Here is a 90,408-nt window from a genome sequence, read left to right as displayed (position 1 = left end):
GCCGCCGCCTGCGCTTCACCGCCCAGGTCGTGCCGCGCGCGCTGCTCGGCACTGAAGCGGCCGTTCACCGGGAAGGTGCGGGTGATGTCGCTGGCGTAGCCGCGGTACTCGGCACCGGCATCGATCAGCACCAGCTCGCCATCGCGCGACCGCGCGTTGTTGTCGCGGTAATGCAGGATGCAGCCGTTGCGGCCGGCACCGACGATGCTGCAATACGCAGGCACCGCATCGCTGGCGCGGAACACGCGTTCCAGCTCGGCCTGCAGTTCATACTCGTGGATGCCGGCCCTGGCGGCCTTCATCGCCGCCAGATGCGCACGCACGCTGATCTGTGCGGCGTGGTGCATCAGTGCCACTTCGGCGCCGGATTTGAACAGGCGCTGCTCGTGCAGCAGGTGGCCCAGCTCCAGGAACTCATGTGGCGGCTGCGCACCGTGGCGTACCTGCGAACGCACGCGGTTGACCCAGCCGGTCAGCTTCAGATCGAAGTCGGCGTCGCGGCCGAAGTGGTAGTAGACGCGCGAGCGCCCTTCCAACAGGCCCGGCAGGATGTCGTCCAGATCATCGATCGGGTAGGCATCGTCCATGCCGTACTGCGCTACCGCGCCTTCCTGGCCGGCGCGGCTGCCGTCCCATGCCTCGCGCTCGGCATCGCGCTCGCGGCAGAACAGGATGGCCTCGCCGTGACGGCGGCCGGGAATCAGCACCAGCACCGCCTCCGGTTCCGGGAAGCCGCTCAGGTACTGGAAATCCGAATCCTGGCGGAACGGATAATGGGTATCGAGGCTGCGCACCTTCTCGGCTGCGGCCGGCAGTACCAGGATCGCATCCTCGCCAGCCATGTCCATCAGCTGGCGGCGGCGACGCTTGTATTCGCCGGCCGCGATGCCGGTGCGCTGCTTGATATCCATCAGTTCAGGCGCTGCCGATGGCGCGCGGCCAGCACCACGTCGCCGTGCAGCAGCAGCACCGCCACGCGGATGAATTCCTCGATCTCCGACAGGGCTTCGTCGTCGTCATCGCCGCCGGCCTCGAAATCCTCACTGGACGCACGCGCCAGGCTGGCCATGTCGGTCAGCGCTTCTTCGCCCTCTTCGGACAGGGCCGGGCGGCGGCCGCCGCTGCCCAGGCCGAAGCCGCCCAGGAACGAGCGGGTCCAGCTGAACATGGCATCGGCCTGCGCGGACACGTCGTCGCTGTCGGCGAGGAGCAGTTCGAAGGCGAAGTCGCGGTCTTCCAGCTGCTTGATGGTGGCCTGCAGCAGCTGCCCCAGCACGCTGTCGGCGGCCACCGGTGGCAGGGTGTCGTCGGCCAGCACGCGCGCCGGCCAATCGTTGCCGGGGGCGCCGCCGGCGGCCAGCCAGCCGCACAGCGCTCCGTGCAGCTCGGCAGCGGTAGCGCCCAGGCCCAGCGCCTGGCTGGCGCGGGTAACGTCGTCGACGGAGGGAAGTTCGGTCATCGTGCGGCTCGTTCGGAATAAGGAAACCCGGGGTGCGCACGCGCGCGCCCGTGAGACCCCGTAGTGTAGCAACCCTGCGGCATCCTCTCGTGGCCGTCCGGCCTTGCTGCGACAGCGCTTGACCGCCCTCACCCGGCTTGCCTATCGTGCCCGCATGGAACCCGCCGATCCCCTTGCCCAGCTGCAGGACTTTGCCGCCCGCGTGGACGCGTTGCTTGAACGCAACCAGCGCCTGGCCGAGGAGAACCGCAGCCTGCGCCACCAGCAGGAACAGCTGGTGGCCGAGCGCTCGACGCTGCTGGCCAAGAACGAACAGGCGCGCTCGCGGGTGGAAGCGATGATCAGCCGGCTCAAATCCCTGGAGCAGCACACATGAGCGCCGAACCGGTCAGTGTCCGCATCCTCGATCGTGAATACACCGTGGGCGTCGGCGGCGACGAACGCGACAGCCTGATGGCTGCTGCGCGCCTGCTCGATGCGCGCATGCGCGAGATCCGCGGCAGCAACCGCATGGCCGCCGTCGACCGCGTCGCCGTGCTGGCCGCGCTGAACCTGGCCCACGAGCTGCAGCTGCTGCGCGACGAAAACGCCCGCCAGGCCGTGGCCCTGCAGCAGACGCTGGCCGACCTGAACCGGCGCCTGGACCGCGCCATCGACGGCGGCGCCTGAAGACCGTGCACAACGCGTCTTCTCATATCTGAATTGGCACGGACTGTTGCCGACGAACGGCCTATCCAGATCCTGCGTGCTGGCTATAATGACCACGCGTTCTCTGCGGTACTCGACGGCATGTGCAAACATTCGCCTTGTCCCTTAAGAACGACACCGGGAGCGCGACAGCGCCGGGAGTGCAGGTCCGCCTTGTAGCGGGAAGCCCGATGGTTCTCCAGCGTTCCCACTTGAGCCCCCGGGTTCAAGGTCGTTTCGCATGCATCGACATTGCGGAGAATGCAATATTCCAGCAAGGGCGGCGTCTTCGGGCGTCGCCCTTGTTCTTTCCGGCACAATGACGGCTGATCCTTGCCGCTCGCTGCCATGACCGACCCGCGCCAGGCCCTGCGCCACGACCTGCGGCAACGCCGCCGTGACCTTAACGCTGGTGAGCGCATCGCCGCCGCCGAATCGCTTGCCGATGCCCTGCTCGCCCTGCCGTTCGCCCCGCGCGAAGGCGCGGTGGCCGGCTACTGGGCGCTGGATGGCGAAATCGCCCTGCACCGCTGGCAGCTGCAACTGCCCGAAGGACTCACCTACTGCCTGCCGGTACTGGCCGGCGATGTGTTGCGCTTCGCACCATGGCGGCCCGGGCAGCCGCTGACCAGCAACCGCTATGGCATCCCCGAGCCGGACGTGGCCGTGGAAGACACCCTGGAACCGGAACGGATGGCGCTGGTCGTGACCCCATTGGTGGGGTTCGACGCACAGTGCCGCCGGCTGGGCATGGGGGGGGGCTGGTATGATCGCAGCTTCGCCTTCCGCCACGACCGGCCGGCGCCGCCCTGGCTGGTCGGTGCTGCGTTCGCGGTGCAGCAGGTCGAGTCCTTGCCGGTGGCGTCGTGGGACGTGCCGGTGGATGCGATCTGCACCGAAGACGGCACCCTGTTCCCCTCCGCTGCCCCCGTGAACGCATGACCGCCCGCAAGCGCTACTGGCTGATGAAGTCCGAACCGGACGCCTTCTCCATCGATGACCTGGCCAAGGTCAAGGTCGAACCCTGGAACGGGGTGCGCAACTACCAGGCGCGCAATTTCATGCGCGATGGCATGCAGGTGGGCGACGGCATCCTGTTCTACCACTCCAACACCAAGGTGCCCGGCATTGTCGGCCTGGCCACCGTCGCCAGCCCAGCCTACCCGGACGACACCCAGTTCGACCCGAAATCCGACTACCACGACCCCAAGAGCACGCGCGAAAACCCGCGCTGGATGCTGGTGGACGTGGCCTTCGACCGCAAGCTCAAGCAGGTGATCGCGCTGGACGAGATCAAGCTGCACGCTGACGAGCTGGGCGAGGGCTTCCCGCTGGTTGCCAAGGGCAATCGCCTGTCGGTGTTCCCGGTGACCGCCGCGCAGTGGAAGCTGCTGCTGTCGCTGGAAAAGAAATCCTGATTCCCTGCCTGAGAGTTCTTCCCATGTCCGAAGCCAAGCGCCTGGCCGCCGAGAAAGCCATCGAGTACGTCGAAGACGGCATGATCGTCGGTGTCGGCACCGGTTCCACCGTGGCCTATTTCATCGATGCCCTGGCCCGCATCCAGCACCGCATCAAGGGCGCCGTGTCCAGCTCCGAGCAGAGCACCGCACGCCTCAAGCAGCACGGCATCGAGGTGATCGAGCTGAACCACAGCGGCAACCTGTCGCTGTACGTCGATGGCGCCGACGAGTGCGACCCGAACAAGTGCCTGATCAAGGGCGGCGGCGCCGCACTGACCCGCGAGAAGATCATCGCCGAGGCCAGCGAGCGCTTCATCTGCATCGTCGACCCGAGCAAGCAGGTGCCGGTGCTGGGCAAGTTCCCGCTGCCGGTGGAAGTGATCCCGATGGCGCGCAGCCTGGTCGCCCGCCAGATCCGCGACATGACCGGCGGCCAGCCGACCTGGCGCGAGGGCGTGGTCACCGACAACGGCAACCAGATCCTGGACATCCACAACCTCCAGATCACCGATCCGGAAAAGCTGGAGCGCGAGCTCAACCAGCTGCCGGGCGTGGTCTGCGTCGGCCTGTTCGCCCGCCGTCGCGCCGATGTGGTGATCGTCGGCGGCGAGCCGCCGGTCGTGCTCTGACCCTTCCGAAGGAGCCTGACGATGTCGCTGTTGCGTTCGCTGCTGATGCTTCCGCTGCTGGCCCTGGCCGGCTGCGCCACCGACGCGGCCCGCCATTGGGTCGAGCTGGACGGCGCCCGCTACCAGGTCGAGCTGGCCACCAACGATGAAACCCGCGCGCGCGGGCTGATGTTCCGCGACCAGATGGCGGCCGACCACGGCATGCTGTTCATCCACGACCGCGAGGAAATGCAGGCGTACTGGATGAAGAACACCAGGATCGCGCTGGACATCCTGTACTTCGACAGCCAGCGCAGGCTGGTCAGCCAGCAGCGTGACGTACCGCCGTGCTCGGCCGGCGACATGTGCCCGCCCTATCCCAGCGGCGGCCCGGCCCGTTATGTACTGGAACTCAACGCCGGCCAGGCCGAGAAGCTGCAGCTCAAGGACGGCACGGAGCTGAAATTCGGTCCGGGCATCGAAAAATAACGGTAGTGCCGGCCGCTGGCCGGCAATCCAACCCGACCGGGGTCAGATCCCTTTCGCAAGCGAAAGGGATCTGACCCCTGAATTTTTCACGCGATACCGCTTGAAACCGCCTGCGAATGACGCCAGTCTGTGGCCATGCAGGACCGGATCACACTCCCCGACTGGGATGCCCTGGCCGACCTCGAAGACGAGGCGCTGCCACTGTTGCCGACCGCGCTGCTGATCGCGCGCGATGAATACCCCGATCTGCAGCCGTCCACCTACGACGCGCTGATCCAGAGCCATGTCGAGCACCTCCGCTCGGAAGTGGAGAGCATCGACAACAGCCCGCTGAAGATGGCGGCGATCAACCGCCACCTGTTCGACGAGCTGGGCTACAGCGGCGACCACGACGAGTACTACGACCCGCGCAACAGCTACCTCAACCAGGTATTCGAGCGCCGCCTGGGCAATCCGATCTCGCTGGCGCTGGTGCAGATGGAAGTCGCGCGCCGGCTGGGTATTCCGCTCGATGGCGTGTCCTTCCCCGGCCACTTCCTGGTGCGCCTGCCGGTGGACGACGGCGTGCTGGTGATGGACCCGTTCAACGGTGGCCGACCGCTGGACGTGGACGAACTGCGCGAGCGGGCCAAGTCACACCTGGGCGGGCAGATGCCCGACGACCAGGTGCTGGCGCAGATCCTCGACCCGGCGCCCGCGCGCGCGATCCTGATGCGCATGCTGCGCAACCTGCACGGCGTGTATGCCGAAGCCGGCGAGTGGGACCGCGCCGCGCGCAGTGCCGACCGCCTGCTGAAGCTGGCCCCGGAGCAGGACGATGCGCTGCGCGACCGCGGCCTGGCCTACCTGCAGCTGGAGTACCTGGCCGGTGCCCGGCACGATCTGGGCCAGTACCTGAAGCGCAACCCGGAAGCCAGCGATGCGCAGTGGCTGCGCGAGAAGCTGATCGACCTCGGCGGGCCGATGCCACGACTGCATTGAGGGAGTCGGTGTGTGGACCGGCAGTCCACACCTACCCTCATCAATCGACCTCGACCATCTCGAAATCAGCCTTGGTCACCCCGCAATCCGGGCAGGTCCAGGTCTCGGGAATGTCCTCCCAGCGCGTCCCTGGCGCGATGCCTTCCTCCGGCAAGCCTTCCGCTTCGCTGTACAGGAAGCCGCAGACCACGCACATCCAGGTGCGCAAGGTGGTGGGGGTGGCATCGCTCATCGGATAATCAGGACTGGATTCACGGGCCGCCATTGTCCCATCGCGGTCCACTCACCGGTAGCCATCGATGACTTCTGCTTCCCCGGCGCCCCGCGGCGTCTACCTGATCACCCCGGACGAGCCCGATACCGCACGCCTGCTGGCCCGCACCGCGCCGCTGCTGGCCACGGGCGCCACCTGGCTGCAGTACCGCAACAAGACCGCAAGCGACGCGCTGCGGCGGGAACAGGCCACCGCGCTGCAGGCACTGTGCGCGGACCACGGCGTGCCGCTGATCGTCAACGACGACCCGGCGCTGGCCAAGGCCGTGGGCGCGGCGGGCGTGCACCTGGGCGGCACCGACGGCGACATCCCCAGCGCGCGCGCCCTGCTCGGCCCCGAGGCCATCATCGGCGCCTCCTGCTATGACCAGCTGGCCAATGCCGAGAGGGCCGTGGCCGCCGGCGCCAGCTACGTGGCCTTCGGCGCGTTTTTCCCGACCACCACCAAGATCACCACTAGCCGCGCCCATACCGACCTGCTGCGGCAAAGCGCCGCACTGGGCGTGCCGCGGGTGGCGATCGGCGGGCTGACGCCGGACAATGTCGGTCCCATCATCGACGCCGGTGCCGATCTGGTCGCCGTGGTCAGCAGCGTGTTCGCCGCCGAAGACCCGGTCGCGACCCAGCGCGCCTTCCTCGCCCAGTTCGCGTAACGCCCAGGATATTCCCCCATGAACCACGACCAGTCCCACGCCCTGTTCTCCCGCGCCCAGCAGCTGTTGCCGGGCGGCGTCAATTCGCCGGTGCGCGCGTTCAAGTCGGTCGGCGGCGAACCGTTCTTCGTCGAGCGCGCCGACGGCGCCTACCTGTACGACGTCGACGGCAACCGCTACATCGACTACGTCGGCTCCTGGGGCCCGATGATCGTCGGCCACAACCACCCGGCGGTACGCCAGGCGGTGAAGAAGGCGATCGACAACGGCCTGTCATTCGGCGCGCCATGCGCGGCCGAGGTGACCATGGCCGAGACCATCACCCGCCTGGTGCCGTCGTGCGAGATGGTGCGCATGGTCAACTCCGGCACCGAGGCCACCCTGTCGGCGATCCGCCTGGCGCGTGGCGCCACCGGCCGCAACCGCATCGTCAAGTTCGAAGGCTGCTACCACGGCCACGGCGACTCGTTCCTGGTCAAGGCCGGCAGCGGCATGCTGACCCTGGGCGTGCCGACCTCGCCGGGCGTCCCGGCCGGGCTGAGCGAACTGACCCTGACCCTGCCCTACAACGACTTCGAAGCGGCCACTGCGCTGTTCGAGCAGCAGGGCGATGACATCGCCGGCCTGATCATCGAACCGGTGGTCGGCAACGCCAACTGCATCCCGCCGCGCGAGGGCTACCTGCAGCACCTGCGCGAACTGTGCACGAACCACGGCGCGCTGCTGATCTTCGACGAAGTGATGACCGGCTTCCGCGTTGCCCTCGGCGGTGCGCAGGCGCACTACGGCATCACCCCGGACCTGACCACCTTCGGCAAGATCATCGGCGGCGGCATGCCGGTGGGCGCCTACGGCGGGCGCCGCGAGCTGATGCAGCAGATCGCCCCGGCCGGCCCGATCTACCAGGCCGGCACGCTGAGCGGCAACCCGGTGGCGATGGCCGCTGGCCTGGCGATGCTGGAGCTGATCCAGCAGCCGGGCTTCCACGCCGACCTGGCCGAGCGCACCGCGCGCTTGTGTGCCGGCCTGGAAGCGGCCGCCGCCGAAGCCGGCGTGGCGGTGACCACCACCCGCGTGGGCGCGATGTTCGGGATGTTCTTCACCAGTGAGAAGGTGGAGACCTATGCGCAGGCCACCGCCTGTGACATCCCAGCTTTCAACCGCTTCTTCCACGCGATGTTGGAGCAGGGCGTGTACCTGGCGCCGTCGGCGTACGAGGCCGGTTTCCTGTCCAGCGCGCACGACGATGCCGTGATCGAGGCCACCCTCGCCGCTGCACGCGTGGCATTCAAGGCCGCCAAGGGCTGATCGCAAAAAAAGGGGACGGAGGGGATTAAGTCGTTTGTGCATAAACGACTTGATCCCCTCCGTCCCCTTTTTTCATCCACGCATGGCGTGGATCTACTGGTAGAGCCACGCCATGCGTGGCTGCTCAACCGAAGACGAACTTGCCCTTCATCATCGCGAAGTGGCCGGGGAACGAGCAGAAGAAGGTGTAGTCGCCGCCCTTCTGCAGGCCCTGGGTGGAAAAGCGCACGCGCGTGGTCTCGCCACCACCAATTACTTTGGTGTGCGCCAGCACGCGCTTGTCGGCCTTCGGCAGGTAGCTGTCGGCCAGGGTCATGCGCATGCCCGCCATCGCCACCGGCTGGTAATCGGCCGTGCGGGTCAGCACCCAGTTGTGGCCCATCGCGGTAGCGGCCAGCTTGCCGGTATGGCGCAGGGTCAGGTCCACGGCAGTGCAGTCGGCGGCAAGCTTGATCTCGCGAGTGCTGAAGCTCATCTGGTCGGTGCTGTCGATGCTCACCGCACACACCCGTGCCATCGCCGACGGCGCCAGCATCAGCGCGCCCAGTCCCACTGCCACCCACCAAGCCTTCATCGTTGCCTCTCCTGCGGATTCAAGCGCCATTCTAGGCAGGCCCCTGCGGCCGCGTCTGCGACCGTCTGTCGCATGCCTACTCCAGGGTTTCCCGCGCACTCACTGCAATGGCATGCTCGACCGATGCGGATCGACCTGTTGCTGCTGGATGTGGATGGCGTGCTGGTGCAGTACCAGCGCGCGCAGCGCGTGCTGCATCTGGCGCAGGCGCTGGATGTTACCCCCGCCGCCGTACAGGCCGCGCTGTATGACAGCGGACTGGAAGCGGCGCATGACAACGGCACGCTGGATGGCCCGGCCTATCTGGCGCAGCTGGGGGAGTGCCTGGGCAGGATCATCGATGTACCCAGCTGGATCGCCGCACGCCAGGCGGCCAGCCATCCGCAGCACGCGGTGCTGCAGCGGCTGCAGGTTCTGCAGCTGCCACTGGCGATACTGACCAACAACGGCGCGCTGATGGCACAGGCGCTGCCCACCCTGCTGCCGGAACTGTTCCCTGCGCTGCAGGGACGCGTGTTCTGCAGCGCAGATTTCAGCCTGCGCAAACCCGCACCGGAAGTCTTCCTGCGCACGCTTGAGGCCCTCGGCGTGGCGCCTTCGCGCACGCTGTTCGTCGATGACCTGTTCGCCAATGTGCGCGGTGCACGCGCCGCCGGCCTGCACGCGGAAACCGTGCGCGATGGCCGTGGATTGGGCAAGGTGTTGAAGCGCTATCGGATTGCGTGAACCACTGTAGAGCCGAGCCCATGCTCGGCTCTACAGATGCCTCTGCCGGCTTCAGCGCGCGGCGATGAACGCCGCAATCGCTGCGCGCAGGCGCTTGAGGCCTTCGGCCACTTCTTCGTCGGTGATGTTCAGCGACGGCACGAAGCGCAACACGTCCGGGCCGGCCTGCAGGGTCAGCAGGCCGTGCTCGGCGGCATGGTCGAGGATCGCCCCGGCCTGGCCGGCGAAGTCCTTGCCCAGCACCGCGCCCAGCATCAGGCCGCGGCCGCGCACGTCGCTGAACACACCGAACTCGTCGTTGATGCGGGCAAAGCAATCGCGCAGCGCCTTCGACTGGCGGCTGACATTGGCGGCGATCTCCGCCGAGGCCAGCTTGCGCAGTGCCACGCGGGCAACCGCAGCGGCCAGCGGGTTGCCGCCGAAGGTGGTGCCGTGCGCGCCGAACTGCATGGTCTCGGCCACCTTCGGGCCGGCCAGCATCGCGCCGATGGGGAAGCCGCCACCGAGTGCCTTGGCCAAGGTGACCATGTCCGGCACCACATCATCCTGCCAGTGCGCGAACAGCGTGCCGGTGCGGCCCATGCCGGCCTGGATCTCGTCCAGCACCAGCAGTGCGTTGTGCTGGTCGCACAGTTCACGCACGCGCTTGAGGAAACCGGACTTGGCCGGCATCACGCCGCCCTCGCCCTGGATCGGCTCCAGCATCACCGCCGCCACGTCGCCGGCGGCCATCGCGGTTTCCAGCTGCACCTCATCGTTGAAATCGATGTAGCGGAAGCCGCCAGGCAGCGGCTCGTAGCCTTCCTGGTACTTCGGCTGGGCGGTAGCGGTCACCGCGCCCATCGTGCGGCCGTGGAAGCTGCCACGGAAAGTGATGATCACCCGCTTGTCGGCGGGACGGCCCTGGCTGGAGGCCCACTTGCGGACCATCTTGATCGCCACTTCGTTGGCTTCGGCGCCGGAGTTGCACAGGAACACGCGCTCGGCAAAGCGGCTGGCCTTCACCAGTTCCTCGGCCAGGTGCAGCGGCGGCGCGCTGTAGAACACGTTGCTGGTGTGCCAGAGCTTGCCGGCCTGCTCGACCAGCGCGGCCACCAGGTCCGGATCGTTGTGGCCCAGGCCACACACCGCGATACCCGCAGCCAGGTCGATGAACTCACGCCCCTGGCTGTCCCACACGCGGGCGCCCTGGCCTCGCTCCAGTACCACCTGGCGGGGCTTGTAGACCGGCAGGTAATAGTGCGAAAGGGAGATCAGCGGATCGGTCGCGGCGGTCATGGCAGTCGGCAGGATTCAGGAATGCCCATTCTCGCGCCGGAACCCCTGCGGCACAATGCGCCCATGCGACCGTTTTCCGCCCCCCAGCTGAATCCCGCCACCGAGACCGGCTGGCGTCGTCGGTGGTTCGACATCATCTACCGCCATGACTCGCGGCCCTCGCGCAACTTCGACCTGATCCTGGTGGTGGCGATCGTCGCCAGCATCCTGGTGGTGATGATCGACAGCGTGCAGCACCTGCATGCCGAGTGGTCCACCGGCCTGTACATCCTGGAATGGGGCTTCACCATCATCTTCACCGCCGAGTACCTGCTGCGGCTGGCGGTGGTCAAGCGGCCGCTGCGCTACGCGGTGAGCATCTGGGGCATCATCGACCTGCTGTCGATCCTGCCCGCCTACCTGTCGATGTTCATCCCCGGCGCGCAGAGCCTGCTGGTGGTGCGTGCGCTGCGCATCCTGCGCGTGTTCCGCATCCTCAAGCTGACCCGCTACATCGAGGAAAGCGGCGTCCTGATGACGTCGCTGTGGCGCAGCCGGCGCAAGGTGCTGGTGTTCTTGTTCACGGTGATCACCATCACCATCATCGCCGGCGCGCTGATGTACGTGATCGAGGGCCCCGAACACGGCTTCACCAACATCCCGGCCAGCATGTACTGGGCGGTGGTGACCATGGCCACGGTCGGCTTCGGCGACATCGTGCCGCAGACCGTGCTTGGCCGCTTCGTCACCTCGGTGCTGATCCTGATCGGCTACAGCATCATCGCCGTGCCGACCGGCATCTACACCGCCGAACTGGCCAGCACCATGCGCGAAGCCGAACTGGCCGCGCGCCGTGATGCCCGCGGCTGCCCGCATTGCGGGCTCGAGGGGCATGAACCCGATGCGCGGCACTGCCGCAAGTGTGGTGGCCAGCTGCCGGATGCGTTCAGCCATTGAGGCACATGCCGGCCAACGGCCGGCACTACCGGACCAACAGGGTGCGCGCCGGGCATGGCCCGGCGCTACCGTGGGCAGATCCACGCCCCGCGTGGATCGCCCTCAGCGCATGCGGTTGCTGGTGGTCACCAGGTCGTTGTAGGCATCCAGAATCGTCGACTGTGCGCCTTCAGGGTCGGTGGTGAGCCAGCTGCCCGACGCCTTGCGCTCGGCGGCCAGCGCATCGGCGGTGATCGGCTTGCCCTGTTCCAGGCGCTCGACTCCGCGCCCGGCGGTACGCACCAGCTTGTCGGCCGAGCGCTGCACATGGCCCCACATCGGGTCGTCCTTGCCGACACCACCGTTCTGGATTTCCGTCACCAGCGCCTGAAAGTCGGCCAGCTGGCCGCGCAACACCGCAACGTCCGGTGCCTCGCCCTGGAACGCCATCGCCAGCTGCTTGCCATCGCCGACAAGGCGCAGATGGTAGTACGCCAGCGAGCGGCCTTCGCTTTCCTCGATCTGCTTCAACTGGGCGGCGCGGCGATCGTTCTCGTTCTTTTCCAGCGCCGCATCCATCGCCTCGCTGGCCTTGAAGAAATCAGCATAGGCCTGCATCAGCGGGGCATGCTGGCTGCGCATCCCTTCACCACCATCGCGACGATAGTCCTCGCGGGTGAAATAGCCATCGGCGCGCTCGATCAGGGTGTTCAGCGCAAGGAACGCCTGCTGGTACTGCCGCGCGGGCGCATCCAGCGACGTCGCCGGGGTCTTTGCCAGCGCCTCGCTCAACGGCTGGCCGCAGTACTCGACCCGGTGCGACAACACCTTGCCAGGTGAGCGCGGCTGCGCTTCCTTGCCGGTTGGACCGGCTTCGGGATCCTTCATCCAACCGGTGTAGGTCTGGAAACCCTCGTGGATGGGCTGTTCGACGCCGTTGTAGCACTCGATATAGGCGTTCACCTTTTCCAACCCGGGATCGGCGACAGCCAGCCCGGCCGGGTTGTTGCAGCCGGCCAGCGCGCCGAGCAGGAGAACAGGAATCAGGCGTGTGGATGCGTTCAAATCAGTTCCTTGCACAAGTGAAAACTGCAGGCATCGTCATGCATGGCGCGAGCGCGCGCTCCAGCACCTCGGCAAGGTGCTGGCATTCGGGGCTGCAGGGTGTGTCATGCCGCAATCAACCTGCTCAATCGCGACAAAAATGAAGCGTTGAGCTTCCCGCTTACTGGCGGTTGCTCTGGAAAACCAGCGAGTTGTATTCCTGCATCAGCTTGCTGGCCGAGCCGCGTGGCGCCATCGAGGGCGAATCCAGCATGCGCCGTTCGAAATCGCTGTAGGGCGTCTTGCTGCTGACCCGCTGCAGCCGCTCCTTGCCTTCCCGACGGAAGTTCTCGGCTTCGCGCTCAAAGCTGTTCCAGTCCAGCTTGCCCGGCTCCTGATCGGCCACCTTGGCATGCGCCTCGTCGGAAATACGGTTGAAGGCGTCGAGTCGTTCACGCGCTTGGGCCGGATCAAAGTCGTCCTCGCTCATCAGCTCCACGATCGCTTTGGCTTCCAGCATCATCGCCACACGGTAGTACTCGCGCGTTCGCCCCTCGGCCTGTTCAAGTACCTTGAGCTGCTCGCGCTGGGCAGCGTCATTCTGGCGCTCCAGCTCGGCGTTGAACGTTTCGCTGGCAGCCACGAAGTCCTTGAATGCGGCCATCAAGGGCGCGTGCAGTTGCTTGCCCTTGGCAAACTGGTCGTCTTCGTAGTCCTGGCGATCGTAGTAGTCGTGCGCCTCCTTGCTGATCGGCACCAGCGCCTTCAGCGCCTGCTGATAATGGCTGGCAGCAGCATCGAGTTCGGCCAGCGCCGGCTTGGCAGCCGTCGCCTCGATCACCGGGCCATCGCACTGCTTCATGTCGTAATCGCTGATCTCGAACGGACCGTACACCTGTGTCTCGCGCCCGGTCGGGCCGGCCTCGACATCCTTGATCCAGCGCGTATAGGACTGGAGGCTGTCGTGCGTCTTCGAATCAAGCGCGTTGAAGCAGCCGATGTAGGCGTTGAGCTTCGCCGTCAACTGCTGCTGTGCGTCGGACGGCACCGTGTTGGCCTCCGGCTTGCCCGAGGCGCCGGCGTCGCCAGCGGTTGCAGGGCCCTTGCCACCGCAGGCGGCCAGGACAAGCGACAGCGAAGCGGCCAGCGCCGCGACGGAAAGCGTACGTGACATGTGTTCACATCCCTGTTGAAAACGATTACAGCCCTGCATTCTAGCGCAGCAGGCCGAGGGCCGCAGCCCTCGGCCCTTGCGCAACGAAGCACTCAGTCCAGGAACAGATCCGGCAACAACGACCGCGACGGGTCCACGGCATAGCCGGACAGATCGCTGACGCCGGCCTGTGCCAGCACTTCATCGTCGATCAGGAACTGGCCGTGGAAGCCTGCCGCTTCACGCACCAGCACCGCATGCGCGGCGTCGGCCATGATCTGCGGCGTACGGCAGCCCGCTGCATCCACGCCCGGAATCATGTTGATTGCATCGGTGGCGATCACCGTGCGCGGCCATAGCGCGTTCACCGCCACCCCCTGCGGGCCGAATTCCGCGGCCAGGCCGAGCGTGACGAAGCTCATGCCCATCTTCGCCAGCGTGTAGCCGGTATGCGCGCCCCACCACTTTGGTTCCAGGCTCGGCGGCGGCGCCAGGGTCAGGATGTGCGGATTCGGCGCCTGCAGCAGGTACGGCAGGCAGGCCCGCGCGCACAGGAAACTGCCGCGCGAATTGACCTGCTGCATCAGGTCGAAGCGTTTCATCGGCGTATCCAGCGTGCCACGCAGCCAGATCGCGCTGGCGTTGTTGATCAGGATGTCGATGCCCCCAAAGGTGTCGACCGTGGCCGCAACCGCGGCCTGCACCTGCTCTTCCTCGCGGATATCGCACTTCAGCGCCAGCCCCTGGCCACCCGCGGCTGTTACCGCTTCGGCCGCGGTATGGATGGTGCCCGGCAGCTTCGGGTTCGGCACCGCCGACTTGGCCGCAATGGCCACGTTGGCCCCGTCACGCGCAGCGCGCAGTGCGATGGCCAGGCCGATGCCACGCGAGGCACCCGTGATGAAAAGCGTTTTGCCCTGCAGACTGCCCACGTTCCACACTCCAGCGTATGCAATGAGCCGCCAGTATGCCGCGCCGACGCGGAGTTCACCCGCCCTTGACGATACTCGGGCCTCCAGCCAACGCACGAGGTCCACGCCATGCGCCGTTCCCGCCTGTTGCTGCCTGCCCTGGGGCTTGCCCTGCTGACCGCCTGCCAAGGCCGTTCGCCGGAACCCGGCAAGGAACCGTCGGCCGGTGACACGCCCAGCGCAGAAAAAGCCGCCGCGGACGGCAAGCTGCGCTGGAGCGAGGCAGTGGTGTGGGATGGCGACCTCAACGCCTGCCGCCAGGGCGAGAATGCGGCCACGCGTGAGTGCCTGCGCGATGCGATGCGCGCTGGTGGCGCAAGCGCCGATGCCATTGCTGCCGCCGAACAGTTGTCCACCGGCGGCGAGCTGGCCTACGTGACGGCCTGGCATGAGAACGAAGGCCTGGGCATCGCCACGGTCGAGTATCCGTTCCGCGCCAACACCAACGAGGGCACCCGCCTGGTCGACGCCACCGGCAAGCGCATCGATGTGGATGCCGTGCAGCTGGACGACACCCTGCGTGCCGACCCCACCGTGCAGGCCCTGCTGAAGGACCACCCACAGGCCACGCCGTTCGCACCGGCGCAGTCGGCCGGAGCCACGCCGCTGGAGAACGGCGGCATCCGCCTGCTGTACCGCACGCCGCTGCGCGACTGCCACGCCTGCCCGGATGTGGGCCAGCTGCAGATCGCCTACGACTTCGACGCCAAGCGCAACTTCATCGGCCAGCAGGTAGTGCCGGCGACGCCGTAAGGTCACAAGCCTCTGTAGAGCCGAGCCATGCTCGGCTCATTGAATGCAGTCGAGCATGGCTCGGCTCTACAATACGGTTCTCCCCGGCGCATCCACGCATCGCGTGGATCTACCGATACGCCTGCGCCTGCTTCCTCAGCAGATGCGGCACGATCAGCTGATGCACGGGTGCAACCGGCAGCATGTACATGCGCCCGAACGCGTTGTGCGTATGCACCACGGTCGCCACTTCCAGCACGTCACCCTGCCATTGCAGGGCCAGCTGCACACGCAGGTGGCGGTCGTCGTCTTCCAGCACGATGGCATCGTCACTGAGCGACTGCAGGGTGAAGATGCCCAACCGCTGCCCGGGTTGAGGATCCGCAACATCCTGCACCGCGCGCAACGAGCCCAGGTGCTTCATGCCGAGCAGGCGCATGCCGCGATTGCGCAGCGCCATCAGCCCATCGAACCAGCCGGGAATGGTCGCGGCCATATCGCGATAGGCCTGCAAGGCCGAGCGCCCATCACGATGGGTTGTTGCCTGGCAGGCGTGCACGAAGTCGGCACCGGCCAGCTGTGGGCGCAGGACGCTGCCCGCACTCGGTGGGCCGGTCACTACCTGCAGTGGACTCACGGCTTGGGCCCCTGCCCCTCGTTGTCTTCCCAATGCAGGATGCGACGGGTAACGAAGCGGTAGACCGGCTTGCCCGTGGCGAACCACAGTTCGCGCACCCACGAGGTGCGCTTGAGCACGCGCTTTTCCACTGGGGTGAGCGACTCACGGCAGTACATGCGCTTGTGCTTGAGCAGGTGGCGCAGGTCCTCGCGGGCCAGCAGGCGCATCCAGCGCGAGCGCGGGTTGCCGATCACTGCCAGCTGGAAGTCGATCAATGCCGGGCGGCCGTCTTCGGTCACCAGCCAGTTGGCTTCCTTGGCCAGGTCGTTGTGGGCCACGCCACGCCGATGCAGCTGCTGCAGCAGCCGACGCGCGGCGCGGAACCAGGCCAGGTCGCCACGCGGTGGGCGCTGGTACATGGCGTCGCCGGCCATGAAACTGCGGTCGAGATGATGCCCATTCCACGCCAGCAGCTGCGGCACGTCGGCCATGCCATGGATATGGCGCAGCGCGCGCGCTTCGCGGCGGGCCAGCCACCAGGCCGGCAGGCGCAACCACAGCGGCGTGGCGCCCAGGTCACGGCGTACGAAGGGGCCGGCAGGCCCTTCCACACGGAGGATGCGACCGAAGCTATCGGCCTTCAAAGCATGCGGTGGCGTGTCTGGCGTATGCGGCATGGGCCCATTCTAGGCGATGGCGCCGGTTGCAAACGGTCACCAAGCGGCTGGGAACCAGTCACCTTCACGCCCCTATAATCGGGCAATGGACTCTTCATGGATCGACGCCACGCTTGCGTGGATTGCCGCTCACCCCGTGCTGGCGGGTGCCGTTATCTTCCTCATCGCCTTCTGCGATGCGGTGATCATTCTTGGCGCCATCGTGCCGGCGCTGCCGCTGCTGTTCGCGGTAGGCGTGTTCATCGGCCTGGGCCAGATCTCCGGACCGTACGCGGTGGCGGCGGCCGCACTGGGCGCATTCGCCGGCGATGGCATCAGTTACTGGATCGGGCGCCGCTGGGGAGACCGCCTGCGTGGCGTCTGGCCGTTCAGCCGTTACCCGCAGCTGCTCGACCGCGGCGAGAACCTGTTCCGTCGCAATGCGTTCAAGAGCATTCTGGTGGCACGCTACGTCGGCGCGATCCGGCCGTTCGTGCCCGCCATCGCGGGCATGATGAAGATGCCAGCCAGCCGCTATGTACAGGCCAGTGGTATCGCCAGCATTTCATGGGCGGTGCTGTTCCTGGCCCCCGGCTGGATTCTTGGCGAGGCCTATGACGCGGTGGCCGCAGTAGCCGGTCGGCTGGTGGTGGTGGTCGGCCTGCTGGCGGTGATCCTTGGCCTGGTCTGGGCCATCGTGCTGTACGGCTACCGCTGGTCGGCCGCGCGCATGGACAACTGGCTGGCACGCCTGCTCGACTGGTCCAACCGCCATCCGACGCTGGGCCGCTACACCGTCGGCGTGCTGGACCCGAAGCGGCGCGAGTCGGTGCCGCTGGCGATGCTGGCGCTGATGCTGCTGGTGCTGGGCTGGGGCTGGTTCGCGCTGCTGACCGTGGTGGTCGCGCATGGCGAGCCACTGGCGATCGACCTGCTGGTACACCAGGCCATGCTGGCCCTGCGCAACCCGCTGGCCGATTACCCGATGGCCGCGCTGGCGTCGCTGGGCGCCTGGCAGGTGCTGCTGCCGGCCACGGCGGCGGCGATGGGCTACCTGGTCTGGCGCCGGCGCTGGATGGCGGCCGCGCACTGGCTGGCCGCGCTGGCTTTCGGCCTGGCGCTGACCATGCTGCTCGGCGCTACCGTCGATGTTGTGCGCCCGGTCGACGCCAGCAGCGGCTTCGGCTTCCCGTCGGTGTCGGTGACGATGGCCACCATCACCTTCGGCTTCTTCGCGGTGTTGATCGCCCGCGAGATGCCCGGCCGCACCCGCGTCTGGCCGTACCTGGTGTCGGGCATCGTGGTCAGCCTGATCGGTTTCTCGCGCCTGTACCTGGGCGCGCATTGGCTGAGCGATGTGATCGGCGGCATGCTGTTCGGCACGTTCTGGCTGCTGGTGCTGGGCATCGCCTACCGCCGCCGCTTCAACCGCTCGTTCTGGGTGAAGCCGGTGGCATGGCTGTTCTACGGCGTCTTCGCCGTCGCCGCGATGTGGTACGCACCGCGCAACATCCCGGTGAAGCTGGAACGCTTCGAGCCGACCTTGCCGGCCCCGCAGGCAATGGACACGCAGGCCTGGTGGCAGCACGACTGGGCGACACTGCCGGCGCGCCGCAACGAGTTCGATGACGACCAGCGCTGGCCGTTGGACGTGCAGGTGGCCGGTCCGCTGGCACCGCTGCAGGCGCAACTGGAAGCGCGCGGCTGGAAGCGGCAGGAGCAGGCCGGCTGGCAGCAGGCGCTGCTGATGCTGGACAAGAACACCGGCGCCGATGAACTGCCGGTGCTGCCGGCGACGCTGGAAACCCGCGTGGAAGCGCTGTTGATGGTACGCCCGGGTACACACCGTGATGAGCGCTACGTACTGCGCCTGTGGCCGGCCCCTGCGCAGTTGCAGCCGGGCAACACGCCGCTGTGGCTGGGCAGTGCACAGACCCTGCGCTACGAACGCCATTTCGAGTGGATCGGCATGTGGCACCCGCTGCGTGGTGTCGACCCGGCATTGAATGCCGTGAAGGACGCCGTGCAGGACCTGCCGCAGCGCGAGGACGTGCACAGCGAAACCGGGTTGCCGGTGCTGCGGCTGAAGACCACCACGCCCTGACGGATACCGGTGCGCGATCACCCACTGTAGCGCCGAGTCCATGCTCGGCTGCGCTTCGCACGACCCAACACGCCGAGCATGGGCTCGGCGCTGCAGTAGATCCACGCGATGCGTGGATGGCATTGCACGCATGCCCCAGCATGTGCACCAAGGTGCACAGCGACCCAAGGCAGGCTGCTACGGCATCCAGCCCAGCAGCTGCTGCAATCGCTGGTGCGGGTCGTCCATCTGCAGCAGCTGAAGGCGCTGCTGCTCGCTCAGCGGCAGCAGCTCGGCCAGCCGCCAGCCGACCCAGCTGGCCTGGTCCAGCAGCGCCGGATTGGCCGGCGCATAGGCCTCGCCGGCCTGCTCGATGATGTGCCCCAGCACCGTGGCCAGCAGTGCATGCTGCGGCCGCAGTTCGTCATCGGGGTCTTCCTCGCACCAGCGCACATCAGCCACCACCAGGCCGTTGTCGCGCACGCGGGTGCGCTCGACATGGAAGCGGCGGGTGCCGCGCAGGCGCAGCTGCAGCACGCCGTCGGCGCCGACATCGAAGTCTTCGATGCGTACCTGCACGCCAAAGGCGGCCGGTGTCGCCGGTGCGCCGACCTCCTCGCCCTCGAGGATCAGGCAGACGCCAAATCCCTCACCACTGCGGCCGCTGTCGCGGACCAGGTCCAGATAGCGCCGCTCGAACACGCGCAGGCCTACCGCTGCACCCGGTACCAGCGCGGTGTGCAGCGGGAACAGCGGCAGCGAGCCGTCGCCGCTCATCGGGCCTGCAGCGCGGCGAGGAAGCGGCGCGGGGCACCGTCGAAGCCACCGTTGGACATGAATACCACGTGGTCACCGCTGCGCGCGCTGGCCTGCAGCTGCGCCAGCAATGCGTCGGTATCGGGCACCGCGTGGGCTTCGCCACGCACCGCGGCGATCACCGCCGCAGCATCCCAGGCCAGTTCCGGGCGATGCAGGAACACCACTTCATCGGCCAGCGCCAGCGAGGGAGCCAGCGCCGGCGCATGTGCGCCCAGCCGCATCGAGTTGCTGCGCGGCTCCATCGCGACCACGATGCGCGCATCACCCACCTTGGAACGCAGGCCCTCCAGCGTGGTGGCGATCGCAGTCGGATGGTGGGCGAAATCGTCGTAGACGGTGATGCCGTCATGGCTGCCGATCACTTCCATGCGGCGCTTGACGCTGCGGAAGCGCGCCAGCGCCGGGATCACGTCGGCCGGGGCCACGCCCACTGCATGCGCGGCGGCCAGCGCGGCCAGACCGTTGAGCACGTTGTGGCGGCCCAGCAGCGACCACTGCACATCACCCAGCGCCTGCCCACGATGATGCACGCGGAACGCGCTGCCATCGGCGGCCAGCAGCTCGGCATGCCATTCCAGCGACGGATCGAAGCCGAAGCGCTCGACCGGGGTCCAGCAGCCCATCGCCAGCACTTCGGCCAGGTACTGATCCTCGCCGTTGACGATCAGCCGGCCACGTGCGGGTACGGTACGCACCAGATGGTGGAACTGGCGCTGGATCGCGGCCACGTCCGGGAAGATGTCGGCATGGTCGTACTCAAGGTTGTTGAGGATGGCCACCAGCGGCCGGTAGTGCACGAACTTGCTGCGCTTGTCGAAGAAGGCCGTGTCGTACTCATCGGCCTCGACCACGAACTCGCGGCCCTGGCCCAGGCGGGCGGAGACACCGAAATCCTCGGCGACACCGCCGATCAGAAAGCCCGGCGAGCGCCCTGCACTTTCCAGCAGCCAGGTGAGGATCGTGGTGGTGGTGGTCTTGCCGTGGGTACCGGCCACGGCCAGCGTGTCGCGGCCCGGCAGCACCTGCTCGGACAGCCACTGCGCGCCGGAGATATAGCGCTGGCCGGCATCGAGCACGGCTTCCACGGCGGCATTGCCGCGCGACAGCGCGTTGCCGATCACTACCTCGTCGGTGCCGGCCGGCACGCTGTCGGCGCGGTAGCCCTGGTCCAGGGTGATGCCCAGCTGTTCGAGCTGGGTCGACATCGGCGGGTAGATGGCCTGGTCGCTGCCGCTGACGGAATGCCCAAGTTCCCGCGCCAGGGCGGCCACGCCGCCCATGAAGGTGCCGGCAATTGCAAGGATATGTACGCTGCTCATGACCGAGGATTGTGACCGATGACGGCTGTATAGGGCCAATGTCCGCTATCGGGTAAGACAACCCCTACACGGGATGTGAGAAAACTCCAATCAGCTGTCAGGGAATTCCCGATAGCGATGTTCTGTGAACCCGGACACAATTCGAACTGCCAGCCGCAGTACCCGAACCGGTCCTACTCCCCAAGAGGCCATCCCCAAGGGAGCTCATACTGCGGGGCCCTGAGCAAGCCCTTCGCTGGCGCCTATCAAACGACACAGGCCTGATCCTCGCGGACCAGGCCTGTGTTTTTTGCGCCCGAAGGACCGGAAGCATGCCGGCCCCGCCGGATCAGGCCTTGATCGCTGCCAGGATGCGGGCTTCGATCTCGTCCAGCTCACCGACGCCATCGACGCGGGCCAGGGTGCCACGGCCGGCGTAGAAATCGACCACCGGGGCGGTCTGGTCGTTGTAGACCTGCAGGCGCTGGCGCACCGCTTCCGGGTTGTCATCGGCGCGGCCCTGCTCCTTGGCGCGGCCGGCGATGCGGTCGACCAGCAGCTCGGTGGGCACATCCAGCTGCACCACCGCGTCCAGCGGCTGGCCGATCTTGGCCAGCAGGCCATCCATCGCATTGGCCTGGGCCACATTGCGCGGATAGCCATCGAGGATGAAGCCCTTGGCGACATCAGCCTGGGTCAGGCGCGACTCCAGCATGCCCAGCAGGATGTCGTCCGACACCAGGTTGCCGGCATCCATCACCGTCTTGGCCTGCTTGCCCAGCTCGGTGCCGGCGGCGATTTCCGCGCGCAGCATGTCACCGGTCGAAATGTGGGCGATCCCCAGCTTTTCCTTCAGGCGCGTCGCCTGTGTCCCCTTGCCCGAACCGGGCGGTCCCAACAGAACCAATCGCATTGACCTGACTCCAACGTGTTGAAAACAAAGAAGGTTCGCGTCCCGGACGGTCCGGTATCGCTGCACCGCAATAGCGCCACTTTACCGCATCCGGGTAATGTCCCTGCAATGTCCCCTCCCCCGAGCAGGTAGAAGCATGCGCAACGGTACTCTCCTTTACGCCCAGTCCGGCGGTGTCACCGCCGTCATCAATGCCACGGCGGCAGCGGTGATCGAGCAGGCCCGGGCCAAGGGCATCAAGGTCCTGGCCGCGCGCAACGGCATCCTCGGCGCGCTGCGCGAGGAGCTGATCGACACCAGCAGGGAGAGTGCCGCCGCGATCCGCGCCCTCGCCCATACCCCGGGCGGCGCCTTCGGCTCGTGCCGGGTCAAGCTGAAATCGCTCGACGCCGACCGCGCCCGCTATGACCGCCTGCTGGAGGTGCTGCAGGCCCACGACGTGCGCTGGTTCCTCTACAACGGCGGCAACGACTCGGCCGACACCGCACTGAAGGTCTCGCAGCTGGCCAAGGCCTCCGGCTACGACCTGACCTGTATCGGCGTGCCCAAGACCATCGACAACGACCTTGCCGTTACCGATACCTGCCCCGGCTTCGGATCAGCGGCCAAGTACACCGCGGTCTCGGTGCGCGAGGCGGCACTGGACGTGGCGGCGATGGCCGAAACCTCCACCCGTGTCTTCATCTACGAAGCGATGGGTCGCCACGCTGGCTGGCTGGCCGCCGCCGCCGGCCTGGCCGGCAACGGTGATGACGAAGCGCCGCACATCATCCTGCTGCCTGAGCGCGCCTACGACGAGGCCACGTTCCTGGCCAAGGTGAAAGCCGTGGTCGAGCGCGTCGGCTACTGCGTGGTGGTGGCGTCGGAAGGCATTGCCACCGCCGATGGCCGCTTCGTTGCCGATGCCGGCGGTGGCAAGGACTCGTTCGGTCATTCGCAGCTCGGGGGCGTGGCGGCGCACCTGGCCGGCCGGGTCAAGGATCAGCTGGGCCTGAAGGTGCACTGGGCACTGCCCGATTACCTGCAGCGCTCGGCCCGCCACCTGGCCAGCAGGACCGACTGGGAGCAGGCGCAGGCAGTGGGCAAGGCCGCGGTGCAGCTGGCACTGAAGGGCCAGAATGGCGTAATGCCGGTGATCGTGCGCAGCAGCGATGCGCCCTATCGCTGGAAGATCGAAGCGGCGCCGCTGTCGAAGATCGCCAACCACGAGAAGAAAATGCCGGCCGGCTTCATCCGCCGCGATGGCTTCGGCATCACGGCCAGGGCGCGCGCCTACCTGTCGCCATTGATCAAGGGCGAAGCACCGCTTCCCTATGGCACCGATGGCCTGCCGAAGTACGTCACCCTGAAGAACGTGGCGGTGAAGCAGAAACTGCCGGCCTTCGAAGGCTGACCTGAAAATGGGGACGGAGGGGATTAAGTCGCATCCGCCCCTCTGTCATCTCCAACAGCATCAGCAGTGGGTCGGATACGACTTAATCCCCTCCGTCCCCTTTTCATGGAGGTCATCATGGCACTGCGTGTTGTTCGACTCGGTACGCCGCGCCAACCCGGCGAGGGACTGCGCATCGGCACGGTGCGGCGGCCGCCGCGCGGCGTGCCGCGCAGCGAGTTCGCCCCACAGGACTGGTACGACGTCTGGTTTCCGACCCTGTCACCCAGCGCGGAGCTGGTGAAGCGGGCACATGAGGCAACGACGGCGGCCGACTGGACCGCCTTCTTCCGCCATTACAAGGCCGAGATGAAGGCGCCCGATGCCGCCCACGCGCTGGACCTTCTGGCCGCGATGTCGCAACACAGCGACATCAGCGTGGGCTGCTACTGCGAGGATGAAGCGCACTGCCACCGCAAGGCATTGCGCGAGCTGCTGGTGGCGCGCGGGGCAATGCTGGCGGAGTGATGATGGCAGGGTTGCCGGCCAGCGGCCGGCACTACCCAAGGATGGCGGCGCGGGTGCACCACCCACGCGACTTCAATTGCAGGCCTTGCCTTCCATATGCAGCTGCGCGGCGAACATCGTCACCTGCGGAATCTGGCCGGCGGCGGCCTGCTTCTTCGCCTCTTCCAGATAGATGCGCGACTGGCCCTGCCCATCCAGCTCGACCTTGTGGCTCGACGGCAGGCGCCACACCCGCACCACCGCCTGCTGCGCCGGGCACGCGGCGTTGGGCACGCGGATCACATCATTGAGCTTCCAGCCCTTGTCGGCACTCGGCTGCGCCTTGGTGTAATCGACGAAGCGCGCGCGTGGCTGGCATTGCTCGCTGGTCCGGACGGCGGAGAAGCGATATGGCGCGGCGGCATCACCGGTGAACGCACCTTCCAGCCGCGCGCAGGCCTCGGGGATCTGCCGCAGCGTATGCACCGCGCCCACCGCCTGCGGCGCACCGACCGCACGCTGCAGTTCCGGCGTTTCCGCAGCAAAGGCCGGTGCGGCCGGGACCAGGGCGGCAAGCATCAACAGGGACAGGCGCATGGGGGATCTCCTACGGGGCTGTGCGCAGGCTTGCAGAGGCTGCCTTAACGGGGTGCAAAGGCCGTTGGCTCGCCAATCATGCCCAGGGCCCGACGGCATGCGCCGCGGCTCCCAGGAGCCAGTCGAGCATGGCTCGACTCTACAAGTGGCGGCACGCATACTGCGGGCACCAGGGAATGCTGAACACCGCCATACGTCGGACGACCGCCCAGGTCGGTACGGGTTGGTTCCAGGCTGCAGCCCGTCGTCCCCCTCGTGGTGCCGTTCATCGCCGCTGGATGCCTACATCCATTCTGCGGAGGGGTCTAATGCTGGAACGTCACGGGCTGTCACTGGCGCTGGGCTGCGCCATTCTCGCGATCCTGTTCGGAATCGTCTCGGCGCGCTGGATCCTGCGCCAACCCACCGGCAATGCGCGCATGATCGCGATCGCCACCGCGATCCAGGAAGGTGCGCGTGCATATCTCAACCGCCAGTACCTGACCATCGGCATCGCCGGCGTGGTGCTGTTCGTGCTGGTCGGTGTGTTCCTCAGCTGGTACACCGCGATCGGCTTCGCGGTCGGCGCGGTGCTGTCCGGCGCGGCCGGCTACATCGGCATGAACGTGTCCGTACGCGCCAACGTGCGTACCGCAGAGGCGGCGCGCAACGGCATCAGCGCGGCGATGGACGTCGCCTTCCGCGGCGGCGCGATCACCGGCATGCTGGTGGTCGGGCTGGGCCTGCTGGGCGTGGCCGGCTACTACGCACTACTGTTGCAGATGGGCCTGCCGATGGAACAGGCGCTGCACGCGCTGGTCGGCCTGGCCTTCGGCTCTTCACTGATCTCGATCTTCGCGCGGTTGGGCGGTGGCATCTTCACCAAGGGCGCCGACGTGGGCGCCGATCTGGTCGGCAAGGTCGAAGCCGGCATTCCCGAAGACGATCCGCGCAACCCGGCGGTGATCGCCGACAACGTCGGTGACAACGTCGGCGACTGCGCCGGCATGGCGGCCGACCTCTTTGAAACCTATGCAGTGACCGTCATCGCCACCATGCTGCTGGGCAGCCTGATGCTGGCCGAAGCCGGTGCCAATGCCGTGCTGTATCCGCTGGTACTGGGCGGCGTGTCGATCATCGCGTCGATCATCGGCGCGCTGTTCGTCAAGGTGAAGCCCGGCGGCTCGATCATGGGCGCGCTGTACAAGGGCGTGATTGTTTCCGGCGTGCTGGCCGCCATCGCCTTCTACCCGATCACCACCGGACTGATGTCCGACAACGTGCATGGACCGACGGCGCTGTATGGCTGCGCGCTGATCGGCCTGGTCCTGACCGGCCTGATCGTGTGGATCACCGAGTACTACACCGGCACCCAGTACAAGCCGGTGCAGCACGTGGCGCAGGCCTCGACCACCGGCCACGGCACCAACATCATTGCCGGCCTCGGCATCTCGATGAAATCCACCGCGCTGCCGGTGGTGGCGGTGTGTGCGGCGATCTGGGGCGCGTTCGCACTGGGCGGCCTGTACGGGATCGCCATTGCCGCAACCGCCATGCTGTCGATGGCAGGGATGATCGTCGCCCTCGATGCCTATGGTCCGATCACCGACAACGCCGGTGGCATCGCCGAAATGGCCGAGCTGCCTTCGGAGATCCGCGACATCACCGACCCGCTGGATGCGGTGGGCAACACCACCAAGGCCGTGACCAAGGGCTATGCGATCGGCTCGGCGGCGCTGGCGGCACTGGTGCTGTTCGCCGACTACACCCACAACCTGCAGGCAGCCAATCCCGGCCAGGAATTCCGCTTCGATCTCAGCGACCACACGGTGATCATCGGCCTGTTGATCGGCGGCCTGATTCCCTACCTGTTCGGTGCGATGGCGATGGAAGCGGTCGGCCGCGCGGCAGGCGCAGTGGTGGAAGAAGTGCGCCGCCAGTTCCGCGAGATCCCCGGCATCATGCAGGGCACCGGCAAGCCGCAGTACGACAAGGCGGTGGACATGCTGACCCGCTCGGCGATCCGCGAAATGATCGTGCCCTCGCTGCTGCCGGTCGCCGTGCCGGTGGTGGTCGGCCTGCTGCTGGGGCCGCGCGCACTGGGCGGCCTGCTGATCGGCACGATCGTCACCGGCCTGTTCGTGGCCATTTCGATGACCACCGGCGGCGGCGCCTGGGACAATGCCAAGAAATACATCGAGGATGGCCACTTCGGTGGCAAGGGCAGCGAAGCGCACAAAGCCGCGGTGACCGGCGACACTGTTGGTGACCCGTACAAGGACACCGCCGGCCCGGCAATCAATCCGCTGATCAAGATCATCAACATCGTGGCGCTGCTGCTGGTGCCGCTGCTGTAGATCCACGCGACGCGTGGATGGCAGGCTCGACGGGGTCAGAACCCTTTCCTGCGGAAAGGGATCCGACCCCGATGGAGATCACCGCCCGCGCAGGAAGAACCACACGGGCACCATCACGTTCACCGGGCCGCCGGCCACCTCGGGCGGCGGCGGGCCGCGCGAGGATCGTTGGCGTCGTCCACTTCCACGACCGGATTGGACTCCAGCCGTGGTGCGGGTCGGCTCAGCACGTAACCGGCGCTGGCGGCAAAGAACAGGCCCACGCCGAGCAACAGGCGCCACGACGGATGCGCGCCCCAGCAGAACAGGGCAAAGCCCGCCGCCATGCCTGCGCTGGCAAACGCCTTGCCCTTGCCCGACACGGCGCCCTGCTCGCGCCACAGCCGCAGCGACGGGCCGTAGCGTGGATGCGCCAGCAGGCGCTGCTCGAACGTCGGCGAGCTGCGCGCGAAGCAGCCCACCGCGAGGATCAGGAAGATGGTGGTCGGCATGACTGGCAGCAATGCGCCGATCACCCCGAGGCCGACCATCAGCCAGCCCAGCGCGAACCAGAGCCAGCGCATCAGCGCTGCACCTGTGGGCGCGCGCCGCGCATCAGGCGAATTCCACTTCGACGTGGCGATGCACGCTGCGGAACGCAGCGTCGGCTGCATCGATCACCTGCTGGTCCTGCTCGGCACTCAGCGGCACCGCGTCCAGCGCAGCGGTGAACTCGCGCCAGTGGCGCGCTGCGCCATCGGGATGGGCGGTCAGGTGGCGGGCGCCGAAATCACGGTTCAGGCCGAGCTTGGCCGCCATCTTGTACAGAATGGTGCCGCCCAGATTGGAGCCTTCGGCCACGTACAGCCAACCCAACGCAGTCGGCAGCGCGAGGTCCGAGGGCAGCGCGTCGATGTCCGCGCCCGGGAGCGTCTGCTCCAGATCCTGCAGGTCGCGCGCGACCTGTCTCAGTCGGCGGCGCGCGCCCAGATCGGGCAGCAGTGCGTCCAGCGCAGGATTGGCATACAGCGCATCAATGCTGCGGTGGAAGCGATACTGCACGCGCAGGAAACGGGCGAAGTTGCTGCGGTCGGCGAAGATGTCACCGGCCATGATGCGCTTGTCCAGCGCACCGTGGCTGTCGCGGGTGGCGGCCTTGAGCCGCAGGCTGCGGCTGTCTTCGGGAACGATGTGTGCGTTCATGGGGGAATGCCAGGAGGGTCGTCCTGCTGTAGACGTCTGCCACGGGGCTTTCCCCAAGGCCGTCTACACCGATAATGGGCCATCCCCTTGTCCATCCGGAACCGACGATGATCACCACCGAACCGCGCATGACCAACCTGTTCCTGCAGCTGGGCCTGGATGCCAGCGCCGAGGGCATCGCCCGCTTCATCCGCGAGCACCAGCTGGCCACCGACGTCGAAGTGGTCGAGGCGCCGTACTGGAATGATGCCCAGCGCCAGTTCCTGTCCGAGTCGCTGCAGGCCGATGCGGCATGGACCACCGTGGTGGATGAGCTGAACGAGTCGCTGCACGAAGATGCGGTGAAGGCGTCGAGCGGGCTGTAAGTGCCCTGATGGGGGCGCCGGGCATGGCCCGGCGCTACCGTTGTCTCCCGCTGGGGTCAGAGCCCTTCCGCAGGAAAGGGATCCGACCCCGCAGATCAGTACTTCCAGGTCAAGGCCAGCCTTGCGGTGCGACCCGGCGCCGGCATCACGCCCAGGGCGAGCGGATCCAGGTAATAGCGGTCGGTCAGGTTGTCCACGCCGGCTTCCACCGACAGCTGGTCGTTGAAGCTCCAGCTGGCGAACAGGTCTACCAAGGTGTTCGGCCGGTACAGCTGTTGGATCGCCGACAGGCCCACGTTCCAGTCCTTGTCCAGCGTGCTGATCGGGCCGGCGTTGTGGACCACGCGGGTGCCGAAGGTCAGGCGCTCGTCGAACAGGCGCGAGCCCAGGGTCAGGTTGACCATGTAGCGCGGCGGGTTCTGGGTGTTGGTGTACGACCCCTCGAAGCCGCCGTCCACGCAGTTAGGCGTGTGGGCCAGCTCATCGTTCCTGCGCTGTGCGCCATAGGCCCGGCGCTCGGCGGCGATGTCCGGCGCGCAGGTCTTGGCTTTGAAGTAGTAGTGCGCGGACAGGTCGGCGAAGACCTTGCCGCTGTCATAGCTGGACTGGAACTCCATGCCGGAGACCTTGAACTGGTCGACGTTGCGGATCAGGCCGGCCGACAGCGTGCGGTAATCGCGGGTGATCAGGTCGTCGATGCGGGTGTCGAAATACGCCAGCTTCAGCGCCAGGCGGTCGCCGGCGGTGAACAGGTCGTAGCGGAGGGTGCTGGCACCGATTTCCCAGCTGCGCGCACGCTCCGGCTTCAGCTCACCCACCGGCTTGGCGGCGGTGAACAGGCCCAGCGTGGTCTCGAACAGGCTCGGCAGCTTGGTGCCCTCGGCGTACTTCACATAGACCAGGGTGTCTTCGCTGAAGCGGTAGGCCACGCTGGCAGTCGGCGAGAACGCGGTATCACGGCGGCGGATCGGCGGCGACCAGCTCCAGCTGACCGGCACCTCCAGGTCCTGCGCCTTGCCGGCGTCATAGAAGTTCCACCCACCGATGTCGCCCACCGTGCCCTTCTTGTACGGCGAGGCCAGCAGCGATTCCTGGGTGAAATTGCCATTGGCATCCGGATACCAGTTCAGCAACGCGATGCGCTTGGCGCGCCACAAGGGCAGTGCCGGGTTGCCGTTGAGCAGCTCGGTGTAGCGGTACTGGCCCTGCACCTCATAGGCATCGGGCGTGGCCAGGCGGTTGCGGTCATGCACATCCACGCGGTTCCAGCGGCCGCCGGCCAGCAGTTCCCAATGCTCATCGGGCTGCCACTTCAGCGAGGCCACGGCGCTGTATTCCTTGCGCTCGGCGTTGCGCAGGAAGCGGTTGTTGACCAGATCGTCATGCTTGATCGGGCCCGAGCCGCCCGGGGCGATATCTTCGTCGCTGTAGGACAGGCCATAGTCGAGCGTGAACGCTCCGGCGCGGGTGCCGAACGTCGAGGTGTTGCTGGCATCCAGGTTGAAGCGCTTCTGCCGCAGCGGGTTCCGGTAGGCATCCTTGTAGCCGGGATCGCCACTGAAACTGGGCGCGTCGTACCACTCGGTGCGGCGATCGAAGTACCACGGCGTGATGCCGGTCAGGCTGTTGTACATCACGCTGTCGGTGTCGGTGTACGCTGCATTGACGCGCAGGTCGATCAGCTCGCTGTCCGGATCGAAGCGATAGCGCAGGGTGTAGCTGTCCATGTCGACGTGGCCCGGATCCCACTGCGGGATGCGGTCACGATCCACCCGGATGATCTGCGAGGCCATGATCTCGCCGGCGGTGCCTTCGTAACGGCGGTAACCGGCCTCCAGCGTCTGCGCGTCGTCGACGCGCCAGGTGCCCTTGAGCAGCGCCGACTTCGAACGCGAGGAGGTGTTGAACACTTCGGTGCGCGGCGGATTCAGCGGCGCCAGCGTGCGACGGGTCTGCGGGAAATCATCGTAGCCGTGCTTGCCGGAGAAGTAGTTGCCGTTGTCCCGGTACGCGTAGGCCGCAACCAGGTCGAAGCGGTCCCAGTGACCGGCACCGGCCACGTTGAAGAACTGGCTGCCGGTGGCGCTACGATCGGTGCGCGGCGTCGCACTGTAGGACGGCAGGTTGTTGGCACTGCCATTGGCCAGGCCACTGCGCACGCGCACGCCGAGGTCGCGCCCCTCGCGCAGCACGTCACCGATCTTCAGCGTCTCCATCTCGACCATACCGCCGATGCCACCGGAGGCATTGGCCTGCAGGCTCGGGCCCTTGGTGATGGTCAGGCTGGAGATCAGGTCGGGGTCGAGGTAGGTGCGCTGTGACTGGCCCGCATAGCCGCGGTAGGTGTCCATGCTGGACTGGCCACCGTCGATGATCACCGGTACGCGGCCTTGACCCTGGATGCCACGGATGTTGACGTCGAAGCCATTGCCGACGCGCGGATCACCGGCGGTGACACCGGCCACACCCTTGACGATGTCACCGTTGGAGGTGCCGCGGAAGCGCTCCAGATGCGCGCGGTCGAGCGTGGTGGTCGAACCCACGCTGCGGTAGCTGTCGAGCAGGCGTGCTTCATCGTTGTTCGCACCGCTGTCGACGCGGTCGCCGGCCACACTCAGCGTGCCGGTGACGATCACACCGCTGTCGGCCCGCACCGGCGTTGCTGCCTCCAGAGTGACCGCATCGGCGCTGACCCGGCGCACCGCCACGCCACTGCCCTGCAGCAGGTGCTGCAACGCCTGGTTGGCCGACAGGCTGCCGCTGACCGCGTGGGAGGTTGCGCCGTGTGCCAGCGATGCGGGGTACACGACCTGCACGCCGGATTGGCGCATGTAGCTGCGCAGCGCCTCATCCAGCGGTTGTGCAGGAATTTCGAAGCGCAGTACAGCCGCGTGGTCGCTGCGGGCGCTCTGCGCCAGTGCGGGTGGCGTCGTGCTGGCCAGCCCGGCGGCAAGCAACGCAATGCACAGAGGGGACGGGCGCAGTACGCGGCCCGAGCGGTGGGAGTCGAACATGGAAGAACCTGTCAGGTAATCGGTGCCGCGAACGCGGCGTCATCCGCAACACGGGCGGACACGGCGACGTACGTGGCGACGGCGGGTACGTTCGCCGGGTAAGACGGCTGGGCGCGCGACAACCCCAAGAGCGATTTGCGGTCGCGGGGGATGCCGACGGGGCGCGGGTGGGTGCCGACCGTTGGTCGGCCGGTGGTAGCGGTGGGTGCCGACCGTTGGTCGGCACAGGGACGCTCATCCACGCGTGGCGTGGATCTACTGCACGATGGCGACGCCGAATGGAAGACGAGTAACCTGAAGACCTGCCGTTGCCGCCAGCGCATCCAGCGCCTGTTCCGGGCGGTCGATGCGCAACGCAGCACTCACTGCAGGCAGACGTGACAGATCACCGCGCACGAAGGTCGGCCCCGCGCGATAGCGCCCCACCCACTGCACCGCATCGGCGACGCTGGCCTGCTCCAGCAGCAGCTCGCCCTGGCGCCAGGCGCCGACGCTGTCGGCGGTCACGTCAGCCCGTCGCATGACCCCGCCACGTTCAGTGTAGACGGCACGCTGCCCCTGCTGCAGGTAGGTCCAGCCACCGTCGGCCGGGCTGGCCACGCGCACCCTGCCCTGCCCAACCTGGGTTTCCACCCCCTCGTCTCCACGCGCCACGGTGAACGCGGTCGAGATGTCCTCGACCAGGCCATTGCCGGCGCGCACGCTGAAACGCCGCTGTGCATCCGGGCTTACCTCGAACCAGGCGCGCCCGCGCAGCAGCTCGACCTCGCGGGCGTCCGCATCGAAGCGCACGGCAATCGCACTGTCCGCATCCAGCACCGCCCGACTGCCATCGGGCAGCCGCACGTGCTGCACCTGATGCGTGCTGCGATGATCGGACTGCAGGCGCAGCCACGCCTCCGGCCATGCCACCAGCATCGCCAGCATTGCCGCCACAGCCATCGCCCAGCGCAGTCGATGCGGCCCACGCCGTCCGCTGGCCCCGGCGGCCTGTGGGCGCGGCCCGACACTGCGCCACAACGCGCGCTCGTGTTCGAAGGCCCTGCGGTGCCCCGGCTGTTGCAGCCAGTGCTCGAACGCCTGCATGCGTGCATCGCTGATGTCACCCGAGGCCAGCCACGCGATCCAGTCCCGGGACTGTTCGGCCAGGGCATCATCATTGGCAGCGGGCAGCATGTTCGGCGGGCTCATCGGCTGGCGGACAGGCGCATTCAAGCGCAGGCGGGGGAACTAGACCGCATCCACGGTCCAGTGATCAAGACGTCTGCGCGAAGGCCAGCCCCAAGCCGGCGCGCTCATCGACCGCTGCGCGCCCAGGCCAGGCGCTGCAGCGCGGAGCGCACATGATTCTCGACGGTGGTCACCGACACCCCCAGGCGGCGTGCGATCTCGGCCTGGGTGAGGCCCTGCAGGCGGTTGAGCCGGAAGATGGTGCGGGTCGGCTCCGGCAGGTGACCCGCCGCATCGAGCACCCGCTGCAGCTCATCCTGTGCCATGGCCTGCTCCTCGGTGGAGATCACCTCGTCGCCCCCCCACAGGTAGTGGTCGGCCAGCAGCCGGTTGCGGCGGCTCGATTCGCGGCCGTGGTCAGTGGCAAGGTTGGCGGCCAGCCGATACAGATAGGCCCGCGGATTGTCGATCGCCTGGCTGTCATCGACCCCTCGCGCCTTGAACCAGACCGCCTGGATCACGTCCTCGGCGCCGTTGTCGCCCCCGAGGATGCGCTGCACCCGGCGCAGCAGCGCGGGCCGCTCGCGGATCAGCAGCTCAGTGAGGGAGGCAGCATTGGAGGGCATGCGCGGAGCCGGGACGACAGACGGGAGGCACCGCGCATGCTACTCCGGCAATGCGAATAAGTCACATTCTTGTCTATGCCGGGACTACAGGCAATCAACCAGTGCGTCGTAGGTATTGGCTTTCGTGCCGGGCAGCGGCGCGTGCAACGCATCGAACCCGTCCCCCGTTTCCCACACCTGCAACAGGGTTTCCAGGCGTGTTCCTGTTGCCAGCGGCAGCACGCAGGCATAGCGTCCGCGGTTGACCGTGATCAGGCCGCTGGGCTTTACCCTGGTGTTGCTACCAGCGAAGGTCCATACACACTGGACAACCACCCCCGTGGCCTGTGTTGCTACCAGCGAAGGTCCATACACACTGGACAACCACCCCCGTGGCCTGTTCCACGGAACAGCGCAGGCGCATGGCCCACAGATTGATGTACTCGCCCTCGCAGAAGGTATCGCCACATACCTCATCGAAGCCACGCACCAGTTGCCGCTCGGCAGCAAGGAAACGCTCGTGGCCGCCCCCCGGGCCGGCGTAATCCCGCGCATCGACGAACGCAGGCGCAGCCTGCGCGACACCGGCGCACGGCAGGCTGACAGACAGCACGCCACACAACAGCCAGCATCTACGGAAGCTCCCCATCAGCCCACCCTCCCCTGCGTGCGCAGGCATTCAGGCAACCCATCGAAGATGCCGTGGTCAAGCCCAGGCAAAGGCGCGGTCAGGCCGCCCGGGGCTTCCAGGGAGGCGTAGAACGCGTCGACGGGCACCCCGGGCTGCATTTCGACCGGACAGACCCAGCTCCCGTTGTCGATCCGCACGTGTCCCGTGTCGGGCTCAACCTCCAGCTCGCTGGCGGCCACCACCCAGACACAGCGCTGCACGGTGCCGCGGTGGGCGAGCACGGCGCAGCGGAACTCCATCACCCGGTAGTTGCTGTAATCACCTTCACACAAGGTGTCGGCACACCATGCGGCGAATTCGCCGGCGACCGCGTCCTCCAGCGCAAAGGCACGGTCCCATCCGGCCTCGTCGGAGGGATAGTCAATCAGGTTGACATGCAACCCGCGCGCGAGCGCGGGCAGCGGCGCCAGCAGCAGCAAGGCACAACAGCCCAAGCGGTTCCAGTTCATGGCAAGTCTCCTTGGCAAGGACGTCCAGCCTGCCGCGGGGACCGGGTCGAACCCATCGGGAAACCCCGCCCCACCCGCTCCGCCAGGGGCGGGCGCGCAGGTCGGCCCAGCCCTACCCTGCACAGCGCCCGGCAAAGGCATAAAATGGTGAGCTATCCGTCTATATCCCCACCTGGAGCACACCATGGGCCTGGAACTCGTCTCGCCCGGCAAGAACCCGCCGGAAGAAATCAACGTCATCATCGAGATCCCGAAGGACTCGGAGCCGGTGAAGTACGAAGTGGACAAGGAAACCGGCGCGATCTTCGTCGACCGCATCCTGTCCACCCCGATGCGCTATCCGTGCAACTACGGCCACGTGCCGAGCACCCTGTGTGGCGACGGCGATCCGGCCGACGTGCTGGTGGTGCTGCCGCTGCCGCTGGTGCCGGGCTCGGTCGTGCGCTGCCGTCCGGTCGGTGTGCTGAAGATGAGCGATGAGGCAGGCAGCGACGAGAAGATCCTCGCCGTGCCGGTCTCGAAGATCTTCAGCGGCTACGCCCACGTCGAAGACATCGCCCAGGTCTCGAGCCACTGGCTGGAGCGCATTGGCCACTTCTTCGAGCATTACAAGGATCTGGAGAAGGGCAAGTGGGTCAAGCTGGACGGTTGGGGTGGCGCCGCTGAGGCCAAGCAGATCCTGATCGAGGCGCACCAGCGCCATCTCGACAGCAAGGCCTGAGCCTGAACCGGATCGCTCCGGCGATACCCCGCCGGAGCGATGCGGGTCACGTTTCATGATGACGGCACATCACTCTTGCTGCCGTATTAGGTAAATTGCGTCACTTCACACGTCATCGACATCCATCGTCGAGACAGCCAGGGGAATGTGTCGTGCGTATTCTGCTTGTTGGGGATGCAGCCAGCCTGCCGGCTGAGCTGACCGAATTCATTGCCGATCTTGGGGAAGACTGGCAGCCGCTGACCGCCGCCGATGGCCAGACCGCGATGACCGCGGTGGCCACGCAGGGCGTGGACGCGGTGATCGTCTGCCCGCAGTTGCCCGATCTCAATGCCACCACGCTGCTGGGCCAGATCCGGACACTGCGCCCGGAAACCATCCGCATCGCGCTGGTCGATGCACACCATGGCAACCGCCCGCCGCCGGCGCGCCTGATCGGTGTCGCCCACCGCTTCCTGCCGCTGCCGCTGGCGCCGGAAGTGCTGCTGGAGGCATTGACCAGCCTGGAAGAACTGCGCGAAGTGCTGGACAGCCCGCGCCTGCGCGATGCCATCGGCCGTATCGAGAAACTGCCATCGCCACCGCACCTGTACCTGAGCCTGACCCAGGCCCTGGAACATGACGACGATACCGACAGTGCCGATGTGGCCAAGCTGGTCGCCGCCGATCCGGCCATCGCGGCCAAGGTGCTGCAGCTGTCGAACTCGGCGTTCTTCAGCCAGGGCCGCACCATTGCCGACCTGCGCACTGCGGTCACCCGGCTGGGCCTGGCCACGCTGCGTGACCTGGTGCTGGCCAGCGAAGTGTTCTCCGCGCCGACGCTGTCGGCTGCCGAGCGCAACTCACTGCAGCAGCGCGCCTTGCTCGCCTCGCGGCTGGCCGCACGCCTGCTGCCCGAGTCCAGCGCCGAACTGGGGGCGACTGCCGCACTGCTGGCCGACATCGGCCTGCTGCTGCCCGGCGTGCGCAACGAGCGCAGCGAGCCCGCGCTGGCCGGCGATACCCGCCCAGGCCATGCCGAGGCCGGCGCCTACCTGCTGGGCCTGTGGGGCCTGCCGATGCCGATCATCGAAGCGGTGGCATTCCACCTGCAGCCGCAGCGCGCCAACACCCGCAGCTTCTGGGTGACCGGCGCGGTGCACGTGGCCCTGGCGCTGGTCAATGGCGATCCGGTGGACGAGGACTACCTGCAGCGTGCAGGCGTGCTGAACAAGCTGCCGCAATGGCGCGAGCACGCCAATGCACTGATGGGACTGGTGCCCAGCGACGCCTGAGCGTGCTGGATGATGTCCGGACGACAGAGGGCGCACCCACACGGTGCGCCCTTTCCATGTCAGCGGGTACCGCAGGCATCCTGCACGCAACGCCGGTACTGCGACTCGCAGATGACCGGTGACTTGCCACTGGCCAGGCACTGCTGGCGGAACTCTTCGCAATAAAGCCCGCCACCACAGACCCCGAGGCCCTGCGCGAACACCGCGCCCACCAGCGTTGCATAGATCAATGCAGCCGCCGATGCCTGGCGCAGCAACGTGTTCTTCATACCCCTCTCCACATGCGAGCGTCCGGTATTGGACCTCCTGACTGTGTCGATTGCGACACGACGGGACCGTGACTGCGCTCACCTTCCAACAGTTTCCGGAATTCCCCTACAAAAAAGAGGGCGGACCTAGCGGCCCGCCCTCCTCGTGTTGCTACCGCACTTCGATGGATCAGAAGCGCTGGGTGTACTTCATGTACAGGAAGCGACCCACATCGAAGCCGCCGTAGTAGGCGAACGCCGAGTTCGGAGCCGAGTACTGCAGCGGACCCTTGTGGTCGAACACATTGTTCGCGCCCAGGGCGATCGTCGCATCCCACGGTGCCTTCCAGCTGACCTGCAGGTCGTGGAAGGTGTTGGAGCCGGTGTGACGCAGCGGATCGGTTTCGCCATTGGCCATGTGGTTCGGCGCATCGCACCAGCCATCAGCCAGCGAGATGCAGCTTTCCTTCATGCCGGAGTAGTAGCGCGCGGTGTAGTTCACACCGAAATCGCCGTACTGCCAGTTGACGCCCAGGTTCGAACGCACGCGGAACAGGCCCGGCTCGCCGACGCGGCCGATCATGATGTTGTCACCCGCGCTGTTCTGGCCCTGCTCGTCGTACTTGGCGGTGTAGCTGGTGGTCCAGTCGATGCTGAACTGACCGATGGCCAGTTCCGGCAGGCGGTACTTGATGCCCAGGTCGTAACCTTCGGTTTCCATCTTGCCGAGGTTGGCGGTGCCGTAGGTGATCGCACTGACGTGGCCGTCAGCCGCACGGGTCACGCTCGAGCAACGCTCGGAGTTGCCCAGCACGTAGCAGTCACGCAGGATGCGGTCGACGCTGTCAGCGATGATCATGTCGCTGATTTCGTACTTGTACCAATCCAGCGAGACGTCCAGGCCCTGCACCCAGCGCGGGCTCCACACCAGGCCGAAAGTGGTGCTCTTGGAGGTTTCCGGCTTCAGGTTCGGGTTGGCACCCGAGACGAACTGGTCACCCGACTGGCACGGCAGGGTCGAGCACGGCAGGTTGCCCTGGCCCAGCTGCACATAGTTGGCCGGAGCGCCAGCGGCGGTGCACGCGGCATTGCCGGCAACGCTGCCCGGGGCGTTCACGCCGCACGGATCGATGTAGGACTCGAAGCTCGAGCTCAGGCCACCGTACAGGTCGCTGATGGTCGGAGCGCGGAAGCCCTCGGCGTAGGTGCCGCGGACCAGCAGTTCATCCAGCGGACGCCAGGTCAGGCCGAACTTGCTGTTGGTGGTGCCACCGAAGTTGCTGTAGTCCGAGTAACGGCTGGCAACGTTCAGGGTCAGCTCCTTGGCGAAGGCCATGTCGGCCAGCAGCGGCACGTTCAGTTCGAGATAGACCTCGTTCAGATCGTACTGGCCGCGGGTCGGCTTCTGGCCCAGGCCGGTGGACTGGCCCGACTGCGCGAAGGCGTCCGGCACGTAATTGCCTTCTTCCTTGCGGTGCTCGACACCCAGCGCGAAGCCCAGGTCGCCGGCCGGCAGGGTCACGATGGAACCGGACAGGTTGGCGGTGAAGCTGGTGGTCTTGGTGACGCCGCGGGTGGTGAAGGTCGGGAACAGGAAGTCCTGCAGCTCCTGGTTCGCCAGCGAACCCTGGCCATCAACGCCGTACGGCAGCAGCGGGTTCCACGGGCGGCAGTCGCCCAGGATCGGCTTGGCCGAGGTGCCGCAGCGTGCAACGCCGCCGGCATCGATGAACGACGGGCCCAGGGCCTGGCCTGCAGCGATCAGGCTCATGTCGCCGCGGTTGCTCTTGATCGACTCGTTGCGGTTCCACAGCGCGCCGACGTCCCAGTCGAAGGTCTTGCCGCCCAGCTCGAAGAAGCCGGTCAGGGTCGGAGCGAAGCGCAGGGTCTTGAGCTGGCTGTCAGTGGTACGCGGCACTTCCCACAGGCGGCGACGGAAGCTGACGTCCTGGCCGACCGGGTTGAAGGCGCTCGAACCCTCCAGCGGGGTGCCGAAGGAGTTGGACTGGAACGGGTAGCCGGCGATCTGCTGGAACGTCTGGCGCTCGTTGTAGAGCACGTCGGTGTTCAGGCTGATCGAATCGGTGAAGTCGTAGGTGCCGTTGATGTAGACCGACTTGCGCTTCACACCGGTCAGCAGGGTCATCTGCTCGTTGGAGTTGGCGAATTCGTCCGGCGTAATGACATGGTAGTCATTCGGGTTCTTCGGGTTGCCGCCGGCGTTCAGGGTCTTCCAGACAGCCTGCTTGGAGTCGCCGCAGTTGACCTGGGTCGGGTTGCACCAGCTGCCGTTCTGGCTGATCGGGCTCCAGGTGGCCGAGGTCGAGTTCGGACCCAGCGAGCCGTCGCGGCTGTACCAGCGGTCCTTGGCCCACACCGGATCCTGCTTCGAGTACTCGGCCGACAGGGTCAGGCTGCCGCGTTCGCCGCGGGCACCGAGGGTCATCGAATAGGTTTCGGTGTCGCCGTCGCCCTTGCCGTACTGGCCGACGTAGACGTTGGCTTCGCCGCCGTCGAAGTTCTTGCGGGTGATCACGTTGACCACGCCGGCGATGGCGTCGGAACCGTAGATCGACGAGGCGCCGTCCTTCAGGATTTCGATGCGCTCAACGGCAGACATCGGGATCTGGCTCAGATCCTGGTAGCCCGCAGTGGTTGCGCCCAGACGCTTGCCGTTCATCAGCACCAGGGTGCGCTGGGCGCCCAGGTTGCGGATGTCGACGTAGTAGCCGCCCACGTTCTCGCCCGAAGCCAGCGACTCCGAACGCGAGATGGCCGGGGAGCCGGCCGAGGTCAGGTTGTTCAGCACGTCGGCGACGCTCGAGAAGCCCTGCTTTTCCAGGGATTCGCGGGTCATCGTCAGGATCGGCTGCTGGGTTTCCACCGAGGCGCCGCGGATGCGCGAGCCGGTGACCGAAATGCGGTCCAGGTCGGTGGTGCCCTTTGCTTCCTGCGCCGAAGCAAAGGCCGGCGCCAGCGCCAGCGCAATGCCGGCCGGCAGCAAGCCGAACCGCACTGCGGGATTACGAACGTTCATCAATCTCTCCAAGGTACGTGTTAGCAGCGTGTTAAAACACCCCAGCACGTTACGATTGCGTTGCAGCGCTGTATTTGCGCGAACCAACCGGAGACTTTGCGGATTGTGGCGGGAGCAAGCCGCCGTTCTCCCTGAAGCGCGATGCGGACTGGCCGTAGCGGGCGCGGAACGCACGCGCGAAGCTGCAGCAGTTGTCGAAACCGCTGGCGGCAGCGACCTCGCCCACCATCATGTCGGTGTCGCGCAGCAGATCAGCGGCGCGTTCGAGGCGCAGTCGTGCCGAAAGCGACTGCGGGCTTTCCTCGTACAGGCTCTGGAAGGTCTTGGACAGGTACCAGCTGGAGAAGTTGGTCAGCTCGGCCAGTTCGCCGATGCGCACCACCCGGTGGCTGTTGCCTTCCAGATAGAGGCGCGCGCGCTGCATGCGGCCGAACACCTGGCGCTTGCGGCTGCGCGAGCGGCCCGGGCAGCGCTGCACGTTGTCGGCCAGGCCGCGCTGCAGGCCCGCGAGGTGCAGCAGCAGCGGGCGCAGGGCCTGCGCCGGCTGGCCGCTGGCCAGCGCATCGCGCCACAGGCGCAGCGCCACGCGGGCATCAGTGCGGTTCATCCGGCCACGACCTGCATACAGGCCGCAGTCGGCCATCTCGGTCAGCACGCGAAGCGCTTCGATGTTCAGGTTCAGGCCGACGCACAACCCGTTGCGACCGGCCTGCACCAGCGGCCGCGATTCCTTCTCGAAGGCGATCCACTCGCCCTGGCGCAGGCGGAAGCGCCCTTCCTTGGCCTCGACCCACGAGCTGCCACGCACCTGCATCCAGACAGTGAAGCTGGAGCCGGCGGTCTGCAGGCTGCCGAGCCGGGCCACGCCCAGGCAGGTCGGTGCGACGTCGTCGAGCGACCGGTCCAGGGAAACAGTTTGGCCGCGATCGGCCAGCGAGAGTTGACGCATGGGGGCACCACGGATTTGCCTAGTACAGGACTCCGTTTTGCCAAATCAGGCGGCACCGCGTCAGGAAGGTCCGACGAGATCGCCACGAATTCGCGACGAGATCCCGACGAAGAAATTACGAAGGCCCATTTCCCTTGAACAACAACAACTTGGAGAATGCGGGGAACAGTGCAGGCGGGCGTTCGGGCAACCGCATCACGCCGATGTCAGCGCCATCGCTGACCGCCATCGCCACGAACAGGTCCTTTCCGTCGGCGCTGGCACTGAGCCCGTTGCCGGCGCTGAGCCGTTCTGCGTCCAGGCAGCGTTCCGCCTCCTCGCGGCCGGGCTGGATGCGCACGAAGGTGGTGCCACACGTGATCGAGGTACCGAGGTAGCCGATGCCGCTGTTGCCGGTCACGGTCCAGGCCCGGTATCGCCAGCGGCTGGGCCGGTCATCGCTGATCTGCTGCACGCTGGCCGGGGACAACGCGGCATCCGCCGACCACAGGCCACCGGCGGCCAAGCGGGTGAACAACACGCGGCCACTGCTCCGGTCAAAGCGCGCCTGCGACACCCCATCGATGCTGGCCAAGCGGCGCCAGGGCTGGACGCTGCGATCGAACAGGCTCAACCGCGTGCGCTGGTCGGCATCGCGCTCGACCACAAACAGCTGCTGCGGCGAGGCGCCATACAGTGCCTGCAACGGCTGTTCGGCCGGAACCGGCAAGGGTTGCAGACGCTCATCGCGTGGCGCGATTTCATAGAGCACCGTGCGCCCATGCGCATCGCGGCCAACCACCAGCAACTGCCGGCTGTCGGCCGACCAGTCCGGTGCCTGCCGCGCCTCCGGCCGCAGCCCTTCGATGGGACGCAGCGAATCCGGTCGCTGCATGTCCGCCCACCACAGGGCGAAGCTGCCGGAACGATCCGAGGTGAAGACCAGCTGGCGGCCATCAGGCGCTGCCATCGGCTGCCCATCGCGGCCACTGGAGGCGAACAGGCGCTCGGGCGTGCCGCCGCCCTGCATCGGCACCTTGAACACGCCGAACTGCGCGCGCCGGTGGACGAACGCCAGCATGCCACCGCGTCGCGACACCGCTGGCCACTGCGCATCATCCAGGCCGGCATCGCGCAACGTGTGCCGCTCGACGTCCAGGTAATAGAGCCGCGCCTCGCTGTCGACGCGGCGACCGAAGACGATGGTGCGGCCATCGTCCAGCCAGGCCCAGCCGCGCAGCTCTGCCGCTTCGTTGGTCAACTGCTCCGGCGTGCCGCCCGCAGCGGGCACCCGCCACAGATCACCCAGCTGCGGGTTGCGCACGAACACCAGCCATTGCCCATCGGGCGAATACCGCGGTGCGTAGTCGAAGTCATCTTCATCGACGCTGTAGGCCAGCGCGCGCCACTGGCCACTGGCCAGGTCCAGCACACGGATGCCACGGTGCGCGTAGCGACCGACCATGCTGCCGAACACCAGGCCACGCCCATCTGGCGTCCAGTCGAAACTGAGCAGCTCCGTGCCATCGCAGCGTGTGGCCTGGCGCAGCGCGCCACCGGTGGCGCTGGCGATCAGTACCTGGCACCCGCCGTCGGCGGAGAACCGCGCGAAGGCGATTTCGCGGCCATCCGGCGACCAGTTCGGGAAGCGATCGACGGCACCGGCTGGTGGCGCCAGCAACTGGCGCGCCGGCGCGTTGCCGGAGGTCTGCAGCTTGATCGCGCCACCACCGTTGCCATCCTCGTTGGCGCCCTCATAGGCCACCAGCGAACCGTCCGGTGACAGCGTGGGGTAGGTTTCAAAGCCGCTGGTCGCGGTGATCAACCGATACGGCCGCTGCGGGCTGCCGATCACCCGCGTACCGTTCTCCACGGCAGCCTCCACCGGCGAACTGCCGGCCGGTGCACGGCGCAGCAGCAGCGTGGTCAACACCAGCAGCGTGGCCAGCATCAACACGCCCAGCGCCAGCAGCACGCGCCGACGGATATGGCGCCAGCGGCGGCGCGCTGCCTGTGGATGCGCAGGCAACGCAGCAGTGGTCACCGGCTGCGCGGCCATGCCTTCGTCGTCGCGGACGCCTGCGGCCACGGGCTCGGCATCGTCCAGCACCTGCACCGGGACCAGAAGCCGATAGCCTGTCTTGGCGATGGTTTCGATGTAGGCCTGGCCGCTGTCGTCGTCGTTGCTGAACGCCTTGCGCAGCTGGGTGACGGCCTGGGTCAGCACATCGTTGGTCGGCAGCGTGTCCGGCCATACCTCGGCGAACAACTCGTCGCGGGTGACAACGCGGCCCGGCTGCCGCAGCAGCACGCGCAGCACGCCCAGCGCCTTCGGCGTCAGCCGACGCGGGCGACGCGCACCGACGACCTCGACTTCGCGCGAGGACAGAGTGACGGTGCACTCTCCTATCCGTATCCGATCGGATACCGGGGGCTGGATTTCGCTGCTGTTCATTTTCTGCTACACAGTAGAGACAGGTCCCGGGCAGTGTTTGCCTTCGATACCGCCCCGTCCTGGGAACAGCGAAAAGCCAGACTCCGCACAAAGCATCGGCGCATACCGCAAAAACAATCGAGCGCGCGAATACTAGCCTATGCAAGTTACCTCGCCTATCGCGTGGTCGACATCAGGCTCTCTCTCGCCGACGCATTCACATAATTTGCGACATCATTCGCGCCCTATCGGGCGCGAAATTTTTATCTGGCGTTCATTTTCACATGCGCCGCAACATGGTCAATCCGACCAGCCGCGAAACCACCAAAGCCACGTACATCACGCCGGAAAACTGCTCCAGCATGACCAGTGCGCGTGCCTGTGGATGCAACGGCACGACGTCACTCAAGCCGACGCCAGACAGCAAGCTGAAGCTGAGATAAAGCAGCTCCATCCAACTGCGCTGCGCGCCTCCGCCGGTGCCCTGGAAGCTGCCCGGGTACCACTGCTGGCATACCGCGAATGCGAACGCAAATGCCCATGCAAGCAAGGTGAATGTCGCGCCTGCGGCGAACAGTTCGTCGCGGGTGACCTTGTGGTCCTGGAGCATGTAGGCGATCAGCGCGCCGGCCGTGTAGAAGTACAGCAGGCTCTCCAGCAACTGCGCGGTGGTCAGCAATGCGCTGCGGTCGAGCAATGCACCGGCCAGCGAGAACACCACCGACGGGATGGCCAGCACCAGTGCCAGCCAGGTGCCCAGCGGGCTGCGCTGCACCACCCACAGCGCCAGGCCCAGTACCGCCATGCCGAACATGCCCAGCGCCGCGCGGCCGGCAGCGGTGTCGTCCAGCGCGGGGTACAGCAGCACCGCGATCAACTGGGCACCCAGCAGCCAGGCCGAAGGATGACGGCGGGCGATGGCCAGCCAACGGGTGGTCATGGCAACAGGCATGGTGTCCTTTCCCCAGGGTGATGCGCGGAGCATAGCCGGGAGAGGCGTGATGAGCGGTGGTGCCGGCCGCTGGCCAGCACGCTTCCCGGCCCCTGCACAACCGGCTGCTGGGCAGCGGCCGGCACCCGGCTACTCGTCATCCCTGGTGGTAGACCTCTGCGCCAGCCGCGCGGAACTCCTCCGACTTCTCCTTCATGCCGGCCTCGGCGTAGTCACGCACGTCCTGGGTGATCTTCATCGAACAGAAGTGCGGGCCGCACATCGAGCAGAAGTGGGCCAGCTTGTGCGCATCCTTCGGCAGCGTCTCGTCATGGAACTCCTTGGCCTTCTCCGGGTCCAGGCCAAGGTGGAACTGGTCCTCCCAGCGGAACTCGAAGCGCGCCTTGCTCAATGCGTTGTCGCGAACCTGCGCGCCCGGATGGCCCTTGGCCAGGTCGGCTGCATGCGCGGCAATGCGATAGGCCATGATGCCGTCGCGCACGTCCTGGCGATTGGGCAGGCCGAGATGCTCCTTCGGCGTCACGTAACAGAGCATGGCCGTGCCGAACCACCCGATCATCGCCGCGCCGATCGCGCTGGTGATGTGGTCGTAGCCCGGTGCGATATCGGTGGTCAACGGCCCCAGCGTATAGAACGGCGCCTCGCCGCACTCACGCAGCTGCTTGTCCATGTTTTCCTTGATCAGCTGCATCGGCACGTGGCCGGGGCCCTCGATCATGGTCTGCACATCGTGCTTCCAGGCGATCTTCGTCAGCTCGCCCAGCGTTTCCAGCTCACCGAACTGCGCGGCGTCGTTGGCATCGGCGATGCAGCCCGGGCGCAGGCCGTCACCCAGCGAGAAGGTCACGTCATAGGCCTTCATGATCTCGCAGATCTCTTCGAAATGCGTGTACAGGAAATTCTCCTTGTGGTGCGCCAGGCACCACTTGGCCATGATCGAGCCCCCGCGGCTGACGATGCCGGTCACCCGCTTGGCGGTGAGCGGCACGTAGCGCAGCAGTACGCCGGCGTGGATGGTGAAGTAGTCCACGCCCTGCTCGGCCTGCTCGATCAGCGTGTCGCGGAAGATCTCCCAGGTCAGTGCTTCGGCGCGGCCATCGACCTTCTCCAGCGCCTGGTAGATCGGCACCGTACCGATCGCCACCGGCGAGTTGCGGATGATCCACTCGCGGGTTTCATGGATGTGCTTGCCGGTGGACAGGTCCATCACGGTGTCACCGCCCCAGCGGATCGCCCACACCAGTTTCTCTACCTCCTCGGCGATTCCCGAGGAAACGGCGCTGTTGCCGATGTTGGCATTGATCTTGGTCAGGAAGTTGCGGCCGATGATCATCGGCTCGCTTTCCGGATGGTTGATGTTGTTGGGCAGCACCGCGCGGCCGCGCGCGATTTCATCCCGCACGAACTCCGGGGTGATGATCTTCTGGATCGAAGCGCCGAACGCCTCGCCCGGATGCTGCTGCAGCAGGCCCGCATCGCGGATCGCTTCCAGCCGCTGGTTCTCGCGGATGGCAACGAATTCCATTTCCGGGGTGATGATGCCGCGGCGCGCGTAGTGCATCTGGGTGACGTTCGCGCCTGCCCGTGCACGACGCGGCAGGCTGCGCGCGGGGAAGCGCACGGCATCAAGCTTCGGGTCATGCTCGCGATCACGCCCGAACGACGAACTCAGGCCTTCGAGCTGCTCGGTATCGCCACGTTCCTCCACCCAGCCGCGACGCAGTGCCGGCAGGCCGGCGGACAGATCGATACGCACGCCCGGATCGGTGTAAGGGCCCGACGTGTCGTAGACCGTGACCGGTGCATTCTCCTCGCCGCCGAACAGCGTCGGGGTGCGGGTCAACGCGATCTCCCGCATCGGTACCTGCAGATCCGGGCGCGAACCGGGCACGTGGATCTTGCGTGAGCCGGGAATGGGCCGGGTCACGGATTCGGAGAGTTGCTGGGCCTGTTGCTGCAGGGCGGAGAGCTGTGCGTTCATTGGGCATCGTCCAGGAAGGTCAGGGACGAAGCGGCGGCGCACTGCGACCGCGCCCGGACGGTCCTTGGGCGGAGTCCGGGAATGGCTGCATTGCAAAGCTTCCCTACGCCGGTATGAGCCGGATCAGGTTCCAAGGGACTGTCTCAACCGTGGCCACATGGCCCGGTACCCCCGCTTCTTGGTGCGCATTAGAGCATAGAACGTGCTGCAGCCCATGGCTGTTCCATCCACGCACGGCGTGGATCCGCTGTTTCTGTATTAACAGAACCGTGACATCGCATTCAGTAACGTGCACGCGCATCGTGCCGCTGCGGCCGGTGTTTCCTCGCCGCCTTCGCGGCCCCTGCCCGGTCTGTGCTGCATGTCGCCGGCCCCTCGCAGCAAGCTCTGCTCGCTCCCCTCAATCCTTTGATCGGAGAAGCCCCTTCATGGTGTTTCGCGTTTCCATTGCACTGGTTCTGCTGCTGGTGCTGCTCGCCGGTGTTGCACCCGGTCCCTTCAACACCGTGGTCCAGTCGATGCTGGCCGAGGTCATCCGCAGTGTCGGCTGGCTGTACCTGCTGGTCGTGTTCCTGGCGCTGGTGTTCCTGATGTACCTGGCCTTCGGCCGCTTCGGCAACCTGCGCATCGGTGGCGAAGATGCCGAGCCCGAGTTCTCGCGTGCCAGCTGGATGTCGATGCTGTTCGCTGCCGGCATGGGCATCGGCCTGGTGTTCTGGGGCGCCGCCGAGCCCATTTCGCACTTCAGCAAGCCACCGGAGGGGCTTGCTCCGCAAAGCCTGGACGCGGCACGCGCCTCGATGCGCTATGCATTCTTCCACTGGGGCCTGCACCCGTGGGCCATCTACGCGCTGATCGGGCTGGCAATGGCCTGGTTCCAGTTCAACCGCAACGGCCGTGGCCTGGTCAGCGATATGCTGCAGCCGATCATCGGCCGCCATCATCGCGGCTGGATCGGTCGGGTGGTCAACATCGCTGCAGTGGTCGCCACCGCGATCGGTGTCGCGACGACGCTGGGCTTCGGCACCATCCAGATCGCCGCCGGCATCGAGCGCGTGTTCGGCGTGCAGGCCACCGTCCCAGTGCAGATGACCATCATTGCCGTCGCCTTCGTGCTGTATATGGCGTCCACCGCCAGTGGCGTGGAGCGGGGTGTGAAGTGGCTGTCCAATTTCAACCTGGCGTTGGCTGCCCTGCTGGCAGCCATCCTGCTCGTGCTGGGGCCGACCGGCTTCATCTTCGATACGTTCACCACCACGCTGGGCTCCTACCTCAACCAGCTGGTGACAATGAGCCTGCGCATGTCACCGTTCTCCGGCAGCACCTGGGTGGCGGACTGGACAATCTTCTACTGGGCCTGGTGGATCTCGTGGGCACCGTTCGTAGGCTCGTTCATCGCACGCATCTCTCGCGGCCGCAGCGTGCGCGAGTTCGTGATCGGCGTAGTGCTCGCGCCGACGCTGCTGGGCTTCTTCTGGTTCGCGGTATTCGGCGGCACCGCGCTGTGGGCGCAGATCTTCGGCCATGCCGACCTGGTGCAGGCGCTGGGCAATGGCTACGAGACGGTGCTGTTCACGCTGTTCGACAGCATGCCGCTGCCGTTGCTGCTGTCGTGCATCGCACTGGTACTGCTGATGATCTTCTTCGTAACCTCGGCCGACTCGGCGGTACTGGTTCTGGCCAGCATGTCCACTGACGAAGCAGGCGATCCTCCGTTGAAGCGCAAGCTGGCCTGGGGCATCGCGGTGGCGTTGATCGCAGCGGCGTTGCTGCTGGCCGGCGGCCTGGATGCACTGCAGGGCATGATCACGATTGCGGCGTTGCCATTCGCACTGTTGATGGTGCTGGTGATGGTGTCGCTGTATCGGGTGCTGGACCAGGAATACACGCGCGAGCGGCGGCAGGCGCAGCGCCAGCGGCACATGATCGATGCGTGGATCGCACGCGAGATGGCGGCGCAGGAGGAGACGCAGGCCGAGGCCGCACGCGCGCACGATCAGGATTGAGGGTGTTTTGCAGCCTGCGGCTGCACCGCTTTTTCAAGCAAGTGCAAGTGCAGAAGCCAAGGCGGCTCTGGGCTTCTGCTTGCTTGGCGGGGAGGGGGCAGATGGCGGGACACGCCGCAAGTACGTCCCTGTAGGCTCGGCCACGGCATCCATGCCGTGGACGGTCCCGCCATCTGCCCCCTCCCCGCCGCCGACGATTTCCCGGTGACGGCAGTAGATCCACGCCATGCGTGGATCAGGTGTATCGGAAAACAAGAAGGGGTCGGATCCGTTTTCCTTCGGAAAACGGATCCGACCCCAACCCACAGCGCGCGGCTGTCGCTGTTGCCTTTGCTCTTGATCTTCTTCCTTCTCTTCCGTGGCTGACGCGCACGGAAATTCTCGGGGGGCGTGCGGGTGGGAGTGGCGGGGGTATCCGCGCCATGGATGGCGCGGCTAAGCCTACAAGGACGTATTTACGGCGTCCCCCGACACTCCCACCCGCACGCCCCAGCGCATGAACCTGCTCCAGCGCTCAGCCGCGAGGGGGCTCAGCCCGGTGCCCGGGAAACCTCAATACCCCGCCGCCTGCCCATCCTTGCGGCTCTCCGAAGCACCGTAGTACACCCCGGTCTCGGGATCGCGCATGATCGCCTGATAGCCACCATACGGGCCGTCGGCGAACACGATGCGATGCCCCTTGCGCATCAGCGCACGCACGGTTTCATACGGGAAGCCGGTTTCCAGGTTCACTTCACCACCGTCGGTCATCGCCGTGGCCTGGCCGGTCGGCTCGGTGGAGCCCTCATGCTGGATGCGCGGTGCGTCACCGGCTTCCTGCAGGTTCATGCCGAAGTCCACCAGGTTCATCACGATCTGCGCATGGCCCTGCGGCTGCATCGCGCCCCCCATCACGCCGAAGCTGGCATACGGCTTGCCACCCTTGGTGATGAACCCCGGAATGATCGTCTGGAAGGGGCGCTTGCCCGGTGCGTATCCGTTGGGATGGTTCTTCTGCAGCACGAACATCTCGCCGCGGTCCTGCAGGATGAAGCCCAATCCCGGCGGCGCCATGCCGCTGCCCATGCCGCGGTAATTGGACTGGATCAACGAGACCATCATGCCGTCGGCGTCGGCCACGGTCATGTAGATCGTGTCGCCTTCCTCCAGCTGCTTCGGTGTGCCTGGCTGCACTTCCTTCAAGGCCTTGTCCATCGAGATCAGCGCCCGGCGCTGCGCGGCGTACTCCTTGGAGATCAGCTTCTGCACCGGCGCCGGCTGGAATGCCATGTCGGCGTAGAAGCGCGCACGGTCGGCGAAGGCCAGCTTCTTCGCTTCGACGAACAGGTGCACGTGCTCGGGTGAGCCGAACGGGATCTTCGAGAAATCGTAGCCTTCCAGCACGTTGAGGATCTGAAGCGCAGCGATGCCCTGGCTGTTGGGTGGCAGCTCCCAGACGTCGTAGCCACGGTAGTTGCTGCTGACCGGCTCGACCCATTCACCGTGGTGCTCGGCCATGTCCTGGTAGCTCAGGTAGCCACCGTTGGCCTTGAAGTAGTCACCGACGGTGCGGGCGATGTCTCCCTTGTAGAAGGCGTCGCGCCCGCCGTCGGCGATCTTCTGCAGGGTGCTGGCCAGGTTCGGGTTCTTCCACATCTCGCCCTTGCGCGGAGCGTGGCCGTTGATCGTGAACTGCTCCTTGAAGCCCGGGTACTGCGACAGCTTGGGCACCGAACGGTCCCAGTAGTAGGCGATCACCTCGGCCACCGGGTGCCCTTCGCGGGCGTAACGGATGGCCGGCGCCAGGTTGTCGGCCATCGGCTTGCGACCGAAACGGTCGTGCAGGGCGAACCAGCCGTCGACCGCTCCGGGCACCGACACCGGCAACGGGCCGGTGGCCGGGATGTCCTTCAGGCCACGACGCTGGAACTCGGCCAGGGTGAGCGACTTCGGCGAGCGGCCCGAGCCGTTGTAGCCGTAGAGCTTCTGCGTCTTTGGGTCCCAGACGATGGCGAACAGGTCGCCACCGATGCCGTTGCCGGTCGGCTCCATCAGGCCGAGCGCGGCATTGGCCGCGATCGCCGCGTCGACTGCCGAGCCTCCGCCCTTCATCACGTCCAGCGCGATCTGGGTGGCCAGCGGCTGCGAGGTGGCCGCCATCGCATGCGGGGCGATCACCTCCGAACGGGTGGCGAAGGTGTGGCCGGTGATGCGGTCGGCGGCGATGGACAGTGCAGGCACGGCAGCCAGCACGGCGGCGGCGAGCAGGGAGCGGGCAAGGCGTCGGGACACGGTCGGGTTCCGGTGGAAGGCTGATCCCCTGATCTTCGCCGCTGCGACCTTCCTACGGTATCGGGCAGAGGTCATGGACGTTGATCCTGGGTTAGATGCGGAGGAAGCCAGAAAGCCGCCGGATTCCGCGCAAAAACCGCCCTGAAAAGAGTGAATTCGGGTTCACTGAAACACTTTCAGCGGCAACCATCCTTGTGCCGCAAGCGATTTAGCTGGACTCACTGGAAACCGATAAAAAAACTGTCGCGAGGGTTGACACCGCCAAAACGCCTGTGTTTCTCTCGATCGCATGTTGCATCACAACACGCCACCGCGAACCCACATCGAAGCCGCCGCCATCGGCGCCGCCTCGCTGCGTTCGATTCTTGTGCTCGTACTTATTACCCAACCCACAGGTGCGGGACGAGCCAGCGTGTAAGCAACAGACACACCGGAACTCTTCAAAAACCCGCACCCGCCCCGGTGCGGGTTTTTTCATTTCAGGACCTGGTTTCAGACGCAACCACCATGACCAACGCTCATCGCACAACCCGGACCTGCAGCACCACGCCTCGTGGTGGCTGTGCCTGTGCGATGCGCGGCGCCCCCTCCACCGCTTTCCCCTGACCGGCCGACACGTCACCTCGACGACCGGCCGTTCTTTTTTCTTCCCACCGCAAGGAACCTCCCCCATGAGCACCAACGACCTGCCCCAGACCAAGATCGCCGTCATCGGCTACGGCAGCCAGGGCCGCGCCCACGCACTGAACCTGCGCGAATCCGGCTTCGACGTGGTGGTAGGCCTGCGTCCGGGCGGTCCGACCGAAGCCAAGGCCCAGGCCGATGGATTCACCGTGGTCGCGCCCGCCGATGCGGTGAAGGACGCCGATCTGGTCGCCGTGCTGACCCCCGACATGGTGCAGAAGAAGCTCTACAACGATGTGCTGGCGCCGAACATGAAGCAGGGGGCGTGCCTGCTGTTCGCCCACGGACTGAACGTGCACTACGGCATGATCGAGCCGCGCGCCGATCTGGACGTCGTGCTGGTCGCGCCGAAGGGTCCGGGTGCGCTGGTGCGCCGTGAGTACGAGATCGGCCGTGGCGTGCCGTGCATCTGGGCGGTCTACCAGGACGTCAGCGGCAAGGCCGCGCAGCATGCCCAGGCCTATGCGGCCGGCCTCGGCGGTGCCCGCGCCAACCTGATCCAGACCACCTTCAAGGAAGAAACCGAGACCGATCTGTTCGGCGAGCAGGCGGTGCTGTGTGGTGGTGCGTCGGCGCTGGTGCAGGCCGGTTTCGAGACCCTGGTGGAAGCCGGCTACCAGCCGGAGATCGCCTACTACGAGGTACTGCACGAGCTGAAGCTGATCGTCGACCTGTTCTACGAAGGCGGCATCTCGCGCATGCTGGAATTCATCTCCGAGACCGCGCAGTACGGCGACTACGTCAGCGGCCCGCGCGTGATCGACGCCAGCACCAAGGCGCGCATGAAGGAAGTCCTGAAGGACATCCAGGACGGCACCTTCACCAAGAACTGGGTGGCCGAGTACGAAGCGGGCCTGCCGAACTACAACAGGTTCAAGCAGGCCGACCTGGAGCACCCGATCGAAAAGGTGGGCAAGGAACTGCGCGCCAAGATGATCTGGTTGCAAGGACAGGCCGCGTAACCGCGCTGCCCTCCCCCACCCGCTTTGCAAGGTTCCCCCATGAACTCTTCCACACACCGCAGCGCGCCGCCCAACGGCGCGCGCTGGCTGACCCAGGCGCTGGAGGCCGAAGGCGTCCGCACGCTGTTCGGCTATCCCGGCGGCACCATCATGCCGTTCTACGACGCGCTGGTGGATTCGTCGCTGAAGCACATCCTGGTACGCCATGAGCAGGGCGCGGCGCTGGCCGCCAACGGTTTCGCCCGCGCCAGCAACCAGGTGGGCGTCTGCGTGGCCACCTCCGGCCCGGGCGCGTCGAACCTGGTCACCGGCATCGCCGATGCGATGCTGGACTCGGTACCGATGGTCTGCATCACCGGCCAGGTCGGCACCCCGCTGCTGGGCACCGACGCCTTCCAGGAACTGGATGTGTTCGGCCTGACGATGCCGATCGTCAAGCACAGCTGGCTGGTGCGCAGCGTCGATGACCTGCCGCGCGTGGTGGCCGATGCGTTCCGGATCGCCCGCGAAGGTCGCCCCGGCCCTGTGCTGATCGACCTGCCCAAGGATGTGCAGTTGGCCGATGCCAGCCATCTGCCGGCGCATGTGCCCAGCAGCGTCGAACCGCCGCCGGCGCCGGCCGAGGCGGCCATCGCCGAGGCCATCGCCGCGCTGGCGGCGGCCGAGAAGCCGGTGGTCTACGCCGGCGGTGGCATCGCGCTGGGTGATGCGGTGCAGGACCTGCGCGACTTCGTCGAGGCCAGTGCCATCCCCACCGTGATGACGCTGCGCGGCCTGGGTGTACTGCCGGCCAGCCATCCGCAGTCGCTGGGCATGCTGGGCATGCACGGCACCCGCGCGGCCAACATGGCGGTGCAGGAAAGCGACCTGCTGCTGGTGCTGGGCGCACGCTTCGACGACCGTGCCACCGGCAAGCTGGCGGAGTTCGCACCGTTCGCCCGTGTCGTCCACATCGATGCCGATGCGTACGAGATCTCCAAGCTGCGCAGTGCCGATGTCGCCGTGCCCGGCAATGTCGGCCATGCCATCCGCGCCCTGCGTGCGGCCTTCCCCTCCCCCAAGGCCCACCAGGAGGCGTGGCGCAAGCGCTGTGCGCAGCATCGCGATCGCTTCGCCGCGCGCTACGACGCACCGGGCCAGCACATCTACGCGCCGGCCCTGCTGAAGCGCCTGAGCGAGCTGGCCCCGGCCGATGCGGTGATCGCCTGCGACGTTGGCCAGCACCAGATGTGGGTGGCCCAGCACTGCCGCTTCAACCACCCGCGCAACCACCTGACCAGTGGCGCGCTGGGCACCATGGGCTTCGGCCTGCCGGCCGCCATGGGTGCGCAGTTCGCCTGCCCTGATCGCACCGTGGTGCTGGTGTCCGGCGACGGCAGCTTCATGATGAACGTGCAGGAGCTGGCGACCATCGCGCGTTGCCGCCTGCCGGTGAAGATCGTGCTGCTGGACAACAGTTCGCTGGGCATGGTGCGGCAGTGGCAGGAGCTGTTCTTCGCCGAGCGCTACAGCGAGATCGACCTGTCCGACAACCCGGACTTCGTGGCGCTGGCGCAGGTGTTCGGCATTTCCGCCACCCGCATCGACGCGCGGGATGACGTCGAGGGTGGCCTGGCCGCGCTGCTGGCCGAACCCGGCCCGGCACTACTGCACGTGGCCATCGATGCACGCGCCAACGTATGGCCGCTGGTGCCACCGAACACCGCCAACAGCACGATGCTGGAAAGCAACCCCGCCCATGCCCGCCAGGAGATCCCCAATGCACTACCGGCTTGACCTGGTGCTGCACCCGGCCGAAGGCGCACTGTTGCGCGTGATCGGCATGGCCGAGCGCCGTGGCTTCGCGCCGCGTGCGATCAGCGGTGCGCCGGTGGCCGACGACGATGGCCGCTGGCACCTGCAGCTGGTGGTGGATGGCCAGCGCCCGGCGGAAACGCTGTGCCGGCAGATCGAGAAGATCTACGACTGCGTGTCCGTGCAGGTCACCGCCGTGGAAGGAGCATCCGTATGAACACCCGTACCGTAGTGACCACGGTGCCGGTACGGAGGCGTCTTCTTCGTCGCCCGTGCCCGCATGCGGCGGTCGCCTGCACCCCGCTGGTGGCCCATGCCGGCCGCTGATGCCAGCCAGGAAAGCGATGTCGGCGACGTAAGCGTCGCCGACGTACTGGCGGCGCAGGCCCGGCTGCGCCGCTTCCTGCCGCCTACCCCGCTGCACCATGCCGAGCGCTTCGGCACCTGGCTGAAGCTGGAGAACCTGCAGCGCACCGGGTCCTACAAGGTGCGCGGCGCGTTGAACGCGCTGCTGGCCGGCCGCGAGCGCGGCGATACCCGGCCGGTGATCTGCGCCTCGGCCGGCAACCATGCCCAGGGCGTGGCGTGGGCGGCCTACCGCCTGGACGTCCCGGCCATCACCGTGATGCCGCATGGCGCACCGGCGACCAAGATCGCCGGCGTCGCTCACTGGGGCGCCACCGTGCGCCAGCATGGCACCAGCTATGACGAGGCCTACGCCTTCGCCGTCGAACTGGCACAGCGCCATGGCTACCGCTTCCTGTCCGCGTTCGACGACGCCGATGTGATTGCCGGCCAGGGTACGGTCGGCATCGAGCTGGCCGCGCACGCGCCGGACGTGGTGATCGTGCCGATCGGTGGTGGCGGACTGGCCTCCGGCGTTGCACTGGCGCTGAAATCACAGGGCGTGCGCGTGATCGGCGCCCAGGTGGAAGGCGTCGACTCAATGGCGCGCGCCATCCGCGGCGACGCGCGCGAGATCGCCCCCGTCGCCTCGCTGGCCGACGGCGTGCGGGTGAAGATTCCCGGTTTCCTGACCCGACGCCTGTGCACCTCGCTGCTGGACGACGTGGTGATCGTGCGCGAAGCCGAACTGCGTGAAACCCTGGTCCGGCTGGCACTGGAAGAACACATCATCGCCGAGGGCGCCGGTGCGCTGGCGCTGGCAGCTGGCCGCCGTGTCGCTGGCCGCCGCAAGTGCGCGGTGGTGTCCGGCGGGAATATCGATGCGGGTGTCCTGGCCGGCCTGCTCACCGACATCCGGCCGCGCCCGCCGCGCAAACCACGGCGACGGCGTAGTGAAACCCCACGCTCGCCCGGCAAGGCCAGCGCCCTCGCGTCCCCCACCTCTTCCCCTTCCCCCCTGCAAGCCGCCGCACCCGCTGTCGAGGAGATTTCCCTGTGACCACCATCGAACGAATTACCACCCCGCGCATCCGCATCTTCGACACCACCCTGCGTGACGGCGAGCAGTCCCCCGGCTGCAGCATGAGCCCGCCGCAGAAGCTGGTGATGGCGCGTGCGCTGGACGAACTGGGCGTGGACATCATCGAGACCGGCTTCCCGGCCAGCTCGCAGTCCGACCGCGAGGCGATGGCGCTGATCGGCCGTGAGCTGCGCCGCCCGAGCCTGAGCCTGGCCGTGCTGTCGCGCTGCCTGCAGGCCGATATCGAAACCTCGGCGCGTGCCCTGGAAGCTGCGGCCAACCCGCGCCTGCACGTGTTCCTGTCCACCAGCCCGCTGCACCGCGAACACAAGCTGCGGATGACCCGCGAGCAGGTGCTGGAATCGGTACGCAAGCATGTATCGTTGGCACGCTCGTACATCGACGATGTCGAATTCTCGGCCGAGGATGCCACCCGCACCGAGCTGGACTACCTGATCGAAGTCTCGCGCGTAGCCATTGCCGCCGGCGCCACCACCATCAACCTGCCCGACACCGTCGGCTTCACCACGCCGGAAGAAATCCGCGCGATGTTCCAGCAGGTCATCGCCGGCGTCGCCGATGTGCCGAATGCCGCCAACGTGATCTTCAGCGCGCACTGCCACAATGACCTGGGCCTGGCCGTGGCCAACTCGCTGGCCGCCATCGAAGGCGGCGCGCGCCAGGTCGAGTGCACCATCAACGGCATCGGCGAGCGTGCCGGCAACTGTTCGCTGGAAGAGATCGCGATGGTGCTGAAAGTCCGCCAGGCCTTCTACGAACAGGACAGTTCGATCAACACCCCGCGCATCGTCGGCACCTCGCAGCTGCTGCAGCGCCTGGTCGGCATGCCGGTACAGCGCAACAAGGCCATCGTCGGTGCCAATGCCTTCGCCCACGAATCGGGCATCCACCAGCACGGCATGCTGCGCCATCGCGGCACCTACGAAATCATGCGCCCGGAAGACGTGGGCTGGGAAGATTCGCAGATGGTGCTGGGTCGCCACAGTGGCCGCGCCGCCGTCGAAGCACGCCTGCGTGCACTGGGCTTCTGGCTGGACGAAGACGAACTGAAGCTGGTGTTCGAGCAGTTCAAGGGCCTGTGCGAACAGCAGCGCGTGGTCACCGATGCCGACCTGCAAACCTTGATGCAGGGCGGCTCCAACGCGCAGGGCTATCGCCTGGCGTCGATGACCATCAGCGACGTCGGCAGCCGCGCCAATGCACTGGTCGAACTGTCCGACCCGGACGGCAACCGCGTGGCCGAGACCGCGCAGGGCGACGGCCCGGTCGATGCGCTGTTCGGCGCGCTGTCGGCTGCCACCGGCGTGCAGCTGATGCTGGACAGCTACCAGGTGCACAGCGTCGGCATCGGCGCCGATGCGCGCGGTGAAGCCAATCTGAGCGTGCGCCACGACGGCGTGGAGTACGACGGCACCGGCACCAGCAAGGACATCATCGAAGCCTCCGCGCTGGCCTGGCTGGACGTGGCCAACCGCCTGCTGCGCCAGCGCCACGCCGCCACCCACAGCAGCACCGACGTTCCCACCCCCGCAACCGCCTGAGGAGCCCGAGATGAGCGCCTTCGACACTCCTACCGCAGCCGCTGGCCAGCAGTGGAACGCCCAGGACTATGCGATCGATGCCGGCTTCGTACCGTTGCTCGGTGGCGCGGTCGCGCGCCTGCTCGATCCGCGCGCCGGTGAGCGCATCCTCGACCTGGGCTGTGGCGACGGCGTGCTCAGCACCGAACTGGCCCTGAGCGGCGCGCGCATCCACGGCGTGGACGCGTCGCCGGAACTGGTGATCGCCGCCCGTGCACGTGGCCTCGACGCGCAGGTGATGGACGGCCACGCGTTGTCGTTCGACAGCGAGTTCGATGCGGTCTTCAGCAATGCCGCATTGCATTGGATGGGCAACCCGGACCGCGTGCTGGAAGGCGTGCGTCGCGCGCTGCGCCCCGGTGGCCGCTTCGTCGCCGAGTTCGGCGGCCATGGCAACGTGGCCACGATCGTCGCGGCGGTACAGGCCGCACGCGTGGCCCACGGCCATGGCGCCAGCACCTTCCAGTGGTACTTCCCGACCGCCGATGCCTATGCCGACCGCCTGCGCCAGCATGGCTTCCAGGTGCAACTGATCGAATGCACGCCGCGCCCGACCCCGCTGCCGACCGGCGCGGCCGGCTGGCTGCGGGTATTCGCCGCGCCACTGCTGGATGACCTGCCCGCCGAGGCCCGCGCCACCGTGCGCGAGGCGGCCACCGCGTTGCTGGCCGACCTGCCACGCAATGCCGCCGGCCAGCCGCTGGCCGACTACGTGCGCCTGCGTGTGCTCGCCCGCCGGCGCTGACTTGACCGTTCCGCTTTCTTTACTGATGTTCGCTATCTCGTACTTCTGCCAGGCATACGCATGACTTCCGCACCCCGCACCCTGTACGACAAACTGTGGGACGCCCACGTGGTGGTTCCCGAATCCGACAGCGCGCCCGCCGTGCTGTACATCGACCTGCACCTGATCCACGAGGTGACCTCACCGCAGGCATTCACCGAACTGCGCGGGCGCGGCCTGTCGCCGCGCCGCCCGGACCGCACCAAGGCGACGATGGACCATTCCACGCCGACCCTGCCGGCTGCCGCAGACGGCACGTTGCCCTACGCCAGCGCCGCTTCCGAGGCACAGGTCGCCACCCTGGCGCGAAATTGCGCCGAGCACGGCATCGAGCTGTTCGACATGGCCTCGGACAACCGCGGCATCGTCCATGTCATTGCGCCGGAACAGGGCTTCACCCAGCCCGGCATGACCATCGTCTGCGGCGACAGCCACACCTCCACCCACGGTGCATTCGGCTCGCTGGCCTTCGGCATCGGCACCAGCGAGGTCGGCCACGTGCTGGCCACGCAGTGCCTGCTGCAGCGCAAGGCCAAGACCTTCGCGATCACCGTTGACGGTGCGCTGGCACCCGGCGTCGGCGCCAAGGATGTGGTACTGCACATCATCGGCGTGATCGGCGTCAACGGCGGCACCGGCCATGTGATCGAGTTCCGTGGCAGCACCATCGAAGCGATGGACATGGAACAGCGCATGACCCTGTGCAACATGTCGATCGAAGCAGGTGCACGCGCCGGCATGGTCGCGCCCGACCAGGTCACCTTCGACTTCGTCGCCGCTACGCCGCGCGGCCCCAAGGGCGCCGACTTCGACGCTGCCGTGGCGCGCTGGCAACAGCTGCGCAGCGATGACGGCGCGCGCTTCGACAGCGAAGTGCACATCGACGCCGCCGACATCCGCCCGACCCTGACCTGGGGCACGCATCCGGGTACCGCGATCGCCGTGGATGCGCCGATTCCCGCCGCCAACGATGCCGCCGCGCAGAAGGGCCTGGACTACATGCACTTCCAGGCCGGCAAGGCGCTGGCGGGCACACCGGTGGACGTAGTGTTCGTTGGTTCGTGCACCAACGGCCGCCTGAGTGATATGCGCGAAGTGGCGCAGGTGCTGCGCGGTCGTCGCGTCGCCGACCGGGTCCGCATGCTGGTGGTGCCGGGCTCGGAGATCGTCAAGCGCGAGGCCGAAGCCGAAGGCATCCACGAGATCGTGCGCGCGGCCGGGGCCGAGTGGCGCGAGCCGGGCTGCTCGATGTGCATCGCAATGAACGGCGATCTGGTCGCGCCCGGCCAGCTGGCCGTGAGCACCAGCAACCGCAATTTTGAAGGCCGGCAGGGCCCCGGTTCGCGCACGCTGCTGGCCTCGCCGATGAGCGCTGCATGGGCGGCGGTGAACGGGCACGTCGCAGATACCCGCGAACTGTTCGCACAGGAGGTGGCGTGATGGCCGGTTTCCGTACCCTGACCTCGGCCAGCGTGGTGCTGCGCCAGACCAACATCGACACCGACCAGATCATCCCGGCGCGGTTCCTGTCCACCACCGAGCGTGCCGGGCTGGGTCGCAACGCGTTCAACGACTGGCGCTGGCAAGCTGATGGTTCGCCAGTGGCCGACTTCGCCTTCAACCAGCCGCACAACGCCGGCCGCAGCATCCTGCTGGCGGGCCGCAATTTCGCTTGCGGCTCGTCGCGCGAACACGCCCCCTGGGCGCTGACCGACCTGGGCCTGCGCGCCATCGTCAGCAGCGAGATCGCGGACATCTTCCGCGGCAACGCGCTGAAGAACGGCCTGCTGCCGATCGTGCTGGACGAGGCCGACGTACAGGCGCTGATGCAACGCCCGGACGATGCGCTGACCATCGACGTGGCTGCGCGCGAACTGCGCACCCCCGATGGCCGCGTCTATTCCTTCCCGCTGGATGGCTTCTCGCAGACCTGCCTGCTGGAAGGCGTCGACCAGTTGGGGTATCTGCTGGGCCGTGTCCCTGAAATCGAACGTTACGAGAGTGAGCATGCACGCTGAGATTGTTGTCCTGCCCGGTGATGGCATCGGCCCGGAAGTGGCCGCCGCGGCAGTTGCCGTCCTGAAGGCGGTCGCCGACCGCTTCAACCACACCTTCACTTTCAGCGAGCACGACATCGGTGGCATCGCCATCGACCGCCACGGCGAGCCGCTGCCGGCGTCGACGCTGGCCGCCTGCCAGGCCGCCAATGCGGTACTGCTGGGCGCGGTCGGTGGCCCGAAGTGGTCCGACCCGAACGCCAAGGTGCGCCCCGAGCAAGGCCTGCTGGCGATCCGCAAGGCGCTGGGCCTGTACGCGAACCTGCGCCCGGTGCGTACCCACGAGGCCGCGCTGCACGCCTCGCCGATCAAGGCGGAGCTGCTGCAGGGCGTGGACTTCGTGGTGGTGCGTGAACTGACCGGCGGCATCTACTTCGGCGACAAGACCCGCGACGCCGACAGCGCCAGCGACCTGTGCCGCTACACCGTGGCCGAGATCGAGCGCGTGCTGCGCAGTGCCTTCCGCCTGGCCCAGCAGCGTCGCGGCAAGGTTACTTCGGTGGACAAGGCCAATGTGCTGGAAACCTCGCGCCTGTGGCGCGACGTGGCCGCACGCATTGGCCGCGAGGAGTTCCCGGAGGTGGCGCTGGAGCACCAGCTGGTCGATTCGATGGCCATGCACCTGCTGGCCAAGCCACGCGAGTACGACGTGATCGTCACCGAGAACATGTTCGGCGACATCCTCACCGATGAGGCCTCGATGCTGGCCGGTTCGCTGGGCCTGCTGCCGTCGGCCTCGCTGGGCGAGCCGGGGGCGGTGGGCATTTACGAGCCCATCCACGGTTCGGCCCCGGACATCGCCGGCAAGGGCATCGCCAATCCGTATGCGACAATCTTCAGCGCCGCGATGCTGCTGCGCCATTCGCTGGGGCTGGAAGCCGAAGCGGCAGCCGTGGAAGCCGCCGTGCATGCGGTGCTGGATGACGGCGTGTTCACTGCTGATCTGGCTGCGAAGGGCAAGGCGGTGAGCACCGCGGCAGCGACCGACGCGGTGCTGGCGAAGCTGGGCTGATCCGGTAGCGCCACGCCATGCGTGGCGCGCTTCCCGTCGGATATCGTGCGCAGCCCCCCATGGGGTGGCTCTACCGGTAGATCCACGCCATGCGTGGCTGCGTTACTTGGTGGTGTACCCACCATTGACCAGAATCGTCTGCCCGGTCATCCACCAGCCATCCGTCACCAGGAAGCGGATCCACGGCACGATATCGACGATGTCGGTCAGCCCGGTGCGGCTGAACGCCGACAACGCCGCCGCAGTCTTGTGATACGCCTGCGCATCGGCGCTCTCGGCCGGATAGAAGAACGGCGTGTCCATCGGACCGGGACCGATCGCGGTCACCGAAATGCCGCGCTCGCCGAACTCCTTCGACGCCGCGCGGGTGAAGTGCTCGACCGGCGCCTTGGTGCCGGCGTAGCTGGAATAGAACGGCGTGAACGCACCCAGCAGCGAGGTGACCAGGGTGCAGATGCGGCCACCGTCATTGACGTGGCGACCTGCCTCCTTCAGGAAGAAGAACGCGGCCTTGGCATTGACCGCGCTCATCTCGTCGTACTCCACTTCGCTGATGTCCAGCAGCGGTTTCTTCAATACCTTGCCGACCGTATTGATGGCGATGTCGGGACGGCCGACTGCGGCCACGGCATCGGCGAACAAGCGCTCCATCGCTGCCGCCGACGTCAGGTCGCCCTGCAGGGCCACCGCCTTGCTGCCGGCGGCCTGCACCGCGGCTACCGTCGCTTCTGCATCGGGCTGGGTAGCGGCACTGTTGTAGTGGATGACGATGGCTTTGGCGCCCTGTGCGGCGAAGTCGCGGGCGATCAGGCCGCCCAGGTTCTTGGCGCCACCGGCGATCAGCACGGTCTTGCCCTTGAGGGAATGCTCGGTCATGGCTTCGGTCTCGGGAGGGGGCTGCCCGGGGTGGCAACCCTGCCCTGACGACGATATCGTGCAGAAAATGCGGATAAAGCCCGCCACTTTGACTTAACTTTCCAGAGCCAGCGAACAATGGACCGGATCGATCGCTTCCGCATCTTCACCCGGGTCGTGGAGTGCGCCAGCTTCACGCGCGCCGCCGACCAGTTGGGCCTGCCCCGTTCCACGGTCTCGGCAGCCATTGCGGAGCTGGAGCAGCGGCTCGGCACCCGCCTGCTGCAGCGCTCGACCCGCCGGGTGTCCACCACCCACGACGGCGACGTGTTCCATGCGCGCTGCCTGCGCCTGATCGCCGAGGTCGAAGACGCCGAATCGCTGTTCCTCCAGGTCGACGCCCAGCCGTCGGGCCTGCTGAAGATCGACGTACCCAGCCGCATCGGCCGCCGCATCATCGCACCGGCGCTGCCCGGGTTCTTCGCGCAGTATCCGCAGGTGGAAGTCGAACTGGGCATGACCGACCGCGCGGTGAACCTGATCGAAGACGGTTGCGATGCGGTGCTGCGGGTCGGCCAACTGGGCGATTCCAGCCTGGTGGCGCGCACGCTGGGCCAACTGGATTTTGCCAACGTTGCGGCGCCGGCATACCTGCGCGAACACGGCGTGCCGCAGCATCCTGCCGACCTGCCGCAGCACCGCGCGGTGAACTACGCGTCGCCGACCACGGCACGGGTGGAACCGTGGGAGTGGCAGGACGGCGGCCAACTGCGCACGCTGCCGATGCCTGGCTGGATGCGTGTGAACAGCGCCGAGGCATCGATTGCGTGCTGTGTGGCGGGGTTGGGTCTTTTGCAGATTCCGCGCTACGACGTACAGGCCGAGCTGCAATCCGGCGCGCTGGTGGAAGTGATGCCACAGCACGTCGCACAGCCATTGCCGGTCACCCTGCTGCAGCCGCATCGGCAGCACCGTGCGCTGCGCGTGCAGGTGTTCATCGAATGGCTGCTACCGGTGCTACGGATCGGTCTGCAGCTGCGGTAGATCCACGCCATGCGTGAATGCATGCATCCGTGCCAACCAAGGTTGGCACCTACCGAGCGATGGCGAATCGCGGTAGATCCACGCCATGCGTGGATGACGGAGCCTGGAAATCCGCAGCCACCCATGGGGTGGCTCTACTGGAAGATGTGCCAGCCAGGGTTGGCACCTACCAGGGGCCGCGGCCGCAGAACCCGGGGCATCACGCCCCGGATTCGTCCGGCTTCACCCGGAACCACGCCGCGTACAACGCCGGCAGGAACACCAGGGTCAGCACCGTACCGACGATCAGGCCGCCCATGATCGAGATCGCCATCGATCCGTAGAACGCGCTGCGCGACAGCGGAATCATCGCCAGCACGGCTGCCAGTGCGGTCAGCACGATCGGGCGGAAGCGGCGCACCGTGGCGTCGATGATCGAATGCCAACGGTCATGCCCGGCATCGATGTCCTGCTGGATCTGGTCGATCAGGATCACCGAGTTGCGCATGATCATGCCGGCCAGTGCGATCGTGCCCAGCAGCGCGACGAAGCCGAACGGCGCCCGGAACAGCAGCAGGAACAGGGTCGCGCCGATGATGCCCAGCGGCGCGGTCACCAATACCATCGCTGCACGCGAGAAGCTGCGCAGCTGCAGCATCAGCAGCGTGGCCACCACCACCAGGAACAGCGGCATGCCGGCCTTGATCGAGTTCTGGCCACGCGCCGAATCCTCCACGGTACCGCCGGTTTCCAGCAGGTAACCACTGGGCAGCTCGGCACGGATGCCGTCCAGTGTGGGCAGGATCTGATGCACCACGTCCAGCGCCTGCATGCCATCACTGATGTCGGCGCGCACAGTCACCGTCGGCAACCGGTTACGGTGCCAGATGATGCCGTCCTCGAAGCCGTACTCCATCGTCGCCACCTGCGACAGCGTGATGCTGCCACCGTTGGCGGTGGGCATCGACAGGCTGGACAGCAGCTCCAGCTGGTTGCGCTCATCGGCCGGCCCGCGCAGCAGCATCTCGATCTGGCGATTGCCCTCGCGATACACGCTGACCGATTGCCCGGCCAACGAACTGGACAGGAACTGGCTGACCTGGGCGCTGCTCACGCCCAGCGCGCGGGCGCGCTCCTGGTCGACCACCAGGCGCACCACCTTGCTCGGCTCGCTCCAGTCCAGGTTGACGTTCATCACGTGCGGGTTCTCCCGCACCTTGGCCTCGACCTGGCGCGCGATCGCCTGCACCTTCTCGATGTGCTCGCCGGAGATGCGCATCTGCACCGGATAGCCGACCGGCGGGCCGTTCTCCAGGCGGGTCACGCGCATCTGCACGTCCGGGAACTTCGGGATCACCTCGTGCAGCAGCCAGTCGCGTGTGCTTTCGCGTGACCTGATGTCCTTGGCCAGCACCACGAACTGGGCGAAGTTGGTCGCCGGCAGCTGCTGGTCCAGCGGCAGGTAGAAGCGCGGCGAACCGGTGCCCACATAGGACACGTAGTTGGCAATGCCCTCGCGGCTGGACAGCAGCTTCTCAAGCTTCTCGGCCTGGGCCTGGGTCGAGCGCAGCGAGGCGCCCTCGGCCAGCTCGATGTCCACCATCAGTTCCGGCCGGGTCGAGTCCGGGAAGAACTGCTGCGGCACGAAGCGGAACATCATCAGCGAGAACACGAACAGGCCGATGGTCGCCGCGATCACCCACCAGCGATGCCGCAGGCAGGTATCGAGGAAGCGACGGAAACTACGATAGAACGGGCGCTGGTACGGATCGTGGTCGTGCCCGTGCTGCGGCGGCGCGATCAGGTTGGCCAGCGCCGGATAGCGGTCGGCCCACTGCTGGCGCTTGGCGTGCCAGCGCGCGGACAGGCTGCCCGGCTTCGGCGGCTGCGGATTGAACAGGTCCGGCAGCATCTTGTCGCCCAGGTAAGGGATGAACAGCACCGCTGCGATCCACGACACCACCAGCGCGATGGTCACCACCTGGAACAGCGAGCGGGTGTATTCACCGGTACTCGATGCCGCAGTGGCAATGGGCAGGAAGCCGGCCGCGGTGATCAGGGTGCCGGTCAGCATCGGGAACGCGGTCGACTCCCAGGCGAAACTGGCGGCGCGCAGGCGGTCATAGCCCTGCTCCATCTTGGTGGCCATCATCTCCACCGCGATGATCGCATCGTCCACCAGCAGGCCCAGCGCCAGCACCAATGCACCCAGCGAGATCTTGTGCAGGCCGATGTCGAAGTAGTGCATGACGAAGAAGGTCATCGCCAGCACCAGCGGGATGGTCACGCCCACCACCAGGCCGGTGCGCAGGCCCAGCGAGAAGAAGCTGACCAGCAGCACGATCACCACCGCCTCGGTCAGCACCTGCACGAACTCGCCGACCGACTCTTCCACCGATTGCGGCTGATCGGACACCTTTCGCAGCTGCATGCCGGCCGGCAGGGTCTTCTGCAGGCGTTCGAACTCGGAATCGAGGTTGGCGCCGAGCTTGAGGATGTCACCGCCATCCTTCATCGCCACCGCCAGGCCGATCGCCTCTTCGCCCATGAAGCGCATCTTCGGCGACGCCGGATCGGCGAAGCCACGCTTGACCTCGGCGATGTCGCCCAGGTGCACAGTGCGGTCACCGGCGCGGATCGGGAACTGGCGGATCGCTTCGATGTCGTTGAACTGGCCGGTCACCCGCAGCTGCACGCGATCGGTGGCGGTCTCGAAGAAGCTGGTGCCGGTCACTGCATTCTGGTCGGCCAGCGCCTGCTGCACCTGCTGCATCGACACGCCCAGCGTGGCCAGCCGGGTGTTGGACAGTTCGATCCACACCTTCTCGTCCTGCAGGCCGACCAGGTCGATCTTGCCGACGTCGGGCACCCGCTGCAGTTCCAGCTGGATGCGGTCGGCGTAGTCGCGCATCACCGCATAGTCGAAGCCCTTGCCGGTCAACGCATAGATGTTGCCGTAGGTGTCGCCGAACTCATCGTTGAAGAACGGACCGACGATCTCGCGCGGCAGCGTCGGGCGGATGTCGCCCACGCGCTTGCGCACCTGGTACCACAGGTCCGGGATCTGCCTGGAACGCAGGCTGTCGCGCGCCATGAAGATGATCTGCGATTCGCCCGGGCGCGAGTACGAGCGGATGAACTCGTACTCGCCGGTATTCATCAGCGCCTTCTCGAGCGGCTCGGTCACCTGCCGCGAGACCTGCTCGGCAGTGGCCCCGGGCCACAACGTGCGCACCACCATCGCCTTGAAGGTGAACGGCGGGTCCTCGGACTGGCCCAGGTGCTTGTACGACCACGCGCCGATCAGCGCGAAGGCGAGCATCGCGAACAGCACCAGCGGGCGGTTGGACAGCGCCCACTCGGAAAGATTGAAGCGGCGCACCGGCTTACTCCCTGGCCTTGGCGGCAGCCGCCGGCGTGGCCGGCTTCAGCACAGGACGGTTCTGCCGGTCCACGGCGATCACCGGCTGGCCGGCCCGCAGCAGATGGCCACCCGCAGCAACTACCCAGTCACCCGCGTTCACGCCGGACAGCACCGGTACCGTCTCGCTGCCAAACGCACCGGTGGTGACCGCTGTAGCCTTCAGCGTGCTGTTGGCCGGATCGACCACCCACACGCTGGCGGCACCACCGGCACCGCGCTGCAGCGCGCCCAGCGGCAGCTGCAGGGTGCCGTGGCGACCGGCGCTGCTGTAGACGCGTGCACTCTGGCCCAGTTCGACGTCGGCCAGCGCATCGGCGGGCAGGCTGACCCGGGTCGCATAGGTACGTGCCTGCGGATCGGCAGCGGCGGCGATCTCCCGGATCGTGCCCGGCAGGCGCTGGCCGGGGCGGTTCCACAACTCCACCTCGACCGGTTGGCCCACAGCATAGTCGCGGATGGTGGCCTCGGGCAGGTCGATCAGCACTTCGCGGCCACCGTCGGCGGCCAGGTTGAAGATGGTCTGCCCGGCGGACACTACCTGCCCGGCCTCGGCCTCGCGGCTGGCGATCACACCGTCGGCCGGCGCACGCAGCTGTGCGTAGCCGGCCTGGTTGCGGAGCACATCGAGGTTGGCGCGGGCGGCGTTGGCCTGGCCCTGCGCGGCCTTGAACGCGGCGGACTGCTGGTCCAGCTGCGAGCGGCTGACCAGCTGCTGGTCGGCCAGCACCTGGTAACGCTTGAGGTCATCGCGGGCGCGCACCAGATCGGCTTCGGCTGCCGCCAGCTGCGCCTGCGAGGCGCGGGCCTGCAGCGCGAAATCAGCCACGTCCAGCTCGGCCAGCACGTCGCCCTTCTTCACCCGTTGCCCGGCATCGACGTGGCGCTTGACCAGGTTGCCGCCAACGCGGAACGACAGCGGGCTTTCCTGCCGGGCACGCACCGTGCCCGGGAATGCCGCCGGCGCCTGCCCGGCCTGCTCGCCGGGGTGAACCACCAGCACCGGTACGGCCGCCGGTGGCGCCTGTTCCTGCCCCGAACAGGCTGCCAGCGCAGCCATCCACACCATACCGCCCATCCAGCGCACGATCTTCATCGGTCAACGTCCTGAAACGCAGGGTTGCAACTAAGGAGGGAGCCGCGACTGCCGGCCCAATTTAATAAACCGGCCGGTATAGTATAAATATCGAACCGCTTGGTCTAGTATTGTTGCGATGAGTTCTCCCACTTCCCGCAAGCCGTCGGCCAAGCCCGCTGCCAAGGCCGCCGGACCCGGGCGCCCCAAGGACCTCGGCAAGCGCGCGGCGATCCTTGAAGCAGCCAAGGCACTGTTCATCGAACAGGGGTATACCGGCGTGAGCATGGACACCATCGCCGCTCAGGCCGGCGTCTCGAAGCTGACTGTGTACAGCCACTTTGGCGACAAGGAGACGCTGTTCTCCGAGGCGGTGCAGTCAAAGTGCGTTGAAATGCTGCCCGACGCGTTGTTCGTAGCCGACGCGGACGGCCCGCTGCGCGACCAGCTGATCGGTATCGGCCTGGCCTTCTTCGAGCTGATCACCTCCGACGCGGCGATCTCGATCCAGCGCATGATGATGGCGCCGGAGACCGACGAACGCCTGCGCGCGCTGTTCTGGAAAGCCGGCCCCGAGCGTACCTGCGAGGCGCTGGCCGATTTCCTGCGCGCCCGCGCCGAACGCGGCGAACTGGAGATCACCGACTGTGCTCTGGCCGGCGAGCAGTTCCTGACCCTGGTCAAGGGCGAAGTGCACATGCATATGATGTGCGGCATGCCACTGTCGCCCGTGGAATGCGACCCTGTTGCCCACGTGACCGCCAGCATCGACTTCTTCCTGCGCGCCTACGCGCCGCGAGGGGCCGGAACGGCTGAATAACCAAAACTGAACGAACCGGAGGTCGCGATGACTTCCGGCACTGCGACCCCGGCCCCCGGCAGCTGATGCTCTGGGCGCGCCGCCGGCCTCCGGCACCGGTAAAATGGCCGGCCCACTGCGCTGGATTTGAACCTCATGACGATTGATTACGCCCACGCCCGCGAACTGATGGTGGAACAGCAGATCCGTCCCTGGGACGTGCTGGACATCAAGGTGCTCGACGTCCTGGCCCGCCTGCCGCGCGAGGCCTTTGTCGCCGACGCGCACCGGGCACTGGCCTACGCCGATGTCGAACTGCCGATCGGCCACGGCCAGAAGATGATGAAGCCGGTCATCGAGGGCCGTACCCTGCAGGCACTGGACCTGCAGCCGGGTGACGAAGTGCTGGAAATCGGCACGGGCAGCGGCTTCCTGTCGGCCTGCATCGGCGCGCTGGCGCGCGATGTGCTGAGCCTGGAAATCGACCCGGAGCTTGCCGCCGCTGCGCGTGCCCGCCTGGATGCCTCCGGCCTGGGCACCAACGTCCGCGTGGAAGTGGCCGATGCCCTGTCCTGGCAGACCGAACGCCGCTTTGACGTGATCTGTGTCACTGGTGCGGTCGACGTGGTGCCGTCACAGTTCGCCTCGTGGCTGCGTCCGGGTGGCCGCCTGTTCGTGATCCACGGCCGCTCGCCGGCGATGGAGGCCCTGCTGGTCAAGGCCGACGGCAGCTCCGAGTCCCTGTTCGAGACCGATATCGATTACCTGCGTGGTGCCGCCCCGGCCCCCCAGTTCCACCTCTGAGTCCAAGGAAGCCGCAATGATCCGCCGATCCCTCGCTGTTGCGCTGGCCACTGCCCTGCTGCCGTTGTCCGCCCATGCCGCCGACCTGCTGCAGGTCTACGAAATGGCCCGCAACGGCGATCCGCAGCTGTCGGCCGCCGAATCGACCCGGCTGTACGACAAGGAAGGCGCCGTGCAGGCGCGTGCCGCCCTGCTGCCGCAGATCAACGGCCAGGCCGCGCTGAACCGCACGCGCAGCGAGCCGAACGCCGACGCCAACTCCGGCTCGTTCACCAACAAGCGCCGCACCTACACGATCGACGGCAGCCAGACGCTGTTCAACTGGACCCAGATCAACAACCTGCGCTCGCAGCGTGAGCTGAGCAAGGCGGCGGACTTCACCCTCGAATCGGCCAACGACAACCTGATCGTGCGCACCTCGGCGGCCTACTTCAACGTGCTGGTGGCGATCGAATCGCTGAACGCCGCACAGACCAATGAAGCGGCCGCGAAGAAGCAGTTCGACTTCGCCGACAAGCGCCTGGAAGTGGGCCTGGCGCCGATCACCGACGTGCACGAAGCACGCGCCCAGTACGACCAGGCGCGCGCCAACACCATCATCGCGCAGAACACCCTGGCCGATAACTACCAGGCCCTGACCGAACTGACCGGCCAACCGGTGACCAACCTGCGTGGCCTGCCGGCGGACTTCCGCCCGGAAGTGCCGGCCAACCGCGGCAACATCGACGAGCTGGTGCAGCAGGCCACCACCCAGAATCCGGCGCTGAAGGCGCAGGAGCTGAAGGTCAGTGCCGCCGAAGCCGGCGTGCAGGCTGCCCGTGGTGGTCATTACCCGACCCTGTCGCTGGGCGGCAGCTGGGGCAAGAGCGCCACCTGGGGCGACAGCACCGGTGCCGGCTCGCTGTCGCCGGATGCGCGCACCAACAGCATCGGCCTGACCCTGAGCGTGCCGATCTTCTCCGGTGGTGCCACCCAGTCCGGCGTGCGCCAGGCGCTGGCGCAGCGTGACATCGCCCAGGACGGCTACGAGCAGCAGAAGCGTGCCCTGGATCGCAATACCCGCAATGCCTACCAGACCCTGGTGCAGGGCATCAGCGAAGTGGAAGCCCGCCGCCTGGCGGTGGTTTCGGCGCAGAGCGCGTACGACGCCTCGCAGGTGGGCCTGGAAGTCGGTACCCGTACCGTGCTGGATGTGATCCAGAACCAGCGCATCCTGTTCTCGGCGCAGCTGGACTATGCCCAGGCCCGTTACACCTTCCTGCAGAACCGCCTGCTGCTGAGCCAGTCGCTGGGTGCGCTGGACGTGGCCGAACTGCAGGACGTCAATCGACTGCTGACCCAGGACGCGGGCAACCCGGCCACGACCACGCACTGAGTCGCCGCCCCTGCAACGAAAAAGCCACCCGCGAGGGTGGCTTTCTTGCAGGTGCTGCATCCACACGCGCGCCCCCCGGCGTGGCCCCACGAACCGTCAGCCCGGCCATGCGCGCAGGCGTTCCAACGCCGCAAGCACGCACAGCGCGGCTGCCAAAGGGGCCAGCATCGACATCATCAGCCCGCAGCCGGCTGCGCCTTGCCGGGGGTCATCCCGACGCCGCCGCAGCACCGCCAGGCACAGCGCCGCCATCACCACCAGCGTTGCCGGACCCGGCAGCGCCGGCAAGGTGCCCTGCGGCAGCCCCAGCACCAGCATCACCGCCGGCAGCGCAACCACCATTGCGCTCAGGCCCGTGCGGGATCGTCCCGCCGCGTCAGCTGCGCGGGGCCACAACGATGTGGCCAACCGGACGGCCAGCATCAGCAGCACCAACTGCAGGGCGGCCAGGCCCGCTGCCCCGGCCAGGGGCAACAATGGCAGCATCCACTGCAGCTCGGGGTGCACCTGCAGCGCAACCGCCAGTGGCCGGGTACTGGCGAGCGCGGAAAACTCGACCAGCCCGGCCTGCAATGCTGCCAGCACGATCAGCAGCAGCATCGCCAGCAACGAGACCAGCGCCAGCACCGCCGGCTGCCACATCGCGCCCTGGCGGCGCAGCGCAGGAAATCCCAGTGCCAGGCCCACGCTGGCAAATATGCCCAGCAGCGGCACCGCAGCCGCCAGCACGCCCCCCAGCCCGAAGCGATACGGCGCGGTCGCCGGAGGCAGCCAGGGAATCCAATGCCCGTAGTGCACGTGACGTGCCGCCAGCGCCAGCAGCAACACCCCCACACCGATCTTCACCGTCAGCAGCGCACAGGCCGCAAGGGCCACACCCCGCGGCGGCAGCAACGCGAGCGCGCTCAACGTCAGCAGGCCCACGGCCGCCGCTATCTGCACGGGCAGCCAGTCGTTGGCATGGAGGCCTCCGGTAGCCAGCACCGCATGTACATGGCGGGCCATGGACTGTGCCGCGCCCGCCGTGGTCGCCGTCAGCTCAAGCAACAGGATCGTGCCCAGAACGACGGCCACCCGTGGCCCCCAGCTGGCGGCCAGCAGCCCGTACAGGCCATCGGCCGCCGGCAGTCGCAGCACCAGATCCTGCAGGCAGCACAGCACCAGGCCAGCCCCCAGTGCGGCCAGCAACAGGCTCAGTACGATGGCGGGGCCAGCCTGTGCCGCCGTGTGCTGGCCCACCAGCGCGATCACGCTGCCGCCCACCAGCAGCGTCAGTGCCACCACAGCCAGGTGGTCCATCCCCAAGCGCGCCCCACCGGTGCCGTCCCTGCCCCTGTCGCCGTCCATCGCAAGTTCCCTTGATATCCGCCCAAGCGCGGTCGACAGCAGGCTGGCAGCCTGCGTCGTCCTGCGGAATCGGAATCGGTGCTGCGTGCGCCACGATGTGATGGCAGGCACGCTGCCATCGGCAGGGTCGGTCCAGCAACGACAGAAAAATCGTCGCTAAGCAGAATTGATGAAGTTGATCACGACACCGCTGCGCAGCGCCGCCGACGCCGCAACGCCGGGATCACTCGCGTGGCGGTGGCAGGTGCGGTGCGACCAGCGCAAGCGTGCGCTGCAGCGCGCCACGGCCATTGCTGACCAACGTGCAGCCCGCACGCGCCATGTCTTCGCGGGCCTGCGCATCTTCAAGCAGATGCTGCAGCAGGTCGCCCACCGCCTGCGCATCTTCGCCGATCAGCAGCGCACCGGCCTCGCGCATGCGCCGGGAGATTTCCGCGAAGTTGTGCAGGTGCGGGCCGGTCACCGCCGCGGTTCCCATCGCAGCGGGCTCCAGCAGGTTGTGACCACCGATGGCCTGCAGGCTGCCGCCGACGAAGGCGACCTGGGCGCAGGCGTAGAACGGCATCAGCTCGCCGAGGGTATCGATGACGAACACGTCTGTGGCGGCGTGCGGCCACTGGTCCACGCGGCGGGTCGCCACGCTCCAGCCCTGTTCGCGCGCCAGTGCTTCCACCTTGGGGAAACGTTCGGGATGGCGCGGTGCCCACAGCAGCAGCAGATCCGGATGCTGCTGGCGCAGGCGGCGGTGCAGGTCGATCACCGCCTGCTCTTCGCCGTCATGGGTACTGGCGGCGATCCATACCGGGCGCGCGCCCGGCACCCGTGCATGGAACTGTTCGACGAAGCCCTGCACGTCCGGCGTGGTGATGTCGAACTTCAGGTTGCCCAGTGCCTGCACCTGGCCGGGCTCCGCCCCCAGCTGCACGAAGCGCTCGGCATCGTCCTGCGACTGCGCGGCCACGCAGGTGACGGTGCGCAGGGCGCGGCGGATCAATGCGGCCAGCAGCCGGTAGCCGCGCAGCGAACGCGCCGACAACCGGGCATTGAGGATGTAGACCGGAACACCACGGTCACGGCAGCCGAACAGCATGTTCGGCCACAACTCGGTTTCCAGGATCAGCGCCAGGCTGGGCTGGAAATGGCCGAGGAAGCGGTTGACGCTGCCCGGCACGTCGTACGGCAGGTAGACATGGTCCAGCGCGTCGCCCCAGAGCGCACGCACGCGCTCGGAGCCGGTCGGAGTGATGGTGGTGATGACCCAGCGGATGTCCGGGCGCTGCTGGCGCAGGGCATTGACCAGCGGCGCGGCGGCATTGACCTCGCCCACCGAGACCGCGTGCAGCCACACCCGTGGCTGGCCGGTCGGCTGCGGATAGGAGGCGTAGCGTTCGTCCCAGCGCCGGAAGTACTCACGGACCCGGAAACCGCGCCAGACCAGGTGGTACACGGTGATCGGCAGCAGGATATAGAGCACGACCGAGTACAGGCCGCGCAGGATCCATTCGACAGGGTCTTTACGCATGCGGCAAGGATACGGGAGCCCCCCGGGAAAGACACGCGGCCGCCTTGGTAGAATGGCCCCATGTCAGATGCCTCCACCGCCGTCCGCCCGTCGCTGCGCGATCCGCGCAACTGGCCGATGTTCGCCGCCATGTTCGGCGCCTTCGCCATCGCCCGCCTGCCGTGGATGCTGCAGCGCGCGCTGGGCCGGGGCGTCGGCTGGATCACCTGGCGCCTGCTCGGCAGCCGCCGCCGCGCCGCCGAGGTCAACCTGCAGCTGTGCTTCCCCGAGAAGGACGAAGCGTGGCGGCAGCGCCTGGTGCGGGACAGTTTCGATGCGCTGGGCGTCGGCGTGTTCGAGTGCATCCGCGCCTGGTGGGGCAGCATCGACAGCATCCGCCCGCAGGTACGGGTCGAAGGCCTGGAACACCTGCGGCAGATGCAGGCCGAAGGCCGCGGCGTCCTGCTGGTCTCCGGCCACTTCATGACCCTGGAGATGTGCGGCCGCCTGCTGTGCGACTACGTCGATCTTTCCGGCATGTACCGCAAGCACAAGAACCCGGTGTACGAGTGGGCGGTCAAGTTCGGCCGCCTGCGCTATGCCAAGGCGATGTTCGCCAACGAGGACATCCGCGCGACCGTGCGCCACCTGAAGAAGGGCGGTTTCCTCTGGTACGCGCCAGACCAGGACATGCGAGGCAAGGACACGGTATTCGTGCCGTTCTTCGGCCACACCGCTTCGACCATCACCGCCACCCATCAGCTGGCGCGCATGACCGGCTGTGCGGTGATTCCGTACTTCCACCGGCGCGAAGGCGGAAAGTACTTCCTGAAGATCGGCGCGCCGCTGGAGAACTTCCCCAGCGAGGATGTGGAAGCCGATACCACCCGGGTCAACCAGGCCATCGAAGCGATGGTGCGAGAGGCTCCCGACCAGTACCTGTGGATCCACCGCCGCTTCAAGCGCCAGCCCGGCGGCCGGAGTGATTTCTACAAATAGCGGTGCGGCGGGAGGGTTTCATCCACGCATGGCGTGGATCTACTTTCCTGTGCAGCTTCATCCACGCATGGCGTGGATTTGATGACGCGGAGCATTCTGAAGTAGATCCACGCCATGCGTGGATGCTCTACATCCGGATGGCGGCACCTACAACGGCCAACGGCACCATGCGTGCGGGTACTCACCCAACGTGCCGGCCAGGCCCGCACGGACCGGATTGGCCAGGATGTACATCGCCTTCTCATGAAGGGATTCATCGCTGCGTACGGCATGATCGTGGTAACCGTGCTGCCACAGCGCCCCTCGTCGCTCCAATCGCCGGTTCAGCAGTCGGCTGCTGCGTGATTTGAGCAGGGCCATACACTCGGCCAGGGATCCTCCGCGCAGCTCCATCAGCCAGTGCAGATGGTCGGGCATGACCACCCAGGCGAGGCTGTGGCTGAAGCCCTTGCGCTCTACGAAGCGCAGGGTGTCGATAAGGATCGCCACGTTTGCCGCATCGGCGAACAACGGTTCGCGGCCGAGGGTTGCTGTGGTCAATGAATACACGTTGCCGGATCGGGAATACCGACCGTAGCGAAGTCTGGGGCTGGCCATGCCTCCAGCGTGCGCGAACTGCCGGGGCACCGATAGTGGAGATGTCACCGTGTTCAGGTCGGGAAAGCCTCATCCACGCATGGCGTGGATCTACTGATCGACTTCATGGTTGATCCCTACCATGCGCGGATGCGCGGTCACTTTACCGGCGGGGAATCATCTGCGTCCCGCGCCAGCAGGCTGCCGGCGAACAACGCAGCCAGCAGCACCGTCAGGCCACCCCAGAAAGCGGAATAGAACGCCAGGTGCGTATTGAGCGGGAACACCGTGACCGCCAGCGCCAGCATCGCCGGCCGGGCGCGATCACGCGCAGCCGCCGGGGCATAGCGCCAGGCCCGCCAGGCCTGCGCCACCGCCGCCAACCACAGCAGCAGGCCCAGAACGCCGGTCTCGGCAAGGATTTCCAGCACGATCTGGTGGGCGTGCAACGCCGGTTGGTTGCCCCACACGGCGGGGCCCTCATCTGACACGCAGGCCGGATACGCATCGCGGAAGCCGCGCGCACCGACACCGTTGACCGGATGCTCCTCGATCATGCACACCGCCGCGGTCCAGATGCGCGCGCGCCCCGAAAGCGCCTCGTCAACGCCCTGCCCGTCTTCGTTCCATGCCTGCGCCGTGCGCGCGACACGCTCGCGCACCTGCGGCACGCCCGCTGCCAGTCCAGCCGTGCCCAGCGTTGCCACCAGGGCCAGCAGGAGCAGCCGCTTCCAGCCGAACTGGCGCACGCCGCTGTAGGCCAGCACCAGCACAAAGGTGATCCACGAGGCGCGCGAACCTGCCAGCAGCAGCACACACCCCAGTGTCGCAGCGGCGAGCAACCACCCTGCATTGCCGAAACGCCGCGCCATCGGCATCAGCAGGAACGGTGACAGGCTGGCCAGCACCTGGCCGAATTTCAGATTGCAGGGCCCAAGCGCGCCACTGAGGCGGTCGGCCAGTGCGGCTTCGTCGGCCGGGCACAGCGCGTGGCCACTCACGGCCAGCTTCAGGTGTTCCAGCGACCAGAACCACGGGCTGGTGCCAGCCAGCGCCTGCACCAGCGCGTCCAGCGTCCACACGCCGGTGATCAGCGCCAGGCCACCGAAGGTCAAGCGCCGCCGTTCCGGCGTGGCCACCGCGATCGCCACCAGCCACATGAAGGGCAGGTAGCGCAGTCCGGCGGCCGCCTTGGTCCACGAGGCCGAAGGGTCGATCGCATCGATGGCCGAAAACGCCTGCGGCAGCCAGTAGCCGAGGAACAGGATCGAGGTCAGCGCCCACGCCGCCGTGCTCAACAGGTGCGGGCGGCGCTGCAGCCGGCGCATCACCATGCGCGCGGCAGCATAGACCGCGCCAAGGCCCAGCACGGTTTCGGCAATGCCCGGCAGCGGCCACATCGCCACGTACGCCAGCACCCACCAGGGCGCCCAGCGCCCGGCACGGTCGTCGCGCACGATGGCAGCGGGGTCAGCCGGCGAGATCGGCATAGAGGCGGAGGGTGTCGCGCTGCATGGCCTGCAGGGTAAACGGGATGCGGGTCGGCAGGGACGGCGGCTGCGCCAGCAGGGCCAGCGCACGTTCACCCAGCGCGTGCGCGTCGCCCAGCGGCACCGCACCGCTGGGCTGCAGCTGCTGCAGCAGTTCGCCGACGCCACCGTGGTCCCAGCCCAGCACCGGGCGGCCGACCGACAGCGCCTCGAGCACGGTGCGGCCAAAGGCTTCCGGCTTGTCCGACAGCTGCAGCACCAGATCGCTGGCGGCGTAGGCCTGGGCGATGCGGACGGTAGGCGTGCTGATCTGTACGGCCTCGGCCACGCCCAGCGCCGCGGCCTGGCGGCGCAGGCCAGCCACGTAGGCCTCGCGCCCGGGTTCGTCGGTGCCCAGCATCCACAGCTGGGCAGGCACGCCGGCGGCACGCACGTCGGCCAGCAGCTGCAGCGCGTGGGCGTGGCCCTTCAGTCGGGTGCCGCGCCCCGGCAGCAGCAGCAGCGGGCCCTCAACCTGCGCCAGCCACGGGTAGTCGGCCGCCAGGGCCAGCCGCGGACGGCGGTCGGCGCGCGCCACGCGCGGGAACTGGTTGACGTCGACACCTCTCGGTACGACCCGCAGTTTTTCTTCCGGCACCGTCGGGTAATGGCGTTGCACGTAGGCACGCACGGTGTTGGACACGCAGATCACGCGTTCGCCACTGGTCATCACCGCGCTGTAGCGGCTGGGCGAGTTCAACCCGTGCACGGTGGTCACCCAATGCGGGCGCTGTGCGGCGGGCATGGCGCGGATCGCGTACAGGCCCAACCAGGCCGGCAGCCGCGAACGGGCATGCACGATGTCCGCACCAACTTCGGCAAACAGCCGGCGCAGGGTCGGCAGATGGCGCAGGGTCAGCAGCGACTTGCGGCCGATATCCAGGGTGAGGTGCTCGGCACCGCTGTCCAGCAGCGGCTGCACCAGGCGGCCGCCGGCAGACACCACCAGCGCGCGATGGCCGGCGGCAACCAGGGCCGCAGCGATTTCCAGGGTCGAGCGCTCGACACCACCGGAGTGCAGCGCCGGCAGCAACTGCACCACGGTCAATCGGCGCATCGAAGGGGCCGCCGTTTAGTCGGCCAGCACAAACACGGACCCGCAGTACGGGCACTGCGCTTCGCCGTTGGGCTCGTCCTCGATCGGCAGGTACACGCGCGGATGCGAGTTCCACAGCGCCATTTCCGGGGTCGGACAGCTCAACGGCAGATCGCTGCGGTGCACGGTGTAGCGCTTCTCGGCGTTGGCGGGCGCGGTGGCGGTATGGCTCATGGCGGATTCGGTGAACGGGTTGCGAGGCCCGTGATTCTAGCATCTGGGCCGCAACGACATTGCCCCGCAACGGGCCTTTGCACGCCGCCGCCGATGCCTCGCATCTCCCCGCCGCACGCCGGGCGGCGGCGATTCCGGGGATTTCGCGGTCGTTCCGGCAGGTTCGCTCGCCAGAATCGGCTCCAGCGATATTTCCCGCATTTGGATCGAACTAAATGGCACTTGCCAGCGCGCGGCGGCTGTTGCAGGATCGGGCCAGGTCGCACCCCGACCCACCCAATCCAACCCGATCGCATGGCCCGCCCCCACCGGACCGGCATCGCCTCTTCCACTGCCAGCCTGGCGGGCGGAGCGATGCTGTCCGTGGTGTCCGCCGATGCGGGTTCGCCCGCCGCCAGCCCTTCCGGGAGACCCTTGCATGACCCTGTCCGATCCGCGCCGCGCCCTGCTTCCGCTCGCCCTGGCCCTGGCCTGTGCGACCACTGCGATGCCGGTGCTGGCGCAGGGGCTGCAGACCTCGTTCGAACCGGGCGAACCTGTCCCGGCGCAGGCCACCGGTGCGCTTCAGGTCACGATCGGCAATGGACCGGCCGCGCCCTACGCCGCCAAGCGCAATGCCGGCTACAGCGGCCTGCATGCGCTGCGCTACAGCAGCGAAGGCGGCAGCGCGCGGCGCGAACTGTTCAAGGCCGACCTGCCCATCGAGGCCGATACCACGCTGTCGTGGCTGGTGCTGCCGGAAATCGCCGGCAAGGACACCGTCGCCTCGACCTATGTATCGCTGGACCTGCTGCTGGACGATGGCAGCCGCGTTTCGGCCGGTGCGGCACGCGACCAGCATGGCGTGGCGATCGGCGCGCGCGCGCAGGGCGAATCGAAGACGCTGTACCCGCAACAGTGGGCCCGCAAGGCGGTGCGGCTGGGCGACGTGCCCACGCTGAAGGGCCGCCGCGTGGTGGCGATCGAGCTGGAGGTAGCCAGTGCCGAGGGCGCGCCGGTCTCTGGCTGGATTGATGACGTGCGCCTGGATGCCCAACCGCGGCAGCGGCCGCAGCGCGTCTCCGACTGGGTGCTGACCACCCGCGGCACCCAGGCCAACGGCACCTTCTCGCGCGGCAACAATTTCCCGGCCACGGCGGTGCCGCACGGGTTCAACTTCTGGACCCCGGTGACCGACGCCGGCGCACTGAACTGGCTGTACCGCTGGAACGAACAGAACGATGCGCAGAACCGCCCGCAGCTGCAGGCACTGGCACTGAGCCACCAGCCCAGCCCGTGGATGGGCGACCGCCAGACCTTCCAGGTGATGCCCTCGGCCAGCCGTGGCGTGCCGGACGCCGACCGCCGCAAGCGCGCGCTGTCGTTCGACCGCCGTCATGAAAGCGCGCGCCCCTACCGCTACGACGTGCGCTTCGACAATGGCATCGCTGCTGCCATCGCACCGACCGACCATGCCGCGCTGTTCCGCTTCGAGTTCCCCGAGGGCGGCGACGCCAACCTGCTGTTCGACAATGTCGATGCGCGTGGTGGCCTGACCCTGGACACGGCCACGCAGACCCTCAGCGGCTACACCGATACGCGCAGTGGCCTGTCCAACGGCGCCAGCCGCATGTACGTGGTCGCCAGCTTCGACAAGCCCTGGCGCAGCAGCGGCCGCCTCGACACCGGGCGCCCGACCGGTTACATCAAGTTCGATGCCGACAGCGACCGGCGGGTGACGATGCGCATCGCCACCTCGCTGATCTCGGTCGAGCAGGCCCGTCACAACCTGGCGCTGGAAATCGCCGCCGCCGATACGCTGGAGAGCGTGGCCGGCCGCGCGCAGGATGCGTGGGACGCGCGCCTGGCCCGCTTCGACATCGGCGATGCCACTGACGACCAGAAGACCACCTTGTATTCCAGCCTGTACCGGCTGTACCTGTATCCCAACTCCGGCCACGAGAATGCCGGCAGCGCGGCCGCGCCTGACTGGCGCTACGCCAACCAGGCCAGCGCCAGCGACGACAACACCGACGGCAGCGCGAACCGCAGCTTCATCGGCGTGCGCGATGGCAAGGTGTTCGTCAACAACGGCTTCTGGGACACCTTCCGCACCACCTGGCCAGCCTATGCGCTGTTCACGCCCGACGATGCCGGGCAGATGGTGCAGGGTTTCATCGAGCAGTACCGTGCCGGTGGCTGGATCGCACGCTGGTCGTCGCCGGGCTACGCCGACCTGATGGTCGGCACCAGTTCGGACGTGGCCTTCGCCGATGCGTGGCTGAAGGGCATCGGCGGCTTCGATCCGGCCGAGGCCTACGCCGCCGCGCTGAAGAACGCGACCGTGGTCCCCCCCGACCGCCATGTCGGCCGCAAGGGCATGGACCGCTCGACCTTCCGTGGCTACGCCAGCGCGGACGTGCACGAAGGCATGTCGTGGACGATGGAAGGCGCACTGAATGACTTCGGCATCGCCAACATGGCCGAGGCCCTGGCCAAGCGCGCGACCACGGCGGCGGCACGCGAGCGCTACAGCACCGAGGCCGACTACTTCCGCCATCGCGCCGCCAGCTACGCGACGATGTTCGATCCGGCCGCCGGCTTCTTCCAGGGCCGCAAGGCCGATGGCCAGTGGCGCGTGGACGCCAAGGCCTACGACCCGCGCGTGTGGGGCCACGACTACACCGAATCCAATGGCTGGACCTTCGCCTTCACCGCCGCCCACGATGGCGAAGGACTCGCCGCGCTCTATGGTGGCCGTGACAAGCTGGCAGCGAAGCTGGATGCCTTCTTCTCCACCCCGGAAACCGCCGACCCCGCGTTTGCCGGATCCTACGGCGGCACCATCCACGAGATGACCGAAGCGCGCGATGTGCGCATGGGCATGTACGCGCACAGCAACCAGCCGGCGCACCACATCCCATGGATGTACCTGTACGCCGGGCAGCCGTGGAAGACCCAGCAGCACGTGCGCGAGATCCTGTCGCGGCTGTATGTGGGCAGCGAGATCGGCCAGGGCTATCCGGGCGACGAGGACAACGGCGAGACCTCCGCGTGGTACGTGCTGGCCTCGCTGGGCCTGTATCCGCTGCGCATGGGCGCCCCGGAGTACGTGATCGGTTCACCGGCGTTCGAACATGCGAGGGTGGAACTGCAGGGCGGTGCGGTGCTGACCGTGAACGCGGCCAACAACTCACGCGAGAACGTCTACGTGCAGTCGCTGAAGATCAATGGCAAGCCGTGGACGAAGACCTGGGTGCCGCACGAGCTGATCGCCAAGGGCGCGACGCTGGACTTCGTGATGGGGCCGCAGCCGTCGCGCTGGGGCAGCGGCGTGGACGATGTGCCGCGCTCGCTGACCGCGCGGGGCCAGCGCCCGCAGCTGCTGCACGACCTGCTCGGCAGTGGCGCCAAGGCGACGCTGGCCGATGGTCGCGCCCTGCCAGCGCTGGTCGACGACGATGCCGCCACGACCGTCGGCCTGGGCGGCGGCGCAACCATCGCACTGACCGGCCTGGGCGACGGCGTGCCGACCATGTACACGCTCACCAGCGGTGACGGCCGCATCCAGGGCGGCGAATGGACGCTGGAAGCGCGCAGCGGCAACGGCCGCTGGATCGTGCTCGACCAGCGCAGCGGCGAAGCCTTCGAGTCTGCCCGCCAGACCCGACCGTTCCGCATCGCCAAACCCGGTCGTTACAGCGAGTATCGGCTGCGCCTGGCCGCACCGGGCCGGTTGCCGCTGGCGGAGATCGAACTGTTGGCGCCCAGCGCCGTACAATGAGCCCCATGCGCTACCGTCTGCTGCCTCTGGCCCTTGTTGCCCTTTCCTTCTCCAGCTTCGGCCAGACCCAGGCCTTTGATGCGCAGCTGACCCGCGACGGCGTGACGCTGAACTACCAGGACGCCCGTGGCGCCCTGGCCGCGCCGCAGCGAAAGCGGGTGATCGATACGTTCTACTTCGCCTACCTGCGCGAACGTGCGGACTTCCACCCGGCCGCGCCGTCGATGGTGCGCATCGTGATCGACCCGGCCTACACCGGGATCGCCTTCGTCGGTGACAAGGACCAGGCCGCAACGATCACCATCAACCCGGGTTGGCTGGCGCAGCACCCCAACGACATCGACCTGGTCACCCATGAGGCCATGCACATCGTGCAGGGCTATCCGGGCTATGGCGACGCACGGGTGCCGGGTTGGCTGGTGGAGGGCATCGCCGACTACGCACGCGACCGCTACGGCATGGACAATGCCGCCGCGGGCTGGGCACTGCCGGGCAAGGTCGAGAAGGGGCAGAACTTCGACAGCGGCTACCGTGTCACCGGTGCGTTCCTGAAATGGGCCGACGCCGAACATCCAGGCCTGGTGCTGGCACTGGACAAGGCCCTGCGCGACGGCCGCTATGCACCGGCGCTGTGGCAGAAGCACACCGGCAAGGCACTGCCGGCGCTGTGGGCGCAGTACGCCAAGCCGCGTTCCGACGCTCCGCCGCCGGCCCCTGCACGCCGCGGCAAGCGGCGCTGACTGGGCGATCAACTGGGTATAGCCGCGACTGGGTAGAGTCGACTGGGTAGAGTCGACTGTTAGTCGACTGACTTTCGTACAGCCCCCGAAAACCCGCGCTTCGCGCGATAGTCGACCAACGGTCGACTCTACCTCGCTGGCGTCTACGCCTCAGCGCGACTGCACGAAACCGGCGTACAGCGCGAACAGCTGCTGGAAGTACCGCCGCGTCACTCGATTGCGCATGACACCCTCGCCGATGGGAAGTTGGTCGGGCCCAGGGTGGGAAGGCCGGTCCGGTCCCTTCCCACGGCCGGGCCGCGTGGGCGTATTGGGCCGCAGCGGCGTTGCAGGGAAATGACCGGGCGGCGTAGCGCGTGTGGCAGGTTTGGCGGCCGTTGCGGCAAATGAAAACACCGGGCAATGCCCGGTGTTTTCATTTACGCCGCCGTCCAACCGCGCCAGCGCCATCCTTGTTCCGACCAGGAGCCCCTTCTTGTTGAAGGGGCGCGCCGAAGGCGGGGGTAGAGGAAGAATGCGTGGGCAGCGGAAGTGGGAAAGAAGGCTTATGCCTTCTTTTCCGCTTCCAGCTGCTTCCTGATCTGCGCATCGACCGCCGCAATGGCGGTCATGTTCAGGATCCGGCGCGAGGTCGCGCTGGTGGTCAGGATGTGCACCGGCTTGTTCACGCCCATCAGGATCGGGCCGATCGCCACGCCGTCGGTGAACACCCGCACCAGGTTGTAGGCGATGTTGGCCGCTTCCAGGTTCGGCAGCACGAACAGGTTGGCGCGGCCCTGCAGGGTCGAGCCCGGCAGCAGCTTCTGGCGCAGCGCTTCATCCCATGCGGTGTCGCCCTGCATTTCGCCATCCACGTTCAGGCGCGGGTTGCGCTTGAGCAGCAGCTCGCGCACCTGGCGCATCTTCAGCGCATCCTTCGAATCATGGCTGCCAAAGTTGGAGTGCGACAGCAGCGCCACCTTCGGCTCGATGCCGAACAGCTTCATGCGATAGGCCGCCTGCAGGGTCGCCTCGCACAGCTGCTCGGCGGTCGGATCTTCCTGCACGTGGGTATCGACGAAGAAGAACACGCCCTGCTGGTTGATCACGCCGGTCATCGCCGAGGTCGAGGTGACCTTCGGCTCCAGCGGCAGCACGCTGCGCACGTAGCCCAGCTTCTTGTGGAAGCGGCCGACGATGCCGGTCAGCATCGCATCGGCTTCGCCACGGGCGACCATCACCGCTGCGATCAGGGTCGGGCGCGAACGCATCAGGTTCTTCGCCGCGGCCACGGTCACGCCACGACGGCCGGTCAGGCCGTGGTAGTACTGCCAGTATTCGTTGAAGCGCGGGTCGTCGTTGATGTTGGTGACTTCAACGTTCTCGCCGATCTTCAGGCGCAGGCCGAGGCGCTCGATGCGCGACTCGATCACTTCCGGGCGGCCGATCAGGATCGGATGCGCCAGGCCGTCATCGACCACGTTCTGCACTGCCTGCAGCACCACTTCCTCTTCGCCCTCGGCGTACACCACGCGCTGCTTGTCGCTGCGCGCGCGGTCGTACACCGGCTTCATCATCAGGCTGGTGCGGTAGACGAACTGGGCCAGCTTGTCGCGGTAGGCGCCCATGTCCTCGATTGGGCGCGAGGCCACGCCCGAATCCATCGCGGCCTGGGCCACGGCGGCCGACAGTTCCACCAGCAGGCGGCGGTCGAACGGGCGCGGGATCAGGTATTCACGGCCGAAGCTCGGGGTCTCGCCGCCGTAGGCCGAACCCATGTCGGTGGCTGCACGGCGTGCCAGTGCAGCGATGGCACGCACGCAGGCGATCTTCATTTCCTCGTTGATCGCGGTGGCGCCCACGTCCAGCGCACCACGGAACAGGTACGGGAAGCACAGCACGTTGTTGACCTGGTTCGGGTAGTCCGAACGGCCGGTGCCGATGATCGCGTCCGGACGCGCAGCGCGCGCCACCTCCGGCATGATTTCCGGGGTCGGGTTGGCCAGCGCGAAGATCACCGGATCCGGCGCCATGGTCTTGACCATGTCGGCGGTCAGGATGCCCGGTGCCGACAGGCCCAGGAAAATGTCCGCGCCGTCGACGATCTCGGCCAGGGTGCGCTTGTCGGTGTCACGCGCATAGCGCTGCTTTTCCGGGTCCAGGTCGGTACGACCGGTGTGGATCACGCCCTCGCGATCGAAGGCCAGGATGTTCTCCGGCTTCAGGCCCAGCTGCACCAGCATGTTCACGCAGGAAATGCCGGCCGCGCCCATGCCCGTGGTCGCCAGCTTCACTTCCTCGATCTTCTTGCCGGTGATCGCCATCGCGTTGAGCACGGCCGCGCCGACGATGATCGCCGTGCCGTGCTGGTCGTCATGGAACACCGGGATCTTCATGCGCTCGCGCAGCTTGCGCTCGACCACGAAGCATTCCGGCGCCTTGATGTCCTCCAGGTTGATGCCGCCGAAGGTCGGTTCCAGCGAGGCGATGATGTCGACCAGCTTGTCCGGGTCGGTCTCATCCACTTCGATGTCGAACACATCGATGCCGGCGAACTTCTGGAACAGCACGCCCTTGCCTTCCATCACCGGCTTGCCGGCCAGCGCGCCGATGTTGCCCAGGCCCAGCACTGCGGTGCCGTTGGAGATCACCGCCACCAGGTTGCCGCGGGCGGTCAGCTCGCTGGCCTGCTGCGGGTCGGCCTTGATCGCTTCACAGGCGTACGCCACGCCCGGCGAATACGCCAGCGACAGGTCGCGCTGGGTCAGCATGGGCTTGGTAGCGGAAACCTTGATCTTTCCCGGCGGGGACATCCGGTGGTAATCGAGGGCGGCCTGTTTGAAATCTTCGTTGGACATCGATGTGGGTTACATGAATGGGCAGAAGGGACAGGGGATGATACCCCCGTTGGAGCGTCCGGACCTGTCGCTATCCTGTCGCAAGCATGCTGCGACCGCACAATTCCGTGCCGTATGCGACGGTACCGCGATACCAGCTTCGGCGCTGCCCATGACAGCCATGGGACGCCCTGAAACGCCGCGGGGCCGTACCACTGACGTGATCGGCCCCGCGGTACCACACACCTGGATCAGCCCTTGGCCGGCAGCGCCTCGGGCAGCGCATCGACCGGCGGCGGCAGTTCGCTCTCGCGGCCATCCAGCGCCAGCTGCAGGCGGTTGCGGTCCAGCGCGCCTTCCCAGCGCGAGACCACCACGGTGGCCACCGCATTGCCGATGAAATTGGTCAGCGAGCGGCATTCGCTCATGAACCGGTCCACGCCCAGGATCAGCGCCATGCCAGCCACCGGCACCTCCGGCACCACGGCCAGGGTGGCGGCCAGGGTGATGAAACCGGCGCCGGTGACACCGGCCGCGCCCTTGGAGCTGAGCATGGCGACCAGCAGCAGGGCGATCTGGTGGCCCAGGGTCAGTTCGGTGTTGGTGGCCTGGGCGATGAACAGTGCCGCCAGGGTCATGTAGATGTTGGTGCCGTCCAGGTTGAACGAGTAGCCGGTCGGGACCACCAGGCCCACCACCGACTTGCTGCAGCCGGCGCGTTCCATCTTCTCCATCAGCGACGGCAGCGCCGACTCCGACGAGGAGGTGCCGAGCACCAGCAGCAGTTCGGCCTTCAGGTAGCGCGCCAGCTTGAACACCGAGAAGCCGCACAGGCGGCAGACCACACCGAGGATCACCGCGACGAACAGGAACGCGGTGAGGTAGAACGAGCCCACCAGCCAGGCCAGGTTGATCAGCGAGCCGACGCCGTACTTGCCGATGGTGAAGGCGATCGCACCGAAGGCACCGATCGGGGCGGCCTTCATCAGGATGTGCACCAGCTTGAACACCGGGGCGACCAGCGCCTCCAGGAAGGTCAGCACCGGCTTGCCCTTGTCGCCCACCATCGCCAGCGCGATGCCGAACAGCACGGCCACGAACAGCACCTGCAGGATGTTGCCATCGACAAAAGCGCTGAGCAGCGTCTTCGGGATGATGTCCATCAGGAAGCCGACCAGGGTCAGGTCATGCGACTTCTCGACGTAGCTGTGCACTGCGGTCTGGTCCAGCTCGGCCGGATTGATGTTCATGCCGGCGCCGGGCTGCACCACGTGCGCCACGATCATGCCGACAATCAGCGCCAGCGTGGAGAAGAACAGGAAGTACGCCATTGCCTTGGCGAACACCCGGCCCACCGTGCGCAGGTGGGTCATGCTGGCGATGCCGGTGACGATGGTGAGGAAGATCACCGGCGCGATGATCATCTTCACCAGGTTGATGAAGGCATCGCCGAGCGGCTTCATCTTCTCGCCGACCTGCGGTTCGTAGTGGCCGAGGATGGCACCCAGGACGATCGCCACGATCACCTGGAAGTACAGCTGGCGATAGATCGGCAACGGCTTTGCAGGCACCGGTGCTGCGGTCGGGATGTGCATGGCGGACTCCGGAAGGGGCGTTTTCAGGCACGTACGGCCCCGGGACTGCACGGGAGCCGTTACCGTGGAAACTGACCGCAGGCCCTGTACTGCACGCACAGGGGGTGCGACCAATGGACGCCTTTGTACGCGCCAGGCACGCCGGCGCAGATAACCTATTGGTACTAGCCCCCCGGTTCAGGTGGCACAGGTGCCTACACTGGCGCCGCACCGCCCAGAAACGGGAAGGCCGGTGGCCCGGGCTGAACGGCTGGGCATGTCCCTGCGAAAGTTTCGGCCCCTGCGGCCGTTGATGTCCTGTCCACACGCAATCTGAGAGAGCCGCACCCAACATGCGCCCGAATCCCACCTTGCTGGCCCTGTCGCTGGCCGCCCTACCCGCCCTCGCTTCGGCTGCGGATTTCGACAACTGGCCGACCAAGTACACCTTCGGCGACGGCACCGAGTTGGCCGCTACCGCCAACATCGCCTACGACTACAACGACTTTTCCTCGGCCAGTGGCCTCGAGGACGACGACGCCGTGCGCCGCAAGGAATTCGGTGCGACGCTGAAGAAGAAGGGCGTGTACGACGCGATGGTCTACTACGACTTCCAGGCCGACACCTGGCTGGACGTGTTCGTGCGATTCGAGAGCAAGGCCTTCTTCGGCCGTGACGTCGGCCGCTTCCGCTTCGGCTACATGAAGACCCCGGTCGGCCTGGATGCGAACACCTCTTCGCGTGCCGGCAGCTTCCTGGAAACCTCGCTGCCGGTGCAGGCCTTCTACGAAGGCCGCCGTACCGGTGTGGAATGGGTGCTGGAGCGCCCGCAGTACCTGCTGCAGGCAGGCGCCTATGGCGGCAAGGACCTGCAGGGCGACAACCCCGGCACCACCCAGGCGGTGCGTGCGGTGTGGACGCCGGTGAAGGCACCGGGTGACGTTATCCACCTGGGCCTGGCCTATTCGCAGGAGAACCCACGCGGCTACAGCGATGGCCGCGACGTGCACCACGAGGCCAGCGCCCGCCTGCGCGCGCGCCCGGAAGCCGGCCTGACCGACATCCGCTACGTCGATTCCGGCGCGCTGGTCACCGCCGACCAGATCCGCCGCACCGGCCTGGAAGGCATCTGGATCCGCGGCCCGTTCTCGCTGCAGGCCGAAGCGCTGCGCGCCACGGTCACCCGCCATGACGGCAAGCCCGACTTCACCGGCAGCGGCCAGTACGCGATGGCCAGCTGGGTGCTGACCGGCGAATCGCGGCCGTACAACGCCGGTGCGGTGGCCAACATCAAGCCGGCGCACAACTACGGTGCGGTCGAACTGGTGGCGCGTTACAGCCGCCTGGACCTCGACGATGGTGACATCCTGGGTGGCCGCCAGCACGACCTGACGTTGGGTGCGAACTGGTACCTGACCAGCCACTTCAAGTTCCAGGCCAACTACGTGAAGGTCGACGCCAGCCGTCGTGGCGTGCACAGCACGCCGGAGATCTTCGAACTGCGCGCGCAGATGCACTTCTGACCCCTTCCACGTCAGACCCCGGCGGGCGTGCACGCCACGCCCGCCGGCCCTGCGTAGACTGCCGCCATGTACTGGCTCAGCCGCCACCGGATGCTGTTGCTGACGATCCTGGTGATGGTCGGTGGCACCGTGCTGTGCGCGGTCGCCGCTGGCCATTACGCCTGGCGGCGCGCGCTCGGCGACGAAAGCAGCCAGGTGCAACGCCAGCTGCAGCTGTATGGCCAGGGCCTGCAACAGCGCATCGACCGCTTCGGCACCTTGCCGCAGGTCATGGCGCTGGATCCGGATCTGCTGCACGCACTGCGTGTGCCGCCCTCGCCCGGCGAACGGCAGCGACTGAACCTGAAGCTGCAACGTGCCAATGAAGTCACCCGGGCCTCGACCCTGACCCTGGTCGGCCACGATGGTGTGGCGGTGGCGGCCAGCAACTGGGACCAACCGACCAGCAACGTCGGCGAGAACTACAGCTACCGCCCCTACTACCGCCAGGCGCTGGCGCAGGGCCGTGGCCGCTTCTACGGCATCGGCATGACTACCGGCGTGCCCGGCTATTACCTTTCGCAGGCCATCGAGGATGACGGCAAGCGGCTCGGCGTGGTGGTGATCAAGGTCGAGCTGTCCGCGCTGGAACAGGAATGGTTGAGCAGCCCGGACGTGGTGCTGGCCAGCGACGACCATGACGTCGTGTTCCTGTCCAACCGGGACAGCTGGCGCTACCGGCTGCTGCGTCCGCTGCGTGCCGGTGAGCGCCGCGAAATGCTCGATGCACGTCAGTACGCCGACCGTGCCCTGCAGCCCTTGCGTGCACGTACCGAAGACGTGCTGTCCGATGGCGGCCGCATGGTGCGGCTGCTGGATCCTGCGCTGCCGCAGCCGATGCTGTGGCAAAGCCTGGCGCTGCCCGCCGAGGGCTGGAACCTGCACCTGCTGCACGACGCCGGCGCCGCTACTGCTGCCGGTCGCGCGGCCGCCCTGACCGGCGGTGCCGCGTGGCTGGCCTTGGGCTTCCTGGTGCTGTTCGTGCAGCAGCGCAGGCGCTTGGCCAAGCATCGCCTGCGCAGCCGCCGCGAACTGGAAACCCTGCTCAAGCAGCACGCACAGGAGCTGCGCACCGCACAGGATGGCCTGCTGCAGGCCGCCACCGACGCCGACAGTGGTCTCAGCCGCAGCCTCGAACACCTGCCGCAGGGTGTGGTGGTGATCGACCGCGACCTGCGCCTGGTCGCGTGGAATTCGCGCTATCTGGAACTGTTCCGGTTCCCGGCAGACCTGGTGCGCGTGGGCCGGCCGATCGAGGAACTGTTCCGTTTCAATGCCCGTCGTGGCCTGCTCGGTCCCGGCCCGGTGGACGAGGCCATCGAGCGCCGCCTGAACCACCTGCGCAGTGGCCGCCCGCACATGCGCGAGAGCGAAAAGGACGACGGCACGGTGCTGGAGATCCGCGGCAATCCCCTGCCTGATGGCGGCTTCGTCACCAGCTACGCCGACATCACCAGCTACAAGAATGCCGCGCGCGAACTGCGCTCGCTGGCCGATGCGCTGGAACACCGCATCGCCGAACGCACCCGTGACCTGGACGAGGCGCGGCGCGAGGCCGAGCAGGCCAACCGCTACAAGACCCGCTTCGTCGCCTCGGCGGTGCACGACCTGCTGCAGCCGCTCAACGCTGCGCGCATGTTCGTCTCGGTGCTGCGCGGCAAGCTGGGCGACCCGGTGCAGCAGCAGACTGCCGATCATATCGATGCCGCGCTGGCGGCGCAGGATGCGATCCTCAACAGCCTGCTGGATATAGCGCGGCTGGAATCAGGATCGCTGCAGGTCCGCGTGCGCACGTTTGCACTTTCTCCGCTGCTGGAGACCCTGGCGCGCGAGTTCGGCATCGCCGCCCAGACCCGTGGCCTGCAGCTTGACTGGGTGGATACCCGCGCAGTGGTGGTCAGCGACGAAGCCCTGCTGCGGCGGATCCTGCAGAATTTTCTGTCCAACGCGTTGCGCTACACCCCACGTGGGCGCCTCCTGATCGGCTGCCGGCGTGCAGGCGATCAACTGCGCATCGAAGTGCATGACCAGGGCCCGGGCATTCCGGAAAGCCTGCAGGGTGAGATTTTCGAGGAGTTCCGCCGGCTGAACGACGGCGTGGAACAGGAACGTGGCGCCGGCCTGGGCCTGGCCATCGTCGAACGCATCGGCCGCCTGCTCGGCCACCGCATCAGCCTGCGCTCTACACTGGGCAAGGGCAGCGTCTTCGCCGTGAGCGTAGCACTCGGGCGCGCCGACGATGTGATCGCACCTGCCGCAGCGCCGGTCATCGCGAGCGAACCCTCCGACGACAGCCCACTGCGAAAGTGCCGGGTGTGGAGCATCGACGATGATCCCCACGTCTGTGCGGCGACCCGTGCGCTGCTGGAGCGCTGGGGTTGCCAGGTGGAACTTGCCGACGGTCCGCAGGGTGCACTGGAAATCGCCAGTGCATTGAACGTGCCGCAGTTGCTGCTGCTGGACGTGCGCATGGGGCAATGGCACGGACCGGACCTGTATGAAGCGCTGTGCACGCTGTGGAAGGCGCGGCCGCCGGTGATCCTGGTGACCGCCGAGCGTGATGAGGCACTGAAGGCGCATGCCGCCGAGAACGGCTGGGGCTTCCTGCTCAAGCCGGTGCGACCGCCCGCGTTGCGGGCATTGATGACGCAGATGTTGTTGCGGCATCGGGGGTAATACCGCTTTACCATGTGGGGCACCGCCGTGCCGGTGCGCGGGCAGGGTCGCTCCCGGCTGATCCCGTACCGAATGCCTACGCCCCTTCGCGTGAGATCCGCAAAGTGAGAAGGAGCGAGACGGGCGACGTAGATGCGTAAAGCATGGACAAATTCCGAGCAAAGACAAGCAGTCTCCTGACAGACCGGCGCTACTGAAGCATGGAATATCTTGTTCCCCGGCCGATCGGCCGACCACACCGTAGGGGAAGAATGGACAAGCATTCACTGGGTAGCGTTGTTCTTGCAGCTGGCCTAGCACTGGCAACCGGCGAAGCAAATGCGGAGAGTGAAACGACCTTCAATGGTGTCAGATATCGCTGCACAAACAGCTGTGTCGTCAATGTTGACACTGCTGGAGCCTGGAAAGTCACCGACTTGGACCGGCCAGAGTTCTGTAGACACTCAGTTGCCGCTCTGCGCGTAGCGCCTTTCAAACTCTACCGGTGACAGTCCGCCAGCGGAACCATGCCGGCGGATCGGGTTGTAGAACATCTCGATGTAGT

At 67.0% G+C, this 90,408-nt stretch carries 77 protein-coding genes, 1 other RNA gene and 1 riboswitch; of the genes, 39 read left to right on the top strand and 39 right to left on the bottom strand.

Annotation, left to right across the window (positions count from 1 at the left end):
- Both ACM0PY_RS08300 and ACM0PY_RS08295 read right to left on the bottom strand, forming a co-directional pair.
- Positions 1 to 905, bottom strand: a 905-nt coding sequence (locus ACM0PY_RS08300) for an aminopeptidase P N-terminal domain-containing protein (RefSeq protein ID WP_495493254.1), incomplete at its 3' end; no start/stop codon positions are given.
- Positions 906 to 910: 5 nt separating this feature from the next.
- Positions 911 to 1,459, bottom strand: coding sequence for a UPF0149 family protein (locus ACM0PY_RS08295; protein WP_005418994.1), 549 nt, complete (start codon positions 1,457 to 1,459; stop codon positions 911 to 913).
- 154 nt (positions 1,460 to 1,613) lie between these two features.
- On the opposite strand from ACM0PY_RS08295, the gene ACM0PY_RS08290 reads away from it, so the two are divergent.
- The 8 genes from ACM0PY_RS08290 to ACM0PY_RS08255 all read left to right on the top strand — a co-directional run bounded on the left by ACM0PY_RS08290 (position 1,614) and on the right by ACM0PY_RS08255 (position 5,684).
- Complete coding sequence (locus ACM0PY_RS08290; RefSeq protein WP_005418996.1) at positions 1,614 to 1,835, top strand: TIGR02449 family protein; 222 nt, start codon at positions 1,614 to 1,616, stop codon at positions 1,833 to 1,835.
- Complete coding sequence (locus tag ACM0PY_RS08285; RefSeq protein WP_006467013.1) at positions 1,832 to 2,128, top strand: cell division protein ZapA; 297 nt, start codon at positions 1,832 to 1,834, stop codon at positions 2,126 to 2,128. The genes ACM0PY_RS08290 and ACM0PY_RS08285 overlap by 4 nt, the downstream gene beginning before the upstream one ends.
- Before the next feature lie 97 nt (positions 2,129 to 2,225).
- Positions 2,226 to 2,411: non-coding RNA, 6S RNA (gene ssrS / locus ACM0PY_RS08280), on the top strand.
- A gap of 83 nt (positions 2,412 to 2,494) precedes the next feature.
- Positions 2,495 to 3,088 carry a 5-formyltetrahydrofolate cyclo-ligase gene (locus ACM0PY_RS08275; protein WP_032954483.1) on the top strand — a complete coding sequence of 198 codons (594 nt, stop codon included), beginning with the start codon at positions 2,495 to 2,497 and terminating at the stop codon, positions 3,086 to 3,088.
- Positions 3,085 to 3,564 (top strand): EVE domain-containing protein, encoded by a 480-nt coding sequence (locus tag ACM0PY_RS08270; RefSeq protein WP_005419001.1) that lies wholly within the window; start codon positions 3,085 to 3,087, stop codon positions 3,562 to 3,564. Before ACM0PY_RS08275 ends, ACM0PY_RS08270 begins: the two co-directional genes overlap by 4 nt.
- A gap of 23 nt (positions 3,565 to 3,587) precedes the next feature.
- Positions 3,588 to 4,235: a ribose-5-phosphate isomerase RpiA gene (gene rpiA / locus ACM0PY_RS08265; protein WP_005419003.1), complete on the top strand. Its 648-nt coding sequence runs from the start codon at positions 3,588 to 3,590 to the stop codon at positions 4,233 to 4,235.
- Positions 4,236 to 4,256: 21 nt separating this feature from the next.
- Positions 4,257 to 4,703, top strand: a complete 447-nt coding sequence (locus ACM0PY_RS08260) for a DUF192 domain-containing protein (protein WP_014648292.1) — start codon at positions 4,257 to 4,259, stop codon at positions 4,701 to 4,703.
- A 135-nt stretch (positions 4,704 to 4,838) separates the two neighbouring features.
- Complete coding sequence (locus tag ACM0PY_RS08255) at positions 4,839 to 5,684, top strand: SirB1 family protein (protein WP_005419007.1); 846 nt, start codon at positions 4,839 to 4,841, stop codon at positions 5,682 to 5,684.
- 40 nt (positions 5,685 to 5,724) lie between these two features.
- On the opposite strand, the gene ACM0PY_RS08250 is transcribed toward ACM0PY_RS08255, so the two are convergent.
- Positions 5,725 to 5,949, bottom strand: coding sequence for a rubredoxin (locus ACM0PY_RS08250; RefSeq protein WP_014038358.1), 225 nt, complete (start codon positions 5,947 to 5,949; stop codon positions 5,725 to 5,727).
- A 34-nt stretch (positions 5,950 to 5,983) separates the two neighbouring features.
- Between ACM0PY_RS08250 and thiE the strand changes: the two genes are divergently transcribed.
- Complete coding sequence (thiE, locus tag ACM0PY_RS08245) at positions 5,984 to 6,610, top strand: thiamine phosphate synthase (RefSeq protein ID WP_072168443.1); 627 nt, start codon at positions 5,984 to 5,986, stop codon at positions 6,608 to 6,610.
- A gap of 18 nt (positions 6,611 to 6,628) precedes the next feature.
- Positions 6,629 to 7,918: a glutamate-1-semialdehyde 2,1-aminomutase gene (hemL, locus tag ACM0PY_RS08240; RefSeq protein WP_134971385.1), complete on the top strand. Its 1,290-nt coding sequence runs from the start codon at positions 6,629 to 6,631 to the stop codon at positions 7,916 to 7,918.
- A 124-nt stretch (positions 7,919 to 8,042) separates the two neighbouring features.
- On the opposite strand, the gene azu is transcribed toward hemL, so the two are convergent.
- Positions 8,043 to 8,492, bottom strand: a complete 450-nt coding sequence (azu, locus tag ACM0PY_RS08235) for an azurin (protein ID WP_134971386.1) — start codon at positions 8,490 to 8,492, stop codon at positions 8,043 to 8,045.
- Positions 8,493 to 8,615: 123 nt separating this feature from the next.
- On the opposite strand from azu, the gene ACM0PY_RS08230 reads away from it, so the two are divergent.
- Entirely contained in the window at positions 8,616 to 9,218 is a 603-nt protein-coding gene (locus ACM0PY_RS08230; RefSeq protein ID WP_134971388.1) for an HAD-IA family hydrolase, read from the top strand.
- Between the two features lie 51 nt (positions 9,219 to 9,269).
- Here the strand turns inward: ACM0PY_RS08230 and ACM0PY_RS08225 are convergent, their stop codons facing one another.
- Positions 9,270 to 10,496: an acetylornithine transaminase gene (locus ACM0PY_RS08225; protein WP_414609372.1), complete on the bottom strand. Its 1,227-nt coding sequence runs from the start codon at positions 10,494 to 10,496 to the stop codon at positions 9,270 to 9,272.
- A gap of 63 nt (positions 10,497 to 10,559) precedes the next feature.
- On the opposite strand from ACM0PY_RS08225, the gene ACM0PY_RS08220 reads away from it, so the two are divergent.
- Complete coding sequence (locus ACM0PY_RS08220) at positions 10,560 to 11,432, top strand: ion transporter (RefSeq protein WP_069139259.1); 873 nt, start codon at positions 10,560 to 10,562, stop codon at positions 11,430 to 11,432.
- Between the two features lie 102 nt (positions 11,433 to 11,534).
- On the opposite strand, the gene ACM0PY_RS08215 is transcribed toward ACM0PY_RS08220, so the two are convergent.
- The 3 genes from ACM0PY_RS08215 to ACM0PY_RS08205 all read right to left on the bottom strand — a co-directional run bounded on the left by ACM0PY_RS08215 (position 11,535) and on the right by ACM0PY_RS08205 (position 14,540).
- A complete protein-coding gene (locus ACM0PY_RS08215) occupies positions 11,535 to 12,476 on the bottom strand; it encodes a YiiG family protein (protein WP_134971390.1) in 942 nt (313 codons plus the stop codon).
- A 160-nt stretch (positions 12,477 to 12,636) separates the two neighbouring features.
- Positions 12,637 to 13,629, bottom strand: coding sequence for a YiiG family protein (locus ACM0PY_RS08210; RefSeq protein WP_180884768.1), 993 nt, complete (start codon positions 13,627 to 13,629; stop codon positions 12,637 to 12,639).
- Between the two features lie 92 nt (positions 13,630 to 13,721).
- The gene (locus ACM0PY_RS08205) at positions 13,722 to 14,540 is read right to left on the bottom strand and encodes an SDR family oxidoreductase (protein WP_134971394.1); all 819 of its coding nucleotides are present in this window, start codon (positions 14,538 to 14,540) and stop codon (positions 13,722 to 13,724) included.
- 108 nt (positions 14,541 to 14,648) lie between these two features.
- Between ACM0PY_RS08205 and ACM0PY_RS08200 the strand changes: the two genes are divergently transcribed.
- Positions 14,649 to 15,332, top strand: a complete 684-nt coding sequence (locus tag ACM0PY_RS08200; RefSeq protein ID WP_180884766.1) for a hypothetical protein — start codon at positions 14,649 to 14,651, stop codon at positions 15,330 to 15,332.
- A gap of 109 nt (positions 15,333 to 15,441) precedes the next feature.
- On the opposite strand, the gene ACM0PY_RS08195 is transcribed toward ACM0PY_RS08200, so the two are convergent.
- Together ACM0PY_RS08195 and ACM0PY_RS08190 are read right to left on the bottom strand one after the other, a co-directional pair.
- Positions 15,442 to 15,948 carry a DUF2867 domain-containing protein gene (locus tag ACM0PY_RS08195; RefSeq protein ID WP_134971396.1) on the bottom strand — a complete coding sequence of 169 codons (507 nt, stop codon included), beginning with the start codon at positions 15,946 to 15,948 and terminating at the stop codon, positions 15,442 to 15,444.
- Positions 15,945 to 16,607 (bottom strand): serine/threonine-protein kinase, encoded by a 663-nt coding sequence (locus tag ACM0PY_RS08190; protein WP_049413709.1) that lies wholly within the window; start codon positions 16,605 to 16,607, stop codon positions 15,945 to 15,947. Before ACM0PY_RS08190 ends, ACM0PY_RS08195 begins: the two co-directional genes overlap by 4 nt.
- 85 nt (positions 16,608 to 16,692) lie before the next feature.
- On the opposite strand from ACM0PY_RS08190, the gene ACM0PY_RS08185 reads away from it, so the two are divergent.
- Positions 16,693 to 18,690: a bifunctional DedA family/phosphatase PAP2 family protein gene (locus ACM0PY_RS08185; protein WP_032954490.1), complete on the top strand. Its 1,998-nt coding sequence runs from the start codon at positions 16,693 to 16,695 to the stop codon at positions 18,688 to 18,690.
- A gap of 177 nt (positions 18,691 to 18,867) precedes the next feature.
- Here ACM0PY_RS08185 and ACM0PY_RS08180 read toward each other — a convergent pair whose 3' ends face one another.
- From ACM0PY_RS08180 to ACM0PY_RS08170, 3 genes are all read right to left on the bottom strand, one after another.
- On the bottom strand, positions 18,868 to 19,446 hold the full coding sequence (locus tag ACM0PY_RS08180; protein WP_005419042.1) for an LON peptidase substrate-binding domain-containing protein: 579 nt from the start codon (positions 19,444 to 19,446) through the stop codon (positions 18,868 to 18,870).
- The gene (gene mpl, locus ACM0PY_RS08175; protein WP_134971398.1) at positions 19,443 to 20,807 is read right to left on the bottom strand and encodes a UDP-N-acetylmuramate:L-alanyl-gamma-D-glutamyl-meso-diaminopimelate ligase; all 1,365 of its coding nucleotides are present in this window, start codon (positions 20,805 to 20,807) and stop codon (positions 19,443 to 19,445) included. The genes ACM0PY_RS08180 and mpl overlap by 4 nt, the downstream gene beginning before the upstream one ends.
- A 328-nt stretch (positions 20,808 to 21,135) precedes the next feature.
- The gene (locus ACM0PY_RS08170) at positions 21,136 to 21,699 is read right to left on the bottom strand and encodes an adenylate kinase (protein WP_005419045.1); all 564 of its coding nucleotides are present in this window, start codon (positions 21,697 to 21,699) and stop codon (positions 21,136 to 21,138) included.
- A gap of 136 nt (positions 21,700 to 21,835) precedes the next feature.
- Here ACM0PY_RS08170 and ACM0PY_RS08165 point away from each other — a divergent pair, with 136 nt between their 5' ends.
- A complete protein-coding gene (locus tag ACM0PY_RS08165; RefSeq protein WP_005419049.1) occupies positions 21,836 to 23,092 on the top strand; it encodes a 6-phosphofructokinase in 1,257 nt (418 codons plus the stop codon).
- 117 nt (positions 23,093 to 23,209) lie between these two features.
- Positions 23,210 to 23,599, top strand: coding sequence for a DUF488 domain-containing protein (locus tag ACM0PY_RS08160; protein ID WP_134971400.1), 390 nt, complete (start codon positions 23,210 to 23,212; stop codon positions 23,597 to 23,599).
- Between the two features lie 72 nt (positions 23,600 to 23,671).
- Here the strand turns inward: ACM0PY_RS08160 and ACM0PY_RS08155 are convergent, their stop codons facing one another.
- Positions 23,672 to 24,175 carry a hypothetical protein gene (locus ACM0PY_RS08155; RefSeq protein ID WP_134971402.1) on the bottom strand — a complete coding sequence of 168 codons (504 nt, stop codon included), beginning with the start codon at positions 24,173 to 24,175 and terminating at the stop codon, positions 23,672 to 23,674.
- A gap of 308 nt (positions 24,176 to 24,483) precedes the next feature.
- Between ACM0PY_RS08155 and ACM0PY_RS08150 the strand changes: the two genes are divergently transcribed.
- Complete coding sequence (locus ACM0PY_RS08150) at positions 24,484 to 26,511, top strand: sodium-translocating pyrophosphatase (RefSeq protein WP_134968683.1); 2,028 nt, start codon at positions 24,484 to 24,486, stop codon at positions 26,509 to 26,511.
- A gap of 119 nt (positions 26,512 to 26,630) precedes the next feature.
- On the opposite strand, the gene ACM0PY_RS08145 is transcribed toward ACM0PY_RS08150, so the two are convergent.
- Entirely contained in the window at positions 26,631 to 27,074 is a 444-nt protein-coding gene (locus tag ACM0PY_RS08145; RefSeq protein WP_180884762.1) for a YbaN family protein, read from the bottom strand.
- Positions 27,075 to 27,105: 31 nt separating this feature from the next.
- Positions 27,106 to 27,693 (bottom strand): biliverdin-producing heme oxygenase, encoded by a 588-nt coding sequence (locus ACM0PY_RS08140; protein ID WP_180884760.1) that lies wholly within the window; start codon positions 27,691 to 27,693, stop codon positions 27,106 to 27,108.
- Positions 27,694 to 27,800: 107 nt separating this feature from the next.
- Between ACM0PY_RS08140 and ACM0PY_RS08135 the strand changes: the two genes are divergently transcribed.
- Positions 27,801 to 28,058 carry a DUF2789 domain-containing protein gene (locus tag ACM0PY_RS08135; RefSeq protein ID WP_005410930.1) on the top strand — a complete coding sequence of 86 codons (258 nt, stop codon included), beginning with the start codon at positions 27,801 to 27,803 and terminating at the stop codon, positions 28,056 to 28,058.
- Positions 28,059 to 28,153: 95 nt separating this feature from the next.
- On the opposite strand, the gene ACM0PY_RS08130 is transcribed toward ACM0PY_RS08135, so the two are convergent.
- The 5 genes from ACM0PY_RS08130 to ACM0PY_RS08110 all read right to left on the bottom strand — a co-directional run bounded on the left by ACM0PY_RS08130 (position 28,154) and on the right by ACM0PY_RS08110 (position 33,987).
- On the bottom strand, positions 28,154 to 31,072 hold the full coding sequence (locus ACM0PY_RS08130) for a TonB-dependent receptor (protein WP_180884758.1): 2,919 nt from the start codon (positions 31,070 to 31,072) through the stop codon (positions 28,154 to 28,156).
- A gap of 255 nt (positions 31,073 to 31,327) precedes the next feature.
- Positions 31,328 to 32,263 carry a FecR family protein gene (locus ACM0PY_RS08125; RefSeq protein ID WP_134971410.1) on the bottom strand — a complete coding sequence of 312 codons (936 nt, stop codon included), beginning with the start codon at positions 32,261 to 32,263 and terminating at the stop codon, positions 31,328 to 31,330.
- A 104-nt stretch (positions 32,264 to 32,367) separates the two neighbouring features.
- Positions 32,368 to 32,868 carry an RNA polymerase sigma factor gene (locus tag ACM0PY_RS08120; protein WP_134971412.1) on the bottom strand — a complete coding sequence of 167 codons (501 nt, stop codon included), beginning with the start codon at positions 32,866 to 32,868 and terminating at the stop codon, positions 32,368 to 32,370.
- 84 nt (positions 32,869 to 32,952) lie between these two features.
- Positions 32,953 to 33,090 (bottom strand): hypothetical protein, encoded by a 138-nt coding sequence (locus ACM0PY_RS08115; protein WP_495493253.1) that lies wholly within the window; start codon positions 33,088 to 33,090, stop codon positions 32,953 to 32,955.
- 405 nt (positions 33,091 to 33,495) lie between these two features.
- A complete protein-coding gene (locus ACM0PY_RS08110; protein ID WP_005419076.1) occupies positions 33,496 to 33,987 on the bottom strand; it encodes a hypothetical protein in 492 nt (163 codons plus the stop codon).
- Between the two features lie 184 nt (positions 33,988 to 34,171).
- Between ACM0PY_RS08110 and ppa the strand changes: the two genes are divergently transcribed.
- On the top strand, positions 34,172 to 34,708 hold the full coding sequence (gene ppa, locus ACM0PY_RS08105; RefSeq protein ID WP_414609370.1) for an inorganic diphosphatase: 537 nt from the start codon (positions 34,172 to 34,174) through the stop codon (positions 34,706 to 34,708).
- Positions 34,709 to 34,860: 152 nt separating this feature from the next.
- The gene (locus tag ACM0PY_RS08100) at positions 34,861 to 35,982 is read left to right on the top strand and encodes an HDOD domain-containing protein (RefSeq protein WP_049413685.1); all 1,122 of its coding nucleotides are present in this window, start codon (positions 34,861 to 34,863) and stop codon (positions 35,980 to 35,982) included.
- 59 nt (positions 35,983 to 36,041) lie between these two features.
- Here the strand turns inward: ACM0PY_RS08100 and ACM0PY_RS08095 are convergent, their stop codons facing one another.
- From ACM0PY_RS08095 to thiC, 6 genes are all read right to left on the bottom strand, one after another.
- A complete protein-coding gene (locus ACM0PY_RS08095; RefSeq protein ID WP_014648325.1) occupies positions 36,042 to 36,251 on the bottom strand; it encodes a hypothetical protein in 210 nt (69 codons plus the stop codon).
- Positions 36,252 to 36,420: 169 nt separating this feature from the next.
- Positions 36,421 to 39,267 (bottom strand): TonB-dependent receptor, encoded by a 2,847-nt coding sequence (locus tag ACM0PY_RS08090; protein WP_061479548.1) that lies wholly within the window; start codon positions 39,265 to 39,267, stop codon positions 36,421 to 36,423.
- Between the two features lie 49 nt (positions 39,268 to 39,316).
- Positions 39,317 to 40,216: a helix-turn-helix transcriptional regulator gene (locus tag ACM0PY_RS08085; protein ID WP_053497516.1), complete on the bottom strand. Its 900-nt coding sequence runs from the start codon at positions 40,214 to 40,216 to the stop codon at positions 39,317 to 39,319.
- A 115-nt stretch (positions 40,217 to 40,331) separates the two neighbouring features.
- On the bottom strand, positions 40,332 to 42,650 hold the full coding sequence (locus ACM0PY_RS08080; RefSeq protein ID WP_134972157.1) for a winged helix-turn-helix domain-containing protein: 2,319 nt from the start codon (positions 42,648 to 42,650) through the stop codon (positions 40,332 to 40,334).
- Between the two features lie 259 nt (positions 42,651 to 42,909).
- Complete coding sequence (locus tag ACM0PY_RS08075) at positions 42,910 to 43,581, bottom strand: ion channel (RefSeq protein WP_065196438.1); 672 nt, start codon at positions 43,579 to 43,581, stop codon at positions 42,910 to 42,912.
- Between the two features lie 136 nt (positions 43,582 to 43,717).
- Positions 43,718 to 45,562, bottom strand: coding sequence for a phosphomethylpyrimidine synthase ThiC (thiC, locus tag ACM0PY_RS08070; protein WP_072168417.1), 1,845 nt, complete (start codon positions 45,560 to 45,562; stop codon positions 43,718 to 43,720).
- A gap of 82 nt (positions 45,563 to 45,644) precedes the next feature.
- Positions 45,645 to 45,745, bottom strand: a riboswitch (TPP riboswitch).
- Positions 45,746 to 45,990: 245 nt separating this feature from the next.
- Here thiC and ACM0PY_RS08065 point away from each other — a divergent pair.
- Positions 45,991 to 47,568 carry a BCCT family transporter gene (locus tag ACM0PY_RS08065; RefSeq protein WP_197619724.1) on the top strand — a complete coding sequence of 526 codons (1,578 nt, stop codon included), beginning with the start codon at positions 45,991 to 45,993 and terminating at the stop codon, positions 47,566 to 47,568.
- Positions 47,569 to 48,120: 552 nt separating this feature from the next.
- On the opposite strand, the gene ggt is transcribed toward ACM0PY_RS08065, so the two are convergent.
- Positions 48,121 to 49,839 (bottom strand): gamma-glutamyltransferase, encoded by a 1,719-nt coding sequence (gene ggt, locus ACM0PY_RS08060; RefSeq protein WP_180885027.1) that lies wholly within the window; start codon positions 49,837 to 49,839, stop codon positions 48,121 to 48,123.
- 671 nt (positions 49,840 to 50,510) lie between these two features.
- Between ggt and ilvC the strand changes: the two genes are divergently transcribed.
- The 9 genes from ilvC to leuB all read left to right on the top strand — a co-directional run bounded on the left by ilvC (position 50,511) and on the right by leuB (position 60,159).
- Positions 50,511 to 51,485, top strand: a complete 975-nt coding sequence (ilvC, locus tag ACM0PY_RS08055) for a ketol-acid reductoisomerase (RefSeq protein ID WP_134972153.1) — start codon at positions 50,511 to 50,513, stop codon at positions 51,483 to 51,485.
- Positions 51,486 to 51,524: 39 nt separating this feature from the next.
- The gene (gene ilvG / locus ACM0PY_RS08050; protein ID WP_180885025.1) at positions 51,525 to 53,261 is read left to right on the top strand and encodes an acetolactate synthase 2 catalytic subunit; all 1,737 of its coding nucleotides are present in this window, start codon (positions 51,525 to 51,527) and stop codon (positions 53,259 to 53,261) included.
- Positions 53,245 to 53,496: an ACT domain-containing protein gene (locus ACM0PY_RS08045; RefSeq protein WP_134972152.1), complete on the top strand. Its 252-nt coding sequence runs from the start codon at positions 53,245 to 53,247 to the stop codon at positions 53,494 to 53,496. Before ilvG ends, ACM0PY_RS08045 begins: the two co-directional genes overlap by 17 nt.
- A 96-nt stretch (positions 53,497 to 53,592) precedes the next feature.
- The gene (locus tag ACM0PY_RS08040) at positions 53,593 to 54,684 is read left to right on the top strand and encodes a threonine dehydratase (RefSeq protein WP_072167586.1); all 1,092 of its coding nucleotides are present in this window, start codon (positions 53,593 to 53,595) and stop codon (positions 54,682 to 54,684) included.
- Positions 54,681 to 56,267 carry a 2-isopropylmalate synthase gene (locus tag ACM0PY_RS08035; protein WP_180885023.1) on the top strand — a complete coding sequence of 529 codons (1,587 nt, stop codon included), beginning with the start codon at positions 54,681 to 54,683 and terminating at the stop codon, positions 56,265 to 56,267. Before ACM0PY_RS08040 ends, ACM0PY_RS08035 begins: the two co-directional genes overlap by 4 nt.
- 10 nt (positions 56,268 to 56,277) lie before the next feature.
- Complete coding sequence (locus ACM0PY_RS08030; RefSeq protein ID WP_414609425.1) at positions 56,278 to 57,051, top strand: class I SAM-dependent methyltransferase; 774 nt, start codon at positions 56,278 to 56,280, stop codon at positions 57,049 to 57,051.
- A 60-nt stretch (positions 57,052 to 57,111) separates the two neighbouring features.
- Positions 57,112 to 58,530, top strand: coding sequence for a 3-isopropylmalate dehydratase large subunit (leuC, locus tag ACM0PY_RS08025; protein ID WP_134972398.1), 1,419 nt, complete (start codon positions 57,112 to 57,114; stop codon positions 58,528 to 58,530).
- A complete protein-coding gene (gene leuD, locus ACM0PY_RS08020) occupies positions 58,530 to 59,108 on the top strand; it encodes a 3-isopropylmalate dehydratase small subunit (protein WP_235646790.1) in 579 nt (192 codons plus the stop codon). The genes leuC and leuD overlap by 1 nt, the downstream gene beginning before the upstream one ends.
- Positions 59,098 to 60,159, top strand: a complete 1,062-nt coding sequence (leuB, locus tag ACM0PY_RS08015; protein ID WP_180885017.1) for a 3-isopropylmalate dehydrogenase — start codon at positions 59,098 to 59,100, stop codon at positions 60,157 to 60,159. The genes leuD and leuB overlap by 11 nt, the downstream gene beginning before the upstream one ends.
- Before the next feature lie 102 nt (positions 60,160 to 60,261).
- Here leuB and ACM0PY_RS08010 read toward each other — a convergent pair whose 3' ends face one another.
- Positions 60,262 to 61,035 (bottom strand): SDR family oxidoreductase, encoded by a 774-nt coding sequence (locus ACM0PY_RS08010; RefSeq protein WP_134972400.1) that lies wholly within the window; start codon positions 61,033 to 61,035, stop codon positions 60,262 to 60,264.
- 117 nt (positions 61,036 to 61,152) lie between these two features.
- On the opposite strand from ACM0PY_RS08010, the gene ACM0PY_RS08005 reads away from it, so the two are divergent.
- Complete coding sequence (locus ACM0PY_RS08005; RefSeq protein ID WP_414609426.1) at positions 61,153 to 62,058, top strand: LysR family transcriptional regulator; 906 nt, start codon at positions 61,153 to 61,155, stop codon at positions 62,056 to 62,058.
- A 199-nt stretch (positions 62,059 to 62,257) separates the two neighbouring features.
- Here ACM0PY_RS08005 and ACM0PY_RS08000 read toward each other — a convergent pair whose 3' ends face one another.
- Both ACM0PY_RS08000 and ACM0PY_RS07995 read right to left on the bottom strand, forming a co-directional pair.
- Positions 62,258 to 65,419: an efflux RND transporter permease subunit gene (locus ACM0PY_RS08000; protein ID WP_134972402.1), complete on the bottom strand. Its 3,162-nt coding sequence runs from the start codon at positions 65,417 to 65,419 to the stop codon at positions 62,258 to 62,260.
- Between the two features lie 4 nt (positions 65,420 to 65,423).
- A complete protein-coding gene (locus ACM0PY_RS07995) occupies positions 65,424 to 66,554 on the bottom strand; it encodes an efflux RND transporter periplasmic adaptor subunit (protein ID WP_134972403.1) in 1,131 nt (376 codons plus the stop codon).
- A gap of 118 nt (positions 66,555 to 66,672) precedes the next feature.
- Between ACM0PY_RS07995 and ACM0PY_RS07990 the strand changes: the two genes are divergently transcribed.
- From ACM0PY_RS07990 to ACM0PY_RS07980, 3 genes are all read left to right on the top strand, one after another.
- Positions 66,673 to 67,353, top strand: a complete 681-nt coding sequence (locus tag ACM0PY_RS07990; RefSeq protein WP_072167595.1) for a TetR/AcrR family transcriptional regulator — start codon at positions 66,673 to 66,675, stop codon at positions 67,351 to 67,353.
- A 135-nt stretch (positions 67,354 to 67,488) separates the two neighbouring features.
- Positions 67,489 to 68,136 carry a protein-L-isoaspartate O-methyltransferase family protein gene (locus ACM0PY_RS07985; RefSeq protein ID WP_014648346.1) on the top strand — a complete coding sequence of 216 codons (648 nt, stop codon included), beginning with the start codon at positions 67,489 to 67,491 and terminating at the stop codon, positions 68,134 to 68,136.
- 16 nt (positions 68,137 to 68,152) lie between these two features.
- Positions 68,153 to 69,511: a TolC family outer membrane protein gene (locus ACM0PY_RS07980; RefSeq protein ID WP_005419128.1), complete on the top strand. Its 1,359-nt coding sequence runs from the start codon at positions 68,153 to 68,155 to the stop codon at positions 69,509 to 69,511.
- Positions 69,512 to 69,607: 96 nt separating this feature from the next.
- Here the strand turns inward: ACM0PY_RS07980 and ACM0PY_RS07975 are convergent, their stop codons facing one another.
- Together ACM0PY_RS07975 and waaA are read right to left on the bottom strand one after the other, a co-directional pair.
- Positions 69,608 to 70,810 carry an amino acid transporter gene (locus ACM0PY_RS07975; protein ID WP_414609427.1) on the bottom strand — a complete coding sequence of 401 codons (1,203 nt, stop codon included), beginning with the start codon at positions 70,808 to 70,810 and terminating at the stop codon, positions 69,608 to 69,610.
- 271 nt (positions 70,811 to 71,081) lie between these two features.
- The gene (gene waaA, locus ACM0PY_RS07970) at positions 71,082 to 72,380 is read right to left on the bottom strand and encodes a lipid IV(A) 3-deoxy-D-manno-octulosonic acid transferase (protein WP_065178339.1); all 1,299 of its coding nucleotides are present in this window, start codon (positions 72,378 to 72,380) and stop codon (positions 71,082 to 71,084) included.
- A gap of 60 nt (positions 72,381 to 72,440) precedes the next feature.
- On the opposite strand from waaA, the gene ACM0PY_RS07965 reads away from it, so the two are divergent.
- On the top strand, positions 72,441 to 73,358 hold the full coding sequence (locus ACM0PY_RS07965; protein WP_061479569.1) for an LpxL/LpxP family Kdo(2)-lipid IV(A) lauroyl/palmitoleoyl acyltransferase: 918 nt from the start codon (positions 72,441 to 72,443) through the stop codon (positions 73,356 to 73,358).
- Positions 73,359 to 73,505: 147 nt separating this feature from the next.
- Here the strand turns inward: ACM0PY_RS07965 and ACM0PY_RS07960 are convergent, their stop codons facing one another.
- The 4 genes from ACM0PY_RS07960 to ACM0PY_RS07945 form a co-directional block, all read right to left on the bottom strand.
- Positions 73,506 to 73,955, bottom strand: a complete 450-nt coding sequence (locus ACM0PY_RS07960; RefSeq protein ID WP_180885013.1) for an REP-associated tyrosine transposase — start codon at positions 73,953 to 73,955, stop codon at positions 73,506 to 73,508.
- Positions 73,956 to 74,092: 137 nt separating this feature from the next.
- Positions 74,093 to 75,424 (bottom strand): O-antigen ligase family protein, encoded by a 1,332-nt coding sequence (locus ACM0PY_RS07955; protein WP_180885011.1) that lies wholly within the window; start codon positions 75,422 to 75,424, stop codon positions 74,093 to 74,095.
- On the bottom strand, positions 75,405 to 76,520 hold the full coding sequence (locus ACM0PY_RS07950) for a glycosyltransferase (protein WP_061479571.1): 1,116 nt from the start codon (positions 76,518 to 76,520) through the stop codon (positions 75,405 to 75,407). The genes ACM0PY_RS07955 and ACM0PY_RS07950 overlap by 20 nt, the downstream gene beginning before the upstream one ends.
- A 15-nt stretch (positions 76,521 to 76,535) precedes the next feature.
- Complete coding sequence (locus ACM0PY_RS07945) at positions 76,536 to 76,733, bottom strand: zinc-finger domain-containing protein (RefSeq protein WP_005410967.1); 198 nt, start codon at positions 76,731 to 76,733, stop codon at positions 76,536 to 76,538.
- 418 nt (positions 76,734 to 77,151) lie between these two features.
- Here ACM0PY_RS07945 and ACM0PY_RS07940 point away from each other — a divergent pair, with 418 nt between their 5' ends.
- Positions 77,152 to 80,496 (top strand): GH92 family glycosyl hydrolase, encoded by a 3,345-nt coding sequence (locus ACM0PY_RS07940; RefSeq protein ID WP_180885009.1) that lies wholly within the window; start codon positions 77,152 to 77,154, stop codon positions 80,494 to 80,496.
- Complete coding sequence (locus tag ACM0PY_RS07935; protein WP_032954509.1) at positions 80,493 to 81,236, top strand: basic secretory protein-like protein; 744 nt, start codon at positions 80,493 to 80,495, stop codon at positions 81,234 to 81,236. Before ACM0PY_RS07940 ends, ACM0PY_RS07935 begins: the two co-directional genes overlap by 4 nt.
- Before the next feature lie 545 nt (positions 81,237 to 81,781).
- Here ACM0PY_RS07935 and ACM0PY_RS07930 read toward each other — a convergent pair.
- Together ACM0PY_RS07930 and ACM0PY_RS07925 are read right to left on the bottom strand one after the other, a co-directional pair.
- Positions 81,782 to 84,073 (bottom strand): NADP-dependent malic enzyme, encoded by a 2,292-nt coding sequence (locus ACM0PY_RS07930; RefSeq protein WP_005419150.1) that lies wholly within the window; start codon positions 84,071 to 84,073, stop codon positions 81,782 to 81,784.
- A gap of 230 nt (positions 84,074 to 84,303) precedes the next feature.
- On the bottom strand, positions 84,304 to 85,647 hold the full coding sequence (locus ACM0PY_RS07925) for a dicarboxylate/amino acid:cation symporter (protein ID WP_180885007.1): 1,344 nt from the start codon (positions 85,645 to 85,647) through the stop codon (positions 84,304 to 84,306).
- A gap of 332 nt (positions 85,648 to 85,979) precedes the next feature.
- Here ACM0PY_RS07925 and ACM0PY_RS07920 point away from each other — a divergent pair, with 332 nt between their 5' ends.
- Together ACM0PY_RS07920 and ACM0PY_RS07915 are read left to right on the top strand one after the other, a co-directional pair.
- Entirely contained in the window at positions 85,980 to 87,149 is a 1,170-nt protein-coding gene (locus tag ACM0PY_RS07920; protein ID WP_005419152.1) for an OprO/OprP family phosphate-selective porin, read from the top strand.
- A gap of 66 nt (positions 87,150 to 87,215) precedes the next feature.
- Entirely contained in the window at positions 87,216 to 89,864 is a 2,649-nt protein-coding gene (locus ACM0PY_RS07915; RefSeq protein ID WP_134971776.1) for a hybrid sensor histidine kinase/response regulator, read from the top strand.
- The last annotated feature ends 544 nt before the right edge of the window (positions 89,865 to 90,408 follow it).

This window comes from Stenotrophomonas sp. BR163, from assembly GCF_047520985.2.
Taxonomy (GTDB): Bacteria; Pseudomonadota; Gammaproteobacteria; order Xanthomonadales; family Xanthomonadaceae; genus Stenotrophomonas; species Stenotrophomonas sepilia.
This window is presented reverse-complemented; position numbering and strand designations above follow the sequence as displayed.

Coding starts and splice junctions, on each gene's coding strand:
- ACM0PY_RS07930 (WP_005419150.1), bottom strand. CDS start 84,073: ATGTCCAACGAAGATTTCAAACAGGCCGCCCTCGATTACCACCGGATG.
- ACM0PY_RS08005 (WP_414609426.1), top strand. CDS start 61,153: ATGGACCGGATCGATCGCTTCCGCATCTTCACCCGGGTCGTGGAGTGC.
- ACM0PY_RS07990 (WP_072167595.1), top strand. CDS start 66,673: ATGAGTTCTCCCACTTCCCGCAAGCCGTCGGCCAAGCCCGCTGCCAAG.
- ACM0PY_RS07920 (WP_005419152.1), top strand. CDS start 85,980: ATGCGCCCGAATCCCACCTTGCTGGCCCTGTCGCTGGCCGCCCTACCC.
- ACM0PY_RS08210 (WP_180884768.1), bottom strand. CDS start 13,629: ATGTCACGTACGCTTTCCGTCGCGGCGCTGGCCGCTTCGCTGTCGCTT.
- ACM0PY_RS07950 (WP_061479571.1), bottom strand. CDS start 76,520: ATGCGCCGATTGACCGTGGTGCAGTTGCTGCCGGCGCTGCACTCCGGT.
- ACM0PY_RS08040 (WP_072167586.1), top strand. CDS start 53,593: ATGCCGGCCGCTGATGCCAGCCAGGAAAGCGATGTCGGCGACGTAAGC.
- ACM0PY_RS08140 (WP_180884760.1), bottom strand. CDS start 27,693: ATGAACGCACACATCGTTCCCGAAGACAGCCGCAGCCTGCGGCTCAAG.
- ACM0PY_RS08010 (WP_134972400.1), bottom strand. CDS start 61,035: ATGACCGAGCATTCCCTCAAGGGCAAGACCGTGCTGATCGCCGGTGGC.
- ACM0PY_RS07955 (WP_180885011.1), bottom strand. CDS start 75,424: ATGCCGATCTCGCCGGCTGACCCCGCTGCCATCGTGCGCGACGACCGT.
- ACM0PY_RS08030 (WP_414609425.1), top strand. CDS start 56,278: ATGAGCGCCTTCGACACTCCTACCGCAGCCGCTGGCCAGCAGTGGAAC.
- ACM0PY_RS08120 (WP_134971412.1), bottom strand. CDS start 32,868: ATGCCCTCCAATGCTGCCTCCCTCACTGAGCTGCTGATCCGCGAGCGG.
- ACM0PY_RS07980 (WP_005419128.1), top strand. CDS start 68,153: ATGATCCGCCGATCCCTCGCTGTTGCGCTGGCCACTGCCCTGCTGCCG.
- ACM0PY_RS07940 (WP_180885009.1), top strand. CDS start 77,152: ATGACCCTGTCCGATCCGCGCCGCGCCCTGCTTCCGCTCGCCCTGGCC.
- ACM0PY_RS08190 (WP_049413709.1), bottom strand. CDS start 16,607: ATGCCGCATACGCCAGACACGCCACCGCATGCTTTGAAGGCCGATAGC.
- ilvC (WP_134972153.1), top strand. CDS start 50,511: ATGAGCACCAACGACCTGCCCCAGACCAAGATCGCCGTCATCGGCTAC.
- ilvG (WP_180885025.1), top strand. CDS start 51,525: ATGAACTCTTCCACACACCGCAGCGCGCCGCCCAACGGCGCGCGCTGG.
- ACM0PY_RS08080 (WP_134972157.1), bottom strand. CDS start 42,650: ATGAACAGCAGCGAAATCCAGCCCCCGGTATCCGATCGGATACGGATA.
- ACM0PY_RS08045 (WP_134972152.1), top strand. CDS start 53,245: ATGCACTACCGGCTTGACCTGGTGCTGCACCCGGCCGAAGGCGCACTG.
- ACM0PY_RS08160 (WP_134971400.1), top strand. CDS start 23,210: ATGGCACTGCGTGTTGTTCGACTCGGTACGCCGCGCCAACCCGGCGAG.
- ACM0PY_RS08145 (WP_180884762.1), bottom strand. CDS start 27,074: ATGCGCTGGCTCTGGTTCGCGCTGGGCTGGCTGATGGTCGGCCTCGGG.
- ACM0PY_RS08095 (WP_014648325.1), bottom strand. CDS start 36,251: ATGAAGAACACGTTGCTGCGCCAGGCATCGGCGGCTGCATTGATCTAT.
- ppa (WP_414609370.1), top strand. CDS start 34,172: ATGGGCCTGGAACTCGTCTCGCCCGGCAAGAACCCGCCGGAAGAAATC.
- mpl (WP_134971398.1), bottom strand. CDS start 20,807: ATGAGCAGCGTACATATCCTTGCAATTGCCGGCACCTTCATGGGCGGC.
- ACM0PY_RS07965 (WP_061479569.1), top strand. CDS start 72,441: ATGTCAGATGCCTCCACCGCCGTCCGCCCGTCGCTGCGCGATCCGCGC.
- ACM0PY_RS08250 (WP_014038358.1), bottom strand. CDS start 5,949: ATGGCGGCCCGTGAATCCAGTCCTGATTATCCGATGAGCGATGCCACC.
- ACM0PY_RS08220 (WP_069139259.1), top strand. CDS start 10,560: ATGCGACCGTTTTCCGCCCCCCAGCTGAATCCCGCCACCGAGACCGGC.
- leuB (WP_180885017.1), top strand. CDS start 59,098: ATGCACGCTGAGATTGTTGTCCTGCCCGGTGATGGCATCGGCCCGGAA.
- waaA (WP_065178339.1), bottom strand. CDS start 72,380: ATGCGTAAAGACCCTGTCGAATGGATCCTGCGCGGCCTGTACTCGGTC.
- ACM0PY_RS08085 (WP_053497516.1), bottom strand. CDS start 40,216: ATGCGTCAACTCTCGCTGGCCGATCGCGGCCAAACTGTTTCCCTGGAC.
- ACM0PY_RS07975 (WP_414609427.1), bottom strand. CDS start 70,810: ATGGACCACCTGGCTGTGGTGGCACTGACGCTGCTGGTGGGCGGCAGC.
- thiC (WP_072168417.1), bottom strand. CDS start 45,562: ATGAACGCACAGCTCTCCGCCCTGCAGCAACAGGCCCAGCAACTCTCC.
- ACM0PY_RS07960 (WP_180885013.1), bottom strand. CDS start 73,955: ATGGCCAGCCCCAGACTTCGCTACGGTCGGTATTCCCGATCCGGCAAC.
- ACM0PY_RS08170 (WP_005419045.1), bottom strand. CDS start 21,699: ATGCGATTGGTTCTGTTGGGACCGCCCGGTTCGGGCAAGGGGACACAG.
- ACM0PY_RS07945 (WP_005410967.1), bottom strand. CDS start 76,733: ATGAGCCATACCGCCACCGCGCCCGCCAACGCCGAGAAGCGCTACACC.
- hemL (WP_134971385.1), top strand. CDS start 6,629: ATGAACCACGACCAGTCCCACGCCCTGTTCTCCCGCGCCCAGCAGCTG.
- ACM0PY_RS08185 (WP_032954490.1), top strand. CDS start 16,693: ATGGACTCTTCATGGATCGACGCCACGCTTGCGTGGATTGCCGCTCAC.
- ACM0PY_RS08255 (WP_005419007.1), top strand. CDS start 4,839: ATGCAGGACCGGATCACACTCCCCGACTGGGATGCCCTGGCCGACCTC.
- ACM0PY_RS08075 (WP_065196438.1), bottom strand. CDS start 43,581: ATGCCTGTTGCCATGACCACCCGTTGGCTGGCCATCGCCCGCCGTCAT.
- ACM0PY_RS08270 (WP_005419001.1), top strand. CDS start 3,085: ATGACCGCCCGCAAGCGCTACTGGCTGATGAAGTCCGAACCGGACGCC.
- ACM0PY_RS08295 (WP_005418994.1), bottom strand. CDS start 1,459: ATGACCGAACTTCCCTCCGTCGACGACGTTACCCGCGCCAGCCAGGCG.
- ACM0PY_RS08225 (WP_414609372.1), bottom strand. CDS start 10,496: ATGACCGCCGCGACCGATCCGCTGATCTCCCTTTCGCACTATTACCTG.
- leuD (WP_235646790.1), top strand. CDS start 58,530: ATGGCCGGTTTCCGTACCCTGACCTCGGCCAGCGTGGTGCTGCGCCAG.
- ACM0PY_RS08260 (WP_014648292.1), top strand. CDS start 4,257: ATGTCGCTGTTGCGTTCGCTGCTGATGCTTCCGCTGCTGGCCCTGGCC.
- ACM0PY_RS07915 (WP_134971776.1), top strand. CDS start 87,216: ATGTACTGGCTCAGCCGCCACCGGATGCTGTTGCTGACGATCCTGGTG.
- thiE (WP_072168443.1), top strand. CDS start 5,984: ATGACTTCTGCTTCCCCGGCGCCCCGCGGCGTCTACCTGATCACCCCG.
- ACM0PY_RS07995 (WP_134972403.1), bottom strand. CDS start 66,554: ATGAAGATCGTGCGCTGGATGGGCGGTATGGTGTGGATGGCTGCGCTG.
- ACM0PY_RS08285 (WP_006467013.1), top strand. CDS start 1,832: ATGAGCGCCGAACCGGTCAGTGTCCGCATCCTCGATCGTGAATACACC.
- ACM0PY_RS08130 (WP_180884758.1), bottom strand. CDS start 31,072: ATGTTCGACTCCCACCGCTCGGGCCGCGTACTGCGCCCGTCCCCTCTG.
- ACM0PY_RS07935 (WP_032954509.1), top strand. CDS start 80,493: ATGAGCCCCATGCGCTACCGTCTGCTGCCTCTGGCCCTTGTTGCCCTT.
- ACM0PY_RS08155 (WP_134971402.1), bottom strand. CDS start 24,175: ATGCGCCTGTCCCTGTTGATGCTTGCCGCCCTGGTCCCGGCCGCACCG.
- ACM0PY_RS08200 (WP_180884766.1), top strand. CDS start 14,649: ATGCGCCGTTCCCGCCTGTTGCTGCCTGCCCTGGGGCTTGCCCTGCTG.
- azu (WP_134971386.1), bottom strand. CDS start 8,492: ATGAAGGCTTGGTGGGTGGCAGTGGGACTGGGCGCGCTGATGCTGGCG.
- rpiA (WP_005419003.1), top strand. CDS start 3,588: ATGTCCGAAGCCAAGCGCCTGGCCGCCGAGAAAGCCATCGAGTACGTC.
- ACM0PY_RS08125 (WP_134971410.1), bottom strand. CDS start 32,263: ATGAGCCCGCCGAACATGCTGCCCGCTGCCAATGATGATGCCCTGGCC.
- ACM0PY_RS08165 (WP_005419049.1), top strand. CDS start 21,836: ATGCGCAACGGTACTCTCCTTTACGCCCAGTCCGGCGGTGTCACCGCC.
- ACM0PY_RS08135 (WP_005410930.1), top strand. CDS start 27,801: ATGATCACCACCGAACCGCGCATGACCAACCTGTTCCTGCAGCTGGGC.
- ACM0PY_RS08090 (WP_061479548.1), bottom strand. CDS start 39,267: ATGAACGTTCGTAATCCCGCAGTGCGGTTCGGCTTGCTGCCGGCCGGC.
- ACM0PY_RS08065 (WP_197619724.1), top strand. CDS start 45,991: ATGGTGTTTCGCGTTTCCATTGCACTGGTTCTGCTGCTGGTGCTGCTC.
- leuC (WP_134972398.1), top strand. CDS start 57,112: ATGACTTCCGCACCCCGCACCCTGTACGACAAACTGTGGGACGCCCAC.
- ACM0PY_RS08110 (WP_005419076.1), bottom strand. CDS start 33,987: ATGAACTGGAACCGCTTGGGCTGTTGTGCCTTGCTGCTGCTGGCGCCG.
- ACM0PY_RS08275 (WP_032954483.1), top strand. CDS start 2,495: ATGACCGACCCGCGCCAGGCCCTGCGCCACGACCTGCGGCAACGCCGC.
- ACM0PY_RS08180 (WP_005419042.1), bottom strand. CDS start 19,446: ATGAGCGGCGACGGCTCGCTGCCGCTGTTCCCGCTGCACACCGCGCTG.
- ACM0PY_RS08290 (WP_005418996.1), top strand. CDS start 1,614: ATGGAACCCGCCGATCCCCTTGCCCAGCTGCAGGACTTTGCCGCCCGC.
- ACM0PY_RS08150 (WP_134968683.1), top strand. CDS start 24,484: ATGCTGGAACGTCACGGGCTGTCACTGGCGCTGGGCTGCGCCATTCTC.
- ACM0PY_RS08230 (WP_134971388.1), top strand. CDS start 8,616: ATGCGGATCGACCTGTTGCTGCTGGATGTGGATGGCGTGCTGGTGCAG.
- ACM0PY_RS07985 (WP_014648346.1), top strand. CDS start 67,489: ATGACGATTGATTACGCCCACGCCCGCGAACTGATGGTGGAACAGCAG.
- ACM0PY_RS07925 (WP_180885007.1), bottom strand. CDS start 85,647: ATGCACATCCCGACCGCAGCACCGGTGCCTGCAAAGCCGTTGCCGATC.